We start from the raw sequence: 112,738 nt of genomic DNA, 5'->3' as shown, positions 1-112,738 counted from the left end.
CCTCGGCGCGACCGCGGTGTGCCTCGGGCGTCCCTGGGTCTACGGGCTGGCGATCGCGGGGGCGGCCGGCGTCGCCCAGGTCGTGCGCGACGTCCTCGCCGAGCTGGACCTCACGCTCGCCCTCGCCGGGGCGCGCACACCGGCCGACGTGGAGCTGGAGCCGTTCGCCCCCTCGTTCGGCAGCGCGGAACCCGCCGTGCGCCCGCGGCGGTGATCGCGCCAGGGTGGAGGGCATGACCCGGGTGCTGCTGATCCGCCACGGCGAGACCCACGGCTACTTCGACGACGTCGGGCTCACCGAGCTCGGCGAGGAGCAGTGCCGCGCGAAGGGCAAGGAGCTCGCCGCGGTGCTCGCCCCGGGGACGCGGGTGGCGATGCCGCACGCCCCGACGGCCCGGGGCACGGCGACCGCGGTGCTCCTGCGCGAGGTGCTGCTCGCCGAGCTCGGCCCGGACAGCGGCGTCGAGATCGGCGAGCTGGTGACCGACGCCCGCTTCGACAGCCTGCAGTTCCTCTACGGGGGGCAGGCGCGCGAGTCGTCCGGGGTCGCCAAGCACCGGATCGGGCTGGAGGGCGAGCGCCCGGACTGGGCGGTGGCCTTCGACCGCTTCGACACCGACTTCGGCGCGGGCTCCAAGGCCGGCGGGCCGATCGACCGCTGGATGGTCTCCACCGACCTGCACTTCGAGCCGCCCCAGGTGATCGCGTACCGCGCCTGGGCCGGCGTCCGTGCCCAGGCGCCCGGGACGGTGGCGCTGGCGAGCTCGCACTCGGCGCTGCTGCGGGGCTTCGCCAGCGCGGCGCTGGGCCACGACGTCGGCGAGCCGCGCAATCTCGAGCACGTCGAGGTCGACCTCGACGGCGACCGGGCGACGGTGACCTTCCGCGGTGAGTCCGCCGACGTCGAGGTCCCCGCCGAGGTGCCGCCGTGGCTGGACCCGGCCTACCTCGACGCGGGGCACCGGGCGGCCCACCGCTGGTGACGTTTCGGCCGCCCGCGTGCGGCCGATGCTCCTGGGTCAGCCCTCGACCCCCTGACTGATCCTCCCGGGAGCACCCGCATGTCCCTCGCCGACACCCTCGCCCGCTGGCGCGCCCGCCTGACCGGCGAGACCGGGCCCGTCGGCCCGTCCACCGCGACGCAGCCCACCGAGTCCGACGCGGGGCACGACCCGCGCACCGCCGCCTCCCGTCCCACCGGGGGCGCGCACACCGAGCACCGCGGCGACCGGGGCTCGGTCACCGGCACCGGCGACACCGACGTGTTCGTCGGCCGCGCCGCGGGCCAGGACCCCGGCTACGCCGGGGAGACCGGCGCCGAGGCGCGGCGCGAGGCCGAGCAGCGGGACGAGCGATGAGCACCGGCTCGGGCGGCGTCGTCCGGATCCACCGCGTCGGCGCGGTCGTCGTCGCGCTCGTCATCGCGGCGTTCGGCGTGCTCGGGCTCGTCGGCGGGCTGTCGTTCTTCGACACCACCGGCACGCCGCTGCTGGGCCTGTCGACCAACGGGGCGCTGTCGGCGATCTCGCTGGTCACGGCCGTGGTGCTCGTCGCCGCGGCCATCCGTGGCGGCCGCCTCGCGTCGACCGTGATGATGGTCGTCGGGACGCTGTTCCTCGTCTCGGCGTTCGTCAACCTGTGGCTGATCGGGACGCCCTACAACCTGCTGGCGTTCCGCCTGCCCAACGTCTTCTTCTCGATCGGTGCCGGCATGGTGCTGCTGTTCACCGGCGCCTACGGGCGGGCCTCGGCGAAGCTCCCGCCCGACAACCCGTACAAGCAGGAGCGGCGCCCCGACGATCCCGAGGACCACGGTGACGCCGCGGAGGCGCCCGAGGACGCCCACCGCCAGCCGCGCCCGTCCTCGCAGGCCGAGGCGGACGCCGACCTCGCGATGGCCGAGGCGGAGCGGGCGCTGGCGCAGGGCGGCGCCGACGACGAGCAGCGCCGACGCCTCGCCGCCGTCGACCACGCCCGCACCCACGAGGAGCGCCGCGCGATCTGGATGCGGTTCGAGCCCCACTGACCTGTCCGGTCGGACAGGGTCGTCGGGGCCGTCTCGATCTGGCCCCCGTCGCGCACGACTGATAGACGTGGACGCATGAGCGCGACCACGGCCGTCGATCCCACCGTCACCCCGGGCGCCGTCAGGGTCGAGGTCGACGGACCCACCGCGGTGCTCACGCTCGACAACCCGAAGCGGCGCAACGCGCTGTCCGTCGCCACGATGACCGAGCTGACCGCGGCGCTGCGCGACGTCGCGGACCGCGAGGGCGTGCGGGCCATCGTGCTGCGCGCCGAGGGCCCCGCGTTCTCCGCCGGCCACGACCTCTCCGAGATGGTCGACCGGACGCTCGACGAGGAGCGCGAGGTCTTCGCGGTCTGCACCGACCTCATGACCGCGCTGCACGCGGTGCCCCAGCCCGTCATCGCCGCCGTGCAGGGCGTGGCCGTCGCCGCGGGGTGCCAGCTCGTCGCCGCCTGCGACCTCGCGGTCGCCGCCGAGGGCGCGGTGTTCGGCACGCCCGGCGTGAAGATCGGGCTGTTCTGCTCCACGCCGATGGTGGCGGTGACCCGCGCGATCGGGCGCAAGCGCGCGATGCAGCTGCTGCTCACCGGCGAGACGATCGACGCCCCCACGGCCGCCGACTGGGGCCTGGTCAACCAGGTCGTCGCGGCCGACGAGCTCGACGGCGCGGTCCGCGCGCTCGCGGCCAAGGTCGCCGACGCCAGCGCGGTCACCCTGCGCATCGGCAAGGAGGCGTTCTACCGGCAGGTCGACCTGCCCGAGGACGCCGCCTACGAGCAGATGCGCGAGACGATGGCGACCAACGCCATGACCTGCGACGCGCAGGAGGGCATGTCCGCCTTCCTCGCCAAGCGGGCCCCGCAGTGGCAGCACCACGACTAGCCACCGACCCCGTACGAGGCAAAGGAGCCCCGATGGCCTTCCCCGGCCTGCAGCATGTCGCGATCACCGTCTCCGACATCGGTCGCAGCACCGAGTGGTACACCCGGCTCCTCGGCGCCGAGCCGGTGCTCACCGAGGACGAGGAGGGCGGCGAGTTCCACCACGTCGTGTACGCCCTCGACGGCGGCTCGCTCTTCGGGCTGCACACGCACATGGGCAAGGAGTCGAAAGACCGCGCCGACGAGCGCCGCACCGGCCTCGACCACATCAGCTTCGGCCTGTCGGGCACCGCCGAGCTCGAGCAGTGGCGCGACAAGCTCGACTCGCTGGGCATCCAGCACGGCGGGATCAAGAAGGCGCACTACGGGTCGGGCATCTCGTTCCGCGACCCCGACAACATCGCCCTCGAGTTCTTCATCGCGCCGGGCACCTGAGCCCTCCCGCGACGACACGAACGAACGGCGCTTTCGCTGCTACGCGAGCAGCGAGAGCGCCGTTCGTTCGTTCAGGGGGCGGGTCTCAGGCCGCGGCGAGCTCCTCGCGGCGCACGCGGGCCGAGGCGCGCTGAAGCAGGCGGGCGCCGACCACGATCATCGGCGCCACCGACAGGGCCATGCCGGCGAGGATGCCGAACGAGACGGGCACGAAGAAGCCGGCGAACCCGATCACCGGGGCGAGCAGCAGCCACCAGCTGACGACGCCGGCGCGGGCGAGCGCGGCGATCACGAGCGGGACGCCGACGAAGCCGACGAGGCGCCCGCTGACCAGCCACGTCGACACCCACGGGTCGGCGACGGCGGTGTCGAAGATCGTCGTTGCCTGGTCGAGAGGGACGGTGTTCGCGGCCGCGCCGATGAACCAGTCGTAGGCCAGCAGACCGGAGAGCTGGATCGCCGAGAACGACGTGACGATCGCGGCGAGCGGCACCACCACCCGGCCCCGCGGGCCCCGCACGAGCCCGATGATCGCCAGGACGCCGAGCGCGAAGGCCACCCACGAGTAGTGCAGCAGCCCCGCCGACAGCGCGGTGAGCCACGGGTCGGCGCCCAGGCTCGCGACGTAGTCCCGCGACGCGTCCGACGCCTGGGGTGGTGACGTGGCGATGCCGGCCGTGAACAGGACCGGGAACGCGATCAGGGCGAGACCGGCGGCGGCGCGGACGAACGCCGGCGAGCCGGAGACGTCGGGGCTCCCGGAGGCGGACGGGGCGGCGGTGGCGATGACGTCGGTGCGGTCGGTGGCGGTGCTCATGGCGGTGGCTCCTCGTGGTTGCATTGCTCTCATCGAGCGATACGAGAAGGTTAGGAAGCCGCCTACGATCACGGATCGTGTCTGTGGTCCGTGATGATCCTCCGCTGGTCCACCCCGGGTCGTCCCGTGGGAGGACCCGCGGGACGACGCCACGGCCTAGCGTCCGCGCGATGAGCCCGCTCGCCGTCCGCGTCGCGATGTCGGTGGGCGGCGCCGCGCTGGTGACGGCGGCCTCGCTCGTCGAGGCCCTGACCTACCGCGAGGCCTCGCTCGGCAGCGTCCTGCTCCCGATGGCGGTGCTCATCGCCGGCGCCGCGGCCGCGCCGTTCCTGCCCGCCGTCGGGGTGGTCGCGGCGGCCGTGAGCTTCCCGTTCCAGGTGTTCCTCACCCCCGACTCCCCGGGCATCGGCGGCACCGCGCTGATCACGATGATGGTGCTCATCGCCTACGGCGCCCTGCGCCTGCGCCCGCGCTGGAGCGCGCTCGGGGCGGCGGTCGCCGGGCTCGGTGCCGCGGCGTCGATCGTCGTCGACGGCGAGTCCCTGTTCGAGTTCGTGTTCTTCGCGGCGACGATGGGCGGCTCCTGGACCCTGGGCTGGCTGCTGCGCCGCGAACGCCGCCGGGGCGCGGAGCTGCGCGAGCTCGCCGCCGCCCTGGCCGCCGAGCGCGAGCGCTCCGGGCGCCTCGCGGTGGTCGAGGAGCGCGCCCGCATCTCCCGCGAGCTCCACGACGCCGTCGCGCACACCGTCAGCGTCATGACGCTGCAGGTCGGCGTCCTGCGCCGGCGCCTGCAGGAGACCCCGGAGGGCGAGGTGCTGCGCTCGGTCGAGGAGCTGGGCCGGCGCTCGGTCGACGAGCTGCGCCGCGTCGTCGGGGCGCTGCGCGAGGAGTCCGAGGACGGGAACCCCCTCGACCCCGCGCCCTCGCTCACCCGCCTCGACGCGCTGGTCACCGAGCTGGGGCGGGTCGGGCTCACCGTGACCGTGCGCCACGACGGCGACCCCACGCCCCTCGCCCCGGCGATGGACACCTCGGCCTACCGGATCGTCGCCGAGGCCCTCACCAACGTCCTGCGCCACGCCGGCACCGCCGACGCCGAGGTCGTGCTGACCCACCGCCGGGAGGCGCTCGGGATCGCGGTGCTCGACCGCGGCGCCGGCGCGGCCGCGGCCGACGCCGGGGACGGCCACGGCCTGCTGCACATGCGCGAGCGCGCCGCGCTCTTCGGCGGCACCCTGCACGCCGGCCCGCGCGAGGGCGGCGGGTACGGCGTCGAGGCCGTCCTCCCGCTCGCCGCCGCGGCGGTGCCCGCGTGAGCGAGGCGCCGATCCCGACACCGATCAGGGTGGTCCTCGCCGACGACGAGAACCTCGTGCGGGCCGGGCTGCGGATGCTGCTCGAGGGCGAGCCGGACCTCGTCGTCGCCGGCGAGGCCCCCGACGGGCGGGCCGCGGTCCGCGTCGCGCTCGACGCCCGCGCCGACGTGGTCCTCATGGACGTGCGCATGCCCGGGCTCGACGGCATCGGCGCCGCGCACGCCCTCGCGGAGGCCGGGTCACCGGCCCGCGTGCTCGTGCTGACCACGCTCGACGAGGACGAGACCCTCGAGGCGGCGCTGCGCGCGGGCGTGGCCGGTTTCCTGCTCAAGACCGCCCCGCCCGAGCAGATGCTCGACGCCGTGCGGCGGGTCGCGGCGGGCCAGGGCGCGCTCGACCCGTCGGTCGTGCCGCGGGTCGTGGCCGCCGTCGCCCGCGGACGACCCCGCCGCGAGCCGCCCCGCGAGCTCGCGACGCTCACCGCGCGTGAGACCGAGGTGCTGACCGAGGTGGCCCGCGGGCTGTCCAACGCCGAGGTCGCCGCGCGCCTGCACCTGGGGGAGACGACCGTGAAGACCCACCTCGGGCGCGTGCTCGACAAGCTCGGGATGCCCGACCGCCCGCGGCTGATCGCGTTCGCGTGGGAGCACGGCGTCGTCACGGCCGGGCACGGATCGTGATGGTCCTACAAAGCAACTTACCGGGTCGGTAGACGTATCCGGTGGTAGGGTGCGGCTATGGCTGCACGACGGGACTACTTCGACGGCTGCGGCGCGGCGCACGCGCTCGACCTCGTGGGCGAGCGGTGGGCGCTGCTCGTGGTGCGCGAGCTGGTGCTCGGTCCCAAGCGTTTCACCGACCTGCGGGCGGGCCTGCCGCACGCCAGCCCGAACGTGCTCTCGCAGCGCCTGCGCGAGCTCGAGGACGCGGGCGTGCTGCGCCGGCGCCGGCTGCCCCCGCCCGCCGCGTCGGCGGTCTACGAGCTCACCGAGTGGGGCCAGGAGCTCGAGCCGGTGCTCCAGTCGCTGGGCCGCTGGGCCGCCCGCTCGCTGCCCGAGGCGGACAGCATCAAGGTCGACTCGTTCATCCTGTCGCTGCGCACCCTGTTCGTCCCGGAGCGCGCCGCCGACGTCGACGTCACCCTGCAGCTCGTGCTCGACGAGCAGCCGTTCCGTGTCCACCTCGCCCACGGCGAGCTCGACATCGAGCGGGGCGAGGTGTCCGGCGCGGACGTCACCGTGCGCTGCTCGCCGACGACGCTCGCCGGCGTGGTGCACATGGGCCTGCCGATCGCCGACGCCGAGGCGCAGGGCCAGCTCGTGCTCACCGGCGACGCCACGGCGCTCGAGCGGCTGGTCGACAGCGTGCAGATGCCCGAGCCGCTGCCCGCCTGAGGCTGCTAGCTTTCGTCCGGGCCGTGGCCGAGAGCGAGGAGGTGGTACCCGTGACCGTTGCGACGTGGGTGCTCCCTTCCGGGGCCACGGTCGGGCGATAGGTCGTCCGGGAGCGCCGTCCGAGCTCCCGAAGGGCACGACCATGCACCTCACCGCGGCACGGCGCCTCGACGACGGCGTCGACGAGCGCACCTTCATCCTCGACGGGATCCCCGGCGTCCTGTGGACGTCCGGGTCCGCGCCCGCACCCCTGATCCTGCTCGGCCACCCCGGCGGGCTGTCCCGCATGTACCCCCGGCTGGTGGCCCGCGCCCGGCGCTGCGTGGCGCAGGGCTACGCCGCGGCCACCCTCGAGCTCCCGGGGTGCGGCGAGCGGCCCCGTTCCGCCGTCGCCGACGAGGCCCGCGCCGACCTGCGCCGCGCGGTGCAGGCCGGCGAGCCGGTCGCCGACGAGATCGTCGACCGGCTCGTCCTGCCGCTCGTCGAGCAGGCGGTCCCGGAGTGCCGGGCCGCCCTGGACGCCCTGCTCGCGCTGCCCGGGATCGAGGGACCGGTCGGGTACGCGGGCGGGGTGATCTCCGTCGGCGTCCGGCTCGCGGTGGTCGAGCCGCGCCTCGCGGCCGCCCTCCTGTTCGCCGGGAGCTACGTGCCGCGCCGCATCGTCGAGGAGGCGCGGCAGGTCACCGTCCCGCTGCTGGTCCTGCTGCAGTGGGACGACGAGGGCAACGACCGGCGGATGGCCCTCGACCTGTTCGACGCCCTGGGCTCGACGGAGAAGACGCTGCACGCCAACACGGGCGGGCACACCGGCGTCCCGGAGTTCGAGGGGGACGACGCCGACCGGTTCTTCGCCCGGCACCTGACCTGACGCCGTGCCCTCAGGGGCGGGCGGGCCACTCCGGGACGATGTCGGTGTGGTCGCGGGTGCGGCGCAGCGGGAACGCCGGCGGGCGCTTCTCCAGGAAGGCCGTCACGCCCTCGGCGGCGTCGGCGTCGCGGCCGAGCTCGAGGACGGCGCGCGAGTCGAGGGCGTGCGCCTCCCAGGGCGACGAGGCCGAGAGCATCGACCACATCATCTGCCGGGTCAGCGCCACCGACACCGACGACGTGTTCTCGACGACCTCGCGAGCCAGCGCGTAGGCGGTGTCGAGCAGGTCCTCGTCGGGGACGACGCGCGAGACGAGCCCGCCCTCGAGGGCCTCGCGCGCCCCGAACACCCGCCCGGTCATCGCCCACTCCATGGCCCGCGAGATGCCGACGACGCGCGGGAGGAACCAGCTCGACGCCGCCTCGGGCACGATCCCGCGGCGCGCGAACACGAACCCGAAGCGCGCCGAGGCGCCGGCGACGCGCACGTCCATCGGCAGGGTCATCGTCGCCCCGACGCCGACCGCCGCCCCGTTGACCGCCGCGACGACCGGGACGCGCAGGGCCGCGAAGCGCAGCGACACGACCCCGCCGCGGTCGCGCCCGACGCCGTCGACCTCGCCGTAGCGCGCGGCCTTCTCGCGCCCGCGGTCGTCGAACGTGCTGCCGCCCTCGCCCAGGTCGGCGCCCGCGCAGAACGCGCGGCCCCGCCCGGTGACCACCAGGACGCGGACGGCGTCGTCGGCGTCGATCGCGTCGCACGCGGCCACGAGCTCGTCGCACATCTGCCCGGTGAACGCGTTCATCCGCGCCTCCCGGTCGAGCACGATCGTCGCGATCCCGTCGACCACCGAGTACTCGATCTCGGTGTAGCCCTCCACCGCCACGCGGACCTCCTCGTCTCCGACGGACCGCACCCTCTCGCCACCGACGGGAACGGTCAACCCTGACTGGAAGGCGGCACGCAGCGCAGCGGAGCTGCCGCGCCGGAGGCCGGACACTGCGGGGCGTCGCACGGGCCACGGGACGGTCTCGGGCGCCGCGGGGCGTGGACACACCCCCGATGGGGTAGGAAGGTCACAGTCCGGGTCGACGGTGCGGTCGCCCGTTCCCCGATCGGCGCCCCCGAGCGCCCCAGGAGGACCCGTGACCACGCTGATCAGCGCCGCCGAGGCCGCCGAGCCCGCCGAGGAGGTCGTCGTCCCCGTTCCCGGGACCGTCGACGCCGCCACCCTGAGCTGCCGGCTGCACGCCGTCATGGCCGACCCCACCACGCACACCGTGGTCGTCGAGGCCGGCGAGCGTGCCGACGACCCGGACCTCGCCCGCGTCCTGGCCTGCGCGCGCGACACCGCCGCGAGCCGCGGCCTGGAGTTCGTCGTGCGGTAGAGCGTGTCGGACCCCCGTGCTTTCCTGGAGACATGTCGTTCGTCCACGGGCACGCGCGCGAGTCGGGGTGGGTCATGTCCCACTACCGGCGGCCCCAGCTCGCCGGGGACGACCAGCTCGACCTGTCCCTCCCCGCCCCCCGCACGGGAGACGAGGAGGACGAGCCTCAGGAAGACGACGACGCTCAGGAGGACGGGGAGGACGAGCCCCGCGCCAGCGTCTTCTCCATCCCGCGCGCCACGGCCTCCACGAGGTAGGGCCGCAGCCGCGCCGGGTCGACGATCGCGTGCACCGAGCCCATCTCCTGGGCCCGGGCCACCGAGTGCTTGGTGTCGAACTCGTCGGCGACCTGCCCGAGCTTCTCCGAGCGCACGACCGGCCGGACGCTGGCGAGCTCGCCGCGCAGCTCCGCGACGTCCTCGCCGCGCTCGAGCCGCTCGCTGATCCGGCTCTCGAGGTCGGCGACGCGCGGGTCGGCGGCGGTGCGCTTGGCGACCTCGCCGGAGAACACGACCGCGGCCGCCGGCGCCCCGCCGATCACCGAGGCGTAGGAGCCCTCGACCGCCGCGACCTCCATCTCGTCGTTGAGCGTCCCGGAGAACACGACGAAGGCGCCGCCGTGGTAGCGCGAGACCACGCAGAAGACGATCGGCCCGTCGAAGTTGACGACCGCGCGGCCGATCTCCGCGCCGTACTCGAGCTGCAGGCCGCGCAGCGACTCCGGGGAGCCGTCGAAGCCCGACAGGTTCGCGAGCACGACCACCGGCCGGTTGCCGCTCGCGGCGTTGATCGCCCGCGCGGTCTTCTTCGACGAGCGCGGGAAGAGCGTTCCCGCCGTCCACTGCGACGGCCCGTCGACCGGCGGCGGGCCGTGGCGCGGCAGCGGCTTGGACTCGATGCCGATGAGCTCGACGGGCTGCCCGCCGAGGTGGGCGTCGAGCACCACCACCGACTCGGCGGCCTGCATGTCGGCCCAGCGCTCGAGCGTCCCGTGGTCGTCGTCGGCGACGGCGCTCATCAGCGAGCGGATGTCGAAGGGCTTCTTGCGCTCGGCGTTGCTCGCCGGGTCGAAGATCTCGCCGATCGACGTGAACCCGTCGTCGTGGTGCGGCGCGGTGCGCACGTCGCGCTCGACGGGGTCCTTCGTGGGGGCGGGGCGGGGGAACCGCTCGCCGGGCACGACGTAGGTGTGCCGGTAGTGCGCGAGCAGCACGTCGACGGCCCCGGAGAGGTCCGGCGCCCAGTACTGCGCCTCGCCGTTCGGGCCCATGATGCGGTCGTAGCCGCCGATGCCGTAGTTGTCCTCGGCGGAGACGCCGCCGGAGTAGTCCAGCGACTGCTTGCCGGTGAGGACCATCGCCGAGTCCGGGGTCATGACGAGGATGCCCCGGGTGTGCATGAGCATCGTGGCCTCGGCGTTCCAGTAGGGCTGGGCGCCGACGTTGATGCCGGTGACGACGACGTTGATCTCGCCGCCGCGCTGGGTGAAGTCGATGATCTCCCGGAGCACGCGGGAGATCCAGTCCATGTTCTCGGTGCCGGAGTCCATGGCGATCTTCGCGCCGGCCGACACCGCGTACCACTCGATCGGCACGCGGTGCTCGCGCGCGAGGTCGATCGCGGCGAGCACCCGCCGGCACTCCGGCTCGGCGATCGCCCCGAGCGCGCGGGTGGGGTCGCCGAGCAGCACCACGCGCGTGAGGCCCTCGGGCTGCCGGCGCGTCGGCGTCGTGACCATGCCGAGGACGAAGTTCGCGGTGTTCGCCCCGTAGGGCCGCTCGACCGGCACCGGTCGCAGCGTGTCCGGGTCGAGGTCGTACTCGGTGAACGTGCCCGGCTCGCCGCCCTGGTCGGGGCTGCGGGTCAGCAGCGGCACGAGCTCGTAGGGGTAGAGCGCCCCGCGGCGGGCAGCCTTGATGACCTTCTGCGTGTACGCGTCCAGTTCGCCCATCGGGTGGCTCGGCGGCGCGGTGACCCGCAGCGTGAGCCCGGCGCCCGGCGGGCGGGACATGCGCAGCAGGAACTCGCCGTCCGGCGTCCGGAAGCGCACCATGACCTGCTCGATGCCGAGGGACTCGGTGCGCGGGGCGAGCGTGCGCACGATCCCGTCGAGCTCGGTCAGCGGCACGTCGACCAGCGGCCACACGTAGAGCAGCACGCGGTTCCAGCGCAGCGCGGCGAGGTCCGCGTCGGCGGCGCGGGCCGAGCGCAGGCTGTCGAGCGCCGCGTCGAGCACGGCCTCGACCTGGGGGAGGGCCCGCACCGCGCCGTCGTCGCCGCGCAGGATCGTCAGGTCGCGGACGTCGCCGGTGACGATGAGGCGGCGGTCCTCGGGGACGTTGCGGCCCTGGGCGTGGAACAGGTGCACGTCGGTGGCCGAGGGCAGGCGGGTGAGCGCGAAGTCGCGCAGCCGCCACAGGCCGAGGCGCTCGGCGACCATCGGGTGCAGGCCGCGCAGGGTCCGGTCCTCGACCGGCTGCACGCCGTCGGGCCCCGGGGTCTCCTCGGGCCGGAAGGTGAACCAGCTGGTCGCGGCGCCGCCGTGGTCGCCGTCGTGGACGGTGCCGCGGATGCCGACCGTCACCCGCCCGACCGCCCCGGGCATCGTGCCGATCGAGTCCCGGATGCGCGTCGCGCGCTCCTCGGGCCCGTCCGGGGCCTCCGGGCCGCGCGGTGAGGTGACGTAGAGGTCGACGAGCACGGTGTCGCCCGACGGCAGCGCGTCGATGAGCCGGTGCAGGTCGGTCTGGACCGTCGCCGGGGCGGTGGCGCCGTCGGGCTGGTCGACCGTCGCGACGGTGGCGAGGACGACGTAGGAGTGCCCGTCGTGCTCGTAGCGCGCGGTGAGCAGGGGGCGCCCGTCGTGCTCGTCGACGCGGACGTCGCCGAGGGGCCGGATGAGCCCGTAGTAGCGGCGGGTCATCACCTCGAGCATCACCGCGTGGTGGCGCTGCGAGAACAGCCCGAGGATCGGTTCGCCGGACGCGACGATGGCGTCGATCTGCCCCCGGCGGGTCGCGGGATCGTCGGACAGGGCGTCGAGCTCGGCCCGCACCCGCTCCTGGGTCTGCTCGCGCTCGGCCTCGATCAGCGGGGCGTCGAAGCAGCGGAACCGGACCTGGCGGGCGAGGTCGCCGATCTGCGGGTGGCGCACCTGGGTGGCCGCGACGAGGTGGTCGAGCACCGTGCGGTACCCGTCGCCGTCCGCCGACACCGACTCCGGCGCGCGCAGGCGGGCCCCCAGCAGCGCGGCGACCACCGGCTGGTGCGCGCCGGCGCGGCGGTGGGCCAGGAACATCCGGTAGAGCGCGGGGCCGAGCAGCTCCGGCGCGGCGTCGAGCCCGGGCACCCCGTAGTGCTCGAGCGCCCGGCGCAGCTTGAGCCGGAACGACTCGGGCAGCACCTCGGCGTCGGCGTCGCGCGAGCGCAGGTAGGCGTAGAGGTACTCCTGCGGGTTGCGGGCGGACTCGTCGTCGACGGCGGTGTCGTCGTCCTCGCCGGGGCCGCCCTCGAGGCGGCGGTTGCGCGAGAGGGCGGACAGGTCCGCGACGATCCGCAGGATCCCGATCTCGTCGCGCAGCAGGTCCGGGTCGTCGGCCGGGAGCTCCCCACGGGCGCGGTCGAGCGCGTCGAGCAGCGGCTTCGCCTCGCGCTCGTCCACGTCGTAGCCCAGCACGAGCGCGCGCAGGGCCGCGAGCGCGTCCCGGGCCCGCGTGCGGGCGTCGGCCTGCTCGTCCTCGGGCAGCGGCGACGCCAGCGCCGCCAGGCTGACCCGCTCGTCGCCGCCCGTGTCGGCGGCGTCGTCGGCGTCGGGCTCGAGGCGCACGAGCCGCGACCCGCCCTCGACCTGGGTGTTCGCGTCGACCAGCACCTCGGCGACGCGGCCGCTGACCGGGGCCCGCAGCGCGGTCTCGAGCTTCATGCTCTCGACGACGGCGACGGTGTCGCCCTCCGAGACCGTGTCGCCGGCGGAGACCGGGATCGAGACGACCATCGCGGGCGCGGGCGCGCGGACGAGTCCGGCCTCGCCGCCGGCGATGCGGTGCACGGCGCCGTCGACCTCGACGAGGTAGTCCGGGCCCTGCGCCACCGACAGGACGCCGAACGTGCGGCCGCCGACGGTCAGGCGGCGCTCGAAGCGCCCGGAGCGCTCGACGACGACGTCGACCCCGGAACCATCGCCGTCGCCCTCCAGCACGACCCGGTAGTGCGACGGGCGCGTGCGGGCCACCCGCAGCCGGTAGGACTCGCCGACGACGCGGACGTCGACCTGGTGCCAGACCTCGTGGCCGACCTCGGGGCGCCCGCGCTCGGCGGAGAGGAACAGGCGGCCCTGCTGGCGGAACTCGTGGGCCTCGTGGGCCTCGACGGCGGCGGCGAGCAGGGCGATGTCGACGCGGCGCGGCGGGGTGTAGCCGTCGGCCATCATCGTGTCGAGCCAGGTCGTGTCCGCGGTGCCCTCGGTGACCTCGGGGCGCGAGAGCAGGTCGAGCAGGAACGCCTTGTTGGTCGTGCCGCCCTCGACGACGACCGCCGTCTGGCGGATCGCGCGGGCGAGCCGGGCGCGCGCCTCGTCGCGCGTGCGGCCCCAGGCGATCACCTTGGCGATCATCGAGTCGTACTGCGGCGGGATGACGTCGCCGGCGGCCACGCCGGTGTCGACGCGGATGCCGGGGCCCGCGGGCAGCACGAGGTGGCGGATCGCGCCGGGGGCCGGGGCGAAGCCGCGCTCGGGGTCCTCGGCGGTCAGCCGCGCCTCGATGGCGTGCCCGGAGGCCGGCGGGTGGATCGGGTCTTGCATGATCGAGTCCCCGAGCACGTCGGCCAGGGATCCGCCCATCGCCACGTGCAGCTGGAGCTTGACGACGTCGACGCCGGTGACGGCCTCGGTGACGGGGTGCTCGACCTGCAGCCGGGTGTTGACCTCCATGAACGAGAGGACCTCGTTCGCCGGGTCGTAGAGGAACTCCACCGTGCCGGCGTTGACGTAGCCGGCGGCGCGGGCGAGGTCGGCGGCGCTCTGGCGCAGCAGCCGGTCCTGCTCGCCGGTCAGCGCCGTCGACGCGGACTCCTCGAGCACCTTCTGGTTGCGGCGCTGGACGCTGCAGTCGCGGACCCCGAGCGTCACCACGCCGCCCGCGGCGTCGGCGACCACCTGCACCTCGACGTGCCGGCCACCTCGCACGGCGCCCTCGAGGAACACCGTGCCGTCGCCCGCGGTGCGCTCGCCCTCGGCCGACGCGCGGGTGAAGGAGTCGTCGAGGTCCTCGGCGCGCGCGACGAAGCGGATGCCGCGGCCCCCGCCGCCTGCCGTCGCCTTGACCATCAGCGGGAAGCCGATCTTCTCCGCGGCGGTGCGCGCGGCCTCGACGTCGGCGACCGGCCCGCCGCTCCACGGGGCCATCGGGACGCCGACGCTCTCGGCGATCCGCTTCGACTCGATCTTGTCGCCGAGCCGCTGCATGGTCTCGGAGTTCGGCCCGACGAACGTGATGCCGAGGCGCTCGCACAGCGCGGCGAACTCGGCGCGCTCGGAGACGAAGCCCCAGCCGGGCCAGACCGCGTCGGCGCGGCGGGAGACCAGCGCGCGCTCGAGCTCGGCGAGGTCGAGGTAGGGCACGGGGCCCATGTCGTCCGGGTCGTCCGGACCGATGAGGACGGCCTCGTCGGCCTCGCGCACCGCCATCGCGTGGCGGTCGACCGCGGTGTGCACCGCGATCGTGCGGATCGGCGGGAGGAGGCCCTCGTGCTCGGCGTTCCACTCCCGGACGGCGTTGATCAGACGCATCGCGGGCTCGCCGCGGTTGACGATCGCCAGGCGCTGGAACGGACGAGGCGGCACGCTCACGGTCGCCGACCCTAACCGCGACGGGCGGCTCCTGCGGAGTCCTCGGGGGGTTACCGCTCAGTCGCTCCCGCGCCGCGCCGGGAACGTCAGCAGACCGGGCACGCGCCCGACGCCCGGCGCCCGGGACGTGCCCGGGGCCTCGTCGCGCAGACGGCGGAGCAGGTCGGTCACCGGCCGGCCGGCGTCGTGGGCCGCGGGCCGGACGCGGTCGGCGCTCACGAGGTCGGCGAAGATCGGTGTCGGCTCCACCCCCGCGACGCTAGCCGTGCTCGTCCGCTCCCGGACGGACGCGCCCACGGTCGTGCGCCATCGCGTCCCCCGACCGGAGGACGGCCACCAGGCGGACCACCACCCCGACGACCCCGAGGCCCCCGAGCGCGAGCAGCACCACGGTGCCCCACCCGTCGAGCGCGCCCTGGATGAGGATCGCGTGCCCGACGCCCAGCACGACGACGAGCCCGGCGAGGCTCCCGTGGACGAACCGCCACGTCGGCGCCGACCAGCGCAGACGCCGCCGCAGCACCCCGAGCAGCGTGACCACCGCGAGCAGGACCATCGCGAAGAGCGCCATCCGCGCCCGCGTCGGCCCGTCGAGCGACATCGAGTACAGGGCGTCGTCGGGGCTCTCGATCAGCAGCGCGACCACGTGCGCCGCCACGAGCACGGCGATGACGCCGCCCACCCGGACGTGCGCGCCGACCCGCCGCCGCGTGAGCCAGGGCTGGGCGGCCAGCGCCGCGACGGCGACGCACGCCGTCAGCGTGGACACGAGGAGCGCGGGGGAGGCCCGATCGAGGTGGGGCGCGGCGAGCGCGAGCACGAGCAGGAGCACCCCGCCGAAGGCGGCGGCCCCGACGAGGAGCCTCACGACGCGGGCGCCAGCACGAGGTCGACGACCGCGAGGGTGTCGTCGGCCTGCAGGACCTGGCGCTGCCACACCGACGCGTACGGGCTGCCGTCGACGTCGTGGGCCACGTGGACGTTGGGCTCGCCGAACTGGACGACCACCGGGTCGCTCACCACCCGGTAGCGCCCGTCCGGGTCGGTGAGCACGGTGGTGCGGTTCTCCCGCTCGCTGCCCAGCGCGGTCTGCAGCCACACCTGGACCCGCACACCGGGCAGGGGACGGCAGGCGGTGTCGCGCACGAGGCCGGTGATCACCAGGCCGCGGCCCAGCGGCACGTCGAGCGGGGCGTCCTCGCGGTAGTTGTTGCGGCCGCCGGGGTTGGTGACGGTCGGCGCGCACGTCGCGCCGGGCGCGGCGGCCGGCAGGACGGGGGCGGCCTGCGCCCCCACCTGGCGCGCGCCCGTCCCGGACTCGTCCGAGTTCCACAGGGCCGCGGCGATCATCGCCACGAGGAGCACGACCGCGCCGACCGCGACGGGATGGGGGCGGGTGCGGGGCACGGGTCGAGCATGCCCGCTCACGCGGGGACGCGAGCGAGCACCACCGAGTTGACGACGTCGGTGTGCGGGTGCAGCACGGCGACCGGCTCGAGCCCGCCGAGCCCGTCGTCGGCGACGTCGAGCACGGGGTAGAGCAGGCCGCGCAGGGAGTGCGCGCTGCGGGCGAGGACGGTGGCGCCGGGGCGCATCCGGTCGCGGACGTGGGCGAGCGCGGCGGCCTTGTCGTCGGGGGCGAGGCCGACGAGCGCGGCGACGCACACGAGGTCGTAGCCGGCGAGGTCGTCGAGGGCGAGGACGTCGCCCTCGGTGACGGTGACGTCGTCGCCGAGCGTGCGGGCCAGCGCGCCACCCAGGGCGACGGCCTCCGCGTCGACGTCGACGGCGTCGACCGCGACGCCGTGGCGGGCGAGCAGCAGCGCCGAGAGCGGCAGCGGGCCCGACCCGACGAACAGGGCGCGCCGGGGTGCGAGCGGGGCGTGGCCGGCGACCGCGTGGTACTCGATGCGGGTGAGGTCGCGGTAGTTCTGCAGGTAGGGGAAGCGCTCGAGCTCCGCGGCGGGGTCGGGCGCGGCGAGCACGCGGCGGGCCCAGGCCCGCTCGAGGGCGTACTCGCCGCTCGCACATCGGGCCCGCAGGTCGGGCAGGCGTCCCGCGAGCTCCGGGTCGGCGAGCACGGCGTCCACGACGTGCGCGGGCCGCGGCGTGATCGCGAGGCCGACGAGGCGGGTGAACAGCGCGTCGGTGCCCGGGCCGGGCTCGAGCGAGGGCGCGGCGACGAGGGCGTCGTGCAGGGCGAGGATCTCGGCGAGGAGCGCGGTGTGCTCGGCGACGGAGCCGCACGCGCGGACCGGGAGGCGTGGACCGACGCCGCGCGTCCGGCCGGCGGAGCGCGTGATCGGGCGGTCGTACGGGGTGCTCATCCGAGTGGACCTCCACCAGCGGGGCGTCGTCGGCCGAGAGCCCATGGAACACGATCTCTCTGCCTGGCACGATACGTAAACGTGTACGCAACTGACAACGTCGGATCGCCCGCCGGACCCTTCGCGGACCTCCCGGCGCCCGAGCACGTCGACGTCGCGGTCGAGGGACTGCGGATGCTCGCGGACCCGACGCGGTTGCGGATCCTGTGGCTGCTCTGCGGCGACGAGCTCGACGTCTCGACGCTCGCCGAGCGTCTGGGGGCGACGCGGCCGGCCGTCTCGCAGCATCTCGCGAAGCTCCGCCTCGCCGGGCTCGTCACCCAGCGGCGTGCGGGACGTCACGTCCTGTCCCGGGCGCGCGACCACCACGTCGGCGACCTGCTCGAGGTTCTCGTCCACGACGCGGGACACCGTCGGGCGATGACCGCGCACCCGCGGGAGGCCCAGCCGTAGGGTCCGCCGCGTGGGGGAACCGGAGGGGCAGCTGGGCGAGGTGGTGTCCGCGCTCGCCCTCGGCCGGACGGCGGCACAGGTCGTCGACGCCGAGGGGCGCCTGGCGTGGGTGTCCGACCAGATGCAGCTGCTCGCCGGGGTCGACCAGGACACCGACCTCGGGCTCGGCCGGCACCTCGACGAGGTGCTCGAGCGGGAGCTCTGGCACGACCTCCTCACCCCCGAGGCCGCCGAGACCCTGCGCAGCGAGCTGCACCCGCGGCTCCGGGACCCCGCGAGCACCCCGCTGTGGGTGCTCTCGCTCGACCTGCGGGTCGGCGGGCGGCAGCGGAGCGTCGGCATGCTCGGGGTGACGCTGCGCCACCAGGACGGGAGCCCGCTCGGGGCGGTGCTCATCTACGCCCCGCTGCTGCCGGCGCGCGTGATCGCGCTGGTCACCGAGGGCGACGAGGCCATGTTCGAGCGCATGGCCGACCTCTCCGAGCCCGCCCAGCGGCCGGCCGCGGTGGTGTTCGCCGACATCGACGGGTCGGGGCCGCTGTCGCGCCGCCTGCCGACGCCGGTGTACTTCGAGCTGATCCGCGGCGTCACGACCGCGTTCGACGAGCTCGTCGCGCGCCACGGCGGCATCGCGGGCAAGCACGCCGGGGACGGGGCGAGCGCCTACTTCCTGCGGGACTCCCACGGCTCGGACGCCGCGGCCGCGGCCGCCGCACTGCGTGCCGTGCAGGAGCTGCCGGGCGTGGTGGCCGACGTCGTCGCCGACCTCGCGGAGAGCGGGGCGGAGGTCCGCGCCGAGGACTGCCGCATGAACGTCGGCGCGCACTGGGGCGCGGACCTGTTCATCGGCCAGATCGTCACCGGCGGGCGGCTCGAGGTGACGGCGCTGGGCGACGAGGTCAACGAGTGCGCGCGCGTCGAGCAGGTCGCGACCGGGGGCCAGCGCCTCGTCACCAAGAACCTCGTCGAGCGCCTCGACGAGGACGCGGCCGCCGCGCTCGGTCTGCGCCCCCGCGGGATGACCTACCGGATGCTCGCCGAGCTCACCCGCGACGGCGGGGCGGCCGGCGGGAAGGCCGAGCGGGACGCCGGGTCGCTGGCGGTCCACGATCTCGGTTGAACGGTCTACGGTTCCGGGCATGAGCGCCGACAAGAGTTCCCTGATCAGCGAGGACGAGCGGCAGCGGCTGACCGAGGCGCGCGACCGCATCCGCGAGGAGTTCCTCCACGCGCGCGAGAACCGCCCGCCCTCGACCGGCAAGGGCATCCACCACACCGCGCTGGTCTGCCGCGACGTGCGCACGACCGTCGAGTGGTACCAGAACGTCGCGGGCTTCCCGGTCACGGTGCTGTTCGAGAACCGCGACCTCGCAGGCTCGACGCACTTCTTCTTCGACGTCGGCAACGGCAACAACCTGGCGTTCTTCGACCTGCCCGGCGTCGACCCGGGCCCCTACGCCGAGGTGCTCGGGGGCCTGCACCACATCGCGATCTCGGTGCCCGGCAGCCAGTGGTACGGGATCAAGCGGCGCCTCGACGAGCGCGGCACCGAGTACATGGTCGAGTCCGAGGTCTCGATCTACACGCACGACCCCGACGGCGCGCGCGTGGAGTTCATCATGGACCCGCTCGGCGAGATGTACGGCGAGGACACGATGTAGGACCGGTCCCTCTCGGTACGAGCGATGCGGCTTCGCTGGTATGTGAAGCCAGGATCGCCACATCCTCGCCGAGCGACACGCCGTGCGAGGCTCGGCCGGTGAAGGTGCTGGTGACGGGGTCGGCGGGGCTGGTCGGGCACGCGGTGCGCCGGCGCCTGGAGGCGGCGGGCGTCGAGGTCGTGCCCGTCGACGTCCAGCGGTGGTCGTTCGACGGGGTCGAGCAGGTCGAGTGCGATCTGCTGGACCGGGACGCGGTCGAGCGGCTGGTCGACGCCGAGCGCCCCGCGGCCGTCGTGCACGCCGGGGGCGTCTCGGGGCCGATGGTGTCCGCCGACGACCCGGCGCGGGTGGTCGACGTCAATCTCATCGGCACCACCGCCGTCCTGGAGGCCGCGCGGCGCCACGGGGTGTCGCGGTTCGTCTCCTGCTCCTCGATCGCCGCCTACGGCATCACGGCGACGCGGAGGGTGGTCGAGGAGACGCCGCTGCACCCGGCGACCGTGTACGGCGCGACGAAGGCGGCGGGGGAGCAGCTGGTCGAGGCCTACCGCCACCGCTACGGGCCCGCGGGCGCGTCGTTGCGCCTCGTCGCGGTGTTCGGGCCGCGCCGGCGCACCGACTGCCTGATCCGGGACCTGCTGGTCGACGCCGCGGCCGGCCGCACGACGCGGGTCGGGCTGCCCGCCGACGCGCCGCAGCAGTTCGTCTCCGTGGACGACGCCGCCGACGCGGTGGTCGCCGCCGTGCACGCTCCGGACGCGGTCGGGGCCTACAACGTCGCCGGCGACCGTCCGCGCACCGTCGCTGAACTGGTCGACGCCGTGGCCGCCGTCGAGCCGCGCGTGCGCGCCGAGCTCGACCCGCCCGACCCGGCGGCCGCGTCGCGCTGGCCCGGCACGCTCGACCTGTCCGCGGCGGCCCGCGACCTCGGCTGGGCGCCGCGGGTGGACTTCGGCGCGGCCGTGGCGGCCTATCGCGACTGGCTCGCTACGCACGCCTGACCGGCGTGTCGCGCCGGCGAGGATGTGGCGATCCTGGCGGTAGACACCAGCGATGCCGCATCGCTCGCACTTCTCGAGTGCGCACCGCCGAGCCGGGCGAGCCGGACGAGCCCGGGCGTCAGGCGGGCGGGGAGAGGTCGTTGCGCGCCGCGCTGGCGCCTTCGCGGAAGCGGTTGAGGTGCTCGCCGACCGTGTGCGGGTCGGGCGTCGGCCCGGGGCGCGCCCGCGCCGGGGCCTGGACCGCGCCGGGGGCGAGGCGCGCGGAGGGCTGGCGGATCGGGAGCCCGGCGGGCGTGAGCTCGACCGTCGACTCGCGCAGCGCGGCGCGGGCGGCCTCGTGCCCGCTGTCGGCGGGGGAGGACCAGGTCGGGGCCTCGGAGGTCCCCTCAAGGAACCACGCGGACAGCTCGTCGAAGATCGGCTCGGCGTCCGACGACCGGCGGTGCGCCCCGGCCGACCGGTCCGGCGGGCTCGTCTCCACCGGCCGGAAGGACTCGCCCGGCTCGCGGGCCGCGGGCAGCCGCGGCGCCACTGGTGCCGCAGGAGGAGGGGGCGGCGGCGGGACCGCGGGCGGGGGAGTGATCGCGGGAGGAGCCGGAGCAGCCGGAGCCGGCACGGGCGCCGCCGCCCGGTACGCGGGCGTCGTCGGGTCCCAGCGCGACATCAGCTCGCGCACCTCGCCGTCGGCGTGGCCCGGCACCCGCACGACCGGGACGCCGTAGCGCCGCACGCGCCGCCGGAACCGTTCGGGGAGCTGGCTGAACAGGAGCCCGTCGAGCTGCTCGAGGTACTCGCCCGCGGCCGGCGTCGTGCCGGCGACGGGCACCTCGTCGCGGGTGAAGCGCCACAGGGTCCGCAGGCGCTCGCGGCCGTCGAGCAGGACGTCGGACTCGTCGTCGCTCGCGATGACGACCGGGGGGATCGGCCAATTGCGCAGCACCGTGTCGACGAGGAGCTGCTGGCGCCGCCGGTCCCAGCCGCCGTCGGCGTCCCACCCGGTCTCGATCTCGCCGCTCGCGATGCGGGTGAGCAGCACCTCGGCCTCGACGACGGCGTGGTCGAGGTGCATGCGAGGCCTCCCGGGGCGGGTGGTTCCCTCCGGCGCGCCCGTCCTGTCGGGCGACGGTCCCGCATCGTAGGCGAGAACGATGCCCCGTCGGGGCTCGTGAGTGATTCGGGTCGTGCCGACGACCCGAATCACTCACGAGGGCGCAGCCCCTAGCGGCCCTTCCACTCCGGCGCGCGCTTCTCCGCGAACGCCGCGGCGCCCTCGCGGGCGTCCTCGCTGGACAGCACCGGGCCGAGGATCTTCCCCTGGCGCTCCCACATCTCCGCCGCCGACCACGACGCCGACTCGACGATGACCTGCTTGCTCGCCCGCACGGCGAGCGGGCCGTTGGCGCCGATCCGGGCCGCGAGCTCGCGGGCGCCCTCGAGCGCGCCGCCGGGCACGGTCAGGTGGTTGACCAGGCCCCACCGGTGCGCGTCGGCGGCCGACATCGGGTCGCCGGTCAGCGCGAGCTCCATCGCGACGGTCCGCGGGATCCGCGTCGGCAGCCGCATCAGCCCGCCCGCGGCGGCCGCGAGCCCGCGCTTGACCTCGGGGATCCCGAAGCTCGCCTCCTCGGAGGCGACGACCAGGTCGCACGAGAGCGCCAGCTCGCAGCCGCCCGCGAGTGCCGGCCCCTCGACCGCGGCGATGAGCGGCTTCGACGGCGGACGCTGGGTGATGCCCGCGAACCCGCGGTCGCCGATGTGCGGGCGCTCGCCGCGGAGGAAGGCCTTGAGGTCCATGCCGGCGCTGAAGAACCCGCCCGCGCCGGTGAGGATGCCGCTGACCAGCGCGTCGTCTCCGTCGAGCTCGTCGAGGGCGTCGGCGATGCCCTGGGCCACCGCGGTGTTCACCGAGTTCCGCGCCTTCGGCCGGTCGATCGTGATGACCAGCGTGGTGCCGTCGCGCTCGGTGCGCAGGACGGTCTCCTCCGCCGAGCTCATCGCGGAGCCATCCGGATCGCGCCGTCGAGGCGGATCGTCTCGCCGTTGAGCATCGGGTTCTGCAGCATCGACACGGCCATCTGCCCGTACTCGGCGGGGTCGCCGAGCCGGCGCGGGTTCGGCACCGAGTCGCCGAGCGCCTTGCGGACGTCCTCGGACAGCGTCGCGAACAGCGGGGTGTCGAACAGGCCCGGCGCGATCGTGTTGACGCGGACCAGCTTCGAGGCGAGGTCGCGCGCGGCGCACAGGGTCATCGACACGACGCCGCCCTTGGACGCCGAGTAGGCCATCTGCCCGATCTGGCCCTCGAACGCCGCCACCGACGCTGTCATGATCATCGCGCCGCGCTCCCCGTTGACGGGCTCGGTGCGGGCGATCGCGGCGCCGCCGAGGCGCAGGGCGTTGAAGGAGCCGAAGAGGTTGACGCGGATGACCCGCTCGAAGGACTCCATGTCGCCCGGGTCGCCGTTCTTCTCCACGACGCGGGTGAGGCTGCCGATGCCGGCGCAGTGCACGAGCGCGCGGAACGGGCCCGCCGCCTCGGCCGCGGCGACCGCGGAGCCCAGGGCGTCGGCGTCGGTGACGTCGGCGGCCACGAACTCGCCCCCGAGGTCGGCGGCGACCTCCTTGCCGTTCGACGACGGCAGGTCGGCGACGACCACGCGGCCGCCCGCCGCGGTGATCGCCTTCGCGGTCGCCAGCCCGAGGCCGGACGCGCCGCCGGTGACGAGGGCCGAGACGCCCTGCAGATCCATGATCAGGTCCCTTCGTGGACGGTGACGTGGACCGCACCATAAACGGTCAGCGCTGACCGTGTCACCGGGCCCGGCTGCCGGTCCGCGTGCCGGTGACGAGCGCGGCCACGACCGCGACGAGCAGCGTGATCCCCGCGGCCACCCCGATCGCGGCCGCCGGCGCCACCCGGTCGATGAGCACGCCCGCGAGCGGCGAGGCCAGCGTGGCGCCGACCATCAGCGCCGAGCCGTGCAGGCCCGTCGCCACGCCCCGGGCGTCGTCGGGGGCCAGCCGGCCGACGGTCTCGGCGGCCGCGGCGAGCGCGGGCGCGCAGAAGGCCCCGGCCGGGACGAGCAGCAGCGTGAGCATCCACCACGGCCCGCCGAGGGCGACCGGGAGCGACCCGAGCGCGAGCAGCCCGAGCAGGACCGCGGTCGGCGGCGGCCGGCGCGCGGCGCCGTAGATCCACCCGCCGACCAGCGACGCCGCGCACCAGACGGTGTTGGCCAGCGCGAACCACGCGGTCTCGTCCCGGGCGGTGAGCATCGCGACGACGGACAGCTCGGTCGCCGTGAGCATGAGGATCGCCGCGGCCGTGGACCCGAGCGCGACGAGCATCGCCCCGCGCAGCCACGTCCGCACCGGCGGTGGGCGCTCGCCCGGCCGGGCGCCCCCGCGGCGGACCGGCGGGTCGAGCCACCCGAGCGCGACGGTGGCGAGGACGAACGCGGCGCCGACCAGCCACGGCCCGGTGCCCGGCAGCGTGAGGACCACGAGCGTCCCGAGGGCCGGGCCCACGGCGTAGGCGACCTCGGTGGACATCGCGTCGAGGGCGAACGCCGGGCGCTGGTGCTCGGCGGGCACGGACGCCGCCAGCGACTGGCGCACCACGGCGAACGCGGGCGGCGCCAGCAGCCCGGCACCGAACGCGGTCGGGATCAGCGTCGTGGCGTCGAGGAGCGGGACCAGGCCCCAGAAGACCGCCTGGGCGAGGCCGCAGAGCACGAGCACCCGGCGCAGGCCGAACCGGTCGACCAGGCGGCCCACGAACGGCGCGAACAGCGCGATCCCGGCGGTGATCGCCCCGCCGACCAGCCCGGCCGCGGCGAACCCCCGGTCGAGCCCGATCGCCACGTGCAGGGTCAGGACGACGCCGGTCGCGGTGACGGGCAGGCGCGCGGCGAACCCGATGACGTAGAGCGGCGCGAGGCCCGGGAGCCCGAGCACCCCGCGGTAGGTGGCGACGCTCCCGCCGACCGCTCCCGCCACGTCTCCATCATCACCCACGGGGACAGGTCGTTTCCGGGACGAGGGCCACGGGGCACCTGCGGCCCATGAGCGAGCCGCCCGTCCTCCCCACCGCCACCTACGCCGTCACCGGCGCCTCCGGCCACCTCGGACGCCTCGCGGTCGACGCCCTGCTGCGCCGCGGCGTCCCGGCCCGGAACGTGTTCGCGCTGGTCCGCAGGCCCGACAAGGCCGGGGACCTCGCCGATCTCGGCGTCGGGGTCCGCGAGGCCGACTACGACCGGCCCGAGACCCTCGACGCGGCGCTCGAGGGCATCGAGCGCCTCCTGCTCGTGTCCAGCCCGACCGTCGGCCACCGCGTCGAGCAGCACACGAACGTCCTGCGCGCCGCCGACGCCGCCGACGTCGGGTTCGTCGTCTACACGAGCGTGCTGCACGCCGACGAGACCGAGCTGGCGCTCGCGCCCGAGCACGCCGCCACCGAGGACGCCCTGCAGGGCTCGGGCCTGCCGTTCGCCGTCGCGCGCAACGGCTGGTACACGGAGAACTACACCGGCCGCCTCGACGAGTACCTCGCGCGCGGGGAGATCGTCGGCGCCGCCGGCGACGGGCGGGTCTCCGCGGCCACCCGCGCCGACTACGCCGAGGCCGCCGTCTCGCTGCTCACCGGCGACATCGCCGACCAGCAGGGCTACTGGGAGCTCGGCGGCCCCGCGTTCTCGATGGCCGACCTGGCCGCGACGATCACCGAGGTCACCGGCACGCAGGTCACCTACCGCGACCTCGCGCCCGCGGAGTTCACCGACGTCCTGCGCAGTGCGGGGATGGACGAGGACACCGCCCGCTTCGTCACCGCGCTCGAGGAGTCGACGGCCAAGGGCGAGCTGGAGACCGACAGCCCGGCGCTGGAGAACCTCCTCGGCCGCGCGCCGACGTCCCTCGAGGACGCGGTCCGGGCCGCGCGTCTGTAGGTCACCGCTGTAGCTTCCGGGTCATGGAGACCTTGCACGGGCGCGAGGAGCTCCTCGCGTCGCTGGGCCGCGAGCTCGGGCCGGGGGAGTGGCTGGAGATCGACCAGGGCCGCATCGACGGGTTCGCCGACGTCACCGGCGACCACCAGTGGATCCACATCGACCCCGAGCGCGCGGCCACCGGCCCCTTCGGCGCGACCGTCGCGCACGGGTTCCTGACGCTCTCGCTCGTGCCGCTGCTCCTCGACGGCATCCGGCGGGTCGAGGGCACCCGGATGGGCCTGAACTACGGGCTGGAGCGCGTCCGCTTCCCGTCCGCCGTGCGCTCCGGCACGCGGGTCCGGGCGCGGTCGACGCTGATCGACGCCACGGAGGTCGGCGACGACGGGCTGCAGCTGGTCACGCGCGTGACGATCGAGGTCGAGGGCTCGGAGAAGCCGGCCTGCGTCGCCGACGTGGTGACCCGCGCCTACTTCTGAGCCCCGGCGCGGTGCCGCGTTCGGGGCACCTCGGATGATCTCGCGGTTGCGACGACCGGGCGACGGGTACCAAACGGTCGTCCGGTCGACGCGTCGGGGCGTCGCCGGGGACGAGGAGGTGGTCCCGATGGACACCGCCGGATCGACGCCGTCGCGGCGTCACCAGACCGAGACCGACTCCACCTCGGGGGTCGCCTCCCTGCCCTGCCCGTCCTGGTGGCTCACCGTCACCGACCTGGGACGGGCCACCGCCGAGATGGCCACGTGGCACGCCGTGCGGCACGTCCTGCCCGGCGGCGGCCGCGGCGACGGCCGCCCCGTGCTCGTGCTCCCGGGGTTCCTCACCAGTGACCTCGCCACGGCCGCCCTGCGCGCGCACCTGCGCACCCGCGGGTTCCACACCCACCGCTGGACCCTCGGGCTCAACCGCGGGTTCACCGACGACATCCTCGACGGCCTGCTGGACCGGCTCGACGAGCTCCACGCCCGTCACGGGCAGCCGGTCGCCATCGTCGGCTGGAGCCTGGGCGGGCTCATGGCCCGCTGGCTCGCCCACGTCCGCACCGACGCCGTCGACCGGATCGTCTGCCTCGGCTCGCCGTGGCGTGCCGAGGCGGAGGAGAACCGCGTGACCGCGGCGTTCCGCGCCGCCGAGCGCCACTGGGGCTTCTCCGCCGACACGCAGGGCGTCATGGACCTGATCCGGCAGCCGGTCCCGGTGCGCTCGGTGGCGGTGTACTCGCCGTGGGACGGACTCCTGCACGGCGACGGCTGCCGCCAGGACGACGACGACCTCTGCGAGAACGTCGTCGTGCCCGGCAGCCACTGCGGGCTGACCCACAACCCCGCCGCCATGATCGCCGTCGCGGACCGGCTCGAGGCGCGCCACGAGGACCGCAGGCCCTTCGCGTGGCCCCGCGCGGTCTCCCGCGGGTTCGCCGGGTCGTCCCGGCGCCGGCCGGCTCCGGTGCCCGCGACGGTCCCGGACGCCGCCGCGGCCTGAACCGGCCCGGATTGCCCTCACCGTCCCGCGGCACACCCCCGCGCCGGGGAGACGGGGATCTCACACCGACGCTCGGCGCCGAGGTGTACGACAGTCGGTAGGAGGTGTGCATCAATGGCTGATGTGTCCCGGCTCCCGTGGGCGATCACCGACCACTGGGACTGGCAGGTCCACGCGGCGTGCCGCGGTATGAACTCGGAGCTGTTCTTCCACCCGGACGGCGAGCGCGACCCCAAGCGCAGCCGTCGCGTGGCCGAGGCCGCGCGCATCTGTGCGAGCTGCCCGGTGCAGGAGCCCTGCCGCGACTGGGCGCGGCGCGTCAACGAGCCCTACGGGATCTGGGGCGGGGAGAGCGAGCAGGAGCGGCGCGCGCACGCCGGGCGCGGCCACCACTAGGAGGTCCTCCGTGCCAGGCTGGTGACCATGGACAAGCCCGCGGTGTGGGCCCGTGGCCGCCTGGCCGACGGCGACGGTCGCGTCGTCTGCGTCGACGTCAACGGCCTGTCGGTCGACTGTGCGGTGCCGGCGGAGCACGGCGAGCCCGACGGGGCGACCTCCTACGGGTTGCTCGCCGCGTCGCTCTCGTCGTGCACCGCGATGTCGGTGCGCACGTTCCTCCAGCGCTTCGGCGTCGACGGCTCGGCGGTCGAGGTCGACGTCGCGTTCGAGCCGGGGCCGCCGCCGGTCCTGCACCGGCGGGTGGGGCTCACCGCCGACCTCGACACCGACCACCGCGCCCAGCTCTCGGCCGTCGTCGACAGCACGCCGGTCACGGTCCTGCTGCAGGACGCACTGGTGATCGTGACCCGGCTCGACGTCGTCGCGCCCGGCTGATCCGTCACCCCTCGGTGCCGTCGAGCAGGGTGTGCAGCCGGACGATGCGGCTGTCCCGCGCGAGCGCGATGTCGGTCCCGGACACGACGGTGCCGCCGTCCCCGGGGCCGAAAGCCCAGGTCAGCACGCCGAGGTCACCGCTGACGCGGACCGGGGCGGTGGCGCGGAAGATGAAGTCCTCCGGCGCGCCGGCCAGCAGCGCGGCGACCTTCTCGTCCACCGCGTCGCGGCCGTGGACGGCGCCCTCGGGGTCCTGGAACAGCACGTCCGGGTCGTAGAGCTCGGCGATGACGGCACGCCGCCGCTCGCCGTCGCGCTCGCCGAACACCTCGAGCAGGTTGCGGATCAGCAGCTCGTCGACCATCGCCATGCGCCGATCATGCCGGGGGTCACCGAACGGGGGACCGCGGCACCGGTGTCGCGCCCACGGGCCGGGGGCAATCTCGGACGTCCACGATCGATTCGTCGACGAAGGAGTGACGGATGACCCCGAGCAACACCGTCGCGGCGCTGCGCGCCCACGAGAACGCCCGCCTGCCCGCGGAGGCGTACGACGGCGGGATGCGCCCCGCCGCCGCCCGCGCCCGTGACGCGGATCCGCAGGTCACCGCCCGTCCGCAGGACGGGCACGACACCGAGTAGGACGTCCGCTCGCCCGCCCCGGAATACCGTAGCCACTTCAACACTTGTAGCTGCTATCAAGCACGAGTGATGGGGTGACGAGATGACCGAGCTGTTGCTGGTCCCCGTCGACGACAACGTGGTCTTCCCGGGCATGACGGTGGTGGTGCCGGCCGCGGAGGTCGGACCCGTCGAGGCGGGCGAGCAGGTCCTGCTCGTGCCGCGGCACGAGGGGACGTTCGCGACCGTCGGCACGATCGCCGACGTCAGCGACCGCACCCGCCTGCCGAACGGGGTGACCGCCGTCCAGCTGACCGGCGTGAGCCGTGGCCGGGCGGGGACCGGGCGCACCGACGAGGACGGGCGCCTGCGCGTCGACGTGACGGCCCACCCGGACGCCACGGAGCGCGACGGGCGGATCCGTGAGCTGGAAACGACCTACCGCGCGGTGGTCGAGGAGGTCCTCGAACTGCGCGGCGACGACGGACGCGGTGCCGGGTTCCTGCGCGGCATCGACGAGCCCGGCGCGCTGGCCGACACGGCCGGCTGGGCGCCGGAGATTCCCTACGACGAGAAGGTGTCCCTCCTGGGGACCCTCGACGTCCGCGAGCGCCTCGAGCTCGCCCTGCGCCTGCAGCGCGAGCGGCTCGCGGAGCTGCAGGTGCGCAAGTCGCTGCGCGAGGACGTCGAGTCCGGCGCGGCGAAGCAGCAGCGCGAGTACGTGCTGCGCCGTCAGCTGGAGGCGATCCGCAAGGAGCTCGGTGAGGGCTCCGACGAGTCCGGCTCCGGCGACGACTACCGCGCCCGGATCGCCGAGGCCGGCATGCCGGACCACGTGCGCGAGCAGGCCGAGCGCGAGCTCGCCCGCCTCGAGCGCGCCGGCGACCAGTCCGGCGAGTCCTCGATGATCCGGACCTACCTCGACTGGCTGCTCGCGCTGCCCTGGTCGCAGCGCTCCGAGGAGCAGCTCGACCCGACCGCGGCGCGCGGCGTCCTGGACGCCGACCACACGGGCCTCGAGGACGTGAAGGACCGCATCGTCGAGTACCTGGCCGTCCGCAAGCTGCGCGCCGACCGTGGCGTCGAGGACGACAAGAAGGCAGGGACGATCCTGACGCTGGTCGGGCCCCCGGGCACCGGCAAGACGTCGATCGGCGAGTCGGTCGCGCGGGCGATGGGCCGGGAGTTCGTCCGGATGTCGCTCGGCGGCGTCCGCGACGAGGCCGAGATCCGCGGCCACCGGCGGACCTACGTCGGCGCCCTGCCCGGCCGCCTGGTGCGGGCCCTGCGGGACGCGGGCACGATGAACCCGGTGATCCTGCTCGACGAGGTGGACAAGGTCGGCGCCGACTGGCGCGGCGACCCGTCCGCCGCGCTGCTCGAGGTCCTCGACCCGGCGCAGAACCACGCGTTCCGCGACCACTACCTGGACGTCGAGATCGACCTGTCCCAGGTGGTGTTCCTGGCGACGGCGAACCAGATGGACACGATCCCCGGTCCGCTGCTCGACCGCATGGAGGTCATCTCCTTCGACGGCTACACCGTCGAGGAGAAGGTCGCGATCGCGCGGGACCACCTGCTGCCCCGCCAGATCACGAGCGCCGGCCTGACGGTCGACGACGTGACCGCCGACGAGTCGGCGCTGCGTCTCGTGGTGTCCGAGTACACCCGCGAGTCCGGCGTCCGCCAGCTCGACCGCTCGCTGGGCAAGCTGACCCGCAAGATCGCGACGGAGGTCGCGTCGGGGTCGGGTCCGGTCGTCGTCGACACCGACGTCGTGCGCACGCACCTCGGCCGGCAGCGGTTCTTCACCGAGGCCGTCGAGCGGACCGCGGTCCCCGGCGTCGCGACCGGCATGGCCGTGACGGGCGCGGGCGGCGACGTCCTGTTCATCGAGGCCGCCTCGATGACGGGCGACGAGGGGCTGGTCCTGACCGGCCAGCTCGGTGACGTGATGAAGGAGTCGGCCCGGATCGCCCTGTCGTGGGTGCGCTCGCACGCCACGGAGCTGGGCATCGCCGAGGACGCGTTCACGGGACGCTCGTTCCACGTGCACGTCCCCGCGGGCGCGATCCCGAAGGACGGGCCGTCGGCCGGCGTCACGATGGCGACCGCGCTGGTGTCGCTGCTGACGGGCCGCCCCGTGCGGCACACCGTCGCGATGACCGGCGAGCTGACCCTGCAGGGCCGGGTCCTGCCGATCGGCGGGGTGAAGCAGAAGGTGCTGGCCGCGCACGCGGCGGGCCTGACGCAGATCGTCGTGCCGGAGCGCAACCGCGCCGACCTCGACGACGTCCCCGCGGACGTCGCCGGGCAGCTGGAGTTCCACCCGTCGATGACCATCACGGAGGTCCTCGACGTCGCCCTCGAGCCGGCGCCGGAGTCGATCTCCGAGCCGGCCCTCGAGGCGGCCGCCTGACATGTGCTCACGGGAGCCGGTCCCGCCCGAGGTGCGCGCGCTGACGGCACTGCTGGAGCGACGCTGGTCGCTCTCGGTGCTCTACGCCGCGCACCTCGGTGCGGTCCGGTTCTCGGAGTTCGAGCAGGCCCTCGGCCAGGTGCCGCCCGCGACGCTCGCGGCGCGCCTGGCCGATCTCGAGTCCGCGGGGCTCATCGAGCGGCGGGTGCTCGACACCCGCCCGCCCCGCACCGAGTACGCGCTCTCCGCGGAGGGCCGTCGCCTCGCGCCGTTGCTGGAGGCGCTCACGGCGTGCAGTCGCGACCGGGGCCATCCCTGAGTTCCGGTCACGCTGCGCTGTCCGGACGGGGACGACGTCGACCGGACAGCGCAGCGCCGGTAACGTCCGATCCGTCGTTGGGGGGCGACCACCGGTGAGCATCGCGGCCACCGGTCGTGCGCCCCGGTCGGCCGCGGATCCCCGGGAGGAAGGGCGTGGCGCCTCCGCTGCGTGTGGGCACCGAGGTGCAGCGCCTCGGTGCCGTCGTGGCGATCGCGGCCCTGGTCATCGTCGTCATCAACGTCGGCCGGCTGTCGTACTCCGCGCTGGTCACCGTACCCGCGGGTGACGACCTGCGCGCCGGCCTCCTGGCGCTGGAGGACTCCCAGGACGCCGTGATGGGCACCGACTCCCTCCTGCGCGGCTACCTCGCGACCCGCGACCCCTACTTCGTCGCCCAGGCCGCCACCCGCGCGCCGGAGATCGGCGCGGCCGAGGGGGCCATGCTGGCGACCCTGGACACGCCGTCGGTCTTCCCGCGGGTCCTCGAGCTCGTCACGACCCAGCGCGAGTGGCAGGCCGGGTGGGTCGGCCGGATCCAGACGGTGCCGGCCGAGCGCATCCCCGAGTTCGTCGCCCAGGGGGACCAGCTGATGCGCGACTACCGCGCGGCGAGCACGGCGACGCGCACGGCGCTCCTGGAGGACATCCGGAGCCAGGACAGCGCGGTCCGCGTGCTCCAGCGCTCGCTCATCGTCGTGACGGCCCTGGTCGCGATCGCGGCCCTGGTGGTCGCGCTGCGGGCCCGGCGACGGCTCCTCTCCCACGTCGTCGCCCCGGTCGACGGGCTGCTCGCGGCGGTCCGCGGCATCAGCGAGGGACGCCTCACGCCACCGGAGCCGGTGGAGGGGTCCGCCGAGCTGGTCGCGCTGCGCGACGGCATCACCGACATGACCGTCGCCCTGCGCAAGGAGCGGGACGAGACGGCCGCGCAGGCCGAGCGCCTGCAGGTCCGCACGGAGCGGCTGCGCACCATCCTGATCATGACCCGCGAGATCGCGGGCAGCCTCAACACCCGCTACGTCGTCGACGCCACCGTCCAGGCCGCGGTGGCCGTCACCGACGGGCGGGTCCTGCTGTGGCTGGTGCTCGACGACGGCAGCGCCCTCGAGCTGGCGCACGACTCCGACCGGGGCTCGGTGTCGCCGATGGAGGAGGACTGCCCGCTCGCCGTCGGCGTGGTCGGCCGCTCGGCGCGCTACGGGCAGATCTCGCGGGGCGACCCGGAGGCGGGGGAGGACCCGGCGGTGGCGGTGCCGATGGTGGTCGGCGCCCGCGTGATCGGAGTCGTCGAGTGCTACCCCTCGCCCGACGGCGAGGTCGACGGGCAACGGCTCTCGTCGGTGGAGATGCTCGCGACGCTGGCGGGCTCGGCGATCGAGGCGAGCCGCCTGCACGCCGCCACCGAGCGGCTCTCGGAGTTCGACCCGCTCACCCAGCTCGCCAACCGCCGCCGCCTCGGCGTCGACCTGGACCGGGCCGTGGCCGACGCGAAGCGGTGGTCGGTACCGATGTCGGTGATCATCCTGGACCTCGACCACTTCAAGGAGCTCAACGACCGCTACGGCCACCAGCAGGGCGACGTCGTGCTCCAGGAGGTCGCGGCCGTCCTGCGCTCGGCCCTGCGCGACGGCGAGACCCCGTACCGCTGGGGCGGTGAGGAGTTCGCCGTCCTCGTCCCGACCCACGGTCCCGACGAGGCCACGACGCTGGCCGAGCGCCTGCGCGTGCGCGTCGAGGAGGACTTCCGGCGCGGCGACAAGCAGCTGCTCACGGCGTCGTTCGGCGTGGCCGGGCTGCCCGAGCACGCGGGCGACGGCGAGGCCCTGCTGAGCGAGGCCGACCGCGCGCTCTACGCGGCGAAGAACGCCGGCCGCAACCGCGTCCACCGCGCCGGGTGACCGCTCTGCGCTCGTACCTGCGCGCGGGTCCGGTGACCGCGTCGTACCTCGGGGTGCTCGTCGCGACCCACGTCGTCCTCGCCGCCACCGGCACCGGCCCGGCCGCCCGGGCGTGGAGCAGCACGAACGTCGACAACCTGCGCGACCACCCGCTCGGCGCGCTCGCGACCAGCCCGTTCCACCTCGGCAACAGCGGCACGATCACGCCGGGCACGGTGGCCATCGTCGGCGTCGGCGTCGGCGGCGCGCTCTGGTGGCTGGAGGGGAGCCGCGGCGTCGCGACGGCCGCGGCGGCGTTCCTCGGCGGTCACGTCGGGGCGACGCTGGCGACGGTGCCGGTGGTCCTCGCGGGCGTCGATGCCGGCGTGTACCCGGCGTCGGCGCTCTCCGCGGTCGACGTCGGCGTGAGCTACGGCGCCCAGGCCGCGGCGGCCGCGGCGACGATGCTCCTGCCGCGGCGGGTGGCCCTCGCGGGCGCCGCCGTCGTCGTGGGCTGGCCGCTGCTCGACGCCGAGTGGACCGGGTGGTGGCCGGACGTCACGTCGGTGGGCCACCTCGTCGCCGCGGGGATCGGGTTCGGGGTGGGCGCCGTCGCCCGGCGACGGGCACCGTCAGCAGGCCGGAAGCCTCGCTGATCATGCGGAACGTGCCCCTCGCGGTGCCCGGAAGGCGGTCGAGCCCGCCGTCTATGCTTCGTCGACAGGAGCCTGCCCCCGTAGCCCAATTCGGCAGAGGCCGCGGTCTCAAACTCCGTCCAGTGTGGGTTCGAGTCCCACCGGGGGCACCGCGTCGTTCGTGACGCAGCACGTGTTACCGCTCTCTGGCGAGGCCAGCGTCACCGTCGGGAGAAGGCGTTCCGCCAGGTACTCTCCTGAATCGAAACGGCCTGCTCCGACGGTGCTCCGGACGGGCGGGTCGGCCGTTCCTCCCGAGGCCTCACCGGGGCGGCCCCACGAGGGACGGCGCGACGAGGCGTGAGGTCCGCCGGTGCCCGGCACCCCGGACCACCCGAGGAGGAGCCGCTCATGAGCCAGTCGGCCGACACGATCAGCGAGCCCGAGAGCGCTCCGGAGACCGGGACCCCGACCGGTCTGCGCGTGGTGGTCGCCGAGGACGAGGCGCTCATCCGCCTCGACCTCGTCGAGATGCTGCGCGAGGAGGGCTACGAGGTCGTCGGCGAGGCCGGCGACGGCGCGGAGGCCGTGCGCCTCGCCCGCGAGCTCCGCCCGAACCTGATCATGATGGACATCAAGATGCCCGGCACCGACGGGCTCGAGGCCGCGCGCACGATCGCGGGGGAGCGGCTGGCCCCGGTGGTCATGCTCACCGCGTTCAGCCAGCGCGAGCTCGTCGAGTCCGCCCGCGACGCCGGCGCGATGGCCTACCTGGTCAAGCCGTTCTCGAAGACCGACGTGGTGCCCGCCATCGAGCTGGCCGCGTCGCGCTTCGCCGAGGTCGCGGCGCTCGAGGCCGAGGTCGCGGGCCTCACCGAGCAGCTCGAGACCCGCAAGGCGGTCGAGCGCGCCAAGGGCCTGCTCATGGCGAAGAAGAAGATGTCCGAGCCCGACGCGTTCCGCTGGATCCAGCGCACGGCGATGGACCGGCGCACGACGATGCGCGCCGTCGCCGACGCCGTGGTGGAGACCTTCGGCTGACGCTACGCAGCGTGTAGCACCCGGACGGGTGGCGCACGCTCACCCACGCGCGTGCCCGGCCGCTGACCTGGACAGACGCGTGCATGCCCTCCCCTGCGCGGCCCTCACTCGGCCGTGACCTACCGTGGGCACCCGGCCACGCACCGGACACGGTGCTGCGCAGTGGGCACACGGCAGGGGGCGAGGCGAGTGATCGCGGGACGGCGTCGTCGGGTCGGGTTCCGGGAGACGGAGCGGAGCGGAGCTCGACCCATCGGCGTGGCGGCGGTGGGTGCCGCGCTCGCCCTGGTGCTCAGCGGCTGCGGGGGATCGGGCGGGTCGTCGGGCGACGGCGGCGACTGCGACACCGGTCGCGGCACGCTCGTCGTCGGTCTCGTGGCCCCGCTCTCCGGCGAGCTCTCCTCGGTCGGGCTCGGCATGAAGAACTCCGCGGACCTCGCCGTCACCCAGGCCAACGCCCGCTGTGCCGTGCCCGGCTACCACCTCGCGGTGCAGAGCCAGGACGACCGCGCCGACCCGGCGACCGGTGCCGCCGCGGCGTCGACGCTGGCGAAGGACCCGTCGCTGATCGGCGTGCTCGGGCCGTTCAACTCGTCGGTGGCGCAGGCGGTGCAGCCGGTGCTGAGCGACGCCGGGATCGTCCAGATCTCGCCGGGCAGCACGTCGACGTCGCTGACCCGCGGCGCCAACGCGGTGACGGCGCCGCTGCGGCAGTACCAGACGTTCTTCCGCACCGTGGCCACGGACGGCGTGCAGGGTCCCGCCGCGGCGAGCTACCTCACGCGCACCGAGAACAAGCGCCGCGTCGCCGTCGTCTCGGACGGCAAGACCTACGGCGAGGGCATCGCCGACGAGTTCGCGAAGCAGCTCGCGACCGAGGGCGGGCAGGTCGTCGCCCGCGTGACCGCGGCGCCGGGCACGGGACGCGACGCCGTCGTCTCCCGCGTCGCGGCCGCCCGGCCGGACGCGGTCTTCTACGGCGGCGAGTACCCCGAGGGCGGACCGCTCTCGGCGGCCCTCGCCTCGGCGGGCCTCAGCGTGCCGGTGGTGGGCGGCGACGGCATCGTGAACCCGGGCTACGTCACCGCCGGCGGGCGCGAGGGCGACCTCGGGACCTCGGTCGGGCCGCCGCCCGAGACGCTGCCGGCCGCGCGGGGCTTCGTCGACGCCTACCGGCAGGCGGGCTACCCCGACAGCATCGGCTCGTACGGCGCGTCCACCTTCGACGCGACGAACGTCCTCGTCGACTCGACTGTCCGGGCGCTCGGGGAAGACGGCGACTGGTCGCCGGCGCGGCGTCCCGACGTGGTCCGGTCGGTCCAGGGCTTCCACGGCGACGGCATCACCGGTCCGCTGTCGTTCGACCGCTTCGGCGACGTCAGCACCGACGCGGTCACGGTCTACCGCGTGCAGGGCGGGCGGTGGACGGTCGTCGGTCCCGCGGACTGATCCCGCGAGCCGATCTCCGCAGGTCGTCGACCGGATCTCCAGCGGGATCGGTCGTCACGGTGCGAACACGACAGCGCAGGCGCTTGCGCGGCGGGGCTCACACGCCTATACCTTCCACACCCGACCGGGCGAGCGTTCACGCGAACCCGACGTGATTCGTGACGGAGGTGGACGTGATCCGACGACGGCTCGCAGCCGCGGGTGCGCTCGCGGCGGCGGTGGCGCTGGTCCTCAGCGGCTGCGCCAACCAGGGGGGTGGCCAGCAGCAGGGCGGCGGCCCGGCGGCCGGTGCGCCGAGCCAGCCCAGTGACGCGGCGCTGCCCGCGGGCAACGGTCAGGGGCGCTGCGCGCCCGGCACGTCGATCGGCTACGCCGGCACCATCGCGGGGCAGAACGCCGCGCTCGGCATCGCCATCGTGAACGCGGCCCAGCTCGCGGTCGACCAGCACAACGCCGCGAACCCGAACTGCCAGGTGACCCTGGTGCGCGCGGACACCGGCGGCACGCCGGACACCGCGGTCGGGCCCACCACCGGGCTGATCAACAACCCGGCGGTCCTCGGCATCGTCGGCCTGCCGTTCTCCGGTGAGTCGCGCGCGATGGGCCCGGCCCTGAACGCGGCCGGCCTGGTCAACATCACGCCGTCGGCCACCAACCCCGGTCTGACGCAGAACGGCTGGACCAACTTCTTCCGCGGTCTCGGCAACGACGCGGTCCAGGGCCCGGCCGTCGCCGGCTACATCCAGAACCGGCTCAACGCCGCGAACGTCTGCGTCATCAAGGACGACTCGGACTACGGCATCGGGCTCGCCGGCACGGTGACCCAGGCCCTCGGGCCGCGAGCGAGCTGCCAGATCGACGTCAAGACCAACCAGCGCGAGTTCTCGGCGATCATCGGTCAGGTCCAGCAGGCCAACCCGCAGGCGATCTTCTACGCGGGCTACTACCAGGAGGCCGCGCCGCTGATCCAGCAGCTGCGCGACGCCGGGGTGCAGACCACCTTCATCGGCCCCGACGGCGTGAAGGACGAGCAGTACGTCGTCAACGCGGCCGGCTCGGCCGACGGCACGCTGCTGTCCTGCCCGTGCGTGCCGCAGGAGGGCTTCACCGACTTCTCCAACGCGTACCGCCAGGCGTTCAACGTCCCGCCGCAGACCTACTCGGCGGAGTCGTACGACGTCACGACGATCCTGCTCAAGGGGATCGACCAGGGCGCGGCCGACCGGGCGGCGCTGCTGAACTACGTGCGCGGCTACCAGGGCCAGGGCCTCACCAAGCGGTTCCAGTGGGGGCCGACCGGTGAGCTCACGAGCACCCCGGTCTGGATGTACAAGGTCCAGGGCAACCAGATCGTCACGGACACGCAGATCGGCTGATCACTCCGGTCCGGCACTCTCGGCCGCGTCCCCGCGCACCGTCGCGCGGGGGCGCGGCCGTCGGGTGTCGGACCCCGGTGTCCGACCCGGGCCCGCCCTGCCGGACACTCCCACCCTCCCGTGCCCGCGACACCGCAGGCGCCCGACGCATCCGGGGAGCGCGTCATCGCATCCGTCCTCGATCCGGCCGTCCTCACGCCGCTGGTCGTCCACGCCCAGCCCTGGATCAACTTCGACGTCGGTCTGCTCGTCGACCGGTTCTGGGCGAACACGATCAACGGGCTCGCGTACGGCAGCGTCTACGCGCTGATCGCGCTGGGCTACACGCTCGTCTACGGCGTGCTCCAGCTGATCAACTTCGCGCACTCCGAGATCTTCGTCATCGGGGTGTTCGCGACCTACCTGACCTTCCTCGGGCTGGGCTTCCAGCCGGGTGCGCTGCCCAACCTGCCGATCGCGGCGATCATCCTGGACCTGATCCTCGCCGGGGTCGTGGCGATGGTGGTCGCGGGGCTCGCCGCCGTCGGCCTGGAACGGGTGGCCTACCGACCGCTGCGACGACGCAACGCGCCCCGCCTCGCGTTCCTGATCACGGCGATCGGCGCCTCGTTCGCGATCCAGCAGGTCATCCGCATCTGGCGGGGCTCGAACCCCGAGGGCACGATCCGCCTGCTGCCGCCCTCGCCGGTGTTCACGATCTTCGGCGCGCCGATCACGAACCTGCAGATCATCATCATCCTGGCGTCGCTCGCGATGTTCGTGGTCGCCGACCAGTTCGTGAACCGCAGCCGGCTCGGCCGCGGCATCCGGGCGGTCGCGCAGGACCCGGCGACGGCGACGCTCATGGGCGTCAACCGCGAGCGGGTCATCATGATCACCTTCGCGGTCGGCGGCATCCTCGCCGGCGCGGCCGCGCTGTTCTACCTGATGACGATCCCCCAGGGCGCGGTCTACAACGGCGGCTTCCTCCTCGGCATCAAGGCGTTCACCGCCGCGGTGCTCGGCGGCATCGGCAACCTGCGGGGCGCCCTGCTCGGCGGGCTGATCCTCGGGGTCGCCGAGAACTACGGGCAGAGCCTCTTCGGCGGCGACTGGCGCGACGTCGTCGCGTTCGTGCTGCTGGTCCTCGTGCTGATGTTCCGGCCGACCGGAATCCTCGGCGAGTCGTTGGCGAGGTCGCGGGCATGACGGACACGAAGCCTGTCGGAGCTGGACCATCGATGCGGGAGCGCATGCACACGGTCTCGCACTGGTGGAACGCGCAGAGCCGTCCCGTGCAGTGGGCCTACATGGTCCCGGTCGTGATCTTCATCCTGGCCCTGCCGGTGATCAATCCGCCGATCATCACGACCGAGCCGTACACCGACTTCCCGATCTCGCTGTTCAACGCGGCGGTCTTCGCGCTCATCGCGATCGGGCTCAACGTCGTCATCGGCCAGGCGGGCCTGCTCGACCTCGGCTACGTCGGGTTCTTCGCGATCGGCGCCTACACCGCGGCGCTGCTCTCCAGCCCCGACTCCGAGCTCGGCGTGCGGTACCCGTGGCTGGTCATCGTCCCGATCGCCATGCTGGTGACGATGCTCTCCGGGGTCATCCTCGGGACGCCGACGCTGCGGCTGCGCGGCGACTACCTGGCGATCGTCACGCTGGGGTTCGGCGAGATCGTGCGGCTGCTCGCCGACAACGTCGACCCGCTGCGCGGCAACCGGGGCTTCCAGAACATCGCGCGCCCCGGCGGCGACTTCCCCGACGGCACGCCGATCTTCAGCCAGACCGACGCCCTCGGGTTCTACTGGCTCGCGGTGATCATCATCGTGATCGTCCTGCTGTTCATGGGGAACCTCGAGCGCTCGCGGGTCGGGCGCGCGTGGATCGCCGTGCGCGAGGACGAGGACGCCGCCGAGCTCTCCGGCGTCCCGACCTACCGGTTCAAGATCTGGGCGTTCGCGATCGGCGCGGCGGTCGGCGGCCTGTCCGGGACGCTGTTCGCGGCCCAGGTCGGCTACGTCAACAACCAGCGCTTCGACATCACGACCTCGACGCTCTACCTCGCCGCGGTGGTCCTCGGCGGGCAGGGCAACAAGGTCGGCGTCATCGTCGGCGCGTTCCTCGTGTCCTACATCCCGGACCGCTTCCAGTTCGAGCCGACCTACCGCTTCCTGATCTTCGGCGTCGCGCTCATCATCCTGATGATCTTCCGACCGCAGGGTCTGCTCGGGATGCGCCAGCACCTGCTCGCGTACGGAAGACAGGCGTACCAGAAGCTGTTCGGGGCGGGCGCCGCCGTGGCGCCCAGCGGGCTCTCGGCGTCGTCGAAGGCCCGCGGGGACCTCGCGGAGACCACGCCCGACGACCACGCGGGGACCTCCCCGCGCGGAGGTGGGGAATGACCGACCCGACCCGACTCGACGGCGACCCGGGGGAGGGCATCCTCTCCTCGCTCGAGCACATGGACGCCGGCGAGCGCGCCGAGCACGACGCCGCGGTGGCGTCGTCGGTCGCCCCGACGCGCGTGTCGACGGTGGCCCAGGGCGAGACCCTGCTCGCGGTCGACGGCCTGACCGTGCGCTTCGGCGGCCTGACGGCGCTCGACGACGTCAGCTTCGACGTCAAGCGCGGCGAGATCCTCGGTCTGATCGGCCCGAACGGCGCCGGCAAGACCACCTGCTTCAACATCATGACCGGGGTCTACCGGCCGACCTCGGGCGACATCCTGCTCGAGGGCCGGTCGCTGTCGCGGATGAAGCGCTACCGGATCATCCAGGAGGGCGTGGCGCGGACCTTCCAGAACATCCGGCTCTTCGGCGCCATGACCGCGCTGGAGAACGTCGTGGTCGGCACCGACGCGCGGCACCGGACGTCGGTCCCGGGGGCGCTGCTGCGCCTGCCCCGGCACCATCGCGAGGAGAAGGAGGGCGTCGAGAAGGCGATGGCGCTCCTCGAGTTCGTGGGCATCGCCGACCGGGCCGCCGACAAGGCCACCGCCCTGCCCTACGGCTACCAGCGCCGCCTGGAGATCGCCCGCGCGCTCGCCACGGAGCCCAAGCTGCTCTGCCTCGACGAGCCCGCGGCCGGCTTCTCGGCCACCGAGAAGGACGCGCTCTCCGAGCTCATCCTCAAGATCCGCGACGACGGGTACACGGTCGTCATCGTCGAGCACGACATGCGCGTGGTGCTCGGCGTCACCGACCGCCTCGTCGTGCTGGACTTCGGCCGCAAGATCGCCGACGGGCACCCCGACGAGGTCCGCCGCGACCCCGCGGTGATCTCGGCCTACCTCGGCGGAGCGATCGACGAGGCCACGCCCGCCGTGGCGGAGGGGGACGCGTGAGCCTGCTCGAGCTGGACGACGTGCACGTCGCCTACGGGCGCATCCAGGCCCTGCGCGGGGTGTCCCTGCGCGTCGAGCAGGGGCAGATCGTCGCGCTGATCGGCGCCAACGGCGCCGGCAAGACCACGACGATGAAGGCGATCTCGGGGATCCTGGGCCTGCAGTCGGGGTCGATGCGCTTCGACGGGGAGGACCTGGCGCCCATCCGGGCGGACCTCCGCGTCGGCAAGGGCATCAGCCAGGTCCCCGAGGGCCGCGGGATCTTCCCGGGCATGACGGTGGCCGAGAACATCGACATGGGCGCCTACCTGCGCAACGACCGGCGCACCCCGGAGTTCGCGGCCGACCTGGAGCGGGTCTACGAGATCTTCCCGCGCCTCGCCGAACGCCGCTCCCAGGCCGGCGGCACGCTCTCGGGCGGCGAGCAGCAGATGCTCGCGATGGGCCGCGCGCTCATGGCCCGCCCGCGCCTGCTGCTGCTCGACGAGCCGTCGATGGGCCTCGCACCGCAGTTCATCGCGCAGATCTTCCGCGTGATCACCGAGATCAACGCGGAGGGGACCACGGTGCTGCTCGTGGAGCAGAACGCGACCCAGGCGCTCGGCCTCGCGCACCAGGCCTACGTGCTCGAGACCGGCGAGGTCACCCGCTCCGGCACCGGCGCCGAGCTCCTCGCCGACCCGACGATCCAGGACGCGTACCTGGGCGTCAGCTAGCCCGTCGAGCCCGGGGGGCGGTCCCGGTACACGCAGGTGAGCTTGGCGGTGCAGACGCGGCGGTCCTCGTCGTCGGTGATCACGATCTCGAACGTGCCGATCGTGCGGCCCACCGACAGCGGGGTGCAGACGCCGGTGACCTTCCCGCCCAGCGCCGAGCGGTGGTGGGTGCAGTTGAGCTCGAGGCCGACCGGCAGGCGCTCGGGCCAGCCGTGCATCGCCGCGGCGGTCGAGCCGAGGGTCTCGGCGAGGACGCCGTTGGCCCCGCCGTGCAGCAGGCCGAAGGGCTGGCGGTTCCCGGCGACGGGCATGGTGCCGACCACGCGGTCCTTGGTCCACTCGGTGACCTCGATGCCCATCCGCGCGGCGAGCTGCTCGTCGGGGTACTGGACCTCGATCTCGGGGACCGCCACCGACTCGGGGGCGGACTCGGGGGCCGGGGAGCTGGTCATCCCCGCAGGGTAGGGCGGTCCCGGCGTCGGGGCCGCCCGGGCGCCCGGGGTGTGTCGGGGGTCGCGCCTAGACTCCTCGACGTGGCTCCGACCAGCACTGCAGAGCAGCCCTCCACCGTCCCGGACGCCCCGGCGGGGGGTCGAGGACGCCTCCTGCTCCTCGACGGGCACTCGCTGGCCTACCGCGCGTTCTTCGCGCTGCCCACCGAGAACTTCAGCACCACCACGGGGCAGACGACGAACGCCGTCTACGGCTTCACGTCGATGCTCATCAACCTGCTGCGCGACGAGGAGCCGACCCACCTCGCGGTGGCGTTCGACGTCTCGCGCCAGACGTTCCGGGCCGAGACGTACGCGGCCTACAAGGCCAACCGCACCACGACGCCCGACGAGTTCCGGGGCCAGATCGACCTCATCAAGGACATCCTCGCCGCGCTCGCCATCCCGGTGATGGCGGTCGAGGGCTACGAGGCCGACGACCTCATCGCCACGCTGACCACCCAGGCGGTGGCCCAGGGCATGACGGTGGCGATCTGTACGGGCGACCGCGACGCGTTCCAGCTGGTCTCCGACGACGTCACCGTGCTCTACCCGCGCAAGGGCGTGTCCGACCTCGTGCGCTACACGCCCGAGCAGGTCATGGAGCGCTACACGCTCACCCCCGCGCAGTACCCCGACTTCGCCGCCCTGCGCGGCGACCCCAGCGACAACCTGCCGAGCATCCCGGGCGTGGGGGAGAAGACGGCGCAGAAGTGGATCCGCGAGTTCGGGTCGCTCGACGCGCTGGTCGACCGGGTCGACGAGGTGCGGGGCAAGGCCGGCGACGCGCTGCGCGAGCACCTGTCGTCGGTCGTGCTCAACCGCCAGCTCACCGAGCTGGTCCGCGACGTCGACGGCATCGGCTACGGCCCCGAGGACCTCGTCGTCCGGCAGTGGGACCGCGACGCGGTGCACCAGCTGTTCGACCAGCTCGAGTTCCGGGTCCTGCGCGAGCGGCTGTTCTCCACGCTCACCGCCCCCGAGCCGGAGGCCGACGAGGGCTTCGAGGTCCGGGGCTCCGCGCTCGAGACGGGCGCGGTGGCCGACTGGCTCACCGACCACGCCCGCGACGGCAGCCGGGTCGGGCTCGCGTTCCGGGGGCAGTGGGCGCACGGCACGGGCGACCTCGAGGGCATCGCGCTCGCGGCCGCCGACGGCGAGTCGGCCTACCTCGACGTCCACGCGATGGACTCCGCCGACGAGAAGGCGCTGGCGGAGTGGCTCGCCGACGTCGCGGTCCCCAAGGCCGGCCACGAGATCAAGGGGCCGATCCACGCGGTCCGCGCGCGGGGCTGGACGCTCGACGGGATCACCAGCGACACCGCGCTCGCGGCCTACCTCGCCCGCCCCGGCGAGCGCAGCTTCGACCTCGCCGACCTCGCGCTGCGCTACCTGCGCCGCGAGCTGCGGGTGGAGGAGACCGGGGGCAGCGAGCAGCTCACCCTCGACGGCGGCGAGGAGGAGGCCGACACGGCGCTCGCGCAGGCCGAGATGCTGCGCGCCCGCGCGGTGATCGACCTCGCCGACAAGCTCGACGAGGACCTCGCCGAGCTCGGCGGCACGGCCCTGCTCACCGAGCTCGAGCTCCCGCTGCTCGCGGTGCTCGCCGACCTCGAGGCGGCCGGCGTCGCGGTCGACGTCAGCGCGCTGCACGACCTCGAGTCGCAGTTCGGCGCCCGCGTCCAGGCGGCGGCGCAGTCGGCGTACGACGTCATCGGCAAGGAGATCAACCTCGGGTCGCCGAAGCAGCTGCAGGTCGTGCTGTTCGACGAGCTGGAGATGCCGAAGACCAAGCGCACGAAGACCGGTTACACCACCGACGCCGACGCGCTGCAGACGCTCAACGAGTCGAACCCCCACCCCTTCCTCGAGCACCTGCTCGAGCACCGCGACGCGACGCGGCTGCGGGTCACGGTGAAGGGCCTGCTCGACGCGCTGTCCGACGACGGCCGCATCCACACCACGTTCAACCAGACGATCGCGCGCACCGGGCGGCTGAGCTCCACCGAGCCCAACCTGCAGAACATCCCGGTGCGCACCGCCGAGGGCCGGCGTATCCGCGACACGTTCGTCGTGGGCTCCGACTCCGCCGACGGCGCGTTCTCCGACCTCATGACCGTCGACTACTCGCAGATCGAGATGCGCATCATGGCGCACCTCTCCCGCGACGACGCGCTGATCGAGGCGTTCCAGTCGGGGTACGACTTCCACTCCGCGACGGCCGCGCGGGTGTTCGGGGTCGGCGAGGACGAGGTCTCCCCGGCGCAGCGCGCCAAGATCAAGGCGATGAACTACGGCCTGGCCTACGGGCTGTCCGCCTACGGGCTCTCCGCCCAGCTCCGGATCTCCACCGACGAGGCCAAGGAGCTGATGGAGGAGTACTTCGCGCGGTTCGGCGGCGTGCGCGACTACCTGCGCCAGGTCGTCGTCCAGGCCGGCAAGGACGGCTACACCAGCTCGATCCTCGGGCGGCGCCGCTACCTGCCCGACCTGGTGAGCGACAACCGCCAGCGCCGCGAGATGGCCGAGCGGATGGCGCTCAACGCCCCGATCCAGGGCAGCGCGGCCGACATCATCAAGGTCGCGATGCTCGGGGTGCACCAGGCGCTGCGCGACGAGGGCCTGCGCTCCCGGATCCTCCTGCAGGTGCACGACGAGCTCGTGCTGGAGGTCGCGGCCGAGGAGAAGGAGACGGTCACCGAGCTCGTCCGCCGCGAGATGGGGGCGGCGTTCGAGCTCGATGTCCCGCTCGAGGTGTCGGTCGGGTTCGGGCGGTCGTGGGACCAGGCGGCCCACTAGCCGGTCAGGCCACCGGCACCGCCGGCGTCGCCGCCGCCGCCCGGTCGCGCCGCGCCAGCACCACGCCGAAGCCGGTGAACCAGGCGAGGGTGAGCACCGCGCCGAGGTAGAGGTTCATCGGCCCGCCCGGCGCGGTGAAGCCCGTGCGGCCGAACACGGTGATCGTCTCGAGGGCCTGCTCGGCGAGCGCGACCACGCCGAGGACGGTCAGCCAGCGCGGCAGGACGAGCGCGCCGCGCATCCCGGCCACGACCACCGGGGCGAGCATCGTCACCGTCGACCCCGTCAGGACCGGCCCCCAGAACGACGCCACGTCCAGCAGCGCCCGGGCGACCCCCGGTGTCGCGGTGGCCTCGTGCGACGAGAGCGCGCCCCACAGCCAGCCCATGACCGCGGTCTCGGCGACGAAGGTGATGCCGCCGACGAGGAAGACGTCGCGGTACGGCGCGGGGAGCCTCTGGCGGATCAGGGCCACCGACGTGCCCGCCAGCGGCGCGAGCAGCGTCAGGCACCAGACGTAGATCCGGACCTCGGCGGTGTGGGCGGCGAACCAGCCGGCGACCTCGTCGCCGACGGCGGTCGCGTCGGGCGGGGTGCCCAGGGCCCCCGCGGCGGCGACGTACAGGACGGCGGAGGCGACGGTCGTGCCGAGCAGCACGGTGGAGGAGCGCATGTCAGTGCTCCAGGAGCCCGAGCTGGCCGAGCATGTCGTAGGTGTCCCAGTAGAAGTGGGAGCTCGTGATCCGTCCGTCGCGCACGACGTGGATCCCCGCGAACGGGATCGACACCGAGCGTCCCGTGGCCGGGATCGGCGAGCCGTCGGGGCCGGCGAGCGGTCCGGTGTTCGTGGCGTCGAGGCGCGACTCCTCGACGAGGACGTCGTCCCGGGCCACCGCCCGGTGGACCGTGATGTGGTTGTCCGGGAACGCCGCCATGTTCTCGTCCCAGAAGTCGAGCAGGACCTCGTGCCCCTTCCCTGCCAGCCCGGGCACCACCAGCTCGGCATCCTCGGCGTAGCAGTCGCGGTACCCCGTCCGGTCGCGGTCGTTCCACGTGCGCGTCGTCAGCTCGATCAGGTCGGTCATCACCGACACCCCCTCGGGTCCAGCGGGCCTCGTGCCCGGTATCGGTCACTCTGGGTGAGCCGAACGGGCGGAACATCTGCCGATCGGCAGACCCGGTGGCCAGGACGGGTGACCTCGAGGTCGCGGGCGATCACACTGCCGCCATGACCGAGGGGGACCGGTCGCTGCACGGGACGCGGGCGCCCGTCGCGACGGCACCGTTCGTCGGGCGCGACGGGGAGCTCGCGACGCTGCGGCGGCTGTGCGGCGCCGAGCGTCTGGTCACCGTCGTCGGCCCGGGCGGGAGCGGCAAGACGCGGCTGGCCACCGAGGCGCTGCCCGGCATCGGCCCGGAGGTCGTCGGGATCGTGGAGCTCGCGACCCGGGCACCCGGGGACGATCTCTGGTCGGTCGTCCTCGCCGCGTGCGACGTCCGCGACGACCCCGCGCTCGCCCCGGCCGACCGGCTCGCCCATCGCCTGGCCGACCGGGACACCCTGCTGCTGGTCGACAACTGCGAGCACGTCCGCGACGCGGTGGCCGACGTCGTCGTCACGCTCCTGGAGCGGGTGCCGCGGCTGCGCGTCCTGGCCACCAGCCGGCTCACGCTGGGCGTGGCGGGGGAGACGACGCTGCCGGTGGAGGGGTTGCCCGCCGAGGAGGCGGCGGCGCTGTTCCTGGACCGGGCCCGCCGGGTGCGCCCGGACCTGCCGGACACCGAGGACACGACGCGGCGCGCCCACCGGGTCGCGACCGCCCTGGAGGGACTGCCGCTGGCCCTCGAGCTCGCCGCGGCGCGCGCCCGCGGTCTGCCCCTGCGGGTCATCGAGGACGGGACGGCGCACCGGCTCGCGTTCCTCGCCGGCGGCACCCGGCGCGTACCCCGGCACCGCTCGCTGCAGGCGTGCCTGTCCTGGAGCACCGCCCTGCTCGACGAGCGGGCGCGCGCGGGTCTCGCCGCCCTCTCGGTGATCGACGGGCGCTGTTCGCTGGACGCGGCGACGGCCGCCGTCGGGGCACCCGGTGCGACCGCGGTCGTGGAGGAGCTCGTCGACCACTCCCTGGTCCGGTTCCTCCCCGACGGCGGCGGGTCGTACCTCGTGCTCGAGACCGTCCGCGAGCACGCCCGGGAGCTCGCCCCGGAGGAGCCCCGTCGCGCGCTGACGCGGTTGTCGCGCTGGGTCGGCGACCTCGCCGCCGCCGCGCGGCCGGCCCTCGAGCGCGCCGACGCGGGCGTCCTCGCGCGGCTCGACGCGGACGCCGCCGCGATCCGGGCGGTGCTGGCCCACGCGGCGGCGGGGGACGGGCCCCCGCCCGGTGCGGCCGCCGCCGTCGTCGCCGACCTCGCGTTCTGGTGGTCGCTGCGGGGCCGGTGCCGCGAGGGGCTGCACCGCGCCCGGCGTCTGGCCGCCGCGCTCGACGGGGCGGGCGAGCCGGTCCCGGACCGGTTGCGCTGGGCCCACGCGTTCCACGCGGTCTACGCGGGGGAGCTCGACGAGGGGCTCGGGCTCGCGGTGGCGATCGCCGAGGACGAGGCCGCCGGCGAGGAGGTCCGGGGCCGGGCGATGATCCTGCTGGGGATGGCGCAGGGCTTCGACGACCCCGCCGGCGCCGCTCCGGTGCTGACCGGGGCCACGGAGCTGTCCACCGCGGCCGCCGACCGGTGGGGCCGGGTCGAGGGGCTGCAGGTCCTCGCCTACACCCGGCTCTGGCTCGGCGACCACACCGCCGCGCTCGCCTGCGCCGACGCCGCCCTGCCCGCGCTCGACGAGCTCGGCCACCTCCAGTTGCGGGCCTGGGACGGGGCGATCCGTGCCGAGGTCGCGAGCCAGCGCGGCGAGCTCGGGGCGGCGCTCGAGCACGGCCGGGTCGCCCAGGCGCTCGCGACGGAGGTCGGCGAACCGGCGAGCGCCACCTGCGCGCTCCTGCCCGCGGTGCGCGCGCTCTGCCGCGGCGGGCGCGCGGGCGAGGCGGTCGCCCTGATCGAGGAGCACGCCGCGTTCCTCGACGAGCACCCGGGGTTCATCGCCCGGGAGGGGCTCGACGCCTGCCGGGCCCACGTCGCGCTGTGGTCCGACCCGCCCGGCCCGATCGACGAGCTCGCGACGTCCCTCGAGGTCTGGGCGGGGCAGGGGCTGACGCTCCTCGCCGCCGAGGTGGGCGGCGTGCTCGCGACGGCCGCCCTCGCCACCGGCGACCTCGCCCGCGCCCTGGACCTCGCCGGCAGCGCCCGGCGCCGCGCGCGGGAGCGGGGCGCCCGGGAGCTCGCCGTCGCCGCCGACCTGCCCCGTCTCGCCGCCCGCCGCGCCCGGGGCGACGACGTGACGGCCGAGGCGCACGACGCGCTCGCCGACGCGTCCGGGGCGGGGCTGACCGTCCAGGTGCTCGACGCGCTCGAGCTCGTGGCAGCGGTGGCGCGCGACGCCGGGCGCCACGAGGCCGCCGCGCGGCTGCGGGCCGCCGCCGACGCGGCCCGGCGGGCGCGGGGCCTGGTGGCGTCGCCGCTGGTCCGGGCAGTGCGCGATGCCGATGTCGACGACCTCGTCGACGGGACCCCGCTCGACCTCGACGCGGCCGTCGCCTACGCCCGGCGGTCCCGTGGCGCGCGGGGCCGTCCACGCAGCGGGTGGGAGAGCCTCACGCCCACCGAGCGCGACGTCGTGGCGCTCGCCGCCCGCGGGCTGCGCAACCAGGACATCGCCGACCAGCTGCTCATCGGCACCGGGACCGTCCGCACGCACCTGCGACGGATCTTCACGAAGCTCGACCTCGCGTCGCGGACCGAGCTGGCCGCCGCGGCCGTGCGCCGGGGGCTGTGACGTCCACCGGCTGGTACTCGCGCGTACCACGCGCTACGGTGGTACGCGTGAGTACCGAGCATCTCGACGTGGTCATCGTCGGCGCGGGCCTGTCCGGGGTCGGGACCGCGTGCCACCTCGAGCGCGACCTGCCGGGCACCCGCTACGCGGTGCTCGAGGCGCGGGAGGACCTCGGCGGCACGTGGAGCCTCTTCCGCTACCCGGGCATCCGCTCGGACTCCGACATGCACACCCTCGGCTACCGCTTCCGCCCGTGGAGCAGCGCGACGGCGCTCGCCGACGGCCCGTCGATCCTCGAGTACGTGCGCGACACCGCGCAGGAGTTCGGGGTCGACGAGAAGATCCGCTACGGCCACCGCCTCACCCGCGCGTCGTGGGACTCCGCCGCCCAGCGCTGGGCCCTCGAGATCCCCGGACAGCAGCCGCTGACCTGCTCGTTCCTGCTCATGTGCTCGGGCTACTACCGCTACGACCACGGCTACACGCCCGACCTGCCCGGCATCGAGGGCTTCGGCGGCACCGTGGTCCACCCGCAGCTCTGGGACCCCGAGCTCGACTACGCCGGAAAGCGGGTCGTGGTGATCGGCAGCGGGGCGACGGCGGTGACGCTCGTGCCCGCCATGCTGGAGGGGGACGGCGCGGCCGCCCACGTCACCCAGCTGCAGCGCTCGCCGAGCTACGTCCTCTCGATCGGGCGCGTCGACGCGGTCGCCGAGGCCCTCTCGCGCTGGCTGCCCAGGGCCGTCGCCGACCCGCTCACGCGCGCGAAGAACATCGCCCAGATCATCACGTTGTACCAGGTCAGCCAGCGCTTCCCGCGGTTCGTGCGCGGGCTCCTGCGCAAGGCCACCCAGGCGGCGCTGCCGGCGGGCTACGACGTCGACACCCACTTCAACCCGCGGTACGACCCGTGGGACCAGCGGATGTGCATGGTCCCCGACGGCGACCTGTTCCGGGCGATCCGCCGGGGGAACGCGGAGATCGTCACCGACACCATCGAGACGTTCACCGAGACCGGCATCCGCCTGTCCTCGGGCCGGGAGCTCGACGCGGACGTCGTCGTCACAGCCACGGGGCTGACGCTGCAGATGTTCGGCGGGGCCGAGCTCGTCGTCGACGGCGAGCCCGTGCACCTGCCCGACACCATGGCCTACAAGGGCATGATGCTCTCCGGCGTGCCGAACCTCGTCTACATGATCGGCTACACCAACGCCTCGTGGACGCTCAAGGTCGACCTCGTCGCCGAGTACGTGGTGCGGCTCCTGCGCCACCTGCGCGACCGCGGGCTCGGCGTCGCGGTGCCCGAGCGCGACCCGGACGTCGAGGAGGCGCCGTTCCTCGACTTCGGCGCGGGCTACGTCCAGCGCTCGATCGACGAGCTCCCGAAGCAGGGCACCCGCGCGCCGTGGCGCCTGGCGATGAACTACGCCGTCGACGCCGTGGCGCTGCGGCGCAGCCGGGTCGACGACGCGGCGATGCGCTTCGTGCCGGCGAGCGGGCGGCGGGAGAGCGCGCCCGAGCGAGCGGCCGGCTGACGTGACCGCGGTCGGCGTCGTCGCGCCCGGCGCGATGGGCACGGCTCTCGCCGGCTGCCTGGCGGCCGGCGGGCACCGCGTGCTCGCGAGCCTCCACGGCCGCTCGCCGGAGACCGCGGCCCGCGCCCGGGATGTGCTCGAGGACGCCGGCGCGCTCGACGACCTCGTCGTCGCCGTCGAGGTGCTGCTGCTCGTCGTGCCGCCCGGGTCGGCGCGCGCCGCGGGCGCCGAGGTCGCGGACGCCTGCCGGCGCACCGGGGCCCGGCCGCTCGTCGCCGAGCTCGACGCGGTCGCGCCCGCGACGGTCGCGGCGATCGCGGCGGACCTGCCGGCCGACCTCGTCGACGGGGCGATCTCCGGCCCGCCGCCGCACCCCGGGGCGGCGGCGCCGACGCGGGTCTTCCTGTCCGGGCCCCGCGCCGCGGAGGTCGCCGTGCTCGAGGCGCCCGGCGTGCGCTGGCTGGTGCTCGGCGGGCCGGTGGGCGCGGCGAGCGCGGCGAAGATGTGCACGGCGTCGGTCCGCAAGGGCCACCAGGCGCTGCTCGCCCAGGCCCTGGTCACCGCCGCCGAGCACGGCGTCCTCGACACCGTCGTCGACGACCTGCGCCTGAGCTTCCCCGACGCGGGCGTGCCGACCGCGGCCGTCGCGGCGAGCAAGGCGTGGCGCTTCGTCGACGAGATGACCGAGATCGCCGCGACCCAGGCCGACGCCGGGCTGACGCCGGCGCTGGGGGAGGCGCTCGCCGCGGTGTACCGGGCGCTGGCGACGAGCGAGTGGGGTGCGCGACGCCCCGACGAGGTCCCCGCCGACCTCACCGATCCGGCGGGGTTGCGCCCGTCGGGACCGAGGTAGTCCTCTCCCGGAGGGCGATCACCCGGTCACGCGCCGTGGTCGTCCGGGCTCGAAGCGTTCGCCCCGGACACCGTGCGCCGATCGGGTCATCGGTGTGGCCCGGCCGCGTCGAACCGGCGGGCCGGATTTGGGCCCGCATCCCACCCCCGGCGCATCCACGAACTCTTTCGGAGCCTTTTTCCACAGCCGGGGCCCCGGTTGCCCCCACGGCCGAACGGTCGAGTTCGAGCACTCTTCTCGGACGCCGGGATGTGCGTCGTCCGGACCCGAACGACAGGCTCGTCATCGCGCTGCGTGAAATCGCGCGCGGCGAATCACGCCGTGGAAGGACGTCGACCCCTTCGCTCGGCGGACACTCTCAACGGCGCGTGTACGGTTCCGCGGCGTTCTCCCGACACGACCGGTGACCAGAAGGACGGTGAATCGCTCGCATGACCCGTGTCATGGACTACCTCCCGCGGGGGGACATGGTCGACGACGCGGCCTGGCAGCGGCGTCACCATTTCCTGCTCGCCGTGCTGGTCTCGCTCGCGCCCCTGCTGCTGGTGTTCGGGCTGGTGGTCGGCAACTCGCTCCTCTTCGCCGGCCTGGTCGCCCTCGTGCCGCTGCTCACGGCGGCCGGCGGCCGGTTCGTCCCCGGCCGTCTGGCCGGCGAGATCTTCGTGTCGGCGGGCCTGTCCGCCTCGTGCGCCGGACTCGTGATCCTCTCCGGCGGCTACATCGAGGCGCACTTCTCGTTCTTCGTGATCATCGGTTTCCTCATGCTCTACCAGAGCTGGGTGCCGTTCGCGGTCAACATCGTCTTCACGACGCTCTCCCACGGTCTCGGCACGCTGCTGGTGCCGACGCTGTTCTTCAACCACCACGCCGCCCAGCACAACCCGTGGGCGTGGGCGCTCATCCACGGATTCGCGGTGCTGCTGGCGTGCGCGGGCGTCGCGATCTTCGTGAAGATCACCGAGGACGAACAGCGCCGCCGGATCGAGCTCACGAAGGAACTGCACGACCAGAAGGTGCGCCAGCAGGAATTCACGTCGGAACTGCTGCTGAACCTCGCCCGCCGCAACCAGACGATGTTCCACCGGCAGCTGGACATCATCAACGACCTCGAGGAGCGCGAGCGCGACCCCGACGCGCTCGCCGACCTCTTCCGGCTCGACCACCTCGCCACCCGGGTGCGGCGCAACGCCGAGAGCCTCCTGGTGCTCTCCGGCGAGCAGCCGGCCCGCGTGTGGTCGGCGCCGGTCGCCCTGCGCGACGTCGTGCGCGCGGGCGTCGCCGAGACCGAGGACCTCGACCGCGTCACCCTTGCCGTCGACGAGCGCCAGCGTCTCGTGGGCAGCACCGTCGCCGACCTCACCCACATGATCGCCGAGCTGGTCGAGAACGCCGCGCGCTACTCGCCGCCGTCGGCGCCCGTGGTGATCCAGAGCCGCTCGTACCACCGCTCGCCGGGCGCGCACCTGCTCGTCGTCGAGGACACCGGCATCGGGATGCCGCCCGCCGAGCTCGCCGCGGCCAACGAGCTGCTCGCCCACCCGCAGGGCGCCGACGTGTCCGCGGCGGCGCGGCGGCTCGGCTTCCACGTCGTCGCCCGCCTCGCCCAGCGCCACGGCATCGAGGTCTCGCTGACCCCGACCCCGGGCTGCGGTCTGACCGCGGTGCTCCTGCTCCCGGCCGCGCTGTTCGCCGAGGCGACGCCGACCGTGCCGGTGGTCGGCGACTCCGGCCTCGAGCGGGTCCCCGCCTCGGCGGTGCCCGTCCCGCGCCGTGGCTCCGCGGACGCCGGCGGCCCGGCCCCGACCTGGGGCCACGCCGCGCCCGCCTCCGGGCCGCTGCCCGCCAACGGCCGGCACGCCTGGCCCGGCCGCGAGGCCCCGGACCGGGGGAACGGGAACGGCGACACCCCGGCCGGCGGCACCGGCGGGCGCCGCCGGTCCGCGCACGCCGCGCCCGGCGCCGACGACGAGGTCGCCGTCCCCGAGAAGGGCGAGAAGGCCGAGCAGGCCGAGCAGGCCGACGCGGGCGACCCGCACGCCACCGTCGAGGACGTCCCGGCGGCCGACGCCGCGGCCCCCGCCCGGCGCGGCCTGATCCACCCGATCGTCGTCCCGCCGCCGGCCCCGGCCGAGCAGGAGGAGGGCGGCATCCCCGCCGGCGCGCCCGCGCCGCGCCGGTCCGACGAGGACGTCCCGGCGCCCGTCGGCCCGAACGGTCTCGTCCTCGCCCGGCGCCGGCCCCAGTCGCACCTGGCGCCCGAGCTCATCCGCCGCACGCCCGGCATCCCGGCGGCGACCCCGGTGTCCGCGGCCCACGCCGCCACCGCGTCCCCGGACGCGGGCCGGCCGGACGCGGACCGACCGGAGCGACCGCCGGCCGGCCGCGGCGCGATGGACGCGCTGTCGGCCTACCAGGCCAGCCGGGCCGCGGCCCGGTCCGCCATCTCGGACGACGGAGACGGCACCCCCGCGTCCGACGACCACCCGCAGCGCGGGAGCACCCCCGGGAGGCAGACGTGAGTGCACCGACCGACAGCGGACTGGACTGGCTGCTCTCCGAGTTCGCGCACGGCACCCCCGGCGTGTGCCACGTCCTCGTCGTGTCCGCCGACGGGCTGCGCCTGGCGGTGAGCGACGGCGTCGACCCGCACCTGGCCGACCAGCTCTGCGCGGCGGTGTCCGGCCTCGTGAGCCTGGCCCGCGGCACGGCGACGCTCATCGACGCCGAGCCGGTCACGCAGACGATCGTCGAGATGGACGGCGGCTACCTGTTCGCGACCTCGATCAGCCTCGGCTCCACGTTGGCGGTCGTCACCGACCGGTCCGCCGACATGGGCCTCGTCGGGTACGAGATGACCCTCCTCGCCTCGCGCGTCGGGCACGCCCTCACGCCGGGCGTGGCCGCCGGGCGCGGCGGCGCCCCGTCCGCGCCGTGACCGTGGACCGCCGCCAGCGACCGCAGGCCGACGGCGGGCGGGTCGTCCCGAACTACGCGTTCACCGCGGGCCGGACCCGGTCGCTCGCCGGGGCCGACATGCCCATCGAGGCCCTGGTGACCGCCACCGAGCTGGGCCTCGCGAAGGCGCCCGGCATGGCGCCCGAGATGCGGGCGATCGTCGAGGCGAGCACCGAGCCGCAGTCGCTCGCCGAGATCGGTGCGCTGCTCGGCGTCCCTGTCGGCGTCGCCCGCGTCCTCGTCAGCGACCTCGCCGCCGAGGACCACCTCGCTGTCCACCTGCCCCTGGTCGGGACCGACGGTCGCCCCCGACGCGAACTCCTGGAGAGGCTGCTCGATGGACTCCGTGCACGCTGACGGTCGGGCGGCGACGGCGACCGACGTCGCTCCCGGGGCACGCCGCGACCTGCTCCCGCTGAAGATCCTCGTGGCGGGCGGGTTCGGCGTCGGCAAGACGACGCTGGTGGCGGCGCTCTCGGAGGTGCCGCCGCTGTCGACGGAGCAGCAGATGACCAGCCTCTCCGACGGCGTCGACGACACCAGCGTCGTGCCCGAGAAGACGACGACGACCGTCGCGATGGACTTCGGCCGCGTGACGATCGACGACTCGCTGGTCCTCTACCTGTTCGGGACCCCCGGCCAGTCGCGGTTCTGGTTCATGTGGGACGAGCTCGCCCGCGGGGCCGTCGGCGCCGTCGTGCTCGTCGACCTGCGCCGCATCGACGACTGCTTCGCCGCGATCGACTACTTCGAGAACCGCGGGCTCCCGTTCGTCGTCGCCCTCAACGAGTTCCCGGGGACCGACGGCGTCGACGACGAGCTCGTCCGCGACGCCCTCGCGGTGCCGCCGGGCTGCCCGCTGGTGCACGTCGACGCCCGCGACGACGACTCGTGCACCCGCGCGCTGATCGTGCTGGTCGAGCACGCGCTCGCCCGCAGCGTCTGAGCGGGGCTCCCGGGCTCAGCGCAGGGCCGACGCCGGCCGGACCTCCCACAGCGTCCACAGCGGGCGGTAGCCGTGGCGGGGCCAGAACACCGAGGACACGGGGTTCGGCGGGTTGTAGTAGAGGTAGGTGCCGCGCGCGCCGGGCGGCTGCAGGGTGGGCAGGGCGGCGGTGACGAGCGCGTGCCCGACCCCGTGGCCCCGCTGCCCGGGCAGCACCGAGGCGCAGTTGACGTAGCCCCAGCGCCCGGCGGGCAGGAGCCCCGCGAGCCAGGAGCCCGGGGTCGAGTCCGTGAGGCCGCACTCGAGGAGCCCGACCAGCCGGCCGTCGCGCTCGGCGACCCAGATCGGCTCGCCGCGCCCGCGACGCTCCCGCAGGGCCGCGCGCTTGACGGCCTCCGCGTCGGGGCGCAGCACGCTCCCGCCGACCATGCTGGAGTAGACGATCTCGTGCATGGCCAGCTCGACGCAGGCCTCGAGGTCGTCGTCGCGGGCCGGGCGCAGGACCAGGGCCGGGTCGGGGTCGGCGACCGCGGGCAGGGGACCGGGCGGGCGCACCGCGAGCACCGCGAGGGGCACGAGCCCGTGGTCGAGGAACGCCCGCGCGGCCGCGACGTCGCGGCTGGGCCAGGTGACGACGGCCGCCGAGTCGCCCGCCGCGCGGACCCGCGCCGGGACGCGGGCGCGCCACTCGGTGACCAGCGCGTCGGCGCCGGCGCGTCCCGCGTGCCCGAGCACCGGGTGCAGCTCGGTGACCTCGGCCGCCGACCACAGCAGGGGAGCGCTGCCCGCGGGCCAGCTGTGGTGGGTGACGACGGCGGCGGCCTCGTCGTCCGACCCGGCGCCGACGACCACCACGTCGCCGGGCGGGGGCAGCACCGCGGGCGGCAGGCCGGCGTCGATCTCGGCGAAGCGCGCCTGCTGGTCGCGCAGCAGCTCCGAGAGCAGGACCTCGGGCGAGCGCCCCGCCGGCCGCGAGCGCCCGATCACGCGGGTCTCCGGCAGCAGAAGATCGCCGTGCCCGGGAACAGCCGGCCCCGCAGCGGCGACCACTGGCCCCAGACCGCCTCGAGGTCGTCGGGCCATTCCGGCTCGACCAGCCGCTCGAGCACCAGCCCGGCGGCCACGATGTCGGCCACCCGGTCGCCGAGCGTGCGGTGGTGCTCGACGTAGACCGCGCGGCCGTCGTCGTCGAGCTCGGCGTACGGGGTGCGGTCGAAGTAGGACTGGGACACGGTGAGGCCCTCGGGGCCCGGGTCGTCGGGGAACATCCAGCGCATGGGGTGGTTCACGGCGAACACCCAGGGCGCGCCGGGGCGCAGCACGCGCGCCACCTCGCGCATCACGGCGCCCGGGTCGGCGACGAAGGGGATCGCCCCGAAGGCGGAGAAGGCGGCGTCGACGCACCCGTCGCGCAGCGGGATCGCGCCGGCGTCCGCCTGCACGAGCGGGACGGTGACGCCGGTGCGGGCGTCGGCGTCGCGGGCGTGGCGCAGCATCCCGGCCGACAGGTCGAGGCCGAGCACGCGCGCGCCGGTGCCCGTGAGCCACCGGGAGCAGGAGGCGGCCCCGCACCCGACCTCGAGGACCCGGGCGCCGCGCAGGGCCGCGGGGTCGCCCAGCAGGTGGGCGTCGGCCTCCCGCAGGCGCTCGGGGCACCAGACGAAGTCGTCGTCGCCGAGGAAGGCCCCGTGCTCGGCCTGGTAGTCGTCGGCGTCGGCGTCCCACCACGCCCGGCTCGCGGCGCTCGACTCCTCCGGTCCGACCGCCCGGCGCGCGACCCCGGCGGCCCCCAGCAGCTCCTCCGCGTGCGGGGGAGGGGGCGGCGTCGGCACCCGGGCATCCTGACACGCCCGGATGCGGGGTCCGCGTCCCCCGGGAGGGCGCCGCGCTGGAGCGACACGCCGTGGGATCCGCCTGCGACACGCCGGGGGCCGTGACCGGGTGCCCCGATTGCCGGGCCGTGTCGGACGCGGTTACGATGAAGGTCCACGTGAGTGGTCTCGCCCTGTCCGCGTTCCGCTACCCAGGCAGCGGTGGGCGGCGATTCTCGTCTCCACCTCGGCGTTTCGCCAGGCTCGACTGGTGCGCGCGTCCAGGACGACGGCCCCCGCGTGGGGTCCCTGCACGCTCGATCAGACCAATGTCCCGGAGCCGTCCACCGTATGTCCATCGACACCCACACCGCCCCGACGTCGACCAGCCCCCAGGTTGCGATCAACGACATCGGGTCGGAAGAGGACTTCCTCGCCGCCATCGACCAGACGATCAAGTACTTCAACGATGGCGACATCGTCGAAGGAACCATCGTGAAGGTCGACCGGGACGAGGTCCTCCTCGACATCGGCTACAAGACCGAGGGCGTCATCCCCTCGCGTGAGCTGTCCATCAAGCACGATGTCGATCCCAACGAGGTCGTCGCCGTCGGCGACGAGGTCGAAGCCCTCGTTCTCCAGAAGGAGGACAAGGAGGGCCGGCTGATCCTGTCCAAGAAGCGCGCGCAGTACGAGCGCGCCTGGGGCACGATCGAGCAGCTCAAGGACAACGACGAGCCCGTCAAGGGCACCGTCATCGAGGTCGTCAAGGGCGGCCTCATCCTCGACATCGGCCTGCGCGGCTTCCTCCCGGCCTCGCTGGTCGAGATGCGCCGCGTCCGCGACCTCCAGCCCTACGTGGGCAAGGAGATCGAGGCCAAGATCATCGAGCTGGACAAGAACCGCAACAACGTCGTCCTCTCCCGCCGTGCGTGGCTGGAGCAGACCCAGTCGGCGGTGCGCAGCGAGTTCCTCAACCAGCTCGCCAAGGGCCAGATCCGGTCCGGCCAGGTCTCGTCGATCGTCAACTTCGGTGCGTTCGTCGACCTCGGCGGTGTCGACGGTCTGGTCCACGTCTCGGAGCTGTCCTGGAAGCACATCGACCACCCGTCCGAGGTGGTCGAGGTGGGCCAGGAGGTCAAGGTCGAGGTCCTCGACGTCGACCTCGACCGCGAGCGGGTCTCCCTGTCGCTGAAGGCGACGCAGGAGGACCCGTGGCGCCAGTTCGCCCGCACCCACCAGATCGGCCAGATCGTGCCCGGCAAGGTCACGAAGCTGGTGCCGTTCGGTGCGTTCGTCCGCGTGGACGAGGGCATCGAGGGCCTGGTCCACATCTCGGAGCTGGCCGAGCGCCACGTCGAGGTGCCGGAGCAGGTCGTCCAGGTCGGCAACGACGTCATGGTCAAGGTCATCGACATCGACCTCGACCGTCGCCGCATCTCGCTGTCCCTCAAGCAGGCCAACGAGGGCATGACCACCGAGACCGAGTTCGACCCGGCGCTCTACGGCATGGCGGCCGAGTACGACGACGCGGGCAACTACATCTACCCCGAGGGCTTCGACCCCGACTCGGGCGACTGGCGCGAGGGCTACGAGAGCCAGCGCGAGGAGTGGGAGCGCCAGTACCAGGCGGCCTACGCCCGCTACGAGCAGCACATCGCGCAGCTGCAGCGCACCCAGGAGCAGGAGGCGGAGGCGGCCGAGGTCGCGCCGGCCAACTACTCCTCGGGCGGCCCGTCGTCCGGCGACGACGACGGTGGCGAGGACGCGGGCGACGCGTCCGACCCGGGCCAGGGCCCGCCCTCGCAGAGCGGCGGCGGCGCGCTGGCCAGCGACGCCCAGCTCGCGGCGCTCCGCGAGAAGCTCTCCGGCGGCTGATCACCAGCTGTTTCGAGCTCGACCGACGGGCCCTCATCCCTCGCGGGGTGGGGGCCCGTCGTCGTTCCCGGGGCCGGCGTGAGATGCAGCGAACGCGCCGTTCGCTGCTTCTGGGCACGCAAGACCCCCGTTGATCACCGGGCGGGGCAGGCCGGCACCGTGACGAACGAACGGCGCTTTCGCTGCTTCGCAGGCAACGAGCTCGCCGTTCGTTTCCCAGCGGCGCGCGCGAACGGGCCAGCGCGTGCCGCCAGGAGGGCGTGCCGCCGGAGAGCGCGCGCGGGTCGGTGCGCGCGGGTCGGTGCGCGCGGGGTCGGTGCGCGCGGGAGAGCTAGCCGAAGGCCGGCGGGGCGGCGGTGCCGAAGGCGGGGCGCAGGTGGCGCGAGCCCGCGAGGAAGCGCTCGACGAGACCGCGGCGCGCGATGTGCGGTGCCGCGAGGGCCATCGCGACCTGGGGGAGCTCCCGGCACCAGGTCAGCCCGGCGTCGCCGAGACGGTGGCGTCCTGCGTGGCGACGCGAACGGAACACGCGGCGGCTCCCGGAGCGAGTGGTACGGATGGTGCGAGCGGGGCGTCACCATACCGCTGTGGCGTCTGGGACAGAAGGGACTCGCCGAGCGACTCTCGACCCCGGGTCGAGTGAGTGATCCGCCCGCTGGGCACACTGCGGGCGTGCTGAGGCTGGGGCTCACCGGTGGGATCGGGGCGGGGAAGTCGACGGTGGCGGAGACGCTCACCGAACTGGGCGCGGTGGTGATCGACGCCGACCGGATCGCCCGCGAGGTCGTCGAACCCGGCACCGAGGGCCTGGCCGACGTCGTCGCGGCGTTCGGCGAGGATGTCCTCGACGCCGACGGCGCGCTCGACCGTCCTGCGCTCGGGCGCATCGTCTTCGGCGACGACGCCAAGCGTCAGACCCTCAACGGCATCCTGCACCCGCGGATCGGGGCCCGGACCGCCGAGATGGTGGCGGGCGCCGACGACGACGCCGTGGTCGTCCACGACATCCCGCTGCTCGTCGAGAACGGGATGGGCGCGGCGTTCGCGCTGGTCGTCGTGGTCGACGCGCCGGTGGACGTCCGGGTCACGCGGCTCGTCGACACCCGCGGCATGACCGTCGAGGACGCCCGCGCGCGCATGGCCGCGCAGGCCGACGACGACGCCCGGCGCGCCGCCGCCGACGTCTGGCTGGAGAACGCCGGTGCGGCCGGGGCCCTGCGGGAGCAGGTCGAGCGCCTGTGGCACGAGCGCCTCGTGCCCTTCGCGGAGAACCTCGAGCACGGCCGGGTCGTGGCGGCGCCGACCGAGATCGTGGCGCCCGCCGAGGACCGCCCGGTCGTCGGGCAGCGCCTCGCCGCCCGCCTCGCCGCTGCCGGGGGCGAGCGCGTCCGGCGCGTCGAGCTCGTCGGGCCCGGCGCGGTTCCCGGGCTGCCCGCCCCCGATGTCGTCGACGTGCTCGTGGAGGCCGACAGGCCCGGCGACGACCTCGTCGAGGCCTTCGTGGCCGCCGGGTTCCCCCGCACGGGCGCGGGGCGCCACGGCTCCGCCGACCCCGCCCGTCCGGCCCGCGTGCTCGTCCTCGACGGCAAGAAGCGGCGCGAGGCGAAGCAGGCGCGGGCGATCGTCGACGCCCGCGAGCGCGCCCGTCGGGACCCGGACCGCGTCGCCGCCGACCCGGACGCCGTGCGCGCCGAGGTCGCCCTGCCGTGATCACGCTGCCGTGATCACGCTGCCGTGATCACTCGAGCTGGGCGCTCCGCAGCTCCAGGCTGATCTGCTCGGCGTCGAGGTTCTCCAGGGCCGCGGCCAGCGCCGACGACGTGAAGCGGCCCTCGTCGCGGGCGTCGAGCAGGGCCGCGCGCTGCGCCTCGATCATCTCCAGGCGGACCCGGACGCGGGTGTCCGACGCCGTGGCCGGGTCGGGGCGCCCGTCGCGATCGGCGAGGCGCTCCCGGAAGGCCGCGATCTCGGGCTCGTCGAGGTGGCGGTCGAGGACCTCGAGGTTGGCCGCGGTCAGCCGGTCCCGCAGCGCCTCCTGCTCCGCGGCCGACGGGACCTCGGCGCGTGCCGGCCGGATCCAGCGCACGAGCAGCGCGAGGGTGCCGCCCTGCAGCAGCAGCGAGCCCGCGGCGACGGTGAAGGCGACGAACACCAGCAGCGAGCGCTCCGGGAAGTCGGTCGGCAGGGTCTGCGCCGCCGCGAGCGTGACCGCGCCGCGCATCCCCGCCCACACGATGACGGTGCCCTCGCGCGGACCGAGCGGTGCGCGGCGGAAGTAGTCGATGTCGGCGATCTGGAGCCGGAGCCGCTGGCCGAACGCGGCGATCCGCCGGGGGCTGGTGAGCGAGACCGCCCGGCCGCGGATCGTCACCTGCTCGCCCGCCTCGAGCTGGGCGTTCATCTCCTGCAGCTGGTCCTGCATCGCCGCCCCGCGACGGGCCGACGCCCGCAGCCACAGCACCAGCCCCGACACGTACCCGGCCCGCACGACGACGGTCGCCACGAGCGCGACCGCCGCGAGGCCCAGGCCGAGGCCGACCGCCCCGCCGTCGCGGTGCAGGTCCTCGAGCACCGCGGTGAGCTCGAGCCCCATCAGCAGGAAGATCGTGCCCTCGAGGACGAGCTCGACGGTGCGCCAGCTCTCGGTGTCCGAGAGCCGGTGCTGCACGGGCAGGGACCGGGTCGCGCCGTGGCCGGTGACGAGCCCGGCCGCCACGGCGGCGACGAGCCCGGAGGCGCCGAGCTCCTCGGCGGGCAGCGAGGCGACGAACGGCGTGGCGAACGACAGGACGGTGTTGACTGTCGGGTCGGCGATCCGGCGGCGGACGGCGAGCCCGAGGCGCCCGACGACGATCCCGAGCACCACGGCGACCACCACCGCGAGGGCGAACTGGCCGACGACGCCCCCGATCGACACCGACACCGCGCTCGCGGCGATCGCGGCGCGCAGCAGGACCAGGGCCGTCGCGTCGTTGAGCAGGCCCTCGCCGTCGAGCACGGTGACGACGCGCGAGGTGACGCCGACCCGCCGGACGATCGCGGTCGCGGCGGCGTCGGTGGGCGCGAGGATCGCCCCGAGCGCGATGCCGCCGGCGATCCCGAGGCCGGGCACGAGCAGGCTGACCAGCAGCCCGACCACCACCGACGAGACCACCACGAGCACCACCGACAGCCCGCTGACGGCCCCGAACGCGCGGCGGAAGTCCATCGCCGGCATCGCGACGGCCGACGAGAAGAGCAGCGGCGGGAGGATGCCCGCGAGCACCCACTCCGGGTCGACGACCACGGGCGGCACACCGGGCAGCACCGACACGGCGACGCCCACCAGCACGAGCAGCAGCGGTGCCGCGACGCCGACGCGCTCGGCGAGCACCCGGACCCCGGCGATCGCCAGCAGGCCCAGGACGACGACCAGCAGGCTGCCCACGGTGCGACCCTAGAAGCGGGTGAGCGACCCCGTGCCGAGCGACGCGGTCCAGGTCTCGAGGTCGTGGCGGGCGTCGACGAGCTCGCCGAGCACGCGGTGCACGGTGCTCATCGCCTCGTCGGCGTCCGCGCCGGAGAGCACGCCGCCCGCGACGGCGGCGGCGAAGTCGGCGTCGTGGACGACGCGGGCCGGGCGCCCGGGCACGACCTCGAGGCCGAGCAGGAGGTCGGTGCAGCGCCACTGCGGGCCGTCGACGACGATCCGCACCGCGCCGATCTCGGTGGTCACCCCGGCCGCGTCGCCGTCGCGCGGGAGGCGCCGGCGTATCCGCAGGCCGTGGTCGGCGACGTACCAGCACGTCTCCGCCAGGACGAAGGGGTCCTCGGGGCTCAGCACCGTCGTGCGCAGGTGCCCGTCGGCGACGTGCCACCGGTCGAGGGCCTGCTCGGCGACCTGCTCGGAGGCGTGCACGGTGACGTGCTCGGGGACGTGCTCGGAGGCGAGGGGGACGGTGCGGGTGGCCGCACGGGTGTCGACGACCTCGACCAGCTGGCGGGAGACGACCGGACTCACGGCGCTGGACCCTAGGACACCCGTCCGGGTGGCCAGGAGCCGACCCGTACCCGAATGTCAGCGGTGTCATTCAGGGTGTGGGGCAGGTCACGTCCAGGTCAGGGCAACGTCCTGACGGGCGAGCCATCGGTCCAGGTCGTGCCCTTGTTCCGCGAGGCCGGCGAGGGTGCGGTGGCTCGTCGTCAGGGCCCGCTCGGCCCGTTCGGCGTCGAGGAGCCCGGCGGCGACGGCCTCGGCGAGCTCGTCCAGGTCGAGGACCTCGGTGCGCTCGCCGGTGTGGACGACGAGGTCGACGTAGTGGTCCTCGGTCCACCACGTCGCGCCGTCGCGGGTGACGTCGGCGACGTCGATGTAGTGGTCCTGGAGGCGCTCGTGGCCGGGCTTCCAGGTGAAGTCGGTGACGCGGATGCCGAGGGCGGGCAGCAGCCACGACCTCAGGTGGGTCAGCGTCGGGTGGTCGACCATCGCCCGGCTCAGGTACAGCCCGAACGGCTCCTCGCGGTACTCGTCGACCGCGCGGACGAAGCCCTTGGGATCGGTGTTGGTGCCGGCGGCGACGTCGAACGTCTCGATCTTCGGGGAGTGCAGGCCCACGGGGCGTGACCCTAGGTCACAGACGACGGCACCCGCTCCCACGCGCGGGGGAGCGGGTGCCGTCGGGGCGGCGGTGTCAGCCGGGACGTCGGCTCGGCCGACGACGTCCTCGCCTGCTTCGCCCCGGGCGGGGAGGTGGTGTCCCCGCTCTACGGGCGGCTGCCGGCCGCGCGGTTCTCCCCGGAGCTCTTCGCGGACTCGTCGCCGTCGAGCACCGAGCTGCGCCGCGTGTACGTCGACCCCGTCGACGACCAGGAGGTCGCGCTGGCCTTCCACTACGCGTGGGTGCTGGGCGACGGCACGCCCGCCCCGTTCGACGTCGTCGACCTCGTGACGCTCACCGACGACCGGGACCGGATCGCGCGGCTCACCATCTGCTACGACACCGCGCCGCTGCGGGCGTCGTGGGAGCGGGTGGCCGCCGGTGGGACCGACCCCGCTGGATCGGACGCTGTCGGGGGGCGCGGTTAACCTCGATCCCATGGCCTTCGCGACAGAGGTTCCGGGTTCCGCCCGCGACGGGGACAGCGCCGGGGACAACCCCGAAGGGCTGCCCGACGAGGCGCTCGCGCACTCGGAGCACCGTCCCGTGGGCGAGATCGAGCGCACCGGGGGCCACTTCGAGGTCATCAGCCCGTACGACCCGGCGGGCGACCAGCCGACGGCCATCGACGACCTCGAGCGGCGGGTGAAGGGCGGGGAGCACGACATCGTGCTGCTCGGCGCCACCGGCACCGGCAAGTCGGCCACCGCGGCCTGGCTCATCGAGCGCGTCCAGCGGCCGACGCTGGTGATGGCGCCCAACAAGACGCTGGCCGCCCAGCTGGCCAACGAGCTGCGCGAGCTGCTGCCCAACAACGCGGTCGAGTACTTCGTCTCGTACTACGACTACTACCAGCCCGAGGCGTACATCGCGCAGACCGACACCTACATCGAGAAGGACTCCTCGATCAACGAGGACGTCGAGCGGCTGCGCCACTCGGCCACGTCCAACCTCTTGAGCCGCCGCGACGTCGTCGTGGTCGCGTCGGTGTCCTGCATCTACGGCCTCGGCACGCCGCAGTCCTACCTCGATCGCTCGGTGCAGCTGGCCGTCGGCGAGGAGCTCGACCGCGACACGCTGCTGCGCGCGCTGGTCGACGTGCAGTACCAGCGCAACGACATGGCCTTCGCCCGCGGCACGTTCCGGGTCCGCGGCGACACCGTGGAGATCATCCCGGCGTACGAGGAGCTCGCGGTCCGCATCGAGTTCTTCGGCGACGAGATCGAGGCGCTCTACTACCTCAACCCGCTCACCGGCGACGTCGTCAAGCAGGTCGACGACGTGCGCATCTTCCCGGCGACCCACTACGTCGCGGGGCCCGAGCGCATGGAGAAGGCGATCAAGGCCATCGAGGCCGAGCTCGAGGAGCGCCTGGCCGAGCTCGAGCGCCAGGGCAAGATGCTCGAGGCCCAGCGGCTGCGCATGCGCACCACCTACGACGTCGAGATGATGCGCCAGGTCGGCTTCTGCTCCGGCATCGAGAACTACTCGCGCCACATCGACGGCCGGGGTCCGGGCACCGCGCCGGCCACGCTGATCGACTACTTCCCGCGCGACTTCCTGCTGGTCGTCGACGAGTCGCACGTGACCGTGCCGCAGATCGGCGGCATGTACGAGGGCGACATGTCGCGCAAGCGCAACCTCGTCGAGTACGGGTTCCGCCTGCCGTCGGCCACCGACAACCGGCCGCTGACCTGGGAGGAGTTCGCCGACCGGATCGGGCAGACGGTCTACCTGTCGGCGACGCCGGGCGACTACGAGATGCGGATGGCCGGCGGCGAGTTCGTCGAGCAGGTCATCCGCCCCACGGGTCTCGTCGACCCCGAGGTGATCGTGAAGCCCACCAAGGGCCAGATCGACGACCTCGTGGGCGAGATCCGCACGCGGGTCGAGAAGGACGAGCGGGTCCTGGTCACCACGCTGACCAAGAAGATGGCCGAGGACCTCACCGACTACCTGCTCGAGCTCGGCATCAAGGTCCGCTACCTGCACTCCGAGGTCGACACCCTGCGCCGGGTCGAGCTGCTGCGCCAGCTGCGGTCGGGGGAGTACGACGTGCTGGTCGGCATCAACCTGCTGCGCGAGGGTCTCGACCTGCCGGAGGTGTCGCTGGTGGCCATCCTCGACGCCGACAAGGAGGGCTTCCTGCGCAGCGAGCGCTCGCTGATCCAGACCATCGGCCGCGCGGCGCGCAACGTGTCGGGCCAGGTGCACATGTACGCCGACACGGTCACCGACTCGATGCGCTACGCCATCGACGAGACCAACCGGCGCCGCGAGAAGCAGGTCGCCTACAACACCGAGCGGGGCGTCGACCCCCAGCCGCTGCGCAAGAACATCGCCGACATCCTCGACCGCGTCTACCGCGAGGCCGAGGACACCGAGGAGTCGGTCGAGATCGGCGGCTCGGCGCGCAACAGCTCGCGCGGGCGCCGCGCGGCGGGCGAGGCCGGTGGCGGCCGGGGCAGCTCGGGCATCGTCGAGCACCGCGACACCTCGGGGATGGCGCGGGCGGAGCTGGCCGACCTCATCCAGCAGCTCACCGACCAGATGATGGCCGCGGCCCGCGATCTCCAGTTCGAGCTCGCCGGACGCCTGCGCGACGAGATCGCCGACCTGAAGAAGGAGATGCGGGGGATGGACGCGGCCGGGGTCAGCTAGGGAAGCCGCTGACTTGGCCGAGAGGGCTCCAGTCGCTACGTCCTGCACACATTCGGCTCTGGGTGCTCGGGGTCCGCACTGGGCTCGTCCCGGTATGGCTCGGACTTCGCTCGTGACCAGTACGTACTTCTCCCCATTCCGCAGGTCCTCGCCTCGGGTGCAGCTTGACGGCCTGTCGCTGCGAGTGAGTCGGTGGACGAGGGAGAAATGATGCTCCGTCGAGCGTTCTGGATTGGTCTTTTCAGTGGTCTGATGATGGCCCTCTCCGTCGGCTCGGGTGTCGCGCTACCGAACCCGCCGGGCGGACAGACCTCGACGTTCATAGACGCCGCAGCCGGTGAAGTGTGCACTTTCCCCGTGCTCGTGGAGACCACGGCGGCCCAGAACGTTCGGGCTACCCTCCCCAACGGCCTCCTGGTCATTACCGGTCCGGCGACGGCTACGGCGACCAACAAGGCGACGGGCGAGTCTCGGAGTTACAACATCTCGGGACCCGGCAAGTTCGACCCCGCGACTAACAGGCTGACGCTCGCTGGGCAGTCGCTGATCGTTCAGCCGTCGTCGGTGGGATCGCCGTTCCTGATCACGACGAGCGGGCGGGTCGGTTTCGTGCTGAATCAGCCGATCGACCAGCCTCTGCGCGGCCACATCAGTCACGACATCTGTGCCGAGCTCAGCTGACTCTCGACTCTGCCGTGGTCGCCCGCCACGAACTCGCCGGGGCGAGAATGCCGCCTTGTGATTGTCACGGCCGTGGCGGGGGTCAACTGAGCAGGTCGCCGGCCACCTTCAGGTCGGCGACGAACCCCGCGAACATCTCGTCACGGTCCTGACCGCGGGCGGGGTCGGCGCGCAGGATCGCCGACGGGTGGATGGTCGGCACCAGGGTCATGTCGTTCCAGGCCCGGGGCTCGCCGCGCTCGGCGGTGATCCGGAACGACGACCCGAGCAGCGCCTTGCCCGCGGTCGCCCCGAGGGTGAGCAGCACCTGGGGCTTCACCAGCGCCAGCTCGGCGTCCAGCCACGGCCGGCACGCCTTGATGTGCCCGGCCTTCGGCGTCTCGTGGATGCGGCGCTTGCCCTGGTAGCGGAAGTTGAAGTGCTTCACCGCGTTCGTGACGTAGGCGTCGTCGCGGGCGACGCCGGCCTCGTCCAGCGCCTCGTCCAGCAGCCGCCCGGCCGGGCCGACGAACGGCGCCTGCTGGCGGTCCTCCTGGTCGCCGGGCTGCTCGCCGACCATCACCAGGCGCGCCTGCGGCGGCCCGGACCCGAAGACGGTGCCGGTGGTGTCGTGGTACAGCTCGCAGGCGGTGCAGCCGGCGGCCCGGGCGCGGAGGGTCTCGAGGTCCGGTGGTGGGTCCGCCGTGTCGGTGGGGTCGGAGGCGAACAGGTCGAGCGGCTCGGTCACGGAGCCGGGTGCCCCGCCCGCGGTGAAGCAGAACCCGGAGCAGGACGAGGGCGTGCTGCCGTCTCGGACGCGACCCCTGAGCGCGACGGTTCGGTGCGCCGCCGAGACCTCTCACCGAGTCGACCGACGAGAGATAGGCGCAAGATCGCATCGGGGCCGACCGTCCGACTCGACGCGATCATCGACCTAGGTCGGCCGGCCCCCTCGGTCACGAAGTCGAGTCGAGGGTGGGCCTGTCCGCTCTCGCGTCCTGGCCCGTCCCACGATCATGATCCGTCCGACAGTCCGAAGGCCCGCCCTTCCGGCGGCGCCGCATGGCCGGAAGAGGCGGACGCAGGTAGTCCGCCACCCGCGTCAGACTGAGCTCATGGCCATGGGAGTGCAGATCACCTTCGACGCCCACGACACCGTCAAGCAGGCCGAGTTCTGGGCGCTTGCGCTCGACTACGTCGTCCAGCCCCCGCCGCCCGGCTTCGACAGCTGGTTCGCGTTCGCCGAGAAGATCGGCGTCCCGAAGGAAGACTGGGACCGTCTGAACGCGGTCGTCGACCCGGCCGGCGCCGGCCCGCGGGTGCTGTTCCAGAAGGTGCCCGAGGACAAGACGGTGAAGAACCGCGTCCACCTCGACGTCAACGTCAGCGACGGCGGCGAGGGCCGCAAGGAGCTCGCCCACGCCCACCGCGAGAAGCTCGAGGCGGCGGGGGCCACGTTCCTGCGCGAGGTCGACGAGCCGACGGGCTGGTGCATCGTGATGGCCGACCCGGAGGGCAACGAGTTCTGCGTGCAGTGACGCCGGCGGCCGTCACCGGGTCGGCTTCCCCTCGTCGCCGCCCTTGTCGCGTACGCCGGTGACGAGGTCGCCGGCCTTCTTGTCGATCAGCGTCGTGAGTGCCTGTTGCGCGTAGCCGAAGACGAGGGCGTAGCAGAGGATCTGTTCCTGCGAGGCGAGGGGTGCGAGCCCGGGAACGACCTCGCCGCTGATCAGGAGGAGTGCGCCCACGGCGGTCAGGGCGCCCGCCGGCACCTTGAGCAGGGCCAGGGCGGTCGCGAGGTTGTACGGCGTCGGGGCTCCGCGGATGTTGCGGACCGAGACCGCCGCGGCCAGGGAGCCGCCGAGCATGCCGAGCAGCATCACGATCCAGACGTCGCCGCCACTGGCACCGCGTCCCGAGCTCGTCGGACAGTCGAGAACCGTGTCGGGTGGCGCGGTGAAGCAGAGCGGGACCGCGTCCGGTGCCCGCGACACGATCACGGCGAAGAGCGCCAGGAACACGGTGATCAGCGCCGCGGCACTGAGCACGATGTTCCGGAAGCGTCGGACCTTGGCGTACCGCTGGTCCTTGGCCTCGTGCCCGAGCTGGATGACCTTGCTGAGCTCGGCGGCGGTGAGCCGTCCGTTCTGAGCCGCGAGGTGGCGCTCCCACTCGATCCGATGTCGGTCATCGGTGGCGCAGACGCGTAGCCGGTCCAACGCTTCGGGGGCGGCAGCCCGGATCCGATCCTCGTCGTAGAGCCGGGCAATCTCAGCCTCGGCCCGATGCATGGCGCGAAAAGCCGCCTCGACGTTCGACCCGCTCCACCAATTCGCAAGGGCTCGGAACGGCCCTCGCCGTCGGGCGGCGCACACGGCCCTGTCGAGAAGCTCCCCAACCGTGTCCGCGACGTGTTCACAGCCGAGCTTGCTGTGCGCTCGCAGGTCGGCCAGCTCGCCCCGCAAGCCGATCACCTGCACTGCGACGTCCTGCAGGGACGCGGCCGTCTCGACGCGTGCGACCGTCTCTGTTGCTGTCCTCGTCATGTCCCCCCTCGGGCTTCGGAGATCGTCCTGAGGACGCGTCGCGCGGACGACGGCCGGACGGGTGGACCGCAGGGTCTCGAACGTGCACCCCGTCTATGGCGCCGGTCACGGACCGGTGCCTAGGCTGCGGCGGGGTCGTCGATGCCGAGGAGGTGCCCGTGCCTCACGCCGACGACGGGGTCTGCGCGGTCACGCGGAGCACCGACCTGCGCCAGCACGCCCGCCTGCTCCACCAGGCCCACGACGCCCGGCTCTCCGGGAGCCGCCCGACGACGCCGCTGCGCCGGGTCGTCAGCCGGTCCTGGGACCGCGTCCTGTCCTACGGCGTCGCGCCGGACGGGCGCTCGCTCGACGACCCGGCCGCGCCGGAGATCGTGGAGCAGCGACGGGCCGCGTCGCCCATCTCCGGGGTGCTGCCGCAGCTGCGGGCGAGCCTCACGGCGGTAGCCGAGGACGCCGAGCACATCATGGTCATCACCGCCGCCGACGGCTTCGTCCTCTGGCGCGAGGGCGCGGTGCGCGTGGGCCGGCTCGCCGACTCGCTCGGCTTCCTGCCCGGCGCCGACTGGACCGAGGCGTCGGTCGGCACGAACGCCATCGGCACCGCGCTCGCCGAGCACGCCTCGGTGCAGCTGTTCTCCGCCGAGCACTTCGTCCGCGCCCAGCACCCGTGGACCTGCACCGCGAGCCCCATCCACGACCCGCGCACCGGCGAGATGCTCGGCGTCGTCGACCTCTCCGGCCCCGCCCCGACCGTCCACCCGACGACCGTGGCGCTCGTGCACACCGCGGTCCGCCTCGCCGAGACCGGGCTCTGGGCCGCGCACGAGACCCGCCTCGAGAGCCTGCGGGCCGTCGCGGCGCCGGTGCTCGCGCGGCAGACCGGCCCGGCGCTCGTCGTCGACGACCACGGCTGGGTCGCGGCCGCGACGGGCCTCGCCCCGCGCGACCGGGTCGGCGTCCCCCAGGCCGGCGAGGCGATGCTGGTCCACGGGCTCGGCGCGTGCCTGCCCGACCGCGTGCCGGGCGGCTGGCTGCTGCGCCCGTCCGACGCCGCGGGGCCGAGCCGCACCCGCCTGCGCCTGGACCTCGACGCCGATCCGCCCGCGGCGCTGGTCGAGGGGCACGAGGTCTGGCGCCACACCCTCGGGCGGCGCCACCTCCAGATCGTCGCCCTGCTGATGGCGGCCGGGAGCGCCGGACTCGACGCGGCCGCGATCAGCCGCGCGCTCTACGACGACGCCGACCACCTCGTCACCGTCCGCGCCGAGCTCTCCCGGTTGCGCCGCGTGCTCGGCGGCCTGCTCGCCGCGCGCCCGTACCGGATCGCGCCGGGCGTCGAGGTCGTCCCGCCGTCGCCGGAGGACACCGTGCGCCTCTTCGGCGCGCGTGCAACACCGCTGCAACCCTGGCCGTGACCCGGGTCACCCTCGTGGGATGGCGGTGAGCTACCGCCCCAGTCAGGTCGAGCTCCGCTGCGCTCCGTCTCCCGGGAGGACACCCATGAAGGCTGCCCGCTTCCACGGCCGCGAGGACGTGCGGATCGAGGACGTCCCGGAGCCGCACCCCGGCCCGGGCCAGGTGCAGATCGCGGTCGAGTGGTGCGGGATCTGCGGCACCGACCTGCACGAGTTCCTCGACGGCCCGATCTTCACCCCGACGCCCCAGGCGCCGCACCCGCTGACCGGCGGCGCCATCCCGATCACGCTCGGGCACGAGTTCTCGGGCGTGGTCGCGGAGGTCGGCCAGGGCGTCACGGGCGTGTCCGAGGGCGACCGGGTCGTCGTCGAGCCCTACGACGTGTGCGGCACGTGCGTGGCGTGCCGGTCGGGGCGGTACAACATCTGCCGGTCGCTGGGCTTCATCGGCCTCGACGGCGACCAGGGCGGGTTCGCCGAGAAGATGGTCGTCGACCAGCGCTGGGTGCACCCCATCGGCGGCCTGACCGCCGAGCAGGGCGCGCTCATCGAGCCGCTGGCCGTCGGGTACCACGCGACCAAGCTGTCCGGGATCCAGCAGGGCCAGACGGCGGCGGTGTTCGGCTCGGGACCGATCGGGCTGGTCACGGCCGCGGCGCTGCGGGCGAACGGTGCCGGCCAGGTGATCGTCGTCGAGCCCGCCGACGCACGGAAGGCCAAGGCGCCCGGGGCCGGCGCCGACCACGTCCTCGACCCCACCGAGGTCGACGTGCCCGAGGCGATCCGCGAGCTCACCGACGGCGCCGGGGCGGACGTGACGTTCGAGTGCGCCGGCCTCGACCCCGTGCTCGCCCAGGCCGTCGCGTCGACTCGCCCCGGTGGCACCTGCATCAACGTCTCGATCTGGGGCCACCCGGCCACCTTCGACGTCAACTCCCTGGTGTTCTCCGAGATCCGGCTCATCGGCTCGCTCGCCTACGCGGGCCGCCACCCCGAGGTCATCGACCTCGTCCGCGACGGCGTCGTCGACGTCGAGCAGTTCATCACCGGCCGCATCGCCCTCGACGACATCGTCGACCAGGGCTTCCGCGAGCTGATCGACCACAAGGAGACCAACGTGAAGATCCTGGTGCACCCGTGACCGCCGCCCGGTACAACGCCGCCGGTACGCGTGTCGCCGTCGTCACCGGCGCAGGACGGGGGATCGGTGCCGCCATCGCCCGCCGGCTCGCGTCCGACGGCCTCGCGGTGATGGTGTCCGACATCGACGCGGCGACCGCGCAGGGCGTCGCGCAGGAGATCACCGACGCCGGCGGCCAGGCCGCGTCGACCGCCACCGACGTGGCCGACAAGGAGGCCGTCGTCGCGCTGGTCGCCGCGACGCGGGAACGCTTCGGGTCGATCGACGTCATGGTCGCGAACGCGGGCATCGCGCAGGTGAAGACGCTGCTCGAGGTGACGCCCGAGGACCTGCAGCGGATGCTCTCGATCAACGTCGGCGGCGTGATGTGGTGCCTGCAGGCCGCCGCCGAGGCGATGATCGAGCAGGGCCACGGCGGGAAGATCATCAACGCCGCGTCGATCGCCGGGCACCAGGGCTTCGACCACCTCGGGCACTACTCGGCGTCGAAGTTCGCGGTCCGGGCGCTGACGCAGGCGGCGGCGAAGGAGCTCGCGCAGCACCAGATCACCGTCAACGCCTACTGCCCCGGGATCGTCGGCACGACCATGTGGGACGAGATCGACGAGGGCCTCGGCGGCTACCTCGGCACCGGCAAGGGCGAGGCGCTGAAGCAGTACTCGCAGCTCATCGCGCTGGGCCGCGTGCAGACGCCGGAGGACGTCGCGTCGTTCGTCTCGTACCTGGCGAGCCGCGACGCCGACTACATGACCGGCCAGGCGGTGATGATCGACGGCGGGATCGTCATGGTCTGACGGGCGGTGGGTGTTCTGCGTCGTCAGAACGATCCAGAACACCCACCTATCGGTGGCGCGCCCGTTTGACCGCGGCGGGAGTGGCGGGGGTAACATGGTCGACATGCAGGCCGTGCGACTTCGTCGAGAGGTAGTACTTCGGCGCGCCGGGTGAGCCAGGGCCCCGGCGCGCACACCGCTCGCCCCGTCAGGGGCTCGTAGCGGGCACACGCCGAGACCTGGCTCGGATCCACTCCACCACCGGATCCCCAGGAGCCCCGCCGTGACCACGCTCGAGCCGGCCCGCACCGCCCCCGCCCCCCGCCGGGCCTCGCGTCTGCCGCGCCCCTTCACCATCCTCACCACCGGTGGGATGACCGGCGTCATGGACCTCGCGTCGGCGCTCTGCTCGCTGGGCTACCGCGTCCCGGACTTCTCGGTCGACGTCCACGAGGGCGTCTCGTGCAGCTGCATCCAGTGCACCGTCGCGCTCACCAGCGCCGAATGCACCGAGTTCGCCGACCGCGTCCGCGACCTCCCCGGCGTCCTGTCGATCGAGCCCAGCTGCTGAGACAGCGCATGATGGAGGCGTGAGCGACGACGCCCGGCGTGATCGGGAGCCCGACGGCCCCGGTGAGTGGACCAACCCCCTCGAGCAGCTGATCGGGCGGCTCGTCGAGGGCTTCGGCGATCTGGGCGGGCCGGGGCAGCAGGACGACGACCTCCGGCGCCCGCAGGGCAGCAGCCGCACGCCGGTCCTCGACCGCTTCGGGCGCGACCTCACCGCGGCCGCCCGCGCCGGGCGCCTCGACCCCGTTGTCGGCCGTGACCGCGAGGTCGCCGCGGTGCTCGAGATCCTCGGGCGGCGCACCAAGAACAACCCCGTGCTGGTGGGCGACCCGGGCGTCGGTAAGACCGCGATCGTCGAGGGCATCGCGGCCAAGATCGCGGCGGGCACGGTGCCGGGTGCGGGGGGTCGGCGCGTCGTCGCCCTCGACCTGGCCGGGCTCGTCGCCGGCACGAAGTACCGCGGCGAGTTCGAGGAGCGGCTCCGGCGGCTCGTCGACGAGGTCACGGCCACCGAGCGCGCGGTGATCCTCTTCCTCGACGAGGTGCACACCGTCGTCGGGGCCGGCGCCGGGGTCGAGGGGACGATGGACGCCGCCGACATCCTCAAGCCCGCGCTCGCCCGGGGCGAGCTGCAGGTCGTCGGGGCGACGACGCTGGAGGAGTACCGCCGCCACGTCGAGTCCGACCCGGCGCTGGAGCGGCGCTTCGCCCCGATCACCGTCGACGAGCCGAGCGTCGAGCAGACCGTCGCCATCCTCGACGGCCTGCGGGCGCGCTACGAGGACCACCACGGCGTCCGGCTGCCCGAGGACGCCCGCCGCGCGGCCGTCGAGCTGACCGCCCGCCACGTCCGCGACCGCTTCCTGCCCGACAAGGCGATCGACGCGATGGACACCGCGGCGGCGCGCGTGCGCCTGCGGCGCGGCGACGACCCGGGCGCGTCGAACACCGTGACCGTCGGCGACATCGCCCAGGTCGTCGCCGACCGGACCGGCCTGCCCGTCGCCCACCTCACCGACTCCGAGCGCACGCGGCTGCTCGGGCTCGCCGACCACCTGCGCCGCCGGGTCGTCGGTCAGGAGCCCGCGCTCGAGGCCGTCACGGACGCGGTGCTCGCGGGTCGGGCGGGCATGGGGCAGCCGGGCCGGCCGGTGGCGTCGTTCCTGTTCGCGGGCCCGACCGGGGTCGGCAAGACCGAGCTCGCCCGGGCGCTCGCCGAGGCCCTGCACGGGTCCGACGAGCGCCTCGTGCGCCTCGACCTGGGCGAGTTCCGCGAGGCCCACACCGTCGCCCGGCTCACCGGCGCGCCCCCCGGCTACGTCGGGCACGACCGCCCCGGCGAGCTGACCGAGGCGCTGCGGCGCACGCCGTCGTGCGTGGTGCTGCTCGACGAGATCGAGAAGGCGCACCCGGACGTGCTGGCCCTGCTGCTCGGGGTGCTCGACGCCGGGCGCCTCACCGACGGGCGCGGGCGCACGGTGTCGTTCGCCGACGCCGTGGTGATCATGACGAGCAACCTCGGCGCCGCCGCGCTGACCGAGGGCCGTGACCCCGACGAGGCCCGCGCGAGCGTGCTCGCCGCCCTGGCCCGGGCGCTGCGCCCGGAGTTCCTCGGGCGCGTGGACGAGGTCGTGCTGTTCACCCCGCTCGACAAGGACGCCCGGCGCGCGGTGGTCGAGCTGCTCCTCGACGGCACCCGCGAGCGGCTCGCCGCGCAGGAGGTCGGGCTGACCGTCACGCCCGCGGCCGTCGACGCCATCGTCGCCCGGGGCCACGACCCGGCCCTCGGCGCCCGGCCGATGCGCCGCGTCGTCACCCGGGAGGTCGACCGGGCCCTGTCGCGGCGCATCGTGGCCGGCGCCCTGCGCCCCGGCGGGAACGCCACGATCGACGCCCCCGACCCGGACGGCCCGCTGACCATCGAGGTCACCGGCTAGCTACTCCACGGTCACGCTCTTGGCGAGGTTGCGGGGCTTGTCGATGTCGCGGCCCAGCACCGCGGCGCAGTGGTAGGCCAGGAGCTGCAGCGGGACGCCGAGCAGGATCGGGTCGAGCTCGGGCTCGAGGCGCGGGACGCGCAGCACGGCGTCCGCGAGCCCCTCGGGGAGCTGGGCGTTCGTCACCGCGATCACGGGCCCGCCGCGGGCGCGGATCTGCTCGATGGTGCTGATGTTCTTGGCCAGCAGCTCGTCGTCGGGGACGACCACCACGCACGGCATCTGCGCGTCGACGAGGGCGAGCGGGCCGTGCTTGAGCTCCGCGGCCGCGTACGCCTCGGCGTGCACGTAGGAGATCTCCTTGAGCTTCTGGGCGCCCTCGCGGGCGACGGCCGCCCCGCGCACCCGGCCGAGGTAGAACATCGAGCGCGCGTCGGCGTAGCGGCGGGCGACCTCGGCGACGTCGTCGCTCGACTGCAGCGCGGTCTCCACGGCGTCGGGGAGGCGCCGCAGACCCTCGACGAGCCGCGTGCCGTGCGCCGCGGAGAGATCCCGGACGCGGCCGAGCAGCAGCGCGAGCAGCGTGAACGACGTCGCCATCGAGCTGAACGCCTTCGTCGAGGCCACCGAGACCTCGGGCCCGGCGTGCAGGAACATCCCGGCGCCGCACTGGCGCGCGATGGCCGAGCCGATGACGTTGACGACGCCGACGACCCGCCCGCCCTTGCGCTGGAGCTCCTCGACGGCGGCGAGGGTGTCGATGGTCTCGCCGGACTGGCTCACCGCGACGTAGAGCGTCTCGGGGTCGACGAGCGGGTTGCGGTAGCGGAACTCGCTGGCCTGCTCCGCGTCGGCGGGGATGCGGGCGAGCTCCTCGACGAGGCCGGCCCCGATCTGCCCGGCGTAGAGCGCGGACCCGCACCCGAGGAACGTCACGCGGCGGATGCCGCGCAGCTCGCGGGGGTCGAGGCGCAGCCCGTCGAGGCGCGCGGTGGCGAAGCGGGTGTCGAGGCGCCCGGCCAGCACGCGGCGCAGGGCCGCGGGCTGCTCGTGGATCTCCTTGGACAGGAAGTCCTCGTGGCCGTCGAGCTCGTAGTCGGCGTCGTCGACGTCGACCTCGGTGGGCGGCCCGAGCCGCGAGCCCTCGTAGCCGGCGGCGGTCAGCGTCGCGAGCTCGCCGTCGGCGAGGAACACGACCTGGCGGGTGTGCCGGACCAGCGCCGCGACGTCGGACGCCACGAACATCTCGCCGTCGCCGAGGCCGAGCACGATCGGGCTGCCGTTCCGGGCGACGACGAGCTCGTCGGGGTTGCGGGCGTCGAGCACGACGAGCCCGTAGGTGCCCTCGACGACGCGCAGGGCCTCGCGGACGGCCTCCTCGAGCGAGCTCGACCCGGCGTCCAGCGCCCGCGCGACGAGGTGCGGGAGGACCTCGGTGTCGGTGTCGGACTTCAGCGTCACGCCGTCGGCGACCAGCTTGGCGCGCAGCTCGTCGGCGTTCTCGAGGATGCCGTTGTGCACGACGGCGATGCGCCCGGCCGCGTCGGTGTGGGGATGGGCGTTGCGCTCGCTCGGCTCCCCGTGGGTGGCCCAGCGGGTGTGGGCGATGCCGGTGCGCCCGGGCTGGTCGTCCTCGCCGACGGCGGCGCGCAGGTCGTCCACGCGGCCGGCCGACCGGGTGGTGCGCAGGGCCTTGCGGTGGGCGACGGCCAGGCCGGCCGAGTCGTAGCCGCGGTACTCCAGGCGGGCGAGCCCGTCGACCAGGATCTTCGTCGCCGGTCTCGGGCCGACGTACCCCACGATGCCGCACATGATCTTCTTCCCCCTCTATCCGTAGACCATCCGGCGCAGGCGCCGCTCGCTGACCTCGCCGGGTGCGACCGGGCGGTGCGCGAGCTCGTCGGCGATCACCGTCCAGATCTCGGCGTTCCGGCGGTCGCGCGCCTGCAGCTCCCGGTGACGGCGGCGCACGAACTCCTCGGTGGTCTCCGAGTAGAAGGCGACGACGTCGGCCACCACGCGCGCGGCGACCTCCCCGGGAAGACCCGTCGAGGCGGCGACGTGGCGCACCAGCTCGGGGTCCATATCGATACAGAGTGCCGGGTCGAGCCTGCGAGGGCCAGTTTTCTGCCCGAAGTCGGGCACAGGATGACGCTTCGCACGATCTGCGCCACACCGCGCACCGGCCCTCGAGGGTGCACTAGCGTCGCCGGGTGGGCTCGGGCGGGTACGTCGACGTGCTCACGACGGCCCACGTCACGGTGCGCGCCCGGCCGGGGGCGATCGAGGTCCGCGAGCGCGCGGGGAGCCGTGACGACGCGACGATCGTCGCGGTGCTGGTCTTCGCGATCGGTGGGGCGGTCGGGCTGGTGACCGCGCCGGTGTCGGTGGCGACCTGGGTGCTCGGGCCGTTCGTGGTGCTGTTCGGCGTGTTCGGGGTCTGGTCGCTCGTGCGGCGGTGGACGAGCCCGGCGGTGCACCTGGACTGCGTCGCGTGGACCGCGGCCGGCCCGGGAATCCCGCGACGACGCTCGTTCGGGCGCCCGCCCGTCGTGCACACCGCCGTCGCCCGGGACCGCTACGGCAGCGCGAACGTGGCGCTGACGGCGCAGGGACGCTCGACGGTCGTCGTCGGGCGGATCCCCGACGACGAGGCCGAGGAGGTCGCGCGGTGCCTGCGGCGCCTGGTGCGCGAGCGCGACCTCAGGACGTGATCAGCCGGCTAGCTCGTGATGTCCTTGCGGCGGAACCACCAGACCGCCGTCGCGCCGAAGGCGATGCACCAGACCAGGGCCGACAGGACGCCGCGGGCGAGGTCGGTGCCGTCGACGTCGAGGGTGAGCAGGTCGGCGAAGGCGAAGACGTCGTGGGTCGGCAGGACGTTGCGCAGCGAGCCCAGCGCGTCGACCGTGTCGAGGATCTGGGACAGGATCGACACGAGGACCGCCCCGCCGACCGCGCCGAGCGGTGCATCGGTGACCACCGAGAGCAGCGTGGCCACGCCCGCCACCCACAGCAGGTGGATCGCCAGGTAGATCACCGCGAGCAGGATGCGCACGAGCGCCGTGCCGTAGGGCAGGGACTCGCCGGTGGGGGAGAGGTAGTCGCCCGCCCCGTACACCGCGGTGCCGAGCAGCACGGCCACCACGGGCAGCACGACGAGCGTGGTCAGGGACAGGATCGCCGCGACGATCGCCTTCTGCCGCAGCAGGCGCACCCGGGGCACGGGGATCGCGAGCAGGTAGCGCAGCGACGACCACGAGGCCTCGCTCGCGACGGTGTCGCCGAAGAACAGCGCCACGACCACGACGAACAGGAAGCTCGCCGACGAGAACAGCGCGAAGACCGCGAAGTTCGGGCCCGAGGCCTGGGCGAGGTCGGTGAGGCTGGTGGCGGCCGCGCCGGGTGTGGGGTCGTCGCCGACCGAGAACGCGATCCACAGGATCACCGGGAGCAGGGCGAACAGCGCCAGCGTCACCTGGGTGCGCCGGCGTCGCCACTGGCGCGCGAGCTCCACCCGGACCGGCAGCGTGCGGGCTCCCTCGACCGTCGTGCTCACAGCGCTCACGACGAGCCCTCCTCACCGATCAGCGCGAGGAACGCGTCCTCGAGGCGGCGCCGGGGTCCGACCCCACGCACGTCGAACCCGGCCTCCACCAGCGAGCGCACCACCTCGGAGCGGTCGACGTCGCCGAGGTCGACGAGCACGACCTCGGCGTCGGACGCGTCGGCCTCGACCCCGCGCACCCCGTTGCGCCCGCGCAGCACGGACACCGCCTCGTCGCGGCGGTCCGGGGCCACCGTGACGGCGACCTGGCCGCCGGCAACGAGCTCGGCGACCTCGCCGGTCGCGACGACCTTGCCGCGGTGCATGACCACGACGTGGTCGCAGGTCTGCTCGACCTCGGCGAGCAGGTGGCTCGACACGAGCACCGTGCGCGACCCGTCGCGGGCGTAGGAGCGCAGCACCTCGCGCATCGCGTGGATCTGGGGCGGGTCGAGGCCGTTGGTGGGCTCGTCGAGCACGAGCAGGTCGGGCAGCCCGAGCATCGCCTGGGCGATGGCGAGGCGCTGGCGCATGCCCTGGCTGTAGGTGCGCACGGTCCGGTCCACCGCGGCGCCCAGCCCGGCGATCTCCAGGGCCTCCTCGAGATGTGCGTCCTCGGCGGGGCGTCCGGTGGCGGCCCAGTACAGCTCGAGGTTGTCGCGCCCGGTGAGGTGCGGCAGGAACCCGGCGCCCTCGACGAACGCGCCGACGCGCCCCAGCACCGGCGCGCCCGCCACGACTCGGCGCCCGAAGAGGCGCAGCTCGCCCGCGGTCGGGGCGATGAGCCCGAGCAGCATGCGCAGCGTCGTCGTCTTCCCGGCGCCGTTGGGTCCGAGCAGGCCGAGGACCTGGCCGCGCTCGACCGTGAACGAGACGTCGTCGACGGCGACGAGCCCGCTGGGCCACGACTTGGAGAGCCCGCGGACCACCAGGGGCGTCTCGGCGAGGTCTTCCTCGAGGGCGAGCGCGCCGCCGGGCTCGAGGTCGCGACGTCGACGGCGGACGGCGAGCACCCGCGCGACCAGCCACGCGACGAGCACGCCGAGCAGCAGCACGCCGGCCGCCACGAGCGGGGCGAGCGGCACCGAGGTCCCGCTGCGGACGTCGCCGGGGACCGTCGGCACCGAGAGCGACGCGTCCCCGGCGAGCCCGATCCGGTGCACCGCCGGCGCGACGGCCGGCGAGTACGCCTGGTCGGTGGTCGAGAGGACGACCTCCAGGCGGTGGCCGGCGGCGAGCGTCGCCACCACGGCCGGGAGGCTGACCGTCACCTCGGTGGGCGTCGGGCCGGGCGCGGGCAGGCGCAGCGGCGACACCGCGTTGCCCAGCAGCGTGCGGGTGCCCGGCGCGCCGTCCCCGGCGGCCACGTCGTAGACCTTGGCGAACAGCACCGGTTCGCCCGTGGGCCGGTCGGGCACCGAGGACACGGTCACGCGGACCTGCGGGGCGCCGGCGACGACCGTGCGCGCGGGCAGCGGGTCGGTGGTGAAGCGTGCCGCCTGACCCGGCAGGTCGGAGGCGAGCCGGCCGAGCAGCGCGCTCGCGCCGCCGCCACCGCCTCCTCCGCCACCCCCGCCGGAACCGCCGCCGGAACCTCCGGAGTCGCCGTCCTCCTCGTCGTCACCCGAACCGCCGCCCGCCGCGCCCCCGGCGAGACCGGCGAGACCGGGCACCGACGAGATCGCCGACGGCGCGCCGCCGGCCGGGGCCACGACGTCCTGCGGGTCTCCGCGCAGCGCGACGGGCGTGCGCTCGGTGCCCGGTCCGGCCTCGAGACCGGGGTAGACGCTCGCGGTGATCGTGCGCTGGGTCGGGGCCCGGCGCGCCTGCACCCCGGACGGCACGACGTAGGTGAAGGCGTTCCCGGGGTCGCCCGCGGTCCCGGCGAGGTGGTGGTCGAACCACGCCTGCATGCGCTCGTCGGTGCGCTGGTCCGGCTCGCCGCCGTCGTGGCCGCCCGCGAACCAGCTGACCGCCACCGTGCCCCCGCCGGCCGCGATCTGGCGGGCGGTGGCGTCGGCCTGGTCGAGCCCGAAGAGCGTGTCCCGCTCGCCCTGCACGAGCAGGGTCGGCGCGGTGATGCGGCCGGCGACGCTGGCCGGGGAGGCGCGGTCGAAGAAGGTCGCGAGGTCGGCGGGCTCGCGCCCGGTGGTGATGGCGGCGACGTACCCGGCGCACACCTCGGGGAGGAACCGTCCGCACACCTGCGGCGCGGCCTGCTCCTGGCCGGGCGCGGGCCGCGACCCGCTGCCGAAGAACAGCGCGGCCCACGCGCGCTTGAACACGCCGTCCGGCGCGGCGGCGCTCGCCGCGGGCGTGGTGGCGGGGTCGGGACCGGCGCGGTTCGGGAAGAGCGACTGGCCCAGGTCGTTCCAGGTGATCACCGGGATGGTGGCGTCGACGCGGCGGTCGTACCCCGCGAGCAGCAGCGCGAGCGCACCGCCGTACGACGCCCCGGTGACGCCGACGCGCGGATCGCCGGGCGCGTCCTGGCGGACCTCCGGGCGCGCGGCCAGCCAGTCGACGAGCTGCTGGGCGTCGGCGACCTCGTACTCGGGGGAGTTCATCGCGATCTGCCCGGTGCTCGCCCCGAACCCGCGCGCCGACCACGCCAGCGCCACGTACCCCCGGGCGGCCCAGGCGCGTGCCTCGTCCGCCACGGTCTGCTTGCTCCCGCCGAAACCGTGCGCGACGAGCACCGCAGGCGCCGGACCGGTCGTCGCCGGGAGCCACAGGGTCGCGTCGAGGCTCTGCGGCTGGTCGCGCGCCGGGCCGTCCCGCACGTCGATGCGGACGTCCTCGCTGCGCACCCCACCACTGCCGGGCGTGGGGGCGGCCGCGACCGTCGAGAGCCCGAGCAGTCCGACGGCGAGCACGACCCCGAGGACCCGGAGCGGGCGGCTGATCACCCGCGCACGTTAACCCTCACCGTCTGTGTCCGTCGTGAGCAACCGGTCCTGGTGCCCAGCGCCACTCGGGGCCCTGTCGCGCTCAGTTCACCGAGGTGACACACTCGGTGGCGGAGGGGAGTATCCCCGCGCGTCGGCCTCGTCAGCACGGCCGCCGCACCGGTGCGAAAGACCGGTGTCGGTGCCCGGGGCCGCCGGTCGCCGAGCCAGGTCATTGTGGCTGGGCGGCGGGAGAGACCTCCGGTGTTCACGTCTGCCCTGACGTCGCCGGAGATGGAGACCTCTCGCCATGTATGTGCCGTTCTGGGTGTGGGCGCTCACCATCGTGGGCCTGCTCGCCGTCCTCGCCCTCGACCTGGCGATCGTCGGCCGCAGGCCCCACGAGGTCAGCGTGCGCGAGGCGGCCCGCTGGGTGGGCGTCTACATCGGCCTCGCCGCGCTCTTCGCCGCCGGCCTGTACCTCGTGGCCGGGCGCGACCCCGCCACCGCGTTCGTGGCCGGCTACATCACCGAGTACTCGCTCTCGGTCGACAACCTGTTCGTGTTCCTGCTGATCATGAGCGCGTTCGCGGTGCCGAAGGTCTACCAGCACCGGGTCCTGCTCTTCGGCATCCTCATCGCGCTCGTCCTGCGCGGTGCCTTCATCCTCGCCGGCGCGGCCGTCATCGAGCGGTTCAGCTGGGTGTTCTACCTGTTCGGCGCGTTCCTCGTGCTCACCGCGATCAAGGTCGTGATGGAGTCCGACGAGGACGAGGAGTTCAAGGAGAACGCCGCGCTGCGGCTCGTGCGGCGCGTCCTGCCGGTCACGGACGACTTCGTCGGCTCCCGCTCGGTGGTGCGCCGCCGCGACGGCCAGGGGCGGCTGCGGTGGTTCGTCACGCCGATGCTCATGGTGATGATCGCGATCGGCATGACCGACCTGCTGTTCGCGCTCGACTCGATCCCCGCGATCTTCGGGCTCACCCGCGACCCCTACATCGTCTTCACCGCGAACATGTTCGCGCTCATGGGTCTGCGCCAGCTCTACTTCCTGCTCGGCGGGCTGCTCAAGAAGCTCGTGTACCTGTCGTACGGCCTCGGCGTGATCCTCGCGTTCATCGGCGTGAAGCTCGTCCTCGAGGCCCTGCACACCAACACCGTGCCGTTCATCAACGGCGGCGAGCCCCTGGGCGTCCCGACGATCGGGATCGAGCTGTCCCTCGGCGTCATCGTCGGTGTGCTCCTGATCACCACGGTCGCCAGCCTGATCAAGGTCCGGTTCTTCCCGGGCGACGACGACCGCCCGAGCGCAGACCGGCCGTCCGAGGACACGGCGCCGGGTGACGGCGACGAGACCTGGCGCGAGCCGGCGTCCACGGGCGGGTTCCGTTCCCCCGGGGCCTGATCCCGCCCCGCCCTCCTCACCGGGGGACCACCGCCGGCGCGGTGGGGTGGCACCCTCGAGAGCAGTCGTTGATGAGGGAGTCGGGACGTCGGTGGCGGGACTGTCGGGGCGCGCATGGCGCTGGGCCGTGGTGGCCGTGGTCGCGGCGCTCCTGGTGGGCATCCCCGCCGCGATCGCGGCCCGGCCCGGTGACGCCCGCGCCGACCCGCAGGCGCTGCGCGAGCTCATCGGGTCCTCCGCCGACCGTCCGTGGACCGGCTACGCCGAGGCCCGCGCGGCGCTGGGACTGCCGCGGATCGCCCAGCTCTCCGACGTGACGACGCTGCTCTCGGGCGTGACGCGCATGCGGGGCTGGTACGCCGCGCCGGACCGGGCGCGCTACGACGTGCTCTCGCCGGTGGGGGAGCGCGACCGGTACGTGACCCCGCGCGGGCAGGCGGTCTGGGACTACGGCGCCGAGCTGCTCACGGTCGTCGCCCGCGACCCGCAGGTGCGCCTGCCCCGCCCCGAGGACCTGCTCCCGCCCGAGCTGGCGCGCCGCCTGCTGTCCGGGACCTCGTCGAGCGACCCCGCGACGGCGCTGCCCGCCCGCCGCGTCGCCGGGGTGGACGCTGCCGGGGTGCGGGTCACGATCGCCGACCCCGAGACCACCGTCGGCGCCGTCGACGTCTGGGCCGACCCGGAGACGGGGCTGCCGGTGGCCGTCGACGTGCGGGCCAAGGGCGTCGCCGACCCGCTGATCACCACGTCGTTCGGCGAGCTCGAGCAGGGCCCGCCCGACCCCGCCGCGCTGACGCCCCGGCAGGGCCCCGGCGCCGGCGTGACGCGCAGCCCGACGTCGGACCTGTTCGGCGTGCTCGGACGCGGTGACGGCCGGACGCTGCCCGCCTCCCTCGCCGGGCGGGACCGCGAGCCCGTCGAGCGCGGTTTCCCGGCGCTCGGCCACTACGGCACGACGCTCGGGCAGCTCATCGCCGTGCCGCTGCCCCCCGACCTCGCCGGGACGCTGCTCTCGGGCATCCAGCGCGCCGGCGCCGGGCGCACGCTGACCGTGGAGGGCCAGGGGTCGGCGCTGGAGACCCCGCTGCTGACCCTCGCCGTGGTGCGCAGTGACGACGGCTCGCGGGCGTGGGCGCTCGCGGGTCTCGTGCCGCCGGCCGCGATCGACAGCGGCGCCACCGATCTGCTGGCGGGGGGCCGGTCGTGAGCGCCCCTCTGGTCATCGAGACCCGTGGCCTGACCAAGCGCTTCGGCGCCCACGTGGCCGTCGACGACGTCGACCTGCACGTCGTCGAGGGTGCGCGCTACGGCTTCCTCGGCCCCAACGGGTCGGGCAAGACGACGATGGTCCGGATGCTGCTCGGCCTGGTCTACGCGACGCGGGGCGAGATCACGGTGCTGGGGCGGCCGGTCCCGTCGCGGGTGGCGGAGGTGCTGCCGGAGATCGGGGCGATGGTCGAGGGCCCCGCGGCGTACCCGCACCTGTCCGGGCGGGCGAACCTCGCGCTGCTGGACGCGGCCGGTCCCCGGCGCCGGTCGACCGGCCGGAGCCGGCGCCGCCGCGTCGAGGAGGTGCTCGAGCGGGTCGGGCTCGGGGCGATCGACCGGCGACCGGTGCGCGCGTACTCGCTCGGGATGCGCCAGCGTCTCGGGCTGGCCGGGGCGCTGCTCGACGAGCCGCGGCTGCTCGTGCTCGACGAGCCCACCAACGGGCTCGACCCCCACGGGATCCGCGAGGTCCGGGACCTGCTGATCGAGCTCAACGAGCGCGGCACCACGGTCTTCCTGTCCAGCCACCTGCTCGCCGAGATCGAGGCGCTCTGCACGACGGTAGGCGTGGTCGACCGCGGGCGGCTCGTGCTCGAGGACGACCTGGACGCGGTCCGCGGCCCGACAGGGCGCCTCGTCGTCCGGACGCCGGACCCGGACGCGGCGGCCCGCGTGCTCGGGCGGGCGGTGGCCGAGCGCCACGACCACACCCTCGTCGTCGACGCGGCCCCCGGCGGCCCGCCGGCGCTCGCGCGCCACCTCGTCGAGAACGGCGTGCCGCTCGACGGGCTCGTCGAGCAGCGCCGGAGCCTGGAGGACGTGGTGGTGTCGTTGACGGGGCCCGGGTCGGACACGTCCCGCTCTCGGCGGAACGGGGCACGCCCGTGATCGGTGTCGAGCTGCAGAAGCTCGTCCGCCGCCCCCGCACGTGGGTGGCGGTCGGCCTGTTGTGCCTGCTGCCGACGATCGTGGCGGTCTTCCTCGCCACGACCCGGATCTCGCCGCCGCCCGGGCAGGGCGCGGCGTTCCTGTCGGCAGTGCTGCAGTCGGGCTCGCTGTACCCCGCGGCCGCGCTGGCGCTGGTGCTGCCGATCTTCCTGCCGGTCGCGGTGGCGGTGATCGCGGGCGACTCGGTGGCGGGGGAGTCGTCGCAGGGCACGTTGCGCTACCTGCTGGTGCGCCCGGTGCGGCGGACGTCGCTGCTCGTCGCCAAGCTCGTCGCGGTCGTGGTGTTCGTCGTGGGGTCGGTGCTCGCGGTGGCGGGCTCGTCGTACGTGGTCGGGGTGTCGCTGTTCGGGGCGGGCGACCCGGTGGCCGTGGTCCGCGCGCTGCCGGAGGTCACCGGCGGCGACGACGCCGTCGCGGGCACCGGACCGGAGGCGGCGCCGGCGGGCGGGCAGGTCGGGGGTTCCGCGGCCGCGTCCGGCGGGCAGGCGCAACGACCCGGCGCCGACACCGGCGACGCCACCGCCGTCGACCCCGACGCGGCCCGGGAGCGCGCGCAGGCCTCGGTGTCGTCGCTGTCGGGCGAGGCGCTCTCGCCCGCCGACCTGGCCGCCCGCCTGCTCGGCGCGATGGGCTACGTGACGGTGTCGATGCTCGGCGTCGCGGCGATCGCGCTGTTCCTCTCGACGATCACGACGTCCTCGCTCGGCGCCACCCTTGGCGCCCTGGCGGCGCTGATCACGAGCCAGGTGCTGGTCAGCCTGGACGCCGCGGCGTCCGTGACCCCGTACCTGCCGACCCGGTACTGGCTGGCGTGGGTCGACTTCTTCCGCGACCCGATCTTCCTGCGCGACATCACGGCGGGCCTGTGGCTCCAGGCCGGCTACGTCGTGGTGCTCATGCTCGCGGCGTGGGCGAACTTCACGACGAAGGACGTGACGAGTTAGCTAGCGGCTGTCGAGCCCCGGGGTGTGCGAGCGATGCGGCATCGCTGGCGTGTCTCGGGGTGTGTCAGCGTGGCGGCCACGCTGGCGTTGAACGTCAGGATCGCCACCAGCTCGAATGGCGCGACACGCCGAGGCCGGATCGGGGCTCTGACCTGCGGTTCTTGATCGTCTGGGACTGTCGGGGGTCGGGGCTAGCGTCTGTTCCGTGAGCATCGACGACCGCGCGGCCGGCACCCCGGTGCCGTACGGCGTGCTCGACGCGCTCGAGCTCTCGGGGCTGGCGGACCTGGCCGGGGCGGAGGTCATCGATCACGCGCGGGCGTGTTTCCGGGCCCGTAACCAGGCCACCGCCCGGTTCCTGACCGCGTTGCACGAGGCCGGGCGTGCGGTGGACGGGCAGAAAGGTCGGCGGGCGCTGCTCGATGAGTTCTCCGGCGACGAGGCCGCCGCGGCGCTGGGCTGGTCGCGGGCGATGGCCTCCCGCTGGCTGGATCTCGCCGAGGATCTGCTGCGCCGCCTGCCCGAGGTGCACGCCGCGATGCGCGGCGGCGAGCTCGACGATTCGAAGGCCCGGGTGATCTCGGACTGGACCCGCGACCTGGCCGACGACCACGCCCACCACGTGTGCGCGGTGGTGCTGCCCGAAGCACCTGGGCTGACCGTCTCGGCGTTGATCGAGCGGATTCAGCAGGTCGCGACCGCGCTGGACCCGCAGTGGGCCGAGCGCCGGGAGCGCACCGCCGAGAAGCAGGCGCGGGTGCTGTCCTCGCGGAACCCCGTCGGGCACGGCGAACGTGTGCGGCTACGACCTGCCGATGGAGCGCACCGCGGTCGGGATGGCGCGCCTGGAGGCGCTCGCGGCGGCGCTGCGCCGTCGCGGGGTGCCGGTGAAGATCGGGACGTTGCGGGCGCACGTGTACATGGCGTTGTTCGACGGCACCGCGGTCGGGCTCGACGACGACGCCCTGCTCGACCTGCTCGCCACCGAACTCGGACTAGACGACACCGACAACGGGCCGAGCGACCACGGACCCAACGACGGCCCCGACGATGACGGCCCCGACGACGACGGCCCGGACGACGACGGCCCGGACGACGACGGACCCGACGGCGGCGGCCCAAGCGACGGCGGCGGCCCGTGCGAGGGCGGCGGCCCAAGCGACGGCGGCGGCCCGAGCGACGGCGGCGGCGGTCCGAACGACAGCGAGAGCCCGAGCGACAGCTCGAACGACGGCGGCGGTTCGGATGATGGCGGCCGCCATACCGACAGTCGGTCCGACCGCAGCCCGGACATCGGCGGAGCGAACGACGCCGGCGACAACCCGGACGACGGGCCAGACGGCGGGGGCGGTCCGAACGACGGCGGGCCCGACAGCAGTCCGGACATCGGCGAGCCGAACAACGGCGACGGCCTGAGCGACGGGCCGGAGGACACCGACGATCCAAGGGACAGCGAGCCCACCGATGGGTCCCGCCAGGACAGGTCCCGCGCCGACCCCGGCCCCGACCCCGACGGCGGCGACGACCCGGGCGGTCGCAACGCGGGGACCGAGCCCGCGTCCCGTTCCGGGGTGCGGGACGGGACCGTCGAGGTGCGGGTACGACTAACGACTGCGCTCGGGCTCGACGACCTCCCCGCCCAGCTACCGGGCTGGGGCACCGTCATCGCCCGCACCGCGCGCAATCTGCTCGAGCGCTACCGCCGCGGCGAATGGCGCGTCGTGCTCACCGACCCCGACGGCCGCCTCGAACACCTCTGCTCGCCCGCCGCCGACCCGCCGGCCACATCGACCGCGCCGAGCCGCCGTCCGGGATCGGGCGACCACCCGGCCCCCGCCGCCACCAGCGGCGGGGGCGGGCAGGACCAGCCATCGTCGAACTCCAGGTCCCGACGACGCTGCTCGCCGCCCTCCACCCCGACCACCACCCCGGATGGACGTTGCTGCTGCGCGAACTCCAGGCGCGCCTACCCGGACTCGCCGCGCGCACCAGGAACGGGCCGCCGCGCGGCCCCGACGACCACATCCACCCCGCCGACGCCCGGCAGCGGCGGCCCAGCGCCGAGATCGACCGCTGGGTCCGCGCCCGCGACGGCACCTGCATCGCCCCCGCCTGCGGACGCCCCGCCCACAGCACCGACCTCGACCACACCCTCGACCACGCCGCCGGCGGACCCTCGCTGAGCCGCAACCTCGGCGCCCTGTGCCGCCACCACCACCGCGCCAAACACGACGCCGGCTGGCGGATCGCCCAACCCGAACCCGGCCACTTCCACATCACCACGCGCGCCGGCGCCCGCTACGACACCCGACCCCGCCGCATCCTCGAACCCCTCCCACAACCCCGACCCACCGCCACGCCACGGCCCCTCCCCGCCCACGAACAGCACCACGACGACCCCCACGCCGACCACGCCGACCACGACGACCTCGTGCGCAGCCTCGAGCCACGCCGCCCGCGCGCCCGCCGACCCGAGAACCCCGCGCCCCGCACCGACGCCCAACGCGCCAGCCTCCGACGCCGCGCCGACCCACCGAGCGCCGTCCCGGACCCGGACCCGCCGCCCTTCTGACGCGCTACTCGACCCCGTTCACGATCCGGATCTCCCGCGTCGCGCCGTCGCCCAGCGCCTCGAGGGCGCGCTGGTAGGCGGGCGAGTGGTACGCGGCGACGGCCGCGTCCACCGACGGGAACTCGACGACCGTGACCCGCGGGACCTCGCCGCCCTCGAGCACCGCGGCCGGTTCCCCACGCGCGAGGAAACGCCCGCCGCCCGCGAGCATCGCCGGGCCGGCGAGCTCGACGTAGGCGGCGAGCTTCTCGGTGTCGTGGATCGCCGTGAACGTGTTGATCCAGTACGCGCGGGGCACGCCCGCGAACCTAGGCCCCCGACTCGCCCTCGGACCGCAAGGCGTCGCATTGGTCCGGGTCGGCGGTCGGCAGCGGACCGGTGCCCAGGGCGCGCAGCACCAGCCCGACGGCGAGCGGGTCGCTCGGCAGCCGCGAGTGGACGATCGTCGCGTCGGAGCACACGTCCTGGAGCCGGATGGCGTCCGTGCCGGGCAGCTCGGCGGACTCGGGCGGCGTCACCGTCTCGTCGTCGGCGGTCCACAGCGACACCCACGGCAGGTCCGGCGGGGCGGTCGCGAGCCCGCTGAGCAGCGCGCTCCCGGGAGCGAGCTGCTGGCACGCCCGCGGGCACGCGCCCGGCACCAGCGCGCCGCCGGCCGCCGCCAGCTCCGCGCCCCGCAGCGGCGACCCGAGGGTCACGACCCGTCGCACGGCGGGCGCGGTGCGGCCGCGGTCGAGGTAGACGCGGGTGGCGACCCCGCCCGCCGAGTAGCCGACGACGTCCACGGACGGCTCGCCGTCGTCGAGGAGCCCGCGCACGGTGTCGTCGATCGCGGCGCCCTGGGCCACGAGGTCACCGGTCCCGCCCGACGGGAGCTCGACGATCACCGCGCGCCGCCCCTCGGTCCGCAGCCGCTCGGTGAGCCCGATGAACGCCGCGCGGTTGCCGCCGTAGCCCGGGACGAGCACGACCGCCCCCGGCACGTCGGGGTCGGCGCGCGGCGGGACCCGGTACTCCTGGGCCACACCGACGCCCACGAGCACCGCGACGACGGCCGCCACCGCGAGCAGGGCGAGCACGAAGACCCGCCGGCGCGGTGCCAGCCCGCCGAGCGGGGCCCGTTCGGGCCAGGACCCCCGCCGGAACGCCATGGCCCCCAGTGTGCCCGGGACGGGTCGTGAGACGGTGAGTCCCGTGGCCGCCCCCAGCACCGATGACGTGACCATCGCCGCCGACGCCGCCGCGCTCGCGAAGCGCCTCGAGCCCCTGCACTCGATGATCTACTTCGTGCCCGAGATCGGGGAGGAGCTCAAGGAACTAGGCGTCCGCCCCCGCGACCAGTACTTCGCGCAGCGCTCCGCCCCGATGGGCGCGGTCGGCCCCGGACTGGTCGCCGCGACGTTCTTCAACTTCAACCCGGCGCTGATCGCCCGGTCGGTGCCGTCGGTGTGGGCGAGCGCCTCGCCCGGCGACGTCGTCAACGCCCGCCTGCGCGCGGCCGACGGTGCCCTGCGCCGCTTCCTCGGCGACGAGGTGTCGTCGCCGGCGGTCCGGGAGTCCGCCGAGCTCGCCCGCCGCGCCTGCGAGGGCGCGACGCCCGAGGACCGCCCGCTCTACGCCGGCCACGCCGACCTGCCCTGGCCCGACGAGCCCCACCTCGACCTCTGGCACGCGGTGACGCTGCTGCGCGAGCACCGCGGTGACGCGCACCTGCACGCCCTGGTCTCGGCCGGTCTCTCCGGCATCGAGGCCCTGGTCACCCACGTCGCCACGGGCACGGGCTTCACGGTCGCGTTCGCCCAGCAGAGCCGCGGCTGGTCGCCGGAGCAGTGGGCCGACGCCAAGGCGGCCCTCGCCGAGCGCGGCCTCATGGAGGGCGACGCCCTCACCGCGGACGGCGAGGCGCTGCGCCGCGAGATCGAGGACCACACGACGCGCATGTCGCTCGGCCCCTGGCGCCGGCTCGGCGCCGACGGGGTCGCCCGGCTCACCGAGATCTCGAAGCCGCTCTCGAAGGCGGTCCTCCCGGCGTTCGCTGTCGAGGGCGTCTTCGCGAAGAAGTCGCCCCGCCACCAGCAGGGCTGACCGTCAGGACAGCTGCTGCGGCGTGCCCGGCGCGCCGTCCACCGCCTTGTCAGAGCGCGACCGCTTCGCCAGCCAGATCCCGCCGCCGACGACGAGCGCCACCGGCACGAGCCAGAGCAGCGCGCCGAAGAGCCACTGCACGAGCGGCCAGACGACCCCGCCGATGACCACGAGCGCGCCGATACCCACCAGAACCCACACCACGATCCTCATGACCTCGATGCTGGGCCTCGCTGCGGCCCGGCGGCTCGGGGTGCCACCCTGGTGTTCATGCGGGTGGTCGTGGTCGGGGCGGGCATCGTCGGGCTCGCGACGGCGTACCAGCTGATCACGTCAGGTGCCACGGTGCGGTGCCTCGACGCCGGCGCGCCGATGGGGGCCCGCTCGGCGGGCGACACGCGCATCTTCCGCGTGGCCCACGGCGACGCCGGGCTCGTCGCCGAGGCCCGGCGCGCCTCGGAGCTCTGGGACGACTGGTCGATCACCGCGGGCCGCACGCTCGTCGGCGGCGAGCGGGCCAAGGTCAGCGGGCCACGGGTGCCCGCCTGGTCGGCGGCGATGACCGCGGCCGGCGCGATCCACCGCGTGGTCGACGGCGTGCTGTACGACCCGGCCGGCGGCGTGCTGGACCTGGTCGCCGCCGGGGCGTTCCTCACCGCCGCCGTCCAGCCCGAGCAACAGACCGTCGAGACGATCGACCCCGACGCCACCCTCCACCTCGCCGACGGGACCACCGACCGGCCCGACGCCGTCGTCGTCGCCGCGGGCGCCGGCACGCCGGACCTGGTGCGGCCCCTCGGCGTCGACGTCCCCGCCGAGCTCGAGCACCACGCCCGCTTCACGTTCGCCGGCCCCGCCGACCAGGCCTGTCACCTCGACGCCCGCGGCGATGATCTCCCCGCCCACCCCCTCGCCAGCACCTACCAGCACCGCACGCGCTCCGGGCACTGGGCGGTCGGCGGGCACCTGCCCGACGCCGACACCGCCTGGGAGCTGGGCGCCGACGAGGTCGCCCGCCGCTCGCGCGAAGCGATCGTCGACCACGTCCGCCGCCTGCTGCCCCACCTCGACCCGACGCCGGTCGACGAGCTGCGCTGCACCCCGATGCGGGGCGCCGGCGACGGGGTCCACCGGGCCCGCACGGGGGCGGTCCACGTCGTCTGGGGTGACAACCTGGCCAAGCTCGCACCCCGCATCGGGGAGGTCGTCGCGGCCGACGTGGTGGGGGACACCCCGGTCGGCGGCGGTGCGGCAGATCACGCCCCGTAACCTGGAGGGGACGTCCACTCCCTTTTCCGGCTGGAGTTCCTGCGTGTCCGTCACCGCCCCCGAGCGTTCCGAGTCCTCTGCGGGACGCGCCGACCTGCGCAACGTCGCGATCGTCGCGCACGTCGACCACGGCAAGACGACGCTCGTCGACGCCATGTTGCGCCAGTCGGGCGCCTTCGCCGCGCGTGCCGAGCTCGTCGACCGGGTCATGGACTCCGGCGACCTCGAGCGCGAGAAGGGCATCACGATCCTCGCCAAGAACACGGCGATCCGCCGTGACGGCACGACGATCAACGTGATCGACACGCCGGGTCACGCCGACTTCGGCGGCGAGGTCGAGCGCGGGCTGTCGATGGTGGACGGCGTCGTGCTGCTCGTGGACGCCAGCGAGGGCCCGCTGCCCCAGACGCGCTTCGTGCTGCGCAAGGCGCTCGCGGCCCACCTGCCGGTGATCCTGGTCGTGAACAAGACCGACCGCGCCGACGCCCGCTGCGCCGAGGTCGTCGACGAGTCCCTCGAGCTGCTGCTCGAGCTGGCCACCGACCTCGACCTGGACGACGACGTCGTCGCCGGCCTGCTCGACCTGCCGGTGATCTACGCCAGCGCCCGCGCGGGCAAGGCGTCGACCGAGCGTCCCGCCGACGGCACCGTGCCCGACTCGCCGGACCTGCAGCCGCTGTTCGACACGCTGATGTCGCAGGTCCCGGCCCCGACCGACGACCCGAACGGCGTCCTGCAGGCCCACGTCACCAACCTCGACGCGTCGTCCTACCTCGGCCGCATCGCGCTCTGCCGCGTGCGCTCGGGCCGCATCCGCCGCGGCCAGCAGGTGGGCTGGTGCCGCGCGGACGGCTCGGTCACCCGGGTCAAGGTCACCGAGCTGCTGCGCACCGAGGCGCTCGAGCGCGTGTCGACGGAGTACGCCGACGCCGGCGACATCGTCGCCGTCGCCGGGATCGCCGACGTCACCATCGGCGACACCCTCGCCGACCCCGAGGACCCCCGCCCGCTGCCGCGCATCACGGTCGACGAGCCCGCGATCGCCATGACCATCGGCATCAACACCTCGCCGCTGGCCGGGCGCGACCCCAAGCCGGGCACCAAGCTCACCGCCCGCCTGGTGAAGAACCGCCTCGATGCCGAGCTCGTCGGCAACGTCTCGATGCGCGTGCTGCCCACCGAGCGTCCCGACGCCTGGGAGGTCCAGGGCCGCGGCGAGCTCGCGCTGGCGATCCTGGTCGAGCAGATGCGCCGCGAGGGCTTCGAGCTCACCGTCGGCAAGCCCGAGGTCGTGACGCGGACGGTCGACGGCAAGGTCCACGAGCCGTTCGAGCGCCTCTCGGTCGACGTGCCCGAGGAGCACCTCGGCGCGGTCACCCAGCTCCTCGCCGCCCGCAAGGGCGAGATGCTCGAGATGGCGCACTCGGCGTCCGGCCAGGTCCGGATGGAGTTCCGGGTGCCCTCGCGCGGCCTCATCGGCTTCCGCACCGAGTTCCTCACCGAGACCCGCGGCACCGGCATCGCCAACCAGCTCTTCGACGGCTACGGCCCCTGGGTCGGCGAGCTGCGCGCCCGCATCTCGGGCTCGCTGATCGCCGACCGCGCGGGCGCGGTGACCGGCCACGCCGTCGGGCTGCTCGCTGACCGCGGCGACCTCTTCGTCGGGCCGACCACACCGGTGTACGGCGGCATGGTCGTCGGCGAGAACTCGCGCTCGGAGGACATGGAGGTCAACATCGTCCGCGAGAAGAAGCTGACCAACATGCGTCAGTCCTCGCAGGACGTCCTCGAGCGCCTCACCCCGCCGCGCATCCTGTCCCTCGAGCAGTCCCTCGAGTTCTGCTCCGAGGACGAGTGCGTCGAGGTGACCCCGGGCGCGGTGCGCATCCGCAAGGTCATCCTCGACGCCCAGGAGCGGCACAAGGCCCGCAACCGCAGCAAGCAGGGGCTCGCCTAGATCGTCACCAGAAGGTGGGGCGCTCGATCACCTGGGTCGGCGCCTCCATCTTCTTGACCTCGCGGTGGCGTCGGTAGCGCCGGATCAGCATGGTCACCACGAGGGCGCCGAGGACGATGATCACGACCGTCTGGAACACCCCGGCGTACCGCTCGACGAGGTGCCACCGCGACCCCAGCGCGTAGCCGCCGCCGACGAACACGCTGTTCCAGATCAGGCTGCCGAGCGCCGTGAGCCCGACGAACTCCCACCACGGCATGCGGCGCTGCCCGGCGGGGATCGACACGAACGAGCGCACCCCCGGGATCATCCGGCCGACGAAGACGGCCATGCGCCCGTTGCGGTCGAACCACTGTTCGGCCTTGACCACGTCGCGCTCGTGGACCAGCGGCATGCGGGCGAGCGTGCGGCGCAGCCAGGCGTCCGAGGCCAGCATGCCGATGAGGTAGAGCGCGACGGCGCCGACCACGGAGCCCGCCGTCGTCCACACGATGGCCGAGACCAGCGAGAACTCGCCGCGCCCGGCCGCGAACCCGGCGAGCGGCAGGATGATCTCGCTCGGGATCGGCGGGAACAGGTTCTCGAGCGCGACGATCAGCCCGGCACCGGGCGCCCCGAACGACGACATGAGGTCGGTGGCCCAGCCGGCGAGCCCGGAGTCCGTCGGGGGAGCGGGAGGTGCCGGGGGAGCGGCGGCGCTGATCGCGGGGAGGAGCGTCGGCATGGGAGGGGAACGAACGGGACGGCGATCATTCTCCCGCGCAGGGGTGTGATTCGTCCGTTTCGGGCCAGCACCTCTTCATTCCCCGCGGGTGACCCGCCGTCCGCCCGGCGGGTCGACCCTCGGTGGATGCTGCTGCTGATCTACATCCGCAACATCCGCCGGTCCGCCCACGACTATCCCTGGGTCCACCTGGGCGTGGCCCTGTTCGGCAACTTCGCCTTCGTCGTCGGCAGCCTGTTCTTCCTCAGCCCGACGCTCACCCGGGCCGGCACCTGGCTGTTCGTCGTCGCGTCGTGGGGCATGCTGATCGGCGTCATCGGCGAGATCATGGCGCGCTACGAGGCGAAGCAGCGCGAGAAGGAGGTCGCCCGGGTGGCGGTGGAGGTCGCGGCCGCCGCCGAGCGGAACCGCGCGACCTGACTGCTCAGCGCTCCTCCTGCGGACGCCCCTCCTCGGCCCAGCGCGTGTGGTAGACGCCGGGACGGTCGGTGCGCCGGTAGGTGTGGGCGCCGAAGAAGTCGCGCTGGCCCTGGATCAGCGCCGCCGGCAGCCGCTCCGAGCGCAGCGCGTCGTAGTAGGCGAGCGCGGTGGAGAAGCCGGGCGCCGGGATGCCGAGCTGGGCGGCCACCGAGACCACGCGCCGCCACGCGTCCTGCGCGCCGGCGAGGGCCTCGCGGAACGAGGTGTCGGTCAGCAGCGTCGGCAGCTCGGGGTCGCGGCGGTACGCGGCGGTGATCTCGTCGAGGAAGCGGGCGCGGATGATGCAGCCGCCGCGCCAGATCGAGGCCACGGCGCCGAGGTCGATCGACCAGTCGTACTCGGCGGCGCCGGCCTGGATCTGGTTGAAGCCCTGGGCGTAGGCGACGATCTTGGACGCGTAGAGCGCCTGCTCGATGTCGTCGGCGAAGCCCTCGGCCGCGGCACCCTCGAGCACGGCCCCGGACGTGCCGGGCAGGTCGCGGGCGGCGTCGCGCAGGTCGCGGTGGCCCGACAGCGAGCGCGAGAAGACCGCCTCGCCGATGCCGGTGACCGGCACCCCCAGCTCGAGCGCGCCCTGCACGGTCCAGCGCCCGGTGCCCTTCTGCTCGGCCTCGTCGGCCACGACGTCGACGAACGGCTTCCCCGTGTCCGCGTCGACGTGGGAGAGCACCTCGGAGGAGATCTCCATGAGGTAGGAGTCGAGGCGGCCGGCGTTCCACTGGCGGAAGGTGTCGGCGATCGCGGAGGGGGAGAGGTCGAGGCCCTTGCGCAGCAGGTCGTAGGCCTCGGCGATGAGCTGCATGTCGGCGTACTCGATGCCGTTGTGGACCATCTTGACGAAGTGGCCCGCGCCGTCGGCGCCGATGTGGGTGCAGCACGGCTCGCCGTCGACCTTCGCGGCGATGTCCTCGAGCAGCGGGCCCAGCGCGTCGTAGGCCTCCTTCGGCCCGCCGGGCATGATCGACGGCCCGTTGAGGGCGCCCTCCTCGCCGCCCGAGACGCCCATGCCGACGAAGTTCAGGCCCTTCTCCGACAGCGCCTTCTCGCGGCGGCGGGTGTCGAGGAAGTGCGCGTTCCCGGCGTCGATGATGACGTCGCCCTGGTCGAGGAGCGGGACGAACTCGTCGATCACCGCGTCGGTCGCCGCCCCGGCCGGGACCATCAGCACGATCCGGCGCGGACGCTCCAGGGCGTCGACGAAGTCCTGCGCGGACTCGGCCCCGACGAAGGTGCCCTCGTCGGAGAAGTTCTCCACGAGCTCCCGCATCCGCTGCGCGCTGCGGTTGTGCACCGCGACGACGTGCCCGTGGCGGGCGAGGTTGCGGGCGAGGTTGCGCCCCATCGTGGCCAGGCCGCTGACGCCGATCTCGGCTTTCGCACTCACGCGGTGCAGAGTGCCCACCCGACCACCCGTCACACCAGTACCGATCGGTGATCAGGTCGATGACGTCTCGCACGGTCACCGGGCGATCACGGACCCGAGTGGGTGACACACCTCCGAGGCCCGCCGCGCGTTGACACGCCGACGACTCTCGGGGGGATCGGATGGGGATGCGGCAGAGGTGGCTCGCCGGCGCGGTGATCGGCGGGCTGATCGCGACGGGCCTGCTCACGGGGTCGGGGAGCGGCGTCGCGGCACCCGCCCGGACCTGCGACCAGTTCGGCTCGTTCCCGCTCGCCGGCGCGACCTACGTCGTGCAGAACAACCGCTGGGGCGCGAGCACCGAGCAGTGCATCACCGCCGCGAGCACCGGTGTCGGCTTCACCGTCGACACGGCCCGGCACACCAACAACACCGGGCCCGCGGGCTACCCGTCGATCTACCGCGGCTGCGTCTACGGCTACTGCACCGCGAAGAGCCCGTTCCCGCGCCGGGTCTCCGACCTCGGCACCCTGCGCTCGACCTGGACGACCTCGAGGCCGACCGGGACGGGCACCCAGCAGTACAACACCGCCTACGACGTCTGGTTCGACCCCGTGGCGGGCCAGACGGGCCGGAACACCGGCGCCGAGATGATGGTCTGGCTCAACCGGACGTCGTGGGTCCAGCCGATCGGGAAGAAGTACTACGAGATCACGCTGGCCGGGACGCGCTGGGAGGTGTGGTACGGCCGCATCGACCTGCCGGTGATCTCGTTCGTCCGCAAGACGCCCGTCACGTCGGTCGCGAACCTGCCCCTGACCGACTTCGTCCGCGAGGCCCAGCGCGCCGGCGTCGTCAAGCCGACCTGGTTCCTCACCAGCGTCCAGGCGGGCTTCGAGCCCTGGACCGGCGGGACCGGGCTGCGGACGTCGACGTTCTCGATCACCCGCAACGGGCAGTAGAGCTCTTCGCGCCGGAGGTCGCGCGGTGGCGCGACGAAGGAGCACTGACGGGCGCATCTCCTCGGCGCGGCCGACAAAGTTCACCAGCCCGTCATCCCGATGCCGTCCGATGCCCCGCGCGCGGGGCCGTCGGGTCGGTGGGATGGCGGCGTGGCCGACTCCCGCGAGCGCTTCCGTCGCGCCTGCGCCGCCGTCGTCGGCGTCCTGCCCGGGCGGCTGCGCCGGATCGTCGCGCCGAGCCTCGTCGGCTTCGCGGTCGTCAACGGGTTCACGTTCGCCGTCGACCTCGTGCTGCTCTCGCTGCTGATCGACGGCCTGCACCTGCCGCTGTGGGCCGGCGTGACCCTCGCGTACGGCACGGCCTTCGCGCTGAGCTTCGTGCTGAACCGCTGGCTGAACTTCGACCCCGAGCGCCCGGTCGGCACCCAGATCGGGCGCTACGTCGGCGTGATCGCCGTCAACTACGCCGTGATCGTGCTGGGCGTGACGCACGCGCTCGCTGCCGTCGGGGTGCCCTACCAGCTCGCCCGCCTGGCTGCCGGGACCTGCGAGGCGGTGTTCATGTACTGCGCGATGCGCTGGTTCGTGTTCGGTCACACCCGGACGCGGACCGGAACGTGACGACCCGGCCGTGACTACCCTGGACGCGTGCTGTCCCGGATCGACCTGCGCGCCGCCGTCCCCGCTCCCGCCGAGCTGAGGGCGATCGTCCCCCGCGCCGCGGTCGACGTCGACGAGGTCGTCGGGAGGGTGCAGCCGGTGATCGCCGCGGTGCGCGATCGCGGAGCCGAGGCCGCCCTCGAGTTCGCCGAGCAGTTCGACCGGGTGCGCCCGGAGTCGGTGCGAGTGCCCGTCGCGGCGCTGCGCGAGGCGCTCGACGGCGTCGACCCCGACGTCCGCGCCGCGCTGGAGACCTCGATCGAGCGGGCGCGCACGGTGCACGCCGACCAGCGCCGCACCGACACGACGACCCAGGTCGTGCCCGGCGGCACGGTCACCGAGCGCTGGGTGCCGGTGGCGCGCGTCGGGCTCTACGCGCCGGGCGGGCTCGCCGTCTACCCGTCCAGCGTCGTCATGAACGTCGTCCCGGCCCAGGAGGCGGGCGTCGAGGGGCTGGTCGTCTGCTCGCCGCCCCAGGCCGAGTTCGGCGGGCGGCCGCACCCGCTGATCCTCGCGGCCGCGGCGCTGCTCGGCGTCGAGGAGGTGTGGGCGGTCGGCGGCGCCCAGGCCGTCGCGCTGCTCGCCTACGGCGGCGTCGACACCGACGGCACCGTCCTCGAGCCCGTCGACATGGTCACCGGCCCGGGCAACGTCTACGTCACCGCGGCCAAGCGGGTGCTGCGCGGGCGGATCGGCATCGACTCGGAGGCGGGCACCACCGAGATCGCGATCCTCGCCGACGCCACCGCCGACCCGGTGCACCTCGCGGCCGACCTCATCAGCCAGGCCGAGCACGACCCGGCCGCCGCCTCGGTGCTCGTGACGACGTCGCCGGAGCTCGCCGACGCCGTCGACACCGAGCTCGAGGCCCAGGTGGCCACCACCAAGCACACCGAGCGGATCACCACGGCGCTGTCGGGGCCGCAGTCCGGGACGATCCTGGTGGCGTCGGTGGCCGACGGCCTGCAGGTCGTCGACGCCTACGCCGCCGAGCACCTGGAGATCCAGACCGAGGACGCCCGCGGCGTGGCCGCGCGGGTGCGCAACGCCGGCGCGGTGTTCGTCGGCCCGCACAGCCCGGTCTCGCTCGGCGACTACTGCGCGGGCTCCAACCACGTGCTCCCGACGGCCGGGTGCGCGCGGCACTCCAGCGGCCTGTCGGTGCAGACGTTCCTGCGCGGCATCCACGTCGTCGACTACTCCGCCGACGCGCTGGCCGAGGTCGCCGACCGCGTGGTCGCGCTCGCCGACGCCGAGGACCTGCCCGCGCACGGGCAGGCCGTGACCGCGCGGTTCGGGCGCCGGAAGGACCGTTGAGATGAGCGACGTCATCGGTGCCGGCGTCTCCCTCGACGACCTCCCGCTGCGCGACGACCTGCGCGGGCGCAGCCCCTACGGCGCGCCGCAGCTCGAGGTCCCCGTCGCGCTCAACACCAACGAGAACCCGTTCCCGCCGCCGCCCGCGCTGGTGGAGAGCGTGGCCCGGGCGACGCGCGAGGCGGCCGCGACGCTGCACCGCTATCCGGACCGCGACCACACAGCGCTGCGCTCGGCGCTGGCCGCGTACCTGACGCGGGCCACGGGCGTGCCGCTCGCGACCGAGAACCTCTGGGCCGCCAACGGGTCCAACGAGGTGCTCCAGCAGCTGCTGCAGGCGTTCGGCGGGCCCGGGCGGCTCGCGCTGGGCTTCGAGCCGAGCTACTCGATGCACCCGATCCTCGCCGCGGGCACGCGGACCGAGTGGCTGCCCGCCCCGCGCCGCGACGACTTCTCCCTCGACGCCGCCCAGGCCGTCGACGTCGTGCGGGAGAAGCGACCCGACGTGCTGTTCGTGACCACGCCCAACAACCCGACCGGCCAGTCGATCGACCTCGACGAGCTGCGGGCGATCGCCGAGGCCGCCACCGGGCTCGTCGTCGTCGACGAGGCGTACGTCGAGTTCTCCTCGGGCCCGAGCGCGGTGGAGCTGCTCGAGCCCCTCGGCCACAAGCTCGTCGTCAGCCGCACGATGTCCAAGGCGTTCGCGTTCGCCGGCGGGCGCCTGGGCTACCTCGCGGCGGCGCCGGCGGTGATCGAGGCGCTGATGCTCGTGCGCCTGCCCTACCACCTCTCGGCGCTGACCCAGGCCGCCGCGCTCGCGGCCCTCGAGCACGCCGACGACACCCTCGCGCTCGTCGCGACCCTGTCCCGCGAGCGCGACCGGATCGCCGCCGCGCTCGCCGAGCTGGGCGCCCAGGTGGTGCCGAGCACCGCGAACTTCCTGCTCTACGGCGGCTTCCCCGCCCGCCACGCGGACGCCCATGCGGCGTGGCAGGCCTACCTCGACGCCGGCGTGCTCGTCCGCGACGTCGGCATCCCCGGGATGCTGCGGGTCACCGTCGGCACGCCGGAGGAGAACGACCGGTTCCTCGAGGTCAGCGCGCAGGTGCTGGCCGGCTAGCTCGCCCGCGCCGCCTCCCGCGCCGCGCGCAGGCGCTCGAGCACCCGCTCGCGGGGGTGGCCCGGGGCGGGCGCGCCGAGGTGGGTCACCCGCAGCTCGGCCATGAAGTCCTCCCACATCGCCGGCCCGCCCTCCTCGAGGAGCCGCGCCCGCACGGCCAGCTCCTCGGTGGTCTCGCGGTGGCGCAGGCCCCAGGAGCCGAGGGCGACGAAGACGGGGATCAGCTGGATCGACGACTCGGTGAGGCTGTAGGTGGCGCGGCGGCCGCGGCCGGGGTCGTCGCGGGTGAGCATCCCGTCGTCGAGGAGGCGGTGCAGCCGGTCGGCGAGGATGTTCGACGCGATGCCCTCCTCGGAGCCGGCCAGCAGCTCCCGGAAGTGGCGCCGGCCGCCGAACGTGATGTCGCGCAGCACCAGGAGCGTCCAGTGGTCGCCGAGCGCCTCGACCGCGCGGTTGATCGGGCAGCCGGATCGTCCGTCCTGCCGCATGGGCGCCTCCCGGGGCCTCGAGTGGTTGCACTTTACCACTGCATGACGCTAGCGTCCTCGCTACCGGTTGCGAACTGCAATCACTGGTCCGGGGAGGACACCATGACCCGTCTGCGCGTGCACGCGTTCACGATCACCCTCGACGGCTTCGGCACCGGGACGGACCAGCGGGTCGACGCGCCCTTCGGCGACGGCGTCGACGAGCTGCACGCGTGGATGATGCCGAGCTTCGCCCGGAGACGAAGCAGTGAGACGAGCACGCCGATAGGGGAGCTCGACCATGGAGACAGCGACGGGACCGGCGTGGACCACGCGGCCTTCCTCGCGGGCGAGGAGAACGTCGGCGCCACGATCATGGGCCGGAACATGTTCGGCCCGGTGCGCGGCGAGTGGCCCGACGAGAGCTGGCGCGGCTGGTGGGGCGAGGACCCGCCGTACCACCACGACGTGTTCGTCATGACCCACCATCCGCGCCCGTCGCTGCCGATGGACGGCGGCACGACCTTCCACTTCGTGCAGGGGTCGCCCGCGGAGGTGCTGGCGCGGGCGACGACGGCCGCCGGCGGCCGGGACGTCCGCCTCGGCGGGGGTGTGGCGACGGTGCGGGCGTTCCTCGCCGAGGGTCTCGTGGGCGAGCTCAACCTCGTCGTGGCGCCGATCCTGGCCGGCGCGGGGGAGCGGCTGTTCGAGGGCCTGACCGCCCTCCCGGAGGGCTACCGGGTCGAGAGCACCGTCGTCGGCGAGAGCGGCGCGGTGCACGCGCGGGTGGTACGGCGGTAGGACGGGCGCCCGATCCGTACCCTGGAAGGCGTGAGTCGCACGGGACGCGTGGAGCGCGTGACCAAGGAGTCGAGCGTGCTCGTCGAGATCGACCTCGACGGCACGGGCCGCACCGAGGTCGCCACCGGGGTGCCGTTCTTCGACCACATGCTCGACGCGCTGGGCAAGCACGGCGCGCTCGACCTCGTCGTGCGGGCCACCGGCGACGTCGAGATCGACGCCCACCACACCGTCGAGGACGTCGCGATCGTGCTCGGGCAGGCGCTCAAGCAGGCCCTCGGCGACAAGTCGGGCATCCGCCGCTTCGGCGACGCCTGGATCCCGATGGACGAGGCGCTCGCGCAGGCCGTCGTCGACGTGTCCGGGCGGCCGTACTGCGTGCACACCGGTGAGCCCGAGTCGATGGCCGGGTTCGTCGTCGGCGGCAACTACCCGACGGTGCTCAACCGCCACGTCTTCGAGTCGATCGCGTTCCACGCCGGCATCGCGCTGCACGTGCGGGTCACCGGCGGCCGCGACCCCCACCACATCACCGAGGCCGAGTACAAGGCGATCGCCCGCGCCCTGCGCGCCGCCACCGAGCCCGACCCGCGCCTCGAGGGGCCGGCGTCGACCAAGGGCGTCCTGGAGTCGTGACCGGCTCTGACGTCCTCATCGTCGGGCTCCTGGCGCTCGGCGGGTTCCTCGTCGGCGGGGTCGTGAGCTTCTGGCCGCGCAACAAGGTCGGCGCGGTGATCTGCGCCGTCCTCGCGGTGCTCGCCGTCGGCGGGGCCGTGCTGCGGCTGCTGCCCTGACGCCGGATCCGTGATGTCTGCGTCACCCGGACGGTAGGGCGCGACCCCGATCGGGAACCAGGCCCGTCGACTCGTACCGACCGGGGAGGCAGTGTGGACAGTGTCGTGGGCGCCGCCGCCCGCCTGGCCCTCCTCGACGCCGGGACGGACGTCGCCGTCACCCGCCGCGTCTACGACGAGTGGGCCCCGACCTACGACGACGAGGACGTCGCCGCGCTCACGGGGCACCGCACCGCGGCGCAGATCGCCGACCGTCTCGCGGAGCTCGTGCGGCCCGAGACCGAGGTCCTGGACGCCGGGTGCGGCACCGGCCTCGTCGGGGTCGCGCTCGCCGCACGGGGCTTCCGGGCGATCGACGGCCTCGACCTCTCGCCGGGCATGCTCAAGCGCGCGCGGCGCCGCGGCGTCTACAACGATCTCGGCCCCGCCGACCTGCGGCGCTCCGCGCCCGGCGCGGGCGGCAAGTTCGGCGCGCTGACCTGTGCCGGCGCGCTCGCACCCGGTCACCTCGGCGCGGAGGCACTGACGGGCCTCGTGCGGGTGCTGCGGCCGGGCGGCGTCCTCGTCGCCACCGTCGCGGAGGAGACCTGGACCTCGGGCGGCTACGACCGCGCCGTCGCCCGCCTCGTGTCCGACGGCTACGTCCACCCCGTCGAGGGGGACGACCCGCCGGGCCCCGGCCGGCTCCTCGTGCTCGCGGCGCGGGAGGTCCCGGGTCCGGGCCGCTCGGTAATCTGGACACCGTGAGCTCTCCCGCCCCGTCCGTGCCGCGCCCGACCACGCGCGCCCCGCGGGTCGTCGTCCTCGACTACGGCTCCGGCAACCTGCGCTCGGCCGAACGCGCGCTCGAGCACGTGGGCGCCGACGTCGAGGTCACCGCCGACGGCCGCGCGGCGCTCGCCGCCGACGGGCTCGTCGTCCCGGGCGTCGGGGCGTTCGCCGCCTGCGCCGCCGGGCTGCGCTCCGTGCACGGCGAGCGGCTCATCGAGCAGCGCCTCGCCGGCGGGCGCCCGGTGCTCGGCATCTGCGTGGGCATGCAGGTGCTCTTCGAGCGCGGCGTGGAGTTCGGCGAGGAGGCGCAGGGCGCGGGCCAGTGGCCCGGCACCGTCGAGAAGCTGCAGGCCCCGGTGCTGCCGCACATGGGGTGGAACACGGTGCGGGCGCCCGAGGACAGTGTCCTGTTCGCCGGGATGTCGCCCGACACCCGCTTCTACTTCGTGCACTCGTTCGCCGCGCGGCGCTGGGAGCAGGAGGCGCCCGAGCACTTCCGTCCGGCGCGGGTTACCTGGGCCCACCACGGCGAGGACTTCGTCGCCGCCGTCGAGAACGGCCCGCTCGCGGCCACCCAGTTCCACCCGGAGAAGTCGGGCGAGGCGGGGGCCGAACTCCTCTCGAACTGGCTCGGCACCCTGCGGTAGAAAACGGGAGACGGAGCGAAGCGGAGCTCGACCCGAAGAATCTTCCGGATCGGTGTCGAAGACCGGCCGACTCGTTCGACGCAGAGGCGAGCGGCGGGGTGGACGACCCCGCCGACGAGCCGCGAGGAGAGCCCGATGCGCTACATGCTGATCATGGAGGCCCCGGAGTCGATGGCGGTGGGCGGCCCGGACGCCCCGCCCGTCGAGGAGATCTTCGAGGCGATGGGCCGCTACAACAACGACCTCGTCGAGGCCGGCGTGCTGCTCGCGGCGGAGGGCCTGACGCCCAGCGCCGACGGCTTCGAGGTCACCACCGACGGCGAGACCCCGACCGTCACCGACGGGCCCTTCACCGAGGCCAAGGAGCTCGTCGCCGGGTTCTGGATCCTCGAGGTCGCCTCCCGCGCCGAGGCCGAGCAGTGGGCGCGCCGCTGCCCGATCGGGCCGGGGGTGCGGCTGCAGGTCCGCCGGATCGCCGAGATGTCCGACCTCGAGGGCATCGCGCCCGCCGAGGTGCTCGACGCCGAGGCCACCCTGCGCCGGCGGGTGGCCGAGCGCGAGCAGGTCTGACCACCCCGACGAAACGACACCAGGAGACTCCCCGTGCGCTACATGCTGCTGCTCAAGTACGACGAGGCCGCCCAGGCGGAGACGCCGCCGGACCCCGCGATGTTCGAGGAGATGGCGGCGTTCAACACCGCCATGGTCGACGCCGGCGTCCTGCTCGCGGGCGAGGGCCTGCTGCCCAGCGCCAAGGGCGCGGTCGTCGCCTTCGACGGCGAGGAGCCGACCGTCACCGACGGCCCGTTCGCCGAGGCCAAGGAGCTGGTCGGCGGGTTCTGGATCCTCAAGGTCGACTCGCTGCAGGACGCCGTGTCCTGGGCCCGCCGGGCGCCGTTCCGGGCCGGTGAGCGCATCGAGGTGCGCAAGGTCGCCGAGGCCGAGGACTTCGAGGGCATCGCGCCGCCGGAGGTCATGGAGGCCGAGGAGGAGCTGCGCGCCCGCCAGGCCCAGCAACAGGGGTGACCACCCCGACGACCACGAGTGATCCGTACGCCGTCCTGGAGACGGTGTGGCGGATGGAGTCGGCGCGGATCGTGGCCGGCGTCGCGCGCCTGGTGCGCGACGTCGGCCGGGCCGAGGAGCTCGCCCACGACGCGCTCGTCGCCGCGATGGAGCAGTGGCCGGCGCAGGGCGTCCCGGACAACCCGGCGGCGTGGCTCGCCGCGACGGCCCGGCGCCGCGCCATCGACCTGATCCGCCGCGAGCAGACGCTCGCGCGCAAGACCGAGACCCTCGAGGCGGGGGAGACCGGCCTCGCGCCGGGCGCGGACGCGGAGGTCGGCGACGGCGCGGCCGCGGTCGGCGACGACGTGCTCGCCCTGTTGTTCGCGACCTGCCACCCGGCGCTCGCCCGCGAGTCCCGGGTCGCGCTCACGCTGCGGCTCTTCGGCGGCCTGACCACCGACGAGATCGCGCACGCGTTCCTCGTCCCGTCACCGACGATCGGCCAGCGGATCTCCCGCGCCAAGAAGCGCCTCGCCGGGGTGGGCCCGGAGGCGCTCGCCGTGCCGGTGGGCGACGAGCTCGCGGGCCGGCTCGGCGCGGTGCTCGAGGTGATCTACCTGGTCTTCAACGAGGGGTACGCCGCCACGAGCGGCGTCGACTGGACGCGGCCGACGCTGTGCGTCGAGGCGATGCGGCTCGGGCGCGTCCTGGCCGCGTTGAGCCCGCAGGAGGCCGAGGTCCACGGCCTGGTCGCGCTCATGGAGCTGCAGGCCTCGCGGCTGCGGGCGCGCGTCGGGCCGACCGGCGAGCCGGTCCTGCTCGGCGACCAGGACCGTTCTCGGTGGGACCGCGTGCTGCTGGGCCGCGGCCTCGCGGCACTGGCGCGCGCCGAGGAGCAGGGGGAGCGCGGCCGGTACACGCTGCAGGCCGCGATCGCCGCCTGCCACGCCCGCGCCCGCTCGACCGACGCCACCGACTGGGCCGCGATCGCCGCGCTCTACGCCGAGCTGGCGGCACTCGCGCCGTCGCCGGTGGTCGAGCTGAACCGCGCCGTCGCGGTGGCGCGCGCCGAGGGACCGGAGGCGGGGCTCGCCGTGCTCGAGCCGCTGCGGGACGACCGGACGCTCGCCGGCTACCACCTGCTGCCGGCGGTGCGCGCCGACATGCTCACCACGCTGGGCCGCGTCGACGAGGCCGTCGGCGAGATCGACCGGGCGCTGGAGCTGGTGCGCACGGTGGCCGAGCGGGAGCTGCTGGAGCGTCGCCGGTCGCTGCTCACCGGCGCGTAGTTACGATCGCGCGCCGTGACCATCGACCTCCTCCCCGCCGTGGACGTCGTGGACGGCCAGGCCGTCCGCCTCGTCCAGGGCCGCGCCGGCACCGAGACCGGCTACGGCGACCCCCTCGACGCGGCCCGCGCCTGGGCCGACGACGGCGCGGAGTGGCTGCACCTGGTGGACCTCGACGCCGCGTTCGGGCGCGGGTCCAACGCCGAGCTGCTCGCGCGCGTCGTCGACCAGACCGACATCGCCGTCGAGCTCTCCGGCGGCATCCGCGACGACGCCTCGCTGCGCCGGGCCCTGGCCACCGGCTGCCGGCGCGTGAACATCGGCACCGCCGCGCTCGAGGACCCCGAGTGGTGCGCGAAGGCGATCGCCGAGTTCGGCGACCGGGTGGCCGTCGGGCTCGACGTCAAGATCACCGAGGGACGGCACCGCCTCGCCGCGCGGGGCTGGGTGTCCGACGGCGGGGACCTGTGGAGCGTGCTCGCCCGCCTCGACGCCGAGGGCTGCGCGCGCTACGTCGTCACCGACGTCGGGCGCGACGGCACGCTGACCGGTCCGAACACCGAGCTGCTCGAGGCGGTCTGCGCGCGCACCGACCGGCCCGTGGTGGCCTCGGGCGGGGTGTCGTCGCTGGACGACCTGCGTGTCCTGTCCGCGCTGGCCCCGCAGGGCGTCGAGGGCGCGATCGTCGGCAAGGCCCTGTACGCGGGCAACTTCACCCTGCCGGAGGCGCTGGCGATCACGCGCGACGAGCGCGGTTAGGCTTTCCGGTATGGGTGTCGCCGTCCGTGTGATCCCCTGCCTGGACGTGGACGCCGGCAGGGTGGTGAAGGGCGTCAACTTCGTCGACCTGCGCGACGCCGGCGACCCCGTCGAGATGGCCCGGCTCTACGACGCCGAGGGCGCCGACGAGCTCACGTTCCTCGACGTCAGCGCGTCCTCGGGCGAGCGCGAGACCACCTACGACGTCGTGCGGCGCACGGCCGAGCAGGTGTTCATCCCGCTGACCGTCGGGGGCGGCGTGCGGACGAACGAGGACATCGACAAGCTCCTGCGCGCGGGCGCGGACAAGGTCGGCATCAACACCGCGGCGATCGCCCGCCCGGAGTTCCTGGGCGAGGCCAGCCGCCGGTACGGGTCCCAGTGCATCGTCCTGTCCGTCGACGCCCGGCGCGTGCCCGCGGACGGGCAGCCGACGCCGTCGGGGTTCGAGGTCACCACCCACGGCGGGCGCCGCGGGACGGGCATCGACGCGCTCGAGTGGGCCCAGCGCGGCCAGGAGCTCGGCGTCGGGGAGATCCTGCTGAACTCGATGGACGCCGACGGCACGAAGGCCGGCTTCGACATCGACATGATCACCAAGGTGCGCGCGCTCGTCGACGTGCCCGTGATCGCGAGCGGCGGCGCGGGCGAGGTCGAGCACTTCCCGCCGGCCGTCGCGGCCGGGGCCGACGCGGTGCTCGCGGCCAGCGTGTTCCACTTCGGGATCATGCGGATCGGCGAGGTCAAGGACGCGTTGCGCGCGGACGGGGTGGAGATCCGGTGAGCTTCCCCCTGGACCCCGCGATCGCCTCCCGGCTCAAGCGCACCTCCGACGGCCTCGTCTGCGCCGTGGTGCAGCAGTACGACACCCACGAGGTCCTCATGGTCGCGTGGATGTCCGACGAGGCCCTGGCCCGCACGCTCGCCACGCGCGAGGGGACGTACTGGTCGCGGTCGCGGAACGAGCTCTGGATCAAGGGCGCGACCTCGGGCCACGTGCAGAAGGTCGTCGAGGTCCGCCTGGACTGCGACGGCGACACCGTGCTGGTGCTCGTCGACCAGTCCGGCGCCGCCTGCCACACCGGCGACCGCACCTGCTTCGACGCCGACGTCCTGCTGCCCGGCGAGGCCTAGCCGGGGTCGGGGTTCGTCCGGCCCGGCGACCCGGCCGCGACGGCGTCGCGCTCGGCCGCGACGGCGGTGAACATCTCGACGGCCGCGCGGACGGCCGCGGTGCCCCGGTCGGTGCGCCACACCGCGTCGATGCTGCGGTGCATCGGCGGGTCGGTCGTCACCGCGACGACCCCGGCCGGCAGCGGGGGCCGGGCGAGGCGGGGGACCAGCGCCGCGACCCCGATGCCCGCCGCGAGCTCGACGTGCATCCCGAAGCCACAGACCTGGCACGTCACCCGCGGCTCGAGCCCCTGGGCGCGCAGGGTGTGCAGCAGCCAGGCGCCCGCGCGGGTGTGGACGCCGTCGGCGACCCAGTCGAGGTCGTCGACCTCGGCCAGCGTGACCGAGCTCCGCCCGGCGAGACGGTGGCCGGCGGGCAGGAGCAGGTCGATGACGTCGTCGCAGAGCCGTGCCCGCGAGGTGCCGGCCGGGATCGGCGCCGGCGAGCCCTCCCAGTTCTCGACCACCGCGATGTCGAGGTCGCCGGCGAGCACCGCGGGCAGCGTCTCCTCGGCCTCCCCGTCGGCCAGCGCCACGCGCAGGCCGGGGTGGGCGAGGCGCAGGCGCGCCAGCGTCGGCGGGGCGAGGGCGTGCACCGAGGTCTGGATGGCGCCGATGCGCAGCTCGCCGACCACCTCGTCGCGCAGGCGGTCGAGGTCGAGCCGGGCGGCGGCGACGCGAGCGAGGATGTCCGCGGCGTGCTCGGCGAGCATCCGCCCGGCGGCGGTGAGGCGCAGCCCGCGCCCCGCGGGCTCGGTGAGCGGGGCGCCGGCCTCCCGCTCGAGCTTCGCGAGCTGCTGGGACACCGCGGACGGCGTGAGGTGCAGGGCCGTGGCCGCGCCGGCGATCGAGCCCCGGTCCGCCAGCGCGTCGAGGGCGCGGAGGCGGTCGAGGGCGAACACATCAGAGAACGTAACGGGTGGGGTGCAGAAAAGCTCGCTGGTGCTCAACTGTTGGCGAACGCAACATTGTCCGCGTGACGCGCTCCCTCGCCCGCCCCGCGCCCACCCCGTCCGACGCCGGCCCCCGCGTCCGCCTCGACGCGCGCCTCGTCGCGGTGGCCGGGAGCCTGTGCATCGCGTTCTCGCCGATCTTCATCGCGCTCGCCGACGTCAGCCCCGGGACGGCGACGTTCTTCCGCTGCGCGCTGGCGCTGCCGATCCTGGCCCCGCTGGCCTTCCTGGAGTGGCGTCGCCGGCGCCGTGTCGCGGCGAGCACCGGGAACCGCCCGGTCGTGCTGCTGGTCGGCGGCGCGCTGCTGGGCCTCGACATGACGCTGTGGGCGGAGTCGGTGCGCGCGGTCGGCGCGGGCGTGTCGACCGTCGTGGTCAACGCGCAGGTCGTGATCCTGCCGCTGCTGGCGTTCCTCGTCCTGGGCGAGCGGGTGCGGCGCACGTTCGTGCTCGCGGTGCCGGTGATGCTCGTCGGCGTCGCGCTGGCCGGCGGGCTGGTCGGCGGAAGCGACGCCGTGTCGGCGCCCGCGCCGGTGCGCGGCACGATCACCGCCCTGATCGCCGCGGTCGCCTACGCCGGCTACCTGCTCTTCGTGCGCCTCGGCGCCGGGCCGGGGCAGCGGTTCACCCCGGTCGCGATCGCCACCCTCGGCGCCGCGATCACCTCGTTCGTCGTCGGCTCGTTCTGGCAGGGCGTCGACCTCGCGCCGGGCTGGCCCGCGCTGGGCTGGCTGATCACGCTCGCGATCGTCGGGCAGGTGATCGGCTGGGTGCTCATCGCCTCGGCGCTCCCGCGCCTCGCGTCGGCGACCGGCGCCTCGATCCTGCTGCTCCAGCCGGTCGGCGCGGTCCTGCTCGGCGCGCTGGTGCTCGGCGAGGTGCCGGGCGTGCTGCAGCTGCTCGGCTGTCTCGTGGTGCTCGGCGCGGTCGCCGTCGCCGCCCGGACCCGCGCCGCGCCGGCACCCGAACCGGCCGGCGAGCCGGCGGTCGAGGAGCCGACCCCGCCGCGGGGGTGATCAGGGGCGTCGTGGTGCACCTTGCGAGCGGTCCCGGGTGCCTGGCGTCGCCCCTGATCTCCGGGGGTTTGCCGGCGGTCGACCCCGCCGCCACGGTGATCAATGGTGGCTCCGCAGGCGTCGACGCAGCGATCCGCGTGTTCGCCGCGGATCTCGCCGACCCGGTGGGGGAGCCCTGTCGGGGGAGGGGGCCACAATGAGGTCGTGTCCCCGTCCGACGCCTCCACCGCACCGCTCGGCGCGGTCGTGCCCGATCGCGCGGGCTTCCACGCCCTGGCCGCCCACCACCGCGTCATCCCGGTGACGCGGCGGCTGCTGGCCGACGGGGAGACGCCCGTCGGGCTCTACCGCAAGCTCGCCGGCCGGCGCCCCGGCACCTTCCTGCTCGAGTCGGCGGCGCACGGCGAGTCCTGGTCGCGGTGGAGCTTCGTCGGGGCGCGCAGCGCGGCCACGCTCACCGAGCAGGACGGGCGCGCGGCGTGGACCGGTCAGGTCCCGGTCGGTCTGCCCGGCGGCCCGGACGACGAGCAGACGTGGGACGACCCGCTGGTGGTCCTGCGTGAGACGCTCCAGCGCCTGCGCACCGACCCGCTGCCCGGGCTGCCGCCGCTCACCGGCGGGCTCGTCGGCTACGTCGGCTACGACGCGGTGCGCCGGCTCGAGCGGGTGGGCGAGCACGCGACGGACGACCTGCACATTCCCGAGATGGTCATGCTGCTCGCCACCGACGTGGCCGCGCTCGACCACCACGAGGGCACGGTCACGCTCATCGCCAACGCCGTGAACTGGGACGACAGCCCGGAGCGCGCCGACGCCGCCTACGACGACGCGCTCGCGCGCCTCGACCGGATGGCCGCCGAGCTCGCGGCGCCCGCCCCGTCCACGGTCGCGACCGCGCAGCGCCCGGAGGGTGGCGGCACGGTGCGCCGGCGCCGCTCGCCCGAGGAGCACCACGCGGCCATCGAGGTCGCCAAGGAGCGGATCCGGGCGGGCGACGCGTTCCAGGTGGTCGTGTCCCAGCGCTTCGAGGCCGACACGACGGCCGACGCGCTCGAGATCTACCGGGTCCTGCGGATGACCAACCCCAGCCCGTACATGTACCTGCTGCGGCTCGCCGACGCCGACGGGCGGCCCTTCGAGATCGTCGGCTCCAGCCCCGAGGCGCTGGTGACGGTGCGGGACGGGGTGGCCACCACCCACCCGATCGCCGGCACCCGCTGGCGCGGCGCCGACGAGGAGGAGGACACCCTCCTCGCGAAGGACCTGCTCGCCGACGAGAAGGAGCGCGCCGAGCACCTCATGCTCGTCGACCTCGGGCGCAACGACCTCGGCCGCGTCTGCGTGCCGGGCACCGTCACCGTGCGCCGGTTCTTCGAGATCGAGCGCTACAGCCACGTGATGCACCTGGTCAGCACGGTCAGCGGGCGCCTCGCGGCCGACCGCACGGCCTTCGACGCGGTGACGGCCTGCTTCCCGGCGGGGACGCTCTCCGGCGCGCCCAAGCCGATGGCGCTGCAGATTATCGAGGAGCTCGAGCCCACCCGGCGCGGGCTCTACGGCGGCATCGTCGGCTACCTCGACTTCGCGGGCGACGCCGACACGGCGATCGCGATCCGCACCGGGCTGCTGCGCGACGGCGTCGCCTACGTGCAGTCCGGCGGCGGCATCGTGGCCGACTCCGACCCCGAGGCCGAGGACACGGAGTGCGTCAACAAGGCGCGCGCCGTCCTCGCCGCGGTGGCCGCCGCCGACACCGTCGCCGCTCCGGCCACGGTCTCGGGCGTGCACGCCGACGAGAACGGGTCCGCTGCTCCCGTGCCGGTCGTGCCGTGACCGGCGTCCCGCGGGTGCCGTCCGCCCCGCCCGCGCGCCTGCTCGGGATCGTCGCCGCGCTGCTGGCGCTGGCGGCGGTGGTGCTGTGGGGGGCCTCGCGGCTCACCTGGGTCAGCCAGGTCGTCGACGGCATCCCGGGACCGCGCACGAACACCGCCGACGGGGCCACCGCGGAGCCGATCCTCGTGCCGTGGGCGCTGCTGTGCCTCGCCGCGATCGGCGGCCTCGTCGCCACGGCGGGCTGGGGGCGCCGGGTCGTCGGCACGCTCGTGGCCGTCGCGGGGCTCTGGGCGCTGCTGCGGGCGGCCAGCGGGCTGCTCGCGCCGGCGTCGGAGGCGCTGCCGGTGGGGGTCCGTCCCGGCGACCGCCCGCTGCCGGCCGAGGCCGTCGTGGGCGGGCCGCTGCTCGGCCTGCTCGGCGCGCTCGTCATGCTCGCCGCGGGGCTGCTGACGGTGCGCTGGGCCGCGGTGCTGCCGCGGATGGGCGCGCAGTACGACGCGCCGGGGGCGCGCACCGAGCGACCGAAGCCCGCCGACCCGGACAAGGCGCTCTGGGAGGCCCTTGACGAGGGCCGGGACCCCACCGGTGATCCCCCAGGGGAGTCGGACGCGGATCCTCCCGAACGACCAAGGACCGGACCCTCCGACGGGGTGGGCAGGACCGGAGGAGGGGCGGGTTAACATGGAGCGAACTCGGACGGGGGAAAGGGGCAGACCCGGCGTGAGCGTCCTGGAGCAGATCCTCGAAGGG

At 74.4% G+C, this 112,738-nt stretch carries 115 protein-coding genes and 1 tRNA gene (2 of these 116 only partly in view); 82 read left to right on the top strand and 34 right to left on the bottom strand.

Annotated features, from left to right (window positions below; genetic code table 11):
- The 6 genes from EV188_RS26095 to EV188_RS26070 form a co-directional block, all read left to right on the top strand.
- Nucleotides 1-214, top strand: partial view of an alpha-hydroxy-acid oxidizing protein gene (locus EV188_RS26095; RefSeq protein ID WP_243742008.1) — the end only. Its footprint begins 1,085 nt before the window's first position; only the last 214 of its 1,299 coding nucleotides appear in the window; the start codon falls outside the window, past its left edge; it ends in the stop codon at nt 212-214.
- 19 nt (nt 215-233) lie between these two features.
- Complete coding sequence (locus EV188_RS26090; protein ID WP_133829243.1) at nt 234-983, top strand: histidine phosphatase family protein; 750 nt, start codon at nt 234-236, stop codon at nt 981-983.
- Between the two features lie 78 nt (nt 984-1,061).
- A complete protein-coding gene (locus EV188_RS26085; protein ID WP_243742007.1) occupies nt 1,062-1,358 on the top strand; it encodes a hypothetical protein in 297 nt (98 codons plus the stop codon).
- The gene (locus EV188_RS26080; protein WP_133829242.1) at nt 1,355-2,026 is read left to right on the top strand and encodes a DUF4383 domain-containing protein; all 672 of its coding nucleotides are present in this window, start codon (nt 1,355-1,357) and stop codon (nt 2,024-2,026) included. Before EV188_RS26085 ends, EV188_RS26080 begins: the two co-directional genes overlap by 4 nt.
- Nucleotides 2,027-2,101: 75 nt before the next feature.
- On the top strand, nt 2,102-2,911 hold the full coding sequence (locus tag EV188_RS26075) for an enoyl-CoA hydratase (RefSeq protein ID WP_133829241.1): 810 nt from the start codon (nt 2,102-2,104) through the stop codon (nt 2,909-2,911).
- Between the two features lie 32 nt (nt 2,912-2,943).
- Nucleotides 2,944-3,345 carry a VOC family protein gene (locus EV188_RS26070; protein WP_133829240.1) on the top strand — a complete coding sequence of 134 codons (402 nt, stop codon included), beginning with the start codon at nt 2,944-2,946 and terminating at the stop codon, nt 3,343-3,345.
- Between the two features lie 85 nt (nt 3,346-3,430).
- Here EV188_RS26070 and EV188_RS26065 read toward each other — a convergent pair whose 3' ends face one another.
- Entirely contained in the window at nt 3,431-4,162 is a 732-nt protein-coding gene (locus EV188_RS26065) for a hypothetical protein (RefSeq protein WP_133829239.1), read from the bottom strand.
- Nucleotides 4,163-4,332: 170 nt separating this feature from the next.
- On the opposite strand from EV188_RS26065, the gene EV188_RS26060 reads away from it, so the two are divergent.
- The 4 genes from EV188_RS26060 to EV188_RS26045 all read left to right on the top strand — a co-directional run bounded on the left by EV188_RS26060 (nt 4,333) and on the right by EV188_RS26045 (nt 7,740).
- Nucleotides 4,333-5,478: a sensor histidine kinase gene (locus tag EV188_RS26060; protein WP_133829238.1), complete on the top strand. Its 1,146-nt coding sequence runs from the start codon at nt 4,333-4,335 to the stop codon at nt 5,476-5,478.
- A complete protein-coding gene (locus tag EV188_RS26055; protein ID WP_243742006.1) occupies nt 5,475-6,158 on the top strand; it encodes a response regulator in 684 nt (227 codons plus the stop codon). The genes EV188_RS26060 and EV188_RS26055 overlap by 4 nt, the downstream gene beginning before the upstream one ends.
- Before the next feature lie 57 nt (nt 6,159-6,215).
- Nucleotides 6,216-6,872: a winged helix-turn-helix transcriptional regulator gene (locus tag EV188_RS26050; protein WP_133829237.1), complete on the top strand. Its 657-nt coding sequence runs from the start codon at nt 6,216-6,218 to the stop codon at nt 6,870-6,872.
- Nucleotides 6,873-7,014: 142 nt separating this feature from the next.
- Entirely contained in the window at nt 7,015-7,740 is a 726-nt protein-coding gene (locus EV188_RS26045) for a dienelactone hydrolase family protein (protein WP_133829236.1), read from the top strand.
- Nucleotides 7,741-7,750: 10 nt separating this feature from the next.
- Here EV188_RS26045 and EV188_RS26040 read toward each other — a convergent pair whose 3' ends face one another.
- Nucleotides 7,751-8,620 carry an enoyl-CoA hydratase-related protein gene (locus EV188_RS26040; RefSeq protein ID WP_424922957.1) on the bottom strand — a complete coding sequence of 290 codons (870 nt, stop codon included), beginning with the start codon at nt 8,618-8,620 and terminating at the stop codon, nt 7,751-7,753.
- Between the two features lie 265 nt (nt 8,621-8,885).
- Between EV188_RS26040 and EV188_RS31960 the strand changes: the two genes are divergently transcribed.
- The gene (locus EV188_RS31960) at nt 8,886-9,128 is read left to right on the top strand and encodes a hypothetical protein (RefSeq protein ID WP_166660067.1); all 243 of its coding nucleotides are present in this window, start codon (nt 8,886-8,888) and stop codon (nt 9,126-9,128) included.
- Nucleotides 9,129-9,312: 184 nt separating this feature from the next.
- On the opposite strand, the gene EV188_RS26030 is transcribed toward EV188_RS31960, so the two are convergent.
- The 5 genes from EV188_RS26030 to EV188_RS26010 are packed head-to-tail and all read right to left on the bottom strand — an operon-like array spanning nt 9,313 to nt 17,303.
- A complete protein-coding gene (locus EV188_RS26030; RefSeq protein ID WP_279536769.1) occupies nt 9,313-14,976 on the bottom strand; it encodes an ATP-binding protein in 5,664 nt (1,887 codons plus the stop codon).
- A gap of 57 nt (nt 14,977-15,033) precedes the next feature.
- A complete protein-coding gene (locus EV188_RS26025) occupies nt 15,034-15,225 on the bottom strand; it encodes a hypothetical protein (RefSeq protein WP_133829233.1) in 192 nt (63 codons plus the stop codon).
- Between the two features lie 10 nt (nt 15,226-15,235).
- A complete protein-coding gene (locus EV188_RS26020; RefSeq protein ID WP_133829232.1) occupies nt 15,236-15,844 on the bottom strand; it encodes a hypothetical protein in 609 nt (202 codons plus the stop codon).
- Nucleotides 15,841-16,383, bottom strand: coding sequence for a peptidase associated/transthyretin-like domain-containing protein (locus EV188_RS26015; protein ID WP_133829231.1), 543 nt, complete (start codon nt 16,381-16,383; stop codon nt 15,841-15,843). Before EV188_RS26015 ends, EV188_RS26020 begins: the two co-directional genes overlap by 4 nt.
- Nucleotides 16,384-16,400: 17 nt before the next feature.
- Nucleotides 16,401-17,303, bottom strand: coding sequence for a nicotianamine synthase family protein (locus EV188_RS26010; protein ID WP_166660081.1), 903 nt, complete (start codon nt 17,301-17,303; stop codon nt 16,401-16,403).
- An 81-nt stretch (nt 17,304-17,384) separates the two neighbouring features.
- Here EV188_RS26010 and EV188_RS26005 point away from each other — a divergent pair, with 81 nt between their 5' ends.
- The 4 genes from EV188_RS26005 (at nt 17,385) to EV188_RS25990 (ending at nt 20,418) form a co-directional block, all read left to right on the top strand.
- Nucleotides 17,385-17,756, top strand: a complete 372-nt coding sequence (locus tag EV188_RS26005) for an ArsR/SmtB family transcription factor (protein WP_243742004.1) — start codon at nt 17,385-17,387, stop codon at nt 17,754-17,756.
- A gap of 10 nt (nt 17,757-17,766) precedes the next feature.
- Nucleotides 17,767-18,876 (top strand): adenylate/guanylate cyclase domain-containing protein, encoded by a 1,110-nt coding sequence (locus tag EV188_RS26000; protein WP_133829229.1) that lies wholly within the window; start codon nt 17,767-17,769, stop codon nt 18,874-18,876.
- A 19-nt stretch (nt 18,877-18,895) separates the two neighbouring features.
- Nucleotides 18,896-19,417, top strand: a complete 522-nt coding sequence (locus tag EV188_RS25995) for a VOC family protein (RefSeq protein WP_133829228.1) — start codon at nt 18,896-18,898, stop codon at nt 19,415-19,417.
- 98 nt (nt 19,418-19,515) lie between these two features.
- Nucleotides 19,516-20,418, top strand: a complete 903-nt coding sequence (locus tag EV188_RS25990) for an NAD-dependent epimerase/dehydratase family protein (protein WP_166660080.1) — start codon at nt 19,516-19,518, stop codon at nt 20,416-20,418.
- Nucleotides 20,419-20,536: 118 nt separating this feature from the next.
- Here the strand turns inward: EV188_RS25990 and EV188_RS25985 are convergent, their stop codons facing one another.
- The 4 genes from EV188_RS25985 to EV188_RS25970 form a co-directional block, all read right to left on the bottom strand.
- Nucleotides 20,537-21,487 carry a DUF262 domain-containing protein gene (locus tag EV188_RS25985; RefSeq protein ID WP_133829226.1) on the bottom strand — a complete coding sequence of 317 codons (951 nt, stop codon included), beginning with the start codon at nt 21,485-21,487 and terminating at the stop codon, nt 20,537-20,539.
- Between the two features lie 149 nt (nt 21,488-21,636).
- The gene (locus EV188_RS25980) at nt 21,637-22,413 is read right to left on the bottom strand and encodes a crotonase/enoyl-CoA hydratase family protein (protein ID WP_133829225.1); all 777 of its coding nucleotides are present in this window, start codon (nt 22,411-22,413) and stop codon (nt 21,637-21,639) included.
- Nucleotides 22,410-23,168, bottom strand: a complete 759-nt coding sequence (locus tag EV188_RS25975) for an SDR family NAD(P)-dependent oxidoreductase (protein ID WP_133829224.1) — start codon at nt 23,166-23,168, stop codon at nt 22,410-22,412. Before EV188_RS25975 ends, EV188_RS25980 begins: the two co-directional genes overlap by 4 nt.
- Before the next feature lie 61 nt (nt 23,169-23,229).
- Complete coding sequence (locus tag EV188_RS25970) at nt 23,230-24,417, bottom strand: MFS transporter (protein WP_166660079.1); 1,188 nt, start codon at nt 24,415-24,417, stop codon at nt 23,230-23,232.
- A 65-nt stretch (nt 24,418-24,482) separates the two neighbouring features.
- Here EV188_RS25970 and EV188_RS25965 point away from each other — a divergent pair, with 65 nt between their 5' ends.
- The 5 genes from EV188_RS25965 (at nt 24,483) to EV188_RS25945 (ending at nt 27,683) form a co-directional block, all read left to right on the top strand.
- Nucleotides 24,483-25,367 (top strand): SDR family oxidoreductase, encoded by an 885-nt coding sequence (locus EV188_RS25965; protein ID WP_133829222.1) that lies wholly within the window; start codon nt 24,483-24,485, stop codon nt 25,365-25,367.
- 23 nt (nt 25,368-25,390) lie between these two features.
- Nucleotides 25,391-25,846 (top strand): MaoC family dehydratase, encoded by a 456-nt coding sequence (locus EV188_RS25960; protein WP_133829221.1) that lies wholly within the window; start codon nt 25,391-25,393, stop codon nt 25,844-25,846.
- 127 nt (nt 25,847-25,973) lie between these two features.
- Nucleotides 25,974-26,849: an esterase/lipase family protein gene (locus tag EV188_RS25955; protein ID WP_133829220.1), complete on the top strand. Its 876-nt coding sequence runs from the start codon at nt 25,974-25,976 to the stop codon at nt 26,847-26,849.
- 114 nt (nt 26,850-26,963) lie between these two features.
- Complete coding sequence (locus tag EV188_RS25950) at nt 26,964-27,245, top strand: WhiB family transcriptional regulator (RefSeq protein WP_133829219.1); 282 nt, start codon at nt 26,964-26,966, stop codon at nt 27,243-27,245.
- Nucleotides 27,246-27,272: 27 nt separating this feature from the next.
- The gene (locus EV188_RS25945; RefSeq protein ID WP_133829218.1) at nt 27,273-27,683 is read left to right on the top strand and encodes an OsmC family protein; all 411 of its coding nucleotides are present in this window, start codon (nt 27,273-27,275) and stop codon (nt 27,681-27,683) included.
- 4 nt (nt 27,684-27,687) lie between these two features.
- On the opposite strand, the gene EV188_RS25940 is transcribed toward EV188_RS25945, so the two are convergent.
- Nucleotides 27,688-28,053: a nuclear transport factor 2 family protein gene (locus EV188_RS25940; RefSeq protein ID WP_133829217.1), complete on the bottom strand. Its 366-nt coding sequence runs from the start codon at nt 28,051-28,053 to the stop codon at nt 27,688-27,690.
- Nucleotides 28,054-28,166: 113 nt separating this feature from the next.
- Here EV188_RS25940 and EV188_RS31955 point away from each other — a divergent pair, with 113 nt between their 5' ends.
- From EV188_RS31955 to EV188_RS25880, 13 genes are all read left to right on the top strand, one after another.
- Nucleotides 28,167-28,325 (top strand): hypothetical protein, encoded by a 159-nt coding sequence (locus EV188_RS31955; protein ID WP_166660078.1) that lies wholly within the window; start codon nt 28,167-28,169, stop codon nt 28,323-28,325.
- 82 nt (nt 28,326-28,407) lie between these two features.
- Nucleotides 28,408-30,723, top strand: a complete 2,316-nt coding sequence (gene lon / locus EV188_RS25935; RefSeq protein WP_133829216.1) for an endopeptidase La — start codon at nt 28,408-28,410, stop codon at nt 30,721-30,723.
- A gap of 1 nt (nt 30,724) precedes the next feature.
- Nucleotides 30,725-31,042 (top strand): winged helix-turn-helix transcriptional regulator, encoded by a 318-nt coding sequence (locus EV188_RS25930; protein WP_133829215.1) that lies wholly within the window; start codon nt 30,725-30,727, stop codon nt 31,040-31,042.
- A 155-nt stretch (nt 31,043-31,197) separates the two neighbouring features.
- Complete coding sequence (locus tag EV188_RS25925; RefSeq protein WP_133829214.1) at nt 31,198-32,943, top strand: sensor domain-containing diguanylate cyclase; 1,746 nt, start codon at nt 31,198-31,200, stop codon at nt 32,941-32,943.
- Complete coding sequence (locus EV188_RS25920) at nt 32,940-33,578, top strand: rhomboid-like protein (RefSeq protein ID WP_133829213.1); 639 nt, start codon at nt 32,940-32,942, stop codon at nt 33,576-33,578. Before EV188_RS25925 ends, EV188_RS25920 begins: the two co-directional genes overlap by 4 nt.
- Before the next feature lie 74 nt (nt 33,579-33,652).
- Nucleotides 33,653-33,727 (top strand) — tRNA-Leu (locus EV188_RS25915).
- A gap of 241 nt (nt 33,728-33,968) precedes the next feature.
- Nucleotides 33,969-34,598, top strand: a complete 630-nt coding sequence (locus EV188_RS25910; protein WP_133829212.1) for an ANTAR domain-containing response regulator — start codon at nt 33,969-33,971, stop codon at nt 34,596-34,598.
- 258 nt (nt 34,599-34,856) lie between these two features.
- The gene (locus tag EV188_RS25905; protein ID WP_166660077.1) at nt 34,857-36,047 is read left to right on the top strand and encodes a branched-chain amino acid ABC transporter substrate-binding protein; all 1,191 of its coding nucleotides are present in this window, start codon (nt 34,857-34,859) and stop codon (nt 36,045-36,047) included.
- A gap of 173 nt (nt 36,048-36,220) precedes the next feature.
- Nucleotides 36,221-37,423, top strand: coding sequence for a branched-chain amino acid ABC transporter substrate-binding protein (locus EV188_RS25900; protein WP_133829210.1), 1,203 nt, complete (start codon nt 36,221-36,223; stop codon nt 37,421-37,423).
- Nucleotides 37,424-37,624: 201 nt separating this feature from the next.
- Complete coding sequence (locus EV188_RS25895) at nt 37,625-38,611, top strand: branched-chain amino acid ABC transporter permease (protein ID WP_243742016.1); 987 nt, start codon at nt 37,625-37,627, stop codon at nt 38,609-38,611.
- 44 nt (nt 38,612-38,655) lie between these two features.
- Nucleotides 38,656-39,813 carry a branched-chain amino acid ABC transporter permease gene (locus EV188_RS25890; RefSeq protein WP_243742003.1) on the top strand — a complete coding sequence of 386 codons (1,158 nt, stop codon included), beginning with the start codon at nt 38,656-38,658 and terminating at the stop codon, nt 39,811-39,813.
- Nucleotides 39,810-40,754, top strand: a complete 945-nt coding sequence (locus EV188_RS25885; protein ID WP_133829208.1) for an ABC transporter ATP-binding protein — start codon at nt 39,810-39,812, stop codon at nt 40,752-40,754. The genes EV188_RS25890 and EV188_RS25885 overlap by 4 nt, the downstream gene beginning before the upstream one ends.
- Entirely contained in the window at nt 40,751-41,470 is a 720-nt protein-coding gene (locus tag EV188_RS25880; protein ID WP_133829207.1) for an ABC transporter ATP-binding protein, read from the top strand. Before EV188_RS25885 ends, EV188_RS25880 begins: the two co-directional genes overlap by 4 nt.
- Here the strand turns inward: EV188_RS25880 and EV188_RS25875 are convergent.
- Entirely contained in the window at nt 41,467-41,922 is a 456-nt protein-coding gene (locus EV188_RS25875; protein ID WP_133829206.1) for a PaaI family thioesterase, read from the bottom strand. The two genes, EV188_RS25880 and EV188_RS25875, sit on opposite strands and share 4 nt — an antisense overlap.
- An 81-nt stretch (nt 41,923-42,003) precedes the next feature.
- On the opposite strand from EV188_RS25875, the gene polA reads away from it, so the two are divergent.
- Complete coding sequence (polA, locus tag EV188_RS25870; protein WP_208114377.1) at nt 42,004-44,760, top strand: DNA polymerase I; 2,757 nt, start codon at nt 42,004-42,006, stop codon at nt 44,758-44,760.
- 4 nt (nt 44,761-44,764) lie between these two features.
- Here polA and EV188_RS25865 read toward each other — a convergent pair whose 3' ends face one another.
- Together EV188_RS25865 and EV188_RS25860 are read right to left on the bottom strand one after the other, a co-directional pair.
- A complete protein-coding gene (locus EV188_RS25865) occupies nt 44,765-45,433 on the bottom strand; it encodes a hypothetical protein (protein WP_133829205.1) in 669 nt (222 codons plus the stop codon).
- Between the two features lies 1 nt (nt 45,434).
- On the bottom strand, nt 45,435-45,845 hold the full coding sequence (locus EV188_RS25860) for an ester cyclase (protein ID WP_133829204.1): 411 nt from the start codon (nt 45,843-45,845) through the stop codon (nt 45,435-45,437).
- 143 nt (nt 45,846-45,988) lie between these two features.
- On the opposite strand from EV188_RS25860, the gene EV188_RS25855 reads away from it, so the two are divergent.
- The 7 genes from EV188_RS25855 to EV188_RS25825 all read left to right on the top strand — a co-directional run bounded on the left by EV188_RS25855 (nt 45,989) and on the right by EV188_RS25825 (nt 54,932).
- Complete coding sequence (locus tag EV188_RS25855) at nt 45,989-48,643, top strand: LuxR C-terminal-related transcriptional regulator (RefSeq protein WP_133829203.1); 2,655 nt, start codon at nt 45,989-45,991, stop codon at nt 48,641-48,643.
- A 47-nt stretch (nt 48,644-48,690) separates the two neighbouring features.
- Entirely contained in the window at nt 48,691-50,178 is a 1,488-nt protein-coding gene (locus tag EV188_RS25850) for a flavin-containing monooxygenase (protein WP_133829202.1), read from the top strand.
- Nucleotide 50,179: 1 nt separating this feature from the next.
- A complete protein-coding gene (locus tag EV188_RS25845) occupies nt 50,180-51,031 on the top strand; it encodes an NAD(P)-dependent oxidoreductase (RefSeq protein WP_208114376.1) in 852 nt (283 codons plus the stop codon).
- A 431-nt stretch (nt 51,032-51,462) separates the two neighbouring features.
- Nucleotides 51,463-53,550 carry an ATP-binding protein gene (locus tag EV188_RS25840; protein WP_133829201.1) on the top strand — a complete coding sequence of 696 codons (2,088 nt, stop codon included), beginning with the start codon at nt 51,463-51,465 and terminating at the stop codon, nt 53,548-53,550.
- Nucleotides 53,547-53,966, top strand: a complete 420-nt coding sequence (locus EV188_RS25835; protein ID WP_133829200.1) for a roadblock/LC7 domain-containing protein — start codon at nt 53,547-53,549, stop codon at nt 53,964-53,966. The genes EV188_RS25840 and EV188_RS25835 overlap by 4 nt, the downstream gene beginning before the upstream one ends.
- Nucleotides 53,963-54,343, top strand: coding sequence for a DUF742 domain-containing protein (locus EV188_RS25830; protein ID WP_133829199.1), 381 nt, complete (start codon nt 53,963-53,965; stop codon nt 54,341-54,343). Before EV188_RS25835 ends, EV188_RS25830 begins: the two co-directional genes overlap by 4 nt.
- Nucleotides 54,324-54,932, top strand: a complete 609-nt coding sequence (locus tag EV188_RS25825) for a GTP-binding protein (protein WP_133829198.1) — start codon at nt 54,324-54,326, stop codon at nt 54,930-54,932. Before EV188_RS25830 ends, EV188_RS25825 begins: the two co-directional genes overlap by 20 nt.
- 15 nt (nt 54,933-54,947) lie before the next feature.
- Here EV188_RS25825 and EV188_RS25820 read toward each other — a convergent pair whose 3' ends face one another.
- Both EV188_RS25820 and EV188_RS25815 read right to left on the bottom strand, forming a co-directional pair.
- A complete protein-coding gene (locus EV188_RS25820; protein WP_243742002.1) occupies nt 54,948-55,919 on the bottom strand; it encodes a GNAT family N-acetyltransferase in 972 nt (323 codons plus the stop codon).
- Nucleotides 55,916-56,764: a class I SAM-dependent methyltransferase gene (locus EV188_RS25815; protein ID WP_166660076.1), complete on the bottom strand. Its 849-nt coding sequence runs from the start codon at nt 56,762-56,764 to the stop codon at nt 55,916-55,918. Before EV188_RS25815 ends, EV188_RS25820 begins: the two co-directional genes overlap by 4 nt.
- 330 nt (nt 56,765-57,094) lie before the next feature.
- On the opposite strand from EV188_RS25815, the gene rpsA reads away from it, so the two are divergent.
- Entirely contained in the window at nt 57,095-58,621 is a 1,527-nt protein-coding gene (rpsA, locus tag EV188_RS25810; protein WP_133829195.1) for a 30S ribosomal protein S1, read from the top strand.
- Nucleotides 58,622-58,952: 331 nt separating this feature from the next.
- Here rpsA and EV188_RS25805 read toward each other — a convergent pair whose 3' ends face one another.
- Nucleotides 58,953-59,150, bottom strand: coding sequence for a hypothetical protein (locus tag EV188_RS25805; protein ID WP_133829194.1), 198 nt, complete (start codon nt 59,148-59,150; stop codon nt 58,953-58,955).
- Between the two features lie 143 nt (nt 59,151-59,293).
- On the opposite strand from EV188_RS25805, the gene coaE reads away from it, so the two are divergent.
- Nucleotides 59,294-60,331, top strand: a complete 1,038-nt coding sequence (coaE, locus tag EV188_RS25800; RefSeq protein ID WP_133829193.1) for a dephospho-CoA kinase — start codon at nt 59,294-59,296, stop codon at nt 60,329-60,331.
- A 28-nt stretch (nt 60,332-60,359) separates the two neighbouring features.
- On the opposite strand, the gene EV188_RS25795 is transcribed toward coaE, so the two are convergent.
- The 3 genes from EV188_RS25795 to EV188_RS32800 form a co-directional block, all read right to left on the bottom strand.
- The gene (locus EV188_RS25795; RefSeq protein ID WP_133829192.1) at nt 60,360-62,048 is read right to left on the bottom strand and encodes a cation:proton antiporter; all 1,689 of its coding nucleotides are present in this window, start codon (nt 62,046-62,048) and stop codon (nt 60,360-60,362) included.
- A gap of 9 nt (nt 62,049-62,057) precedes the next feature.
- Complete coding sequence (locus tag EV188_RS25790) at nt 62,058-62,621, bottom strand: DUF402 domain-containing protein (RefSeq protein WP_133829191.1); 564 nt, start codon at nt 62,619-62,621, stop codon at nt 62,058-62,060.
- A gap of 87 nt (nt 62,622-62,708) precedes the next feature.
- On the bottom strand, nt 62,709-63,215 hold the full coding sequence (locus EV188_RS32800) for a ribonuclease FAU-1 family protein (protein WP_243742001.1): 507 nt from the start codon (nt 63,213-63,215) through the stop codon (nt 62,709-62,711).
- A gap of 138 nt (nt 63,216-63,353) precedes the next feature.
- On the opposite strand from EV188_RS32800, the gene EV188_RS32795 reads away from it, so the two are divergent.
- The 3 genes from EV188_RS32795 to EV188_RS25775 all read left to right on the top strand — a co-directional run bounded on the left by EV188_RS32795 (nt 63,354) and on the right by EV188_RS25775 (nt 66,600).
- On the top strand, nt 63,354-63,686 hold the full coding sequence (locus EV188_RS32795; RefSeq protein WP_243742000.1) for a hypothetical protein: 333 nt from the start codon (nt 63,354-63,356) through the stop codon (nt 63,684-63,686).
- Between the two features lie 10 nt (nt 63,687-63,696).
- Nucleotides 63,697-65,919 carry an excinuclease ABC subunit UvrB gene (uvrB, locus tag EV188_RS25780; protein WP_243741999.1) on the top strand — a complete coding sequence of 741 codons (2,223 nt, stop codon included), beginning with the start codon at nt 63,697-63,699 and terminating at the stop codon, nt 65,917-65,919.
- A 192-nt stretch (nt 65,920-66,111) separates the two neighbouring features.
- Nucleotides 66,112-66,600, top strand: coding sequence for a hypothetical protein (locus tag EV188_RS25775; protein WP_133829189.1), 489 nt, complete (start codon nt 66,112-66,114; stop codon nt 66,598-66,600).
- An 82-nt stretch (nt 66,601-66,682) separates the two neighbouring features.
- Here EV188_RS25775 and EV188_RS25770 read toward each other — a convergent pair whose 3' ends face one another.
- Complete coding sequence (locus tag EV188_RS25770; RefSeq protein WP_243741998.1) at nt 66,683-67,327, bottom strand: UdgX family uracil-DNA binding protein; 645 nt, start codon at nt 67,325-67,327, stop codon at nt 66,683-66,685.
- Nucleotides 67,328-67,694: 367 nt separating this feature from the next.
- Between EV188_RS25770 and EV188_RS25765 the strand changes: the two genes are divergently transcribed.
- Nucleotides 67,695-68,117, top strand: a complete 423-nt coding sequence (locus EV188_RS25765) for a VOC family protein (protein WP_133829188.1) — start codon at nt 67,695-67,697, stop codon at nt 68,115-68,117.
- 12 nt (nt 68,118-68,129) lie between these two features.
- Here EV188_RS25765 and EV188_RS25760 read toward each other — a convergent pair whose 3' ends face one another.
- Nucleotides 68,130-69,059: a hypothetical protein gene (locus EV188_RS25760; RefSeq protein ID WP_133829187.1), complete on the bottom strand. Its 930-nt coding sequence runs from the start codon at nt 69,057-69,059 to the stop codon at nt 68,130-68,132.
- Between the two features lie 224 nt (nt 69,060-69,283).
- On the opposite strand from EV188_RS25760, the gene EV188_RS25755 reads away from it, so the two are divergent.
- The 5 genes from EV188_RS25755 (at nt 69,284) to EV188_RS25735 (ending at nt 74,964) form a co-directional block, all read left to right on the top strand.
- On the top strand, nt 69,284-70,543 hold the full coding sequence (locus tag EV188_RS25755) for a GAF domain-containing protein (protein ID WP_243741997.1): 1,260 nt from the start codon (nt 69,284-69,286) through the stop codon (nt 70,541-70,543).
- An 85-nt stretch (nt 70,544-70,628) separates the two neighbouring features.
- Complete coding sequence (locus EV188_RS25750; protein ID WP_133829185.1) at nt 70,629-71,684, top strand: 2,3-butanediol dehydrogenase; 1,056 nt, start codon at nt 70,629-70,631, stop codon at nt 71,682-71,684.
- Nucleotides 71,681-72,478, top strand: a complete 798-nt coding sequence (locus EV188_RS25745; RefSeq protein WP_133829184.1) for an acetoin reductase — start codon at nt 71,681-71,683, stop codon at nt 72,476-72,478. Before EV188_RS25750 ends, EV188_RS25745 begins: the two co-directional genes overlap by 4 nt.
- A gap of 262 nt (nt 72,479-72,740) precedes the next feature.
- Nucleotides 72,741-73,028, top strand: a complete 288-nt coding sequence (locus tag EV188_RS25740) for a hypothetical protein (protein ID WP_133829183.1) — start codon at nt 72,741-72,743, stop codon at nt 73,026-73,028.
- Nucleotides 73,029-73,047: 19 nt separating this feature from the next.
- Nucleotides 73,048-74,964: an ATP-dependent Clp protease ATP-binding subunit gene (locus tag EV188_RS25735; protein WP_133829182.1), complete on the top strand. Its 1,917-nt coding sequence runs from the start codon at nt 73,048-73,050 to the stop codon at nt 74,962-74,964.
- Here EV188_RS25735 and glmS read toward each other — a convergent pair whose 3' ends face one another.
- Both glmS and EV188_RS25725 read right to left on the bottom strand, forming a co-directional pair.
- Complete coding sequence (gene glmS / locus EV188_RS25730) at nt 74,965-76,776, bottom strand: glutamine--fructose-6-phosphate transaminase (isomerizing) (protein WP_133829181.1); 1,812 nt, start codon at nt 76,774-76,776, stop codon at nt 74,965-74,967. It lies immediately after the preceding gene.
- A 15-nt stretch (nt 76,777-76,791) separates the two neighbouring features.
- Nucleotides 76,792-77,049 (bottom strand): hypothetical protein, encoded by a 258-nt coding sequence (locus EV188_RS25725; RefSeq protein ID WP_133829180.1) that lies wholly within the window; start codon nt 77,047-77,049, stop codon nt 76,792-76,794.
- A 128-nt stretch (nt 77,050-77,177) separates the two neighbouring features.
- Between EV188_RS25725 and EV188_RS25720 the strand changes: the two genes are divergently transcribed.
- Nucleotides 77,178-77,678, top strand: coding sequence for a hypothetical protein (locus EV188_RS25720; protein ID WP_133829179.1), 501 nt, complete (start codon nt 77,178-77,180; stop codon nt 77,676-77,678).
- A gap of 8 nt (nt 77,679-77,686) precedes the next feature.
- Here the strand turns inward: EV188_RS25720 and EV188_RS25715 are convergent, their stop codons facing one another.
- Both EV188_RS25715 and EV188_RS25710 read right to left on the bottom strand, forming a co-directional pair.
- Nucleotides 77,687-78,532 carry an ABC transporter permease gene (locus tag EV188_RS25715; RefSeq protein WP_133829178.1) on the bottom strand — a complete coding sequence of 282 codons (846 nt, stop codon included), beginning with the start codon at nt 78,530-78,532 and terminating at the stop codon, nt 77,687-77,689.
- The gene (locus EV188_RS25710) at nt 78,529-81,420 is read right to left on the bottom strand and encodes an alpha/beta fold hydrolase (RefSeq protein WP_133829177.1); all 2,892 of its coding nucleotides are present in this window, start codon (nt 81,418-81,420) and stop codon (nt 78,529-78,531) included. The genes EV188_RS25715 and EV188_RS25710 overlap by 4 nt, the downstream gene beginning before the upstream one ends.
- A gap of 289 nt (nt 81,421-81,709) precedes the next feature.
- Between EV188_RS25710 and EV188_RS25705 the strand changes: the two genes are divergently transcribed.
- The 6 genes from EV188_RS25705 to EV188_RS25675 all read left to right on the top strand — a co-directional run bounded on the left by EV188_RS25705 (nt 81,710) and on the right by EV188_RS25675 (nt 88,537).
- Nucleotides 81,710-82,804 (top strand): TerC family protein, encoded by a 1,095-nt coding sequence (locus EV188_RS25705; protein ID WP_133829176.1) that lies wholly within the window; start codon nt 81,710-81,712, stop codon nt 82,802-82,804.
- 91 nt (nt 82,805-82,895) lie between these two features.
- Nucleotides 82,896-84,011: a hypothetical protein gene (locus tag EV188_RS31950; protein WP_166660075.1), complete on the top strand. Its 1,116-nt coding sequence runs from the start codon at nt 82,896-82,898 to the stop codon at nt 84,009-84,011.
- Nucleotides 84,008-84,961, top strand: coding sequence for an ABC transporter ATP-binding protein (locus EV188_RS25695; protein ID WP_133829175.1), 954 nt, complete (start codon nt 84,008-84,010; stop codon nt 84,959-84,961). Before EV188_RS31950 ends, EV188_RS25695 begins: the two co-directional genes overlap by 4 nt.
- The gene (locus EV188_RS25690) at nt 84,958-85,965 is read left to right on the top strand and encodes an ABC transporter permease (protein WP_133829174.1); all 1,008 of its coding nucleotides are present in this window, start codon (nt 84,958-84,960) and stop codon (nt 85,963-85,965) included. The genes EV188_RS25695 and EV188_RS25690 overlap by 4 nt, the downstream gene beginning before the upstream one ends.
- A 250-nt stretch (nt 85,966-86,215) precedes the next feature.
- The gene (locus tag EV188_RS31945; protein WP_166660074.1) at nt 86,216-87,019 is read left to right on the top strand and encodes a DUF222 domain-containing protein; all 804 of its coding nucleotides are present in this window, start codon (nt 86,216-86,218) and stop codon (nt 87,017-87,019) included.
- 657 nt (nt 87,020-87,676) lie between these two features.
- A complete protein-coding gene (locus tag EV188_RS25675; RefSeq protein ID WP_133829172.1) occupies nt 87,677-88,537 on the top strand; it encodes an HNH endonuclease signature motif containing protein in 861 nt (286 codons plus the stop codon).
- A gap of 4 nt (nt 88,538-88,541) precedes the next feature.
- Here EV188_RS25675 and EV188_RS25670 read toward each other — a convergent pair whose 3' ends face one another.
- Together EV188_RS25670 and EV188_RS25665 are read right to left on the bottom strand one after the other, a co-directional pair.
- Nucleotides 88,542-88,835, bottom strand: a complete 294-nt coding sequence (locus tag EV188_RS25670; RefSeq protein ID WP_133829171.1) for a DUF1330 domain-containing protein — start codon at nt 88,833-88,835, stop codon at nt 88,542-88,544.
- A gap of 10 nt (nt 88,836-88,845) precedes the next feature.
- The gene (locus EV188_RS25665; protein WP_243741996.1) at nt 88,846-89,688 is read right to left on the bottom strand and encodes an esterase/lipase family protein; all 843 of its coding nucleotides are present in this window, start codon (nt 89,686-89,688) and stop codon (nt 88,846-88,848) included.
- A gap of 73 nt (nt 89,689-89,761) precedes the next feature.
- Between EV188_RS25665 and EV188_RS25660 the strand changes: the two genes are divergently transcribed.
- The gene (locus EV188_RS25660) at nt 89,762-90,622 is read left to right on the top strand and encodes an SCO6745 family protein (protein ID WP_424922956.1); all 861 of its coding nucleotides are present in this window, start codon (nt 89,762-89,764) and stop codon (nt 90,620-90,622) included.
- 3 nt (nt 90,623-90,625) lie between these two features.
- On the opposite strand, the gene EV188_RS25655 is transcribed toward EV188_RS25660, so the two are convergent.
- Entirely contained in the window at nt 90,626-90,835 is a 210-nt protein-coding gene (locus EV188_RS25655; RefSeq protein ID WP_133829170.1) for a hypothetical protein, read from the bottom strand.
- Nucleotides 90,836-90,892: 57 nt separating this feature from the next.
- Between EV188_RS25655 and EV188_RS25650 the strand changes: the two genes are divergently transcribed.
- Together EV188_RS25650 and typA are read left to right on the top strand one after the other, a co-directional pair.
- Nucleotides 90,893-91,891, top strand: coding sequence for an FAD-dependent oxidoreductase (locus EV188_RS25650; protein WP_133829169.1), 999 nt, complete (start codon nt 90,893-90,895; stop codon nt 91,889-91,891).
- Between the two features lie 43 nt (nt 91,892-91,934).
- On the top strand, nt 91,935-93,848 hold the full coding sequence (gene typA / locus EV188_RS25645; protein WP_133829168.1) for a translational GTPase TypA: 1,914 nt from the start codon (nt 91,935-91,937) through the stop codon (nt 93,846-93,848).
- 4 nt (nt 93,849-93,852) lie between these two features.
- On the opposite strand, the gene EV188_RS25640 is transcribed toward typA, so the two are convergent.
- Nucleotides 93,853-94,572 carry a DedA family protein gene (locus tag EV188_RS25640; protein ID WP_133829167.1) on the bottom strand — a complete coding sequence of 240 codons (720 nt, stop codon included), beginning with the start codon at nt 94,570-94,572 and terminating at the stop codon, nt 93,853-93,855.
- A gap of 126 nt (nt 94,573-94,698) precedes the next feature.
- On the opposite strand from EV188_RS25640, the gene EV188_RS25635 reads away from it, so the two are divergent.
- Nucleotides 94,699-94,992, top strand: coding sequence for a YrhK family protein (locus EV188_RS25635; RefSeq protein WP_133829166.1), 294 nt, complete (start codon nt 94,699-94,701; stop codon nt 94,990-94,992).
- Nucleotides 94,993-94,996: 4 nt separating this feature from the next.
- Here the strand turns inward: EV188_RS25635 and gndA are convergent, their stop codons facing one another.
- Nucleotides 94,997-96,436, bottom strand: coding sequence for an NADP-dependent phosphogluconate dehydrogenase (gene gndA / locus EV188_RS25630; protein ID WP_133829165.1), 1,440 nt, complete (start codon nt 96,434-96,436; stop codon nt 94,997-94,999).
- 167 nt (nt 96,437-96,603) lie between these two features.
- On the opposite strand from gndA, the gene EV188_RS25625 reads away from it, so the two are divergent.
- The 4 genes from EV188_RS25625 to EV188_RS25610 all read left to right on the top strand — a co-directional run bounded on the left by EV188_RS25625 (nt 96,604) and on the right by EV188_RS25610 (nt 100,477).
- A complete protein-coding gene (locus tag EV188_RS25625; RefSeq protein ID WP_166660073.1) occupies nt 96,604-97,377 on the top strand; it encodes a GH12 family glycosyl hydrolase domain-containing protein in 774 nt (257 codons plus the stop codon).
- A gap of 150 nt (nt 97,378-97,527) precedes the next feature.
- Entirely contained in the window at nt 97,528-97,998 is a 471-nt protein-coding gene (locus EV188_RS25620; RefSeq protein WP_243741994.1) for a GtrA family protein, read from the top strand.
- A 27-nt stretch (nt 97,999-98,025) separates the two neighbouring features.
- On the top strand, nt 98,026-99,354 hold the full coding sequence (gene hisD, locus EV188_RS25615; protein WP_133829162.1) for a histidinol dehydrogenase: 1,329 nt from the start codon (nt 98,026-98,028) through the stop codon (nt 99,352-99,354).
- A 1-nt stretch (nt 99,355) separates the two neighbouring features.
- The gene (locus EV188_RS25610; protein ID WP_133829161.1) at nt 99,356-100,477 is read left to right on the top strand and encodes a histidinol-phosphate transaminase; all 1,122 of its coding nucleotides are present in this window, start codon (nt 99,356-99,358) and stop codon (nt 100,475-100,477) included.
- Here EV188_RS25610 and EV188_RS25605 read toward each other — a convergent pair.
- Nucleotides 100,474-100,965, bottom strand: a complete 492-nt coding sequence (locus tag EV188_RS25605; protein WP_133829160.1) for a winged helix-turn-helix transcriptional regulator — start codon at nt 100,963-100,965, stop codon at nt 100,474-100,476. The two genes, EV188_RS25610 and EV188_RS25605, sit on opposite strands and share 4 nt — an antisense overlap.
- Before the next feature lie 102 nt (nt 100,966-101,067).
- On the opposite strand from EV188_RS25605, the gene EV188_RS25600 reads away from it, so the two are divergent.
- From EV188_RS25600 to hisI, 11 genes are all read left to right on the top strand, one after another.
- A complete protein-coding gene (locus EV188_RS25600; protein ID WP_133829159.1) occupies nt 101,068-101,745 on the top strand; it encodes a dihydrofolate reductase family protein in 678 nt (225 codons plus the stop codon).
- Between the two features lie 30 nt (nt 101,746-101,775).
- On the top strand, nt 101,776-102,381 hold the full coding sequence (gene hisB / locus EV188_RS25595; protein ID WP_133829158.1) for an imidazoleglycerol-phosphate dehydratase HisB: 606 nt from the start codon (nt 101,776-101,778) through the stop codon (nt 102,379-102,381).
- Nucleotides 102,378-102,539: a hypothetical protein gene (locus EV188_RS31940; RefSeq protein WP_166660072.1), complete on the top strand. Its 162-nt coding sequence runs from the start codon at nt 102,378-102,380 to the stop codon at nt 102,537-102,539. Before hisB ends, EV188_RS31940 begins: the two co-directional genes overlap by 4 nt.
- 93 nt (nt 102,540-102,632) lie before the next feature.
- A complete protein-coding gene (locus EV188_RS25590; protein ID WP_166660071.1) occupies nt 102,633-103,286 on the top strand; it encodes a class I SAM-dependent DNA methyltransferase in 654 nt (217 codons plus the stop codon).
- Entirely contained in the window at nt 103,283-103,957 is a 675-nt protein-coding gene (hisH, locus tag EV188_RS25585) for an imidazole glycerol phosphate synthase subunit HisH (RefSeq protein WP_243741993.1), read from the top strand. Before EV188_RS25590 ends, hisH begins: the two co-directional genes overlap by 4 nt.
- Before the next feature lie 135 nt (nt 103,958-104,092).
- On the top strand, nt 104,093-104,527 hold the full coding sequence (locus tag EV188_RS25580) for a YciI family protein (RefSeq protein ID WP_133829156.1): 435 nt from the start codon (nt 104,093-104,095) through the stop codon (nt 104,525-104,527).
- Nucleotides 104,528-104,569: 42 nt separating this feature from the next.
- Nucleotides 104,570-104,983: a YciI family protein gene (locus tag EV188_RS25575; protein ID WP_341770795.1), complete on the top strand. Its 414-nt coding sequence runs from the start codon at nt 104,570-104,572 to the stop codon at nt 104,981-104,983.
- 53 nt (nt 104,984-105,036) lie between these two features.
- Nucleotides 105,037-106,254: an RNA polymerase sigma factor gene (locus EV188_RS25570; RefSeq protein ID WP_133829299.1), complete on the top strand. Its 1,218-nt coding sequence runs from the start codon at nt 105,037-105,039 to the stop codon at nt 106,252-106,254.
- A gap of 15 nt (nt 106,255-106,269) precedes the next feature.
- Nucleotides 106,270-107,013, top strand: a complete 744-nt coding sequence (gene priA / locus EV188_RS25565; protein ID WP_133829154.1) for a bifunctional 1-(5-phosphoribosyl)-5-((5-phosphoribosylamino)methylideneamino)imidazole-4-carboxamide isomerase/phosphoribosylanthranilate isomerase PriA — start codon at nt 106,270-106,272, stop codon at nt 107,011-107,013.
- Nucleotides 107,014-107,023: 10 nt separating this feature from the next.
- A complete protein-coding gene (hisF, locus tag EV188_RS25560; RefSeq protein ID WP_133829153.1) occupies nt 107,024-107,797 on the top strand; it encodes an imidazole glycerol phosphate synthase subunit HisF in 774 nt (257 codons plus the stop codon).
- Complete coding sequence (hisI, locus tag EV188_RS25555; protein WP_133829152.1) at nt 107,794-108,147, top strand: phosphoribosyl-AMP cyclohydrolase; 354 nt, start codon at nt 107,794-107,796, stop codon at nt 108,145-108,147. Before hisF ends, hisI begins: the two co-directional genes overlap by 4 nt.
- Here hisI and EV188_RS25550 read toward each other — a convergent pair.
- The gene (locus EV188_RS25550) at nt 108,144-109,088 is read right to left on the bottom strand and encodes a LysR family transcriptional regulator (RefSeq protein WP_133829151.1); all 945 of its coding nucleotides are present in this window, start codon (nt 109,086-109,088) and stop codon (nt 108,144-108,146) included. The genes hisI and EV188_RS25550 overlap by 4 nt on opposite strands.
- Nucleotides 109,089-109,162: 74 nt before the next feature.
- Here EV188_RS25550 and EV188_RS25545 point away from each other — a divergent pair, with 74 nt between their 5' ends.
- The 4 genes from EV188_RS25545 to trpC form a co-directional block, all read left to right on the top strand.
- Complete coding sequence (locus tag EV188_RS25545) at nt 109,163-110,155, top strand: DMT family transporter (protein WP_133829150.1); 993 nt, start codon at nt 109,163-109,165, stop codon at nt 110,153-110,155.
- A 204-nt stretch (nt 110,156-110,359) separates the two neighbouring features.
- Nucleotides 110,360-111,988 carry an anthranilate synthase component I gene (locus EV188_RS25540; protein WP_243741992.1) on the top strand — a complete coding sequence of 543 codons (1,629 nt, stop codon included), beginning with the start codon at nt 110,360-110,362 and terminating at the stop codon, nt 111,986-111,988.
- Nucleotides 111,985-112,668, top strand: a complete 684-nt coding sequence (locus tag EV188_RS25535; protein WP_166660070.1) for a Trp biosynthesis-associated membrane protein — start codon at nt 111,985-111,987, stop codon at nt 112,666-112,668. The genes EV188_RS25540 and EV188_RS25535 overlap by 4 nt, the downstream gene beginning before the upstream one ends.
- A 40-nt stretch (nt 112,669-112,708) precedes the next feature.
- Nucleotides 112,709-112,738: the beginning of an indole-3-glycerol phosphate synthase TrpC gene (gene trpC / locus EV188_RS25530; protein ID WP_133829147.1), read on the top strand. The gene runs 780 nt beyond the window's last position; the window shows 30 of its 810 coding nt (coding positions 1-30); it begins with the start codon at nt 112,709-112,711; the stop codon falls past the right edge of the window.

The sequence above is a fragment of the Actinomycetospora succinea genome (genome assembly GCF_004363095.1).
GTDB lineage: Bacteria > Actinomycetota > Actinomycetes > Mycobacteriales > Pseudonocardiaceae > Actinomycetospora > Actinomycetospora succinea.
Note: the sequence above shows the minus strand (reverse complement) of the source record. Positions and strands in the feature narration are given on the sequence as shown.

Bases quoted from the DNA above. Each gene is read 5' to 3' on its own strand.
- EV188_RS25860 (WP_133829204.1), bottom strand. From the start codon at position 45,845: ATGACCGACCTGATCGAGCTGACGACGCGCACGTGGAACGACCGCGAC.
- EV188_RS25635 (WP_133829166.1), top strand. From the start codon at position 94,699: ATGCTGCTGCTGATCTACATCCGCAACATCCGCCGGTCCGCCCACGAC.
- EV188_RS26080 (WP_133829242.1), top strand. From the start codon at position 1,355: ATGAGCACCGGCTCGGGCGGCGTCGTCCGGATCCACCGCGTCGGCGCG.
- EV188_RS25945 (WP_133829218.1), top strand. From the start codon at position 27,273: ATGGACAAGCCCGCGGTGTGGGCCCGTGGCCGCCTGGCCGACGGCGAC.
- EV188_RS25865 (WP_133829205.1), bottom strand. From the start codon at position 45,433: ATGCGCTCCTCCACCGTGCTGCTCGGCACGACCGTCGCCTCCGCCGTC.
- lon (WP_133829216.1), top strand. From the start codon at position 28,408: ATGACCGAGCTGTTGCTGGTCCCCGTCGACGACAACGTGGTCTTCCCG.
- uvrB (WP_243741999.1), top strand. From the start codon at position 63,697: ATGGCCTTCGCGACAGAGGTTCCGGGTTCCGCCCGCGACGGGGACAGC.
- rpsA (WP_133829195.1), top strand. From the start codon at position 57,095: ATGTCCATCGACACCCACACCGCCCCGACGTCGACCAGCCCCCAGGTT.
- EV188_RS26045 (WP_133829236.1), top strand. From the start codon at position 7,015: ATGCACCTCACCGCGGCACGGCGCCTCGACGACGGCGTCGACGAGCGC.
- EV188_RS26050 (WP_133829237.1), top strand. From the start codon at position 6,216: ATGGCTGCACGACGGGACTACTTCGACGGCTGCGGCGCGGCGCACGCG.
- EV188_RS25575 (WP_341770795.1), top strand. From the start codon at position 104,570: ATGCTGCTGCTCAAGTACGACGAGGCCGCCCAGGCGGAGACGCCGCCG.
- EV188_RS25940 (WP_133829217.1), bottom strand. From the start codon at position 28,053: ATGGCGATGGTCGACGAGCTGCTGATCCGCAACCTGCTCGAGGTGTTC.
- EV188_RS25665 (WP_243741996.1), bottom strand. From the start codon at position 89,688: ATGGCGTTCCGGCGGGGGTCCTGGCCCGAACGGGCCCCGCTCGGCGGG.
- EV188_RS25995 (WP_133829228.1), top strand. From the start codon at position 18,896: ATGAGCGCCGACAAGAGTTCCCTGATCAGCGAGGACGAGCGGCAGCGG.
- EV188_RS25605 (WP_133829160.1), bottom strand. From the start codon at position 100,965: ATGCGGCAGGACGGACGATCCGGCTGCCCGATCAACCGCGCGGTCGAG.
- EV188_RS26010 (WP_166660081.1), bottom strand. From the start codon at position 17,303: ATGAGCACCCCGTACGACCGCCCGATCACGCGCTCCGCCGGCCGGACG.
- EV188_RS26065 (WP_133829239.1), bottom strand. From the start codon at position 4,162: ATGAGCACCGCCACCGACCGCACCGACGTCATCGCCACCGCCGCCCCG.
- EV188_RS25610 (WP_133829161.1), top strand. From the start codon at position 99,356: ATGAGCGACGTCATCGGTGCCGGCGTCTCCCTCGACGACCTCCCGCTG.
- EV188_RS25625 (WP_166660073.1), top strand. From the start codon at position 96,604: ATGCGGCAGAGGTGGCTCGCCGGCGCGGTGATCGGCGGGCTGATCGCG.
- glmS (WP_133829181.1), bottom strand. From the start codon at position 76,776: ATGTGCGGCATCGTGGGGTACGTCGGCCCGAGACCGGCGACGAAGATC.
- hisF (WP_133829153.1), top strand. From the start codon at position 107,024: ATGGGTGTCGCCGTCCGTGTGATCCCCTGCCTGGACGTGGACGCCGGC.
- EV188_RS25570 (WP_133829299.1), top strand. From the start codon at position 105,037: ATGGAGTCGGCGCGGATCGTGGCCGGCGTCGCGCGCCTGGTGCGCGAC.
- EV188_RS26060 (WP_133829238.1), top strand. From the start codon at position 4,333: ATGAGCCCGCTCGCCGTCCGCGTCGCGATGTCGGTGGGCGGCGCCGCG.
- EV188_RS26070 (WP_133829240.1), top strand. From the start codon at position 2,944: ATGGCCTTCCCCGGCCTGCAGCATGTCGCGATCACCGTCTCCGACATC.
- EV188_RS31955 (WP_166660078.1), top strand. From the start codon at position 28,167: ATGACCCCGAGCAACACCGTCGCGGCGCTGCGCGCCCACGAGAACGCC.
- EV188_RS25890 (WP_243742003.1), top strand. From the start codon at position 38,656: ATGCACACGGTCTCGCACTGGTGGAACGCGCAGAGCCGTCCCGTGCAG.
- EV188_RS25765 (WP_133829188.1), top strand. From the start codon at position 67,695: ATGGCCATGGGAGTGCAGATCACCTTCGACGCCCACGACACCGTCAAG.
- EV188_RS25725 (WP_133829180.1), bottom strand. From the start codon at position 77,049: ATGGACCCCGAGCTGGTGCGCCACGTCGCCGCCTCGACGGGTCTTCCC.
- EV188_RS26085 (WP_243742007.1), top strand. From the start codon at position 1,062: ATGTCCCTCGCCGACACCCTCGCCCGCTGGCGCGCCCGCCTGACCGGC.
- EV188_RS25750 (WP_133829185.1), top strand. From the start codon at position 70,629: ATGAAGGCTGCCCGCTTCCACGGCCGCGAGGACGTGCGGATCGAGGAC.
- EV188_RS25825 (WP_133829198.1), top strand. From the start codon at position 54,324: ATGGACTCCGTGCACGCTGACGGTCGGGCGGCGACGGCGACCGACGTC.
- EV188_RS25930 (WP_133829215.1), top strand. From the start codon at position 30,725: ATGTGCTCACGGGAGCCGGTCCCGCCCGAGGTGCGCGCGCTGACGGCA.
- EV188_RS25855 (WP_133829203.1), top strand. From the start codon at position 45,989: ATGACCGAGGGGGACCGGTCGCTGCACGGGACGCGGGCGCCCGTCGCG.
- EV188_RS25675 (WP_133829172.1), top strand. From the start codon at position 87,677: ATGGCGCGTCGTGCTCACCGACCCCGACGGCCGCCTCGAACACCTCTG.
- EV188_RS25640 (WP_133829167.1), bottom strand. From the start codon at position 94,572: ATGCCGACGCTCCTCCCCGCGATCAGCGCCGCCGCTCCCCCGGCACCT.
- EV188_RS25655 (WP_133829170.1), bottom strand. From the start codon at position 90,835: ATGAGGATCGTGGTGTGGGTTCTGGTGGGTATCGGCGCGCTCGTGGTC.
- EV188_RS25965 (WP_133829222.1), top strand. From the start codon at position 24,483: ATGAGCGAGCCGCCCGTCCTCCCCACCGCCACCTACGCCGTCACCGGC.
- EV188_RS25840 (WP_133829201.1), top strand. From the start codon at position 51,463: ATGACCCGTGTCATGGACTACCTCCCGCGGGGGGACATGGTCGACGAC.
- EV188_RS25960 (WP_133829221.1), top strand. From the start codon at position 25,391: ATGGAGACCTTGCACGGGCGCGAGGAGCTCCTCGCGTCGCTGGGCCGC.
- EV188_RS25650 (WP_133829169.1), top strand. From the start codon at position 90,893: ATGCGGGTGGTCGTGGTCGGGGCGGGCATCGTCGGGCTCGCGACGGCG.
- EV188_RS25985 (WP_133829226.1), bottom strand. From the start codon at position 21,487: ATGCACCTCGACCACGCCGTCGTCGAGGCCGAGGTGCTGCTCACCCGC.
- EV188_RS26075 (WP_133829241.1), top strand. From the start codon at position 2,102: ATGAGCGCGACCACGGCCGTCGATCCCACCGTCACCCCGGGCGCCGTC.
- EV188_RS25600 (WP_133829159.1), top strand. From the start codon at position 101,068: ATGACCCGTCTGCGCGTGCACGCGTTCACGATCACCCTCGACGGCTTC.
- EV188_RS25910 (WP_133829212.1), top strand. From the start codon at position 33,969: ATGAGCCAGTCGGCCGACACGATCAGCGAGCCCGAGAGCGCTCCGGAG.
- EV188_RS25975 (WP_133829224.1), bottom strand. From the start codon at position 23,168: ATGGATCTGCAGGGCGTCTCGGCCCTCGTCACCGGCGGCGCGTCCGGC.
- EV188_RS25875 (WP_133829206.1), bottom strand. From the start codon at position 41,922: ATGACCAGCTCCCCGGCCCCCGAGTCCGCCCCCGAGTCGGTGGCGGTC.
- EV188_RS25705 (WP_133829176.1), top strand. From the start codon at position 81,710: ATGTATGTGCCGTTCTGGGTGTGGGCGCTCACCATCGTGGGCCTGCTC.
- EV188_RS26090 (WP_133829243.1), top strand. From the start codon at position 234: ATGACCCGGGTGCTGCTGATCCGCCACGGCGAGACCCACGGCTACTTC.
- EV188_RS25950 (WP_133829219.1), top strand. From the start codon at position 26,964: ATGGCTGATGTGTCCCGGCTCCCGTGGGCGATCACCGACCACTGGGAC.
- EV188_RS25580 (WP_133829156.1), top strand. From the start codon at position 104,093: ATGCGCTACATGCTGATCATGGAGGCCCCGGAGTCGATGGCGGTGGGC.
- EV188_RS25885 (WP_133829208.1), top strand. From the start codon at position 39,810: ATGACCGACCCGACCCGACTCGACGGCGACCCGGGGGAGGGCATCCTC.
- EV188_RS25955 (WP_133829220.1), top strand. From the start codon at position 25,974: ATGGACACCGCCGGATCGACGCCGTCGCGGCGTCACCAGACCGAGACC.
- EV188_RS25980 (WP_133829225.1), bottom strand. From the start codon at position 22,413: ATGAGCTCGGCGGAGGAGACCGTCCTGCGCACCGAGCGCGACGGCACC.